We start from the raw sequence: 115343 nt of genomic DNA on the forward strand, positions 1-115343 counted from the left end.
CGACGGCGGCGACAAGAGCGCGACGCTTGCCAGAGACACCGTGTTCGCGGCCGTCATGATCACCGTCAACGGCATCCTCGGACTGAGCCTGCTGGTCGGCTCGCTGCGCCACGGCACGGCGGTCTTCAACTCGGAAGGCACCGGAGCGGCCCTCGCCACCGTGGCCACCCTGGCGACCCTCAGCCTGGTCCTGCCGACGTTCACCACGAGCAAGCCCGGCCCCGAGTTCTCCACCGTGCAACTCTCGTTCGCGGCGGTCTCCTCGCTGATCCTCTACGCCCTGTTCGTCGCGACCCAGACCGTCAGACATCGCGACTACTTCCTGCCGATAGTCAAGCAGGGCGAGGCGGCCAAGCCGGAGGAGCACGCCGCGGCCCCCTCCACCCGCACCGCCCTGATCAGTCTGGGCCTGCTGGGACTGGCCCTGATCGGTGTGGTCGGCCTCGCCAAGGGGGTCTCGCCCACCATCGAGTCGGGAGTGGAGGCTGCCGGGCTGCCCCACTCCGTCGTCGGTGTGATCATCGCCCTGCTGGTCCTCCTCCCGGAGACCATCGCCGCGGTGCGGGCCGCGCGCCGCGACCAGGTGCAGACCAGCATGAACCTCGCGCTCGGCTCGGCGATGGCCAGCATCGGCCTGACCATCCCCGCCGTCGCGCTGGCCTCCCTCTGGCTGCCAGGACCCCTCGTCCTGGGCCTCGGCAACACCCATATGGTGCTGCTCGCCCTGACCATGGTGGTCGGTGCGCTGACGGTGGTGCCCGGCCGGGCCACACCACTCCAGGGCGGAGTGCACCTGGTACTGCTCGCCGCCTATCTGGAGCTGGCGGTCAACCCGTAGAGCGACGCGCGGATCAGCAGGGTGCCGCGCAGGGACCCAACGGCCCTGCGCGGCACCGTGATAGACCGGGGGCGAGCGGCGGCTCCGGACAGGGCCGTCCCACCCCGACGGACCGGAGGAACCGTGCCCCGCAACCTGGCCAGCGCCCCGATCATGATCCTCAACGGGCCCAACCTGAACCTGCTCGGACAGCGCCAGCCGGAGATCTACGGCTCCGACACGCTCGCCGACGTGGAGGCGATGTGCGCCAAGGCGGCGGCCGCGCGGGGCGGCACGGTGGACCTGCGCCAGTCCAACCACGAAGGGCAGCTGGTGGACTGGATCCACGAGGCGCGGCTGAACCACTGCGGGATCGTCATCAATCCCGGCGCGTACTCGCACACCTCGGTCGCGATCCTGGACGCCCTCAACGCCTGTGACGGACTGCCCGTGATCGAGGTCCACATCTCCAACATCCACCGGCGCGAGTCCTTCCGGCACCACTCGTACGTCTCGCTGCGCGCCGACGGGGTCATCGCGGGGTGCGGAGTGCAGGGATACGTGTTCGCGGTGGAGCGGATCGCCGCACTCGCCGGACCGGGACGGGCCGAGGCGTAGGCGCGGCACCGTTCACCAGCCCCGCGCGCGCCACTCCGGCAGATGCGGGCGTTCCGCGCCCAGGGTGGTGTCGTTGCCGTGGCCGGGGTAGACCCACGTCTCGTCCGGCAGGACCTCGTAGATCTTGGTCTCCACGTCATGCAGCAGACTGGCGAACGCCTCCGGGTCCTTGTGGGTGTTGCCCACACCGCCCGGGAACCCGATGTCGCCGGAGAACGTCGCGCTGTCGAACCAGCGCCCTGGAAGGTCACGGAGCCGAACTCGGCGTCGCCCTGGAAGGCTGCCGGATCGAACCTGAACAGCCGTCGTGTCTCCGTCCAGAGCGCCCGACTCTCCCGGTAGGACCTGGTGTTGGCGTCTGGGTGAGCTCCTGAGCATGACCATGTCTTAAGCCTCCGGAGCGGAGCGCCGCTGTCACGGATTCTGGTGACGACAGCTCGTGGGCTGTCCGGGCACGCGAGCTGCCGCATCTCCGTGCGCGCGGTTTCAACACCTGTGCGTGAACCCTCCTGGCCGCTTCGGACAACAAAGGGGTGGAACGCAATCCACTCCTACTGCACGAAGAAGCGAGGGCCTCGTGGGGGAGCCACCCACCGACGACGCGCTGGTCATCCAGGAATCCCTGGAGCGGCCGGAGATATTCGCCAGGCTTTACGACAGACACGCCGCCGAGATCCACCGGTATGTGATGCGCCGGCTGGGCGACAGCCACGCCGACGACATCACGGCGCAGACCTTCCTCATCGCCTTCCGCAACCGCGCCCGCTACGACGTCGCGCGCGCCGGGGCCCGGCCGTGGCTCTACGGCATCGCGGGCAACCTCATCGGCAGCCACCGCCGCTCCGAGGTGCGGGCGCTGCGGGCGCTGGCCCGTACCGGCGTCGACCCGGTGGCCGAGTCCTGGTCGGAACGGGCCGACGAGCGGGTGACGGCCGAGGCCTCGCAGCAGGCGCTGGCCGGGGCGATCGCGGCCTTGCCCGGGAAGGACCGCCATGTGCTGCTGCTGGTCGCCTGGGCGGACCTCACCTACCAGGAGTGTGCCGACGCCCTCGGGGTGCCGGTCGGCACGGTCCGCTCCCGGTTGAACCGGGCGCGGCGCAAGATGCGGAAGGCGCTCGGCGCCGACCCCACCCTCGTAAGCGACCACAACGGGGCGGTATCCCATGGATGACATGACCAAGCTGCACGAGTGGCGCGCCGATGCGCCGACGCCGGACCGGGCGCGGTTGGTTCCCGGCCGCCAGAAGCTGCTGGGAGCAGCGCAGCAGGGCTCTGTCCGCAGGATGCGGCTGGACTGGCGCGTGACGGCTGCGGGAGGTGCCGCGACGGTGATCACCATCGCGGCGATGGTGGCCATGCTTGTCGGTGGCGGTGGACCCGAGCGCGGCGTGCAGCCTGCCGGCCCCGACCTGACGTCCGCGACGGCACTCCTGGGGCAGGCGGCGGAAGTGGTGTCGCAGCAGCCGGATCTGCATCCGCGCGACGGCCAGTGGGTCTACCTGAAGACCGCGCAGTGCCGGTCTGGAGCGTCGGACGCGGCGCCCGATGCCAAGCCCGAGGTGAGCGAGGAGTGGGTCCAGTACGACAGCCCCGTGAGGGAGGACGACAAGGACGGCGACACCGAGCCCTCGCAGCGGCGGCTGTATCGTCTGCTCGCCTCGCTGCCGGACGATCCGGCCGAGATCCGGAAGCAGGCGGCGGACATGTTCCCCATGGGCAAGGACACCGGCTTGACGCGTGAGCAGGTCGAGACCTTCGCGCTCCTGGCGACCCTCGACGAGGCCTATCCCGTGCATCCGCAGGGGATGGCCAAGCTGTACCGGGCCCTCGCCGCGGACCCCGGAATCGAGGTGGTGCCGCACCTGGTGAAGGACCCCATGGGGCATGACGCCATCGCCATATACCCGGACCTGGGCAGCAAGGCCGTTCAGCGCCGGGAGTACCTCCTCGACCCCGATACCTTCCAGTACCAGGGAACCCAGTCGGTCGCGGTGCGCGACTACGAGGAGACGTATGAGGACGGCTCGTCGGCCGGGCGCTCGTACAAGAAGGGCGAGGTCGCATTCTGCGAGATGAAGATGACCCAGTCCCTCGTCGACCGTGACGGTGAGAAGCCCTGAACCGACCGGGCGGCAGTGGCCCCGTGCTCGTGAGCCTTGCGGCGGGCCGCCCAGGCGGCGCCGAGCGGCACAGCCGCTGCGCAGAGGTGGAGGGGCCTCCTGGCCCGGCCCGCTCCGCCATCGCGAGCTCGCTGACCGGGCTGAAACCCTGGCGGCAGTCAGACACCTGCTCGTGGTTCTGGTCCAACGCGCTGGACGCAACCGTCCGTGGAGCGTGGCGCTCATCGAGCCCGACGGGCCTGAACGCGCGACCCCCTCATTTCGGTTCGAAACGGGGGCGGTCGTCGTTGGACGGTTACCAGCCTCGTGCGCGCCACTCCGCGATGTGGGGCCGCTCCGTGCCGATGGTGGTGTCGTTGCCGTGGCCGGGGTAGACCCACGTCTCGTCGGGCAGGACGTCGAAGACCTTGGTCTCCAGGTCGTCCATGAGGGAGTTGAACTCTTCCGGACGTGTTGTCCTGCCGGGACCGCCCGGGAACAGGCAGTCCCCGGTGAACACATGCGGATGCCCGTAAGGATCGTCGTAGACCAGAGCGATCGAGCCGGGTGTGTGTCCGACCAGATGGCGGGCGGTGAGCTCCACCCGCCCCACGCGGATGATGTCGCCGTCGTCGACCAGCACATCGGTCGGCACCGGGATGCCCTCGGCGTCCTCCCGGCCCGCGTGGGTGCGGGCGCCGGTGGCCGCCACGACCTCGGCGAGCGCCTGCCAGTGGTCGCCGTGCCGGTGGGTGGTGACGACGGACGCGATGCCGTCGTCACCGATCGTGCCCAGCAGGGCCCCCGCGTCGTTGGCCGCGTCGATCAGCAGCTGCTCGTCGGTGGCCCGGCAACGCAGCAGATAGGCGTTGTTGTCCATGGGGCCGACCGCGACCTTCGTGATCATCAGGTCCTTGAGTTCATGCACGTCGGCTGGGCCGCCGACCGTCACCCGACCGCTGTACGTCATGCACGTCAGCCTATAGCGGGAACCCGCGCCCGACAGGCGCTACAGCGGGGGAAGCGACGGAAGTCCGCCGCCCTTCACCGCCAGACCGGAGCCGTCCCGGCGGCCGGCGAGCCAGCCCAGCAGGTCGGCCGGCGTCCCCTCGACCGTCACGGGCCCGCCGTCCGCCCCGCCGCCGGTCGTCCAGGTCCTGCCGTCCACGGTGGCCAGTGCGGTCACCGGTACGTCCCGGTGACCGGTGAACCGGGCCGCGAGGAAGTCGATCTCCCGCTCGGTGAACTCCTCGGGCAGGTCCTCCAGCTCGTAGCCGATGCCGAGGTCCACGTGGTGCAGTTCCACCTCGGCCCAGCGCCGGAACGGCACCCGCTCCGCGCGGTCGGTGATGCCGTTGCGCAGTTCGACCGTGCGTGACCAGTCCGCCGGGGCCGCGCCCGCCGCGCGGAAGCGTTCCGCGCTCTCCCGCAGGTCGGCGAGGTGGGCGTCGAGGGAGCGCGGGGCGCCCTGCTCGATGTCGGCGTCCCGGGCCTCGCCGGAGACGTACATCGGCCGGCCCTCCAGCACGTTCACCAGGGCGTCCGCGTTGCGGGCCAGGTGGGCCAGCACATGGCCCCGGGTCCAGCCGGGCAGGCGTGACGACTGGGTCACAGCCGCGTTGTCCAGGGTGCCGACCGCAGTGAGCAGCCGTTCGGTAGCGGCTTGTACAGACGCCAGGTCATCAGCGTGATCAATCATGGTGCTGACCCTAGCTCGATCACACCTTCGGGTGAAGGCGGTGAACCGGCACGCAAAATCGAATGCACGTGCTATATGGTCGGGTGCGGCGTCGGGCATGCTGGAGAGCCGGGGTTTGTTGACAACCCGTGAATCCGAACCGGCGTTGTCAGTGGCTCCCCCTAGTCTGAGGAAGACGGGGGCTCCGCCCCTGTCACTTCTCTCAAGAAAGGTGCGGACCGGCGTGGCCGACCGTCTCATCGTCCGTGGAGCGCGCGAGCACAACCTCAAGAACGTCTCGCTCGATCTCCCGCGCGACTCGCTCATCGTCTTCACGGGCCTGTCGGGGTCGGGCAAGTCCTCGCTGGCCTTCGACACCATCTTCGCGGAGGGGCAGCGGCGCTACGTGGAGTCGCTCTCCTCGTACGCCCGGCAGTTCCTCGGCCAGATGGACAAGCCGGACGTCGACTTCATCGAGGGCCTGTCCCCGGCGGTCTCCATCGACCAGAAGTCGACCTCCCGCAACCCGCGCTCCACGGTCGGCACCATCACCGAGGTCTACGACTACCTGCGTCTGCTCTTCGCGCGCATCGGCAAGCCGCACTGCCCCGAATGCGGTCGGCCGATCTCCCGCCAGTCCCCGCAGGCCATCGTCGACAAGGTCCTGCAGCTGCCGGAGGGCAGCCGCTTCCAGGTGCTCTCCCCCCTGGTGCGCGAGCGCAAGGGCGAGTTCGTCGACCTCTTCTCCGATCTCCAGACCAAGGGCTACTCGCGCGCGCGGGTGGACGGGGAGACGATCCAGCTCTCCCAGCCGCCCACGCTGAAGAAGCAGGAGAAGCACACCATCGAGGTGGTCGTCGACCGCCTCACGGTCAAGGACAGCGCCAAGCGCCGCCTCACCGACTCCGTGGAGACCGCCCTCGGCCTGTCCGGCGGCATGGTCGTGCTCGACTTCGTCGACCTCCCCGCGGACGACCCCGAGCGCGAGCGGATGTACTCCGAGCACCTGTACTGCCCGTACGACGACCTGTCCTTCGAGGAGCTCGAGCCGCGCTCCTTCTCCTTCAACTCACCCTTCGGCGCCTGCCCCGAGTGCACCGGCATCGGCACGCGCATGGAGGTCGACCCCGAGCTGATCGTGCCCGACCCGGACAAGAGCCTGGACGAGGGCGCCATCCACCCGTGGTCGCACGGCCACACCAAGGACTACTTCGACCGCCTGATCGGCGCCCTCGCGGACGCGCTGGGTTTCCGTACGGACATCCCCTTCGCGGGGCTGCCGCAGCGCGCCAAGAAGGCCCTGCTGCACGGCCACAAGACCCAGGTCGAGGTCCGCTACCGCAACCGCTACGGCCGTGAGCGCCGGTACACCACGGCCTTCGAGGGCGCCGTCCCCTTCGTCAAGCGCCGGCACAGCGAGGCCGAGAGCGACGCCAGCAGGGAGCGCTTCGAGGGCTACATGCGAGAGGTGCCCTGCCCGTCCTGCGAGGGCACCCGGCTCAAGCCGGTCGTCCTCGCAGTCACCGTCATGGGCAAGTCCATCGCCGAGGTCTCCGGGATGTCCATCAGCGACTGCGCGGACTTCCTGGGCGAGCTGAAGCTCACCGCACGCGACAAGAAGATCGCCGAGCGCGTGCTCAAGGAGGTCAACGAACGGCTGCGCTTCCTGGTCGACGTCGGTCTGGACTACCTCTCGCTCAACCGCGCGGCAGGCACCCTCTCCGGCGGTGAGGCCCAGCGCATCCGCCTGGCCACCCAGATCGGCTCCGGACTCGTCGGCGTGCTCTACGTCCTCGACGAGCCCTCCATCGGCCTGCACCAGCGCGACAACCACCGTCTGATCGAGACCCTGGTCCGGCTGCGCGACATGGGCAACACCCTCATCGTCGTCGAACACGACGAGGACACCATCAAGGTCGCCGACTGGATCGTCGACATCGGCCCCGGCGCCGGTGAGCACGGCGGCAAGGTCGTGCACAGCGGCTCCCTGAAGGAGCTGCTGGCCAACGCCGAGTCGCAGACCGGCCAGTACCTGGCCGGCAAGAAGGCCATTCCGCTGCCCGACATCCGCCGCCCGCACGACCCGTCGCGCCGGCTCACGGTGCACGGCGCCCGCGAGAACAACCTCCAGGACATCGACGTGTCCTTCCCGCTGGGTGTCTTCACCGCGGTCACGGGCGTGTCCGGCTCCGGCAAGTCCACCCTGGTCAACGACATCCTCTACACGCACCTGGCACGCGAGCTGAACGGCGCGCGGAGCGTCCCCGGCCGGCACACGCGCGTGGACGGCGACGACCTCGTCGACAAGGTCGTCCACGTCGACCAGTCGCCCATCGGCCGCACCCCGCGCTCCAACCCGGCGACGTACACCGGTGTCTTCGACCATGTGCGCAAGCTGTTCGCCGAGACGACGGAGGCGAAGGTCCGCGGCTACATGCCGGGCCGCTTCTCCTTCAACGTCAAGGGCGGCCGCTGCGAGAACTGCGCGGGCGACGGCACGATCAAGATCGAGATGAACTTCCTCCCGGACGTGTACGTCCCGTGCGAGGTCTGCCACGGCGCCCGCTACAACCGGGAGACCCTGGAGGTCCACTACAAGGGCAAGTCCATCGCCGACGTGTTGAACATGCCGATCGAAGAGGCCATGCACTTCTTCGAGGCGGTCCCGGCGATCTCCCGCCACCTCAGGACGCTCAACGACGTCGGCCTCGGCTATGTCCGCCTGGGCCAGTCCGCGACCACCCTGTCCGGCGGTGAGGCGCAGCGCGTGAAGCTCGCCAGCGAGCTGCAGAAGCGCTCCACCGGCCGCACGGTCTACGTGCTGGACGAGCCGACCACCGGTCTGCACTTCGAGGACATCAGCAAGCTGCTGACGGTGCTCTCCGGCCTGGTCGACAAGGGCAACACGGTCATCGTCATCGAGCACAACCTGGACGTGATCAAGACCGCCGACTGGGTCGTCGACATGGGTCCCGAAGGCGGTTCCGGCGGCGGCCTGGTCGTCGCGGAGGGCACGCCCGAGCAGGTGGCGGGCGTTCCGGCGAGCCACACCGGCAAGTTCCTGAGGGAGATCCTGGGATCGGACCGGATCAGCGACGCCACCCAGGTGCGGGCCCCGCGCAAGACGGCGGCGAAGAAGACGGTCGCCGCCAGGGCCACCACCCGGAAGACGGCCACGAAGACGGTCGGCGCCGCCGCGAAGAAGACGGCCACCAAGGCCGCCGCGAAGAAGGCGACGCGGGCCCCCAAGGCCTGACCGGCCGCCCGCGCCGACACACACCGAGCGCCGTGCCGCGCAGGGGACCGAGCGTCCCCGCGCGGCACGGCGCTCGGTGCGTCAGACGCCCTCCGGCTCCAGCTCGTGCGCATACGGCGGTTCCGCCCCCGCGCGCGAGCAGGTGATCGCCGCCGCGCGGGCCGCGAAGCCGAGCAGGCCGGTCCAGCCCTCCGCCCCCAGGGCGTCCACGCCCTCGTCACTGAGCGCTCCGCGGGCCGCGAGGCCGTGCAGCAGTGCCGCGTTCACCGTGTCACCGGCGCCGATCGTGTCCACCACCCGCACCCGCTCACCCGGCACGGCGTACTCCTCGCCCGCGCGGGTGAACACCGTCAGGCCGTCCCCGCCCCGGGTGACCACGACCGCCGCGGGACCGGCCGTCAGCCACTCCCGCGGCGACCCGCCGAGCCACCGGGCGTCCTCCTCGGACAGCTTCAGCAGTGACACCGACGGCAGCCAGCTCCTGAACCGGGCCCGGTAGGCGTCGGCATCCGGGATCAGCCCCGCCCGGACATTGGGGTCCAGCGCCGTGAACACGCCCTGTGCGGACGCGGTGCGCATCAGCTCCTCGTAGGCGCTCGCACCGGGCTCCAGCACCAGCGAGCAGGTCCCGAAGGACACCGCGCGGGTGCCGGGCGGCAGCGCCTCGGGCGCCGTGAACAGGCGGTCCGCGGTCCCTTCCACGTAGAAGGAGTACGCGGCCGAACCGTCCGTGCCGACGGTGGCCACGGCCAGCGTCGTCGGTTCGTCGCCCCGCTGCACCGACGCCACGTCCACCCCGGTCTCCCGCAGCCGGTCCAGCAGTGCCTCGCCGAAGCCGTCACGGGACACCCGGGAGCAGAAGGCGGCGGGGGAGCCCAGGCGGCCCAGCGCCACCGCGGTGTTGAAGGGGCCGCCGCCGAGCGCCGGCGTCAGCGCCGCGAGCGCACCCGCGCCGCGCGGTACCAGGTCGATCAGTGCCTCACCGGCTACGACGATCACGAGAGGGGTCCTTTCTCGGGGGCTCGGGGTCCTCGGAGCGCGGGCCGCTCCGGTTCGTCGGGGCAGCCGCAGGAGGTGCGGTGCACGAACGCGCACGGGAGCCGTTCGGTCCGCGCGGGGCGGTCCGGCTCGGCGAGACGGTCCAGGAGCACCCGCACGGCACGGGCACCGATGTCCCTGCTGGGCTGGGCCACGGCCGTGAGGCGGGGCGAGAACAGGTCCGCCCAGGCGAAGTCGTCGAAGCAGCACAGGGCGATGTCCCCGGGCACGGACAGCCCATGGGCGCGCAGGGCCCGCAGCGCGCCGATCGTCATGGTGTTGTTCGCGGTGACCAGCGCGGTGGGACGCGAGCCGAGGGCCAGCAGGGCGGCGGTGGCCCGTTCCGCCCCCTCCGACCGGGAGTCGCCGTGCAGCAGGATCCGCTCGTCGTACGGCAGACCGGCGGCGGCCAGCCCGTGCCGGTACCCGGTGATCCGCTCGGCGGTCGTGCTGAGGCCGGGCAGCCCCGCGACCAGGGCGATACGGCGGTGTCCGAGGCCGGCGAGATGGGTGACCAGGCGGGACGTCGGTCCGGTGCTCTCGGCGCAGACCTGGTCGAAGCGGGGGCCGCCGTCGTCCGCGGGGTCGTCGACCAGCCGGTCCAGGAACACGGCGGGCACGCGGTGGCGGCCGAGGTAGGTGAGAAGCTCGCGCGGCCGCGCGGAGGGCGCGACGATCAGGCCCTCCACGCGGCGTTCGTGCAACAGCTGGACGACCTTGCGCTCGTGCGCGGGGTCGTCGTGCGGGTCGGCGATGAGGAGGCTGTAGCCGTGCTCCAGGGCGGCGGCCTCGACACCTTGCAGGATCTCGGTGAAATAGGGATTGCTGATCGCCGACACCGCGAGGCCGATGGACCGGGTCCGGGAGGTCACCAGGGAGCGGGCGAGGGTGTTGGGGGTGTAGCCGAGTTCCTCGATGGCGTCGAGGACCGCCTGGCGGGTGTGGGGGCGGACCGGGCGGGTGTCGTTGAGCACGTGGGAGACGGTGGCGACGGAGACGCCGGCGTGGCGGGCCACGTCTGTCATGGTCGCCATCGTGGGGGTCCCTCCGGGGGTGCGGTTCGTGTACCGGTTGGGGACCGTATCCCATTCGGGGGGTGGTCGTAAACGTTTGCGTAAGCGTTTACGCACGTGGGGGTGGGCCGGGGGCGGTTGCGCAGCCCGGCGCTTGCGGGGTGCCGTCGCGCCCAGCGTGCCGCCCCAGCGGCACGACTGCCCGCGAGGGCGGATATCGTCCCCCGTATGTCCGTCCGACCTGCTGCAAGCCGTCGTGTTGTTCTGCGGGGTGCTGTTCTCGCCCCCGTTGCCGGAGTGGGGCTCTCCGGGTGCAAGGGGGGTGCCGACGACCGGTCGGCGCCGCTGAGCGAGCCCGTCGAGCTGGGCCCCGAGAGCGAGGTCGCCGAGGGAGGCGCGAAGCTGTACCGGGACCACAACGTCGTGGTCAGCCGGAGCGGCGACGGAACGCTCAAGGCGTACGACACCGTCTGCACGCACGCGGGCTGCCCGATCAACAAGCTGGACGGGACGAAGCTGATCTGCCCCTGTCACGGCAGCGAGTTCGACGCCACGACCGGAAAGGTGCTGCGCGAGCCGGCCGTGGCCCCGCTGCAGCCGCTGGTCGTGGAGGTCGAGAACGGCACGCTGATCGCCAAGCCGCAGACCTGACCGGGGTCACTCCCAGTCCCAGGAGATCCCCACATAGCCCGACCGCACCCGCGGTTCCACCAGGTGCACCGAGCGGTGCCGTGCGCTGAGCGGCAGCTCCTGACGTCCCCCGCGTGGCGCCGCCGCCGAGTGCTGGGTGAAACGGTGGCAGCGCACCGGGAGCACCCCGGGTTCGAACCACACCTGGAGCGCGTACTGGCCGCCGGGGGAGTCCGCCCCGCGCAGATACTCGCGTGAGACGCCCGCCGTGCCGTCCTCGACGGCGTAGCGGAAGAGGAAGGTGTCACCGGCCCGCAGCCGGGTGTCGAAGAGGAGCTCGGCGGCGAGCACGCCGGTGTCGTGGTGCCAACGCACGCGACCGATGCGGCAGTTCTCCAGGGCGTGCACACGCATCCGCTCCGGCGCGGAGCCCGGGTCGCCGTATTGGACGGCCACATGGCGGTCGACGCCGTCCCGGTGTGCGCGCACGATGTGGTGCGACTCGCGTTCCGCCAGTTCCCGGCGGGCACCGACGCGCACTCGCTCGTGGTGGCCCAGGGTGTGCAGCCCACCGTCGCGCGGCGCGCCGAGCTCGTCCAGCAGCTGCTCCAGGACGCCCGACGCCTCCACCAGGGACCGGTAGGACCGGCCGGGGGAATGCCGGTCCGCCGTCCGCTCGTCCGACTCGGCGAGGAGGCGGATGAGCGACTCCTCCGGCAGCTGCAGGATCTCCTCCAGCGCCCGTACGGCGCGCAGGGACTCCGGGCGCTGCGGGCGGCGGGCGCCCTGCTGCCAGTAACTCAGACTGGTGACGCCTACCTTGACGCCGTGGCGCGACAGATGGTGCTGTACCCGCTGCAACGGCAGTCCCCGCGCCGCTATCGCGGCGCGCAGGGCGACGTGGAACGGTCCGCCGCTCAGGGCCGAGTCCAGTTCCGCGGTGGCGACGTCCGCGTGCTGTGTGGCGTGCGGCATGCAGGGGCCTTTCTGTGAATGTCCACAACGGCTGGTCAGACCGTTCGCGCGGGGCACCCAGGAGCCCGCCCCCGTCGGCGCGGCGAAGCCTTCACATCCGTACGCCGTCGTTCAGGGCCCCGAGTTCCCCCGCATTGAAGCGTGTTGACCAAGTCCCGACAACACCTGAGGCCCAACAGCGGCGCACACCTGTCGGGGGCCGCACCGGCCCCTGGGCCGGCACGGCCCCCGGGGCACGTACCGTGATGCGGTTTTCGTCCGGCTCTACGCCTCTCCGGCTGCGTCCGGCTCCCGGAGAGCGAGCCGCAGGCGCTTCGCGCGCACGATGTCCGGATCGCGTGGGTCGAGGGACTCGACGGTCGCGGACATCTCGTCGGCGTACCGGCGGGACCGGGCCGGCCGCCGTGGTTTCTCGATCCGTGTCCGTCGCATTCGACCAGCCCTCCGACTCGTGACCGCCCTCATGTCCGCCATGTCGCCTTCGTGACGTCTCACGATCGTCTGAAGGGCGGAACCCCCACCTTCCCGCTTCCCGACCGCCGTAACCCATCCGGAGCCCGCCGGGCCCCGGCTGTCCACAGCCTCGCCGCGGTGTCGGTCCCCGCCAGTAGGGTGTGAGACATGGCCGACCCCTCCAGCTACCGCCCCAAACCGGGTGAGATCCCCGACTCGCCGGGGGTCTACCGGTTCCGCGACGAGCACCGCCGGGTGATCTACGTCGGAAAGGCGAAAAGCCTGCGCCAGCGCCTGGCGAACTACTTCCAGGACCTGGCCGGACTGCACCCGCGCACCCGCTCGATGGTCACCACGGCCGCGTCCGTGGAGTGGACGGTGGTGTCCACGGAGGTCGAGGCGCTCCAGCTGGAGTACTCCTGGATCAAGGAGTACGACCCCCGGTTCAACGTGAAGTACCGCGACGACAAGAGCTACCCCTACCTCGCGGTGACGATGAACGAGGACTTCCCGCGCGTCCAGGTGATGCGCGGTCACAAGAAGAAGGGCGTCCGCTACTTCGGTCCGTACGCGCACGCGTGGGCGATCCGCGACACCGTGGACCTGATGCTGCGCGTGTTCCCGGTGCGTACCTGCTCGGCCGGCGTCTTCAAGAACGCCTCCCGCACCGGCCGCCCCTGTCTGCTCGGCTACATCGGCAAGTGCTCGGCGCCCTGCGTGGACCGCATCTCCGCCGAGGACCACCGGGAACTGGCCGAGGAGTTCTGCGACTTCATGGCCGGCCGCACGGGCACGTACCTCCGCCGGCTGGAGCGGCAGATGGCGGAGGCCGCCGAGGAGATGGAGTACGAGCGGGCCGCGCGGCTCCGCGACGACATAGGGGCCCTGAAGAAGGCCATGGAGAAGAACGCCGTCGTGCTCGCCGACGCGACCGACGCCGATCTGATCGCGGTCGCCGAGGACGAGCTGGAGGCGGCCGTCCAGATCTTCCACGTCCGCGGCGGACGCGTGCGCGGCCAGCGCGGCTGGGTCACCGACAAGGTCGAGGAGATCACCACCGGCGCCCTGGTCGAGCACGCCCTCCAGCAGCTCTACGGCGAGGAGACCGGCGACGCGGTCCCCCGGGAGGTCCTGGTCCCCGCCCTGCCGGACCCCGTGGACCCGGTTCAGCAGTGGCTGACCGAGCGGCGCGGCTCGGGCGTCTCCCTGCGCATCCCGCAGCGCGGCGACAAGAAGGCCCTGATGGAGACCGTGCAGCGCAACGCCCAGCAGGCGCTCGTGCTGCACAAGACCAAGCGCGCCTCCGACCTCACCACGCGCTCCCGCGCGCTGGAGGAGATCACCGACGCCCTGGACCTGGACAGCGCCCCGCTGAGGATCGAGTGCTACGACATCTCGCATCTCCAGGGCGACGACGTGGTGGCCTCCATGGTCGTCTTCGAGGACGGACTGGCCCGCAAGAGCGAGTACCGGCGCTTCCAGATAAAGGGCTTCGCCGGGCAGGACGACGTCCGCTCCATGCACGAGGTGATCACCCGCCGGTTCCGGCGCTACCTCGCGGAGAAGGAGCGGACGGGGGAGTGGACCGACGGCGATGGGCCCGGCGCCGGGGACCCGGGCACCGGGGAGGCCGCCGGAGGTCTCGCCGAGCCGCCCGCGAGCACACTCACCGAGGACGACGGCCGGCCCAGGCGTTTCGCCTACCCGCCGCAGCTCGTGGTGGTCGACGGTGGTGCGCCGCAGGTCGCGGCGGCCCAGCGGGCACTCGACGAGCTCGGGATCGACGACATCGCCGTGTGCGGTCTCGCCAAGCGGCTGGAGGAGGTCTGGCTGCCGGGCGACGACGACCCCGTGGTGCTCCCGCGCACCAGCGAGGGCCTGTACCTGCTCCAGCGGGTCCGTGACGAGGCGCACCGCTTCGCGATCACCTATCAGCGCACCAAGCGGGCCAAGCGCTTCCGCTCCAGTCCCCTGGACGACGTGCCCGGCCTCGGCGACACCCGTAAGCAGGCACTGCTGAAGCACTTCGGTTCGTTGAAGAAGCTGCGATCGGCGACAATCGACCAGATCTGCGAGGTTCCGGGCATAGGCCGCAAGACGGCCGAGACGATCGCCGGGGCCCTCGCGCGGGCGGCACCCGCCGCCCCCGCCGTGAACACGGCCACGGGCGAGATCATGGATGACACGGAAGAACCCGGGCAGGCGACGGGTTCTCCCGGGGAGCCCGTGTCCACGGGCGCCCCGGACGAACGACGGGGGCAGGAGCAATGACGGAGCACGAGACAGGACGCGCGACGGAGCAGGACGGGGCGCGGCAGCACACCGGCGGGACCGCGACCCCCGGGCCCGCCCGCCAGGACAACGGAGCACAGGTGAAGACGGGCAAGGAACAGACCGGGGTCCCCGAGGCGGGCATCCCCGAGCTGGTGATCATCTCCGGCATGTCCGGGGCCGGCCGCTCGACGGCCGCGAAGTGTCTGGAGGACCTGGGCTGGTTCGTCGTCGACAACCTGCCCCCCGCGCTGATCACCACCATGGTGGAGCTCGGCGCGCGTTCCCAGGGCAACGTGGCGCGCATCGCCGTCGTCGTCGACGTGCGCGGCCGGCGCTTCTTCGACAATCTGCGCGAGTCCCTCGCCGACCTCGACGCGCGGGGCGTCACCCGGCGGACCGTCTTCCTGGAGTCCTCCGACGAGGCCCTGGTGCGCCGCTTCGAGTCCGTGCGCCGCCCGCACCCCCTGCAGGGTGACGGCCGGATCGTCGACGGCATCGCCGCCGAGCGGGAGCTGCTGCGCGAGCTGCGCGGCGACGCCGACCTGGTGATCGACACCTCCAGCCTCAACGTGCACGAGCTGCGCGCCAAGATGGACGCCCAGTTCGCCGGCGAGGAGGAACCCGAGCTGCGGGCCACCGTCATGTCCTTCGGCTTCAAGTACGGCCTCCCGGTCGACGCCGACCTCGTCGTGGACATGCGGTTCCTGCCCAACCCGCACTGGGTTCCGGAGCTGCGCCCCTACACCGGCCTCAACGAGGAGGTGGCGTCGTACGTCTTCAACCAGCCCGGCGCCAAGGAGTTCCTCGACCGGTACGCCGAGATGCTGCGCCTGGTCGCCGCCGGCTACCGCCGTGAGGGCAAGCGCTACGTGACCATCGCGGTCGGCTGCACGGGCGGCAAGCACCGCTCGGTCGCCATGTCGGAGAAGCTCGCCGCCCGGCTCGCCGCCGAGGGCGTGGAGACGGTGGTCGTCCACCGGGACATGGGACGGGAATGACGCGACGTACTCCGCGGCTGAGCCGGCTGCGCAGAGCGGTCCCCGAGGGCCGCGCCGGCCGGCCGGTCGAGACCCGTGGCGCCAGACCGCGCCGCCGGGGCACCCAGCCCAAGGTCGTCGCCCTCGGCGGCGGCATGGGCCTGTCCGCCTCGCTCGCCGCCCTGCGCCGGATCACCGGTGACCTCACCGCCGTGGTCACGGTCGCCGACGACGGCGGCTCCAGCGGACGCCTGCGCGACGAACTGGGCGTGCTGCCGCCCGGTGACCTGCGCAAAGCGCTGGCCGCGCTGTGCGGCGACGACGACTGGGGGCAGACCTGGGCCCGCGTCATCCAGCACCGCTTCCAGTCCCAGGGCGATCTGCACGAGCACGCGGTCGGCAATCTGCTGATCGTCGCCCTGTGGGAACAGCTCGGCGACCACGTGCAGGCGCTGGACCTGGTGGGACGGCTGCTCGGGGCGCACGGCCGGGTGCTGCCCATGTCCGCCGTGCCGCTCGAGCTCCAGGCCCGGGTCCTCGGCCACGACCCGGGGCGCCCCGACGACGTCGACACCGTCCGCGGACAGGCCACCGTCGCGCTCACCCCCGGCGAGGTGCAGTCCGTGCACCTCGTGCCGAACGATCCGCCCGCCGTCCCCGAGGCGGTCGCCGCGGTCCTCGACGCCGACTGGGTGGTGCTCGGGCCCGGCTCCTGGTTCTCCTCGGTCATCCCGCACCTGCTCGTGCCCGAACTGCTGGACGCTCTCATCGAGACCAAGGCGCGCCGGGTACTCTCGCTGAACCTCGCGCCGCAGCCGGGAGAAACCGAGGGCTTCTCCCCGCAGCGTCATTTGGAGGTTTTGGGACGACACGCCCCTAAACTCGCCCTGGACGTGGTGCTGGCCGACGAGGCCGCCGTGCCCGACCGCGATTCGCTGACCGAGGCCGCCGAGCGGTTCGGCGCCGCGGTCGAGCTGGCCCCGGTGGCCCGGCCCGACGGAAGCCCCCGGCACGATCCGGAGCTGTTGGCCGCCGCGTACGACCGTATTTTTCGGATGCATGGAAGGATCGGCCCATGGCGATGACGGCAGCGGTGAAGGACGAGATCAGCCGGCTCCCCGTCACCCGTACCTGCTGCAGGAAGGCGGAGGTCTCCGCCATTCTGCGGTTCGCCGGCGGCCTCCACCTGGTCAGCGGGCGCATCGTGATCGAGGCGGAGCTGGACACCGCGATGGCGGCCCGCCGCCTCAAGCGGGACATCCTGGAGATCTTCGGCCACAGCTCCGAACTGATCGTGATGGCGCCCGGCGGACTGCGCCGCGGCTCGCGCTACGTCGTCCGGGTGGTCGCGGGCGGCGATCAGCTGGCCCGGCAGACCGGTCTGGTCGACGGCCGGGGCCGCCCGATCCGCGGCCTGCCCCCGCAGGTGGTCTCGGGAGCCACCTGCGACGCCGAGGCGGCCTGGCGCGGTGCCTTCCTGGCCCACGGCTCGCTCACCGAGCCCGGCCGCTCCTCGTCCCTGGAGGTGACCTGCCCCGGCCCCGAGGCGGCGCTCGCCCTGGTCGGCGCGGCCCGCAGACTGCACATCGGCGCCAAGGCCCGTGAGGTGCGGGGGGTGGACCGCGTGGTGGTCCGCGACGGCGACGCGATCGGTGCGCTGCTCACCCGGCTCGGCGCGCACGAGTCGGTGCTGGCCTGGGAGGAGCGCCGGATGCGCCGCGAGGTGCGGGCCACGGCGAACCGGCTGGCCAACTTCGACGACGCCAACCTGCGCCGCTCCGCCCGCGCGGCGGTGGCGGCCGGTGCCCGGGTCCAGCGCGCGCTGGAGATCCTCGGCGACGACGTTCCCGAGCACCTCGCCGCGGCCGGCCGGCTGCGCATGGAGCACAAGCAGGCCTCCCTGGAGGAGCTGGGCGCGCTCGCCGACCCGCCGCTCACCAAGGACGCCGTGGCCGGCCGGATCCGCCGGCTGCTGGCCATGGCCGACAAGCGCGCCTCCGACCTCGGCATCCCGGGCACCGAGGCCAACCTCAGCGAGGAGCTGGCCGACAACCTCGTCGGCTGACACCACGTCAGAAGACCGGCACCGTCATCCACTTGGGTGGCCGGCGCCGGTTTTCGTGTGTCGTGACGGCACCCTTGACTCGATCATGTTGTGTCATGAGCCTGGCATCTGTTCGCTGCTGTGGCGGACCACTCTCTGGGGGGCTCATGAGACACAGAGCGAGATCGATCCTCGCTGTCGGCACGCTCCTGATCGGCGGAGCGAGCCTCGCACCCAGCGCCCAGGCACAGCCCGGAAACCCCGCGGCCTCCGACCCCGAGGAAGTCAAGGTCTTCCGCGCCGACGTCACCAAGGAACAGGTGTCCCTGCTCCTGGCGGCCGGGCAGGACGGCCATGAACTCGGCGAGCGCGTGCCCGACGAGGGCACCGCCACCGTCGAGGTCTACCTGACCGACGGACAGGCCGAGAAACTGGAGAAACAGGGCGTCGGCCTCACCGAGCACACACTCTCCGACCGCGCCGTGAACCGCGTCGAGGACGCCGCCGAGGGCGTGTTCCGCCCGTACAGCGGAAAGGGCGGCATCCAGGAGGAGATCCTCCGCACCGCACGGGAGCACCCGGACCTCACCAAGGTCGTTTCCATCGGCAAGACGGTCGAGGGCCAGGACATCCTCGCCCTGAAGCTCACCAAGAAGGCCAGGAAGACCGGGGACGGCTCGAAACCGGCCGTCCTCTACATGTCCAACCAGCACGCACGTGAGTGGATCACCCCGGAGATGACCCGGCGGCTGATGCACCACTACCTGGACAAGTACAGGACGGACAAGCGGATCAGGAAGATCGTCGACACCACGGAACTGTGGTTCGTCCTCTCCGCCAACCCCGACGGCTACGACTACACCTTCGCCGACGACGACAACCGCCTGTGGCGCAAGAACCTGCGGGACGTCAACGGCGACGGCGCCATCGGCACCGGCGACGGCGTCGACCTCAACCGCAACTTCCCCTACAAGTGGGGCTACGACGACGAGGGCTCGTCGCCCAACCCCACCAGCCAGACCTACCGCGGCGCGAGCCCGGGCTCCGAACCGGAGACCAAGGCTATCGACGCCTTCCAGAAGCGCATCGGCTTCACCTACGGCATCAACTACCACTCTGCCGCCGAACTCCTCCTCTACGGAGTCGGCTGGCAGGTGGCCACGCCGACCCCCGACGACGTCCTCTACGAGGCCCTCGCCGGCACGCCCGGCAACTCGGCGATCCCCGGCTACCACCCGCAGCTGTCCTCCGAGCTCTACACCACCAACGGTGAGGCGGACGGCCACGCGGCCAACGTCAACGGCATGGCGATGTTCACCCCCGAGATGTCGACCTGCCAGACCGTGTCCGACTCCGACCCCGACGACGAGTGGAACGCCCGCGACTGCCGGTCGGGCTTCAACTTCCCCGACGACGAGAAGCTGATCCAGCAGGAGTTCGCCAAGAACATCCCGTTCGCGCTCTCCGTCGCCGAGTCCGCCGCCCACCCCGACCGGCCGTCCTCCTCGGTCGGCCTGAAGGCCGCCGACTTCACCCCGGCCGGGTTCGCCACGTCCTACGCGCGCGGAGCCGGCCAGGAGGTCTCCGTGGTCGCCCGCAAAGCCGTGCGCGACAAGGAACTCAAGTACCGCGTCAACGGCGGCCGTACGCACGACGTCGACCTCAGGCGCTGGCGGGGCGGCGAGCGGTACGGCGGCGAGGACAACCTCTACTTCGACGAGTACCGGGCCAAGGTGAGGCACGGCAAACCGGGCGACAAGGTCGAGGTGTGGTTCACCGGAGAGGCCCGCAGGGGCAGGAGCGTCTCCAGCGAGCACTTCACCTACACCGTGGCCGAACGGCCCCGCGCGGACGTCCTCGTCGTCTCCGAGGAGGGCGCGAAGGCCACCCAGACCCAGAAGTACGTCGACGCGCTCAGGGCCAACGGCCGCCGCGCGGCGGTCTGGGACGTGGCCGAGCGGGGCGCCCCGGACGCGCTCGGGGTGCTGAGCCACTTCCACACGGTCGTGCACCACACCGGCGCCGCGACCCCGGGCGTCGCCACCCAGCTCCAGCTGCGGGCCTTCCTCAACGAGGGCGGCCGGCTGATCGAGGCCGGCGAGCAGGCGGGCGGCAGCGTCGACCTCGGCGGTGGCACGCCCTCCGACGACTTCAGTCAGTACTACCTGGGCGCCTACAGCCGCACCTCCACCCCCGGGGTCACCGCGTTCACCGGTTCCGGCGGGCTGGGCGGCTTCACCGGCCCGCTCGGCGACGCGCCCGGCAACCCGCTGGACCGGGCAGGCACCTACGGTGTCACCTCCGACGAACTGCCCGCCGAGGACCATCCGCAGTTCGCGAGCGCGGGCGCCGGGCAGTTCCCCGGGACGGTCAACCCGTACGGGCCCTACGCCGGCTCCTCCATGGCGGCGGCCGTGCACACAGACGACGGCTACAAGCGCCTCACCCGCACCGTCGACCTCACCGGTGTCACCGCCGCCGAGCGGCCCACCCTGCGCACCCAGCTGCTGTGGGACACCGAGCCGGGCTACGACAACGTCATCGTCGAGGCGCACACCGCCGGCGCCGACGACTGGACGACCCTGCCGGAGGCCGGCGGGGCGACCCGCACCACCGTGCCGACCGAGTGCGCGGCCGGTTTCTACATGGGCGAGCACCCCTGGCTGGGGCACTACCTGACCCTCGCCGACGGCGGCTGCACCGCGACCGGCACCACCGGTTCCTGGAACAGCCTCACCGGGTCGTCCAGCGGCTGGCAGCAGGTCGACTTCGACCTGAGCGCCTACGCCGGCAAGACGGTCGAAATCTCCCTGGCCTACGTCACCGACCCGGGCAGCGGCGGTCACGGCGTCCTCGCCGACGAGGCCTCTCTCGTCGTCGGCGGCACGGCCACCGGGACCGAGGGCTTCGAGACCTCCCTCGGCGTCTGGAGGGTCTCCGGGCCTCCCGCGGGCAGCCCGGCCGTCCTGAAGGACTGGGCCCGCACCGGAGCGCTGTTCCGGACGTACGGAGCGGTCACCACCGACGACACCGTGCTGCTGGGCTTCGGCCTGGAGCACCTGACCTCCGCGGCCGACCGGTCCGCCCTGCTGAGGAAGGCGCTCGCCGCCCTCGAGAGCTGACGCGACAGGTCAACGGAGACCCACGATCCGTAGCGAAATGGGGTGAGAAGGGCGTGTCGGCGAGGGCGGTCCGTACCCTACTGGCGGGTACGGACCGCCCTGCCGGGTATGGGGCAACTCGATGTCACGACCGGGGCCCCGGAGAGGTAGGGTCGACAGTGGTCGGGGACATCCCAAATACAGCTCGCCGGCGTCACAGCCGGCGTACCAACGAGGAGATCGGTTCGTGACGATCCGCGTAGGCATCAACGGGTTTGGCCGCATCGGTCGCAACTACTTCCGCGCATTGCTGGAGCAGGGCGCCGACATCGAGATCGTGGCCGTCAACGACCTGGGTGACACGGCGACCACTGCACACCTGCTGAAGTACGACACCATCCTGGGCCGCCTCAAGCAGGAGGTCTCGCACACCGAGGACACCATCACCGTCGGAGACAAGACGGTCAAGGTCCTCTCCGAGCGCAACCCCGCCGACATTCCGTGGGGCGAGCTGGGCGTCGACATCGTCATCGAGTCGACCGGCATCTTCACCAAGAAGGAAGACGCCGAGAAGCACATCACCGGCGGCGCCAAGAAGGTCATCATCTCCGCCCCGGCGAAGAACGAGGACATCACCCTCGTCATGGGCGTGAACCACGACCAGTACGACGCGGCGAACCACCACGTCATCTCCAACGCCTCCTGCACCACCAACTGCGTGGCGCCGATGGCGAAGGTCCTCGACGAGAACTTCGGCATCGTCAAGGGCCTGATGACGACGGTCCACGCGTACACGAACGACCAGCGCATCCTGGACTTCCCGCACAAGGACCTGCGCCGCGCCCGCGCCGCCGCCGAGAACATCATCCCGACCACCACCGGTGCCGCGAAGGCCACCGCCCTGGTGCTGCCGCAGCTCAAGGGCAAGCTGGACGGCATGGCCATGCGCGTCCCGGTCCCGACCGGCTCCGTCACGGACCTGGTGGTCGAGCTCTCCCGTGAGGTCACCAAGGAAGAGGTCAACGCCGCCTTCCAGAAGGCCGCCGAGGGCGAGCTGAAGGGCTACCTCGAGTACACCGAGGACGCGATCGTCTCCTCCGACATCGTCAACGCCCCGGCGTCCTGCACCTTCGACTCCTCCCTGACCATGGTCCAGGACGGTAAGAACGTGAAGGTCATCGGCTGGTACGACAACGAGTGGGGCTACAGCAACCGCCTCGTCGACCTGACGGTCTTCGTGGGCAACCAGCTCTGAGCGTGGAGCAGGCGGCCTGATATGAGTGCAGGGCTCGGCCGGCGCGGCAACGCGCTGTCCGAGCCCTGACGCACGTATCGGAACGGTTGCCCTCTTTCGATCACGAGCGATCACGAGCGAACACGAGCTCTAGCCAGGGAGCCCCTATGAAGACGATCGACGAACTCCTCTCCGAAGGTGTCGCGGGCAAGCGGGTCTTCGTCCGCGCCGACCTCAACGTGCCGCTGGACGGCACCACCATCACCGACGACGGCCGCATCCGTGCCGTGGTGCCCACCGTCAAGGCCCTCGCCGAGTCGGGCGCCCGCGTGGTCGTGGCCTCGCACCTCGGCCGCCCCAAGGGCGCCCCGGACCCCGCCTTCTCGCTCGCCCCGGCCGCCGCGCGCCTCGGCGAACTCCTCGGTGCCGACGTCGCCTTCGCCACCGACACGGTCGGCGACTCCGCCACTTCCACCGTCGCCGGCCTCGCAGACGGACAGGTCGCGGTCATCGAGAACCTGCGCTTCAACGCCGGCGAGACGTCCAAGGACGACGCCGAGCGCGGCGCCTTCGCCGACCGGCTGGCCGCCCTCGCCGACGTCTACGTCGGCGACGGCTTCGGTGCGGTCCACCGCAAGCATGCCTCGGTCTTCGACCTCCCGGCCCGGCTGCCGCACTACGCCGGCCACCTCATCGCCACCGAGGTCGGCGTGCTGAAGAAGCTCACCGACGACGTCAAGCGGCCCTACGTCGTCGCTCTCGGCGGCGCCAAGGTCTCCGACAAGCTCGCCGTCATCGACCAGCTGCTCGGCAAGGCCGACCGCATCCTCATCGGCGGCGGCATGGCCTACACCTTCCTCAAGGCCCAGGGCCACGAGATCGGCTCCTCCCTGCTGCAGGAGGACCAGATTCCCGCCGTACGGGAGTACCTGGAGCGCGCGGAGAAGAACGGCGTCGAGCTGGTGCTGCCGGTCGACACGCTGGTCGGGGCGGAGTTCCCCGACATGAAGGCCAAGGCGCCCTCCCACCCCGCCACCGTCGCCGCGGACGCCATCCCGGCCGGCCACATGGGTCTGGACATCGGTCCCGAGACCCGCAAGCTGTACGCCTCGAAGCTCGCCGACGCCGCCACCGTCTTCTGGAACGGCCCCATGGGCGTCTTCGAGCACCCCGACTACGCCGAGGGCACCAAGGCGGTCGCCCAGGCCCTCATCGACTCCCCGGGCTTCACCGTGGTGGGCGGCGGAGACTCCGCCGCGGCGGTCCGTACCCTGGGCTTCGACGAGCAGGCATTCGGCCACATCTCGACCGGAGGCGGCGCCTCCCTCGAATACCTCGAGGGCAAGACGCTCCCCGGCCTCGCCGCACTGGAGGACTGACCCTCAATGACCACCCGTACGCCGCTGATGGCGGGCAACTGGAAGATGAACCTCAACCACCTCGAGGCCATCGCCCACGTCCAGAAGCTCGCCTTCGCCCTGGCCGACAAGGACTACGAGGCCGTCGAGGTCGCGGTCCTGCCGCCCTTCACCGACCTGCGCTCCGTGCAGACCCTCGTCGACGGCGACAAGCTGAAGATCAAGTACGGCGCCCAGGACATCTCGGCACACGACGGCGGGGCCTACACCGGTGAGATCTCCGGTCCCATGCTGGCCAAGCTGAAGTGCACCTACGTGGCCATCGGCCACTCCGAGCGCCGCCAGTACCACGCGGAGACCGACGAGATCGTCAACGCCAAGGTGAAGGCCGCCTACAGGCACGGCATCACCCCCATCCTCTGCGTCGGCGAGGAGCTGGAGGTCCGCGAGGCGGGCAAACACGTCTCCCACACCCTCGCCCAGGTCGAGGGCGGTCTGAAGGACCTCCCGGCCGAGCAGGCCGAGTCGATCGTGATCGCCTACGAGCCGGTGTGGGCCATCGGCACCGGCAAGGTCTGCGGTGCCGAGGACGCCCAGGAGGTCTGCGCCGCCATCCGCGGCAAGCTGGCCGAGCTCTACACCCAGGAGCTGGCCGACCGGGTCCGCATCCAGTACGGCGGCTCGGTCAAGTCCGGCAACGTCGCCGAGATCATGGCGCAGGCCGACATCGACGGTGCCCTGGTCGGCGGCGCTTCGCTGGACGCCGACGAGTTCGTCAAGATCATCCGATTCCGCGACCAGTGAGTATGCGGTAACGACGATTCGTCGTACCCTTGCGGGGTCCAGCAGTGTGCTGGGCCCCGCGTCGTCCATCCGAATCCGAGGAAGTTGGTCCAGCCGTGGTTATGGGGTTCTCCATCGCCCTGATCGTCTTCAGCCTGCTGCTGATGCTGCTGGTGCTGATGCACAAGGGGAAGGGCGGCGGCCTCTCCGACATGTTCGGTGGTGGCATGCAGTCCTCCGTCGGCGGCTCCTCGGTCGCCGAGCGCAACCTCGACCGGATCACCGTCGTGGTCGGTCTGCTCTGGTTCGCGTGCATCGTCGTGCTCGGCATCATGATGAAGGTCAACAACTGACCCGAGGGCACAACCCGCCCGAACGACCCACGCATTCCCCACGTAACGCCCCATGTTCGGTACGCGCAGCAGAGCGCGGCCTATCATGGGGCTTGCGTCTGGATGCGGGGACAGGTAACTCCTATCACTGGACGCGCGTTGGGCCTTACGTAGACTGAGGCGCTCGCAGCGAAGCGGAACGCCGACTCGCTTCGCGGCACCATGACGCAGGGAGTTACGACCGTGGCAAGTGGCAACGCGATCCGGGGAAGCCGGGTCGGGGCGGGGCCGATGGGCGAGGCCGAGCGCGGTGAGTCCGCGCCGCGGCTGCGCGTCTCCTTCTGGTGCTCCAACGGGCACGAGACACAGCCGAGCTTCGCAAGCGACGCGCAGGTGCCCGATACCTGGGACTGCCCCCGCTGCGGCTTTCCGGCCGGACAGGACCGCGACAACCCCCCGGACCCGCCGCGCACCGAGCCGTACAAGACCCACCTCGCCTATGTGCGGGAGCGGCGCAGCGACGCGGACGGTGAGGCGATCCTCGCCGAGGCGCTCGCCAAGCTGCGGGGCGAGATCTAGACCGGCCCGCACTCCGGACACCCTCGGTCCTCTTCACCGCTGATCAATTAGGTTGGGAACAGCCGGCACAGCGGGGACATCCAAGGAAGAAGGCTGAAGTCCGAGATGAACGCAGACGGCCGTACCAGGCTCAACCAGACGCCCGAGTGGACCGCACTGGCCAAGCACCGCGAGGAGCTCGGCGAGGTGCGGCTGCGCGAGCTGTTCGCCGCCGACCCCGGCCGCGGCACCGGGTACACCCTCCGGGTCGGTGACCTGTACGTCGACTACTCCAAGCACCTGGTCACCGACGAGACCCTGCGACTGCTGCGGGAGCTGGCCGCCGCCACCGACGTGTTCGGGCTGCGCGACGCCATGTTCCGCGGCGAGAAGATCAACACCACCGAGAACCGGGCCGTGCTGCACACCGCGCTGCGGGCCGCCCCGGACGCGGTGATCGAGGTCGACGGGGAGAACGTCGTCCCGGCCGTGCACGCCGTGCTCGACAAGATGGCCGACTTCGCCGGCCGCGTCCGCTCCGGCGAGTGGACCGGCCACACCGGCAGGCGCATCCGCAACGTCGTCAACGTCGGCATCGGCGGCTCCGACCTGGGTCCCGCCATGGCGTACGAGGTGCTGCGCGCCTGGACCGACCGTGACCTCACCGTCCGCTTCGTGTCCAACGTCGACGGCGCCGACCTGCACGAGGCCGTCCGGGACCTGGACCCGGCCGAGACGTTGTTCGTCATCGCGTCCAAGACCTTCACCACCATCGAGACGGTCACCAACGCCACCTCTGCGCGGTCCTGGCTGCTCAAGGGCCTCGGAGGCGACGAGAAGGCGGTCGCCAGGCACTTCGTCGCGCTGTCGACGAACGCGGAGAAGGTCGCCGAGTTCGGCATCGACACGGCGAACATGTTCGAGTTCTGGGACTGGGTCGGCGGACGCTACTCCTACGACTCCGCCATCGGCCTGTCCCTGATGATCGCCATCGGCCCGGACCGCTTCCGGGAGATGCTCGACGGATTCCGCATCGTCGACGAGCACTTCCGCACCGCCCCCGCCGAATCCAACGTGCCGCTGCTGCTGGGTCTGCTCGGCGTCTGGTACGGGAACTTCCACGACGCCCAGTCGCACGCGGTGCTGCCGTACTCGCACTACCTGTCGAAGTTCACCGCCTACCTCCAGCAGCTCGACATGGAGTCCAACGGCAAGTACGTCGGCCGGGACGGCCGCGAGGTGGAGTGGCAGACCGGTCCGGTGGTGTGGGGCACCCCGGGCACCAACGGGCAGCACGCCTACTACCAGTTGATTCACCAGGGGACGAAGCTGATCCCGGCCGACTTCATCGGCTTCGCCGAGCCCGTCGCCGAGCTGAGCGACGAACTCAAGGCCCAGCACGACCTGCTGATGGCCAACTTCTTCGCCCAGACCCAGGCCCTCGCCTTCGGCAAGACGCCGGACGAGGTGCGCGGCGAAGGGGTGCCTGAGGAGCTCGTCCCGCACAAGACGTTCAAGGGCGACCACCCCACCACCACGATCCTCGCGCGCGAGCTCACCCCGTCCGTGCTCGGCCAGCTCGTCGCGCTGTACGAGCACAAGGTGTTCATCCAGGGCGCGATCTGGAACATCGACTCCTTCGACCAGTGGGGCGTCGAGCTGGGCAAGGTCCTCGCCAAGCGCGTGGAGCCCGCGCTCACCGAGGGCGCCGAGGTGCCGGGACTGGACGCCTCGACCAAGGCCCTGGTCGCCACCTACCGGGAGCTGCGCGGTCGGCAGTGATCACGATGCGGACAGGCGGGCGGCGGGACGCCGTCCGCCTGTCGTAGACTCCCCGGCGATCATCACGGCGATCGCTCGGGGGAGCACAAGGTGGCACGTACGCCCGGAAGTTGGACCGGCGGCACACTCACGGCCCGGTCCTTTCTGAAACCGCGTCACGTGGCGAAGGCGGTGTTCCACCCCGCGTGGATCCCGCCGTCGCTCGATCCGACCGTCGAGCGGCTCAAGCGAATCCGGGTCATCGCCGGGGCGGTCGCGTCCGTCGGCGTCTACACCGTCCTGGAGGGCGGCTTCGACATCACGGAGCTGCTGGAGAACGCGCTGACGGCCTCCGCGGTGCTGCTGTTCCTCACCCCGATGACCGTCGGCGTGATGCTCTTCGTCTGGCGGCGCACCGGCACCGTGCGCCAGCTGCGCGTGTCGCTCCTCAACTCCCTGAAACTACTGCTGCTGTTCATCGGCTGCGTGGTCGCGCTGGTGCTGCTGGTGCAGACGACGAACGCCTCCGGCGACCCCCTGGTGATCATCGGCGTCGGCTTCACGATGCTGTGGATGCTCGTCTTCGTCGCCCACGGGGCCGTACGGGTCTCCGGCAACTTCTTCGGCACGGCGGCCGTGCACCGCTGTCTGCCGGCGCTGCTCGCCACGGTGACCAGCTGGCTCATGGCGATCCCCGACCTCGTCACCGGCGATCTGCACGGGCTCAGCCTCACCATGGGCATCGTCTTCATCCTGGGCGCACCCGTCACCGTCACGGCGATCGCCCTTCTGGAGACGGGACGGCTCAAGCGGCGCTACGGCATCCGGCTGGGCACGCACCCGGCGCGCCTGCCGCCGATGCCGCCGCTCGTGCCGCCCCACGTACCGTCCCAGGGGAACCCGTACGTCCGTGGTGGGGGCAGCTGACGCCGTCGCGTCAGGTGTGTTTTCGCCCCCGCCGCCCCGTCCCTTCCCGACACTGGGGCTCCGCCCCAGACCCCGCTCCTCACACGCCGGAGGGGCTGAAATCAGCCCCTCCGGCGTGTGAGGAGGGGGCGAAAAAATCAGGCCACCGCGCTCAGCGTGTCCGCGAGGCGCCGCCGGGCCGCTCGCGCCGCCGGGAGGGCGGCCAGGCCCGCGGCCCCCAGCACCGCCGCCGCGCCGAGCGGCACGAGCAGCGCGGGGGAGGGCAGCTGGGCGATCCCCGCGCCGATGCCGCTCGATCTTCCCTGGGCGTCGATCAGCCAGTGTGCCAGCGGCAGCCCCAAGGCCGTGGCGAGGAGCACGGCCGCCAGAGCCGTAGCGGCCGTGGCGGTGACCGTGACGGCGGTGATCTGCCGGGGGGTCAGACCGACGGCCTTGAGCGCCAGCAGATCGCGCTCGCCCTCACGGACCGTGCCGCCGATCGCCGTCAGCAGTTCGATCAGCCCGATCAGCGCGAGGACCGCGATCAGGCCGAGGACGACCGCGCGCAGCGGGGACAGCCCGTCGGCCGGGTTGGCCACGGTGTGCACGTCCAGGTGGCCGCGGCCCGCCGCGTCCAGCCGGGCGGCGACCGCGTCCGGGTCGGCACCGGGGTCCAGCCGGAGCTGGTGGACACTCGGCCGCAGGTCCGGGTCGTTGGCGCGGAGGGTGTCGAGCGAGGTGGAGATGACCCGGCCGGCGTTCTCCGGCTCGATGCTGCGGCCGACGATGTGCAGGATCTGCGGCTGGTCGCCGACCGTCATCCGCACCCAGTCGCCGACCTCGACGTGCAGCAGGTCGAGCAGCCCCTGCCCGGCCACCGCCTCGTCCGGCCCGCGCGCGGCGCGCCCCTCGGCCAGCGTGAACGGGTACGGCTCCTGGGCGGTGCCGAGTCCCCGCAGGGCGATGGTGGCGGTCTGGCCCGGGACCAGGGCGGCCACCTCCACACCCGGGTAGGCGGCGGCGACCTGCGGATCGCCCTCCAGCAGGGCGCGGGTCTCCCGGTCGCCCAGCGAGGCGTCGGCACGCACTCCGAGCGCCGTGGGCATGCCCATCCGTTCGGGGCTGCTGTGGAAGCGGTCGATGGTGGTCCACGCGCTCAGCGCCACCAGGATCAGCAGCAGCGGCAGGGCCAGCCTGCCCACCGCGCCCAGCGAACGCGGCCGGCGCGTGAACGCCTTGTGCCAGCCCAGGACCAGCGCCGGGGGCACCCGCGCGCCCAGCGCCCGCCGGGCCACGCCGGTCAGCCGCCCTGCCGGGGGCGCCGCGGAGCGCGGCACCGGCACCGGTGGGATCCGCCCCGCCCGCCAGGCGGCCAGCCCGGTGGTCGCGCCGATGAACAGCACCGCCCCCACCGGCACCACGAACAGCGCCACGGTGTGCCCGGGCAGTCCCTGCCACACGCCGACCGCGTCCCCGAGCCGCCCCGGCACGGCGCTGCCCAGCGCCTCGGTGAGCGCGGCGGCGGCCACGGCACCGAGCAGGGCGTAGACCAGGTGCTGGATCAGGAAGACACGGACGACCTGGCCGGGTGTGAAGCCGATCGCCTTGAGGACGGAGATGTCCCGCAGATGTCCCCGGATCCGGGTGGCGATCGCCCCGTGCACGGCGAGACCGGCGGCGACCAGCGCGCCCAGGCCGAACAGGCCCAGCACCTGGCCGAGCAGCCGGTTGTCGCCCTGCGCCTCGGCCCGCGCCTGCTGCCAGGTGGCGACCTCGCCGATCGCCCCGGCGCCCAGCTCGGTCACCGCCCGCTGCACGGCGTACCCGGTGTCGCCGGGGTCGGTCAGCCGCAGCCCCACCACCTGGCCGCCCGGGTCCGTCACGGCCGAGGGCAGCGCCCAGACCAGGCCCGCCCGCTCACCCGGCCGGTAGCGCGGCTCGGCGCTGTCGGCGACGCCCACCACGGTCAGCTCCCGCGCCGTGCCGGGCACGGTGAGCGTGTCACCGGGGGCCGTGAGCAGCGCCCGCGCAAGGCGGCTCTCCAGGACCACCCCGTCGGGGGTGGCCGGGTCCAGCCAGTGCCCGGACGTGATCAGCGGGCGGCCCACGTCGGGCCGGCCGGAGGTGCCGCGCAGCTCCACCGAGGCACGGCCGCCCTGCGAGGCGACGGTGACCGAGGCCGTCGGGTAGGGGCCGGCCACGGAGTCCACGCCGTCCAGGCCGGCCAGCCTGCCGGCGTCGGCGGCGGCGGTGGTGTGCAGCGTGACGTGCGCGCCACGGCCCTGGGTGAACACGCGCTGCCAGGGGTTGGTGGCGTACCCGAACAGGGCCGTGGCCAGCAGCAGGGACGCGACGATGCCCGCGGTGGCGAGGACCAGGAACAGTGCCTCGCCGCGGTGCGTCCGCAGGTCGGAGTGCGCCCAGCGCAGGGTCGCTCGCACGGGCCTCAGCCCCTCGCGGGTCGGTCGTGGAGGCGCATGTCAGTCCTTGAGCTCCAGCACGCCCGATATGCCGGTCCTGCGCGGCGGCGTACCGCCGTCGAGTTCGGCGTCGTCGGCGATCCGGCCGTCGAAGAAGCTGATCACCCGGTCCGCGGCGCTCGCCAGCCGTGCGTCGTGCGTGACCAGCAGGATGGTCTGCCCCCGCCGATGGAAGCGGGACAGCAGCCGCATCACCTCGCGGGTGCCCTTGCTGTCCAGGCTGCCCGCGGGCTCGTCGGCCAGCAGCAGCGGGGGATGGTTGACCAGCGCCCGGGCCAGCGCGACCCGCTGCTGCTCACCGCCGGACAGCTCACCCGGCATGCTGCGCTCCTTGCCCTCGAGACCCAGCTCGGCCAGGAGCTCCTCCCGCCCGGCGCGGGCCTTCTTCGGCGGCACTCCGGCGAGCAGGGCGGGCAGCTCCACGTTGTCGGCGACCGACAGATCGGAGACCAGGTTGAAGAACTGGAAGACGATGCCGATGCGCCTGCGGCGCTCGACCGCCCAGCGGGCCTCGCTGTAGCCGTCGGTGCACTCGCCGTCCAGCCAGATGCTGCCCGCGTCGGGCCGCTGGAGCCCGCCGAGCAGATGCAGCAGGGTCGACTTCCCCGCACCGGACGGACCGGTGATCGCCACGAACTCGCCCGCCGTCACCCTCAGGTCGACGCCGCGCACGGCATGCGCCGGGGCGCCCTCGCCGTGGTGCGTCTTGACCAGGCCCTCGGCGCGCAGCACGGGAGCGGTGCTCTCACTCACTCCAGCTCCTCCAGCTCTTCCTGGCACCGTTCCAGCCAGTCGAGGTCGGCCTGCAGATGCAGCATCGCGCCCTCGATCAGCAGTTGGGAGATGCGGTTGTCCCGGTCCTCGGCGGTGGCCAGCTTCGACAGCTGCCGCATGGTGTTCAGGTACTGGCGCCGCTGCCTGTTGATCAGGGCGATCTGGTCGGCGAGACCGGTCTGCGGGGCCAGGGCCAGTTTCATGAAGAACTCGTCCCGCACCCGCGGCTCGTCCGCCGTCTCCTCGAACCAGGCGCGCAGCGCCTCCCGCCCGGCGTCGGTGAGGTGGTAGACCTTCTTGTTGGGCCGGCTCGACTGCTCGACGTCCTCGCCCTCGATCAGTCCGGTCTTCTCGAGGCGGCCGAGGGTGACGTAGATCTGGCCGACGTTCGGCTGAGGGTACGCGGAGCCCAGCAGTTGCTCAAGGTCCTGCTTGAGCTCATAGCCGTGGGCAGGGCCGCGGGCGAGCAGGGCCAGGAGGGGCAGCCGCACTCGAGCTCTCCTCCTCGCGCATCCTGGGTAATGTGCCGCAGGACCTAGTATCGCCCATACCTAACGGGTATACATGGCCTCTGACCCCGGCAAGGGTGCCCGGGTGCCGGTGTACAGGGAGGAACCTATGCGGTGGATGCATGCCGCGGGTAGGGCCCTTCTCGTCCTGATCGTCGTCCTGACCGGTCATGTCGCCTCCGGAGCGCGGGCCGACCAGGCCGACGCGGACGGTCGCGGCCCCCTGACCCTGGCCACCGCCGGCGACCTCACCGGCTACCTCGGTTCCGTGCTGGACGGCTGGAACCGCACTCATCCCGGCGAGGAGGTCACCCTCGTCGAGCTGCCGGACTCGGCCGACGAGACGCGCGCGCAGATGATCACCGATCTGCGCGGCGGCGAACGCGGCCGGTTCGACGTGCTCAACATCGACGTCAGCTGGACCTCGGAGTTCGCCGCCGCGGGCTGGATCCGTCCCCTGCCCCGCGACCGCTTCCCGCTCGACACCTTCCTCCCGCCGGTCGTGCACACGGCGACCTACGACGACCGGCTCTTCGCCGTCCCGTACGTCACCAACGCCGGGCTGCTGCTGTACCGCAAGGACGTCCTCGCCGAAGCGGGCGTCCCGCCGCCGCGCACCTGGGCCGAGCTGGAGCGGGCCGCGAAGACCCTGGCCCCCGAGCACGGTCTCGACGGCTACGCGGGCCAGTTCCTGCCCTACGAGGGGCTGACCGTGAACGCGGCCGAGGCCGTCTACTCGGCGGGCGGCACCATCCTCGGCGACGAGGGCCAGCGCGTCACCGTGAACTCCCGGGCGGCCCGGGAGGGCATCGGTTTCCTCGCCCGCGGGGTCCGCGAGGGCTGGATCCCGAAGGAGGCGCTGACGTACAAGGAGGAGGAGTCCAAACGGGCCTTCCAGGACGGCCGACTGCTCTTCCTGCGGAACTGGCCCTACGCCTACGTCGCCGCCTCCGCCCCGGGCTCCGAGGTCGCCGGCAAGGTCGGCGCCGTACCGCTGCCCGGGCCGGACGGCCCGGGCACCAGCGTCCTCGGCGGCTCCAACCTGGCCGTCGGCAGCCACGCCCGGCACCCCGACTCCGCCGCGCGCCTGATCGCCTACCTCACCAGCGAGCGCGTCCAGCGCCAGGTGCTCACGCGCGGCGCGCTGCCGCCCGTACGGGCGGATCTGTACGACGATCCCGAACTGGTCCGGCGGTTCCCGTATCTGCCGACCCTGCGCGAGAGTGTGCGGGCCGCCGCTCCGCGCCCCAAGAGCCCGCACTACGACCAGGTGAGTCTGGTGGTGCAGGCGGTGGTGCACGACGCGATGACCGGGCGGGAGACGCCCGAGGCCGCGGTGCGCCGGCTGGCGGGCGAGCTCGCCGCGGTCTCCTCCCGCTGACCTCTCTCCCCGGGCTTCCTAGTTACGTGTTAGGTAACGCGGACGTCTCGAATGTGCCCGATACGGGCATGTTTGCCCTGGTCTGATCTCCCCAACCGCGCGGTAGCTTGCGTAAGTTCATTGACACCCTCTCGACACCCCTACCTAACATGTATGCATAACGAACAGCGCTCCTCACAGACAGGTCAATGGGGTGAACAGGCACCACTGGTGGCGTGACGCGGTGATCTACCAGGTGTACGTCCGCAGCTTTCTGGACAGCACCGGTGACGGCATCGGCGATCTCGCAGGGGTCAGGGCGGGACTGCCGTACCTGAAGAAGCTCGGCGTGGACGGGATCTGGCTGAGCCCCTTCTACCCCTCGCCGCAGCACGACCACGGCTACGACGTGGCCGACTACCGCGACGTCGACCCGGTCTTCGGCGACCTCGCGGAATTCGACCTGCTGGTGACCGCCGCCCGCCGGCTCGGCATCAGGGTGCTGCTGGACATCGTCCCGAACCACTGCTCCAACGAGCACCCGTGGTTCCGCGAGGCCCTCGCCGCCGCCCCCGGCAGCCCCGAACGCGCCCGCTTCCACTTCGCCGACGGCCGCGGACCGGAGGGCACGGAGCCGCCCAACAACTGGCACGCCATGTTCGGCGGCCCCGCCTGGACCCGCGTCACCGAGCCGGACGGCCGCCCCGGCCAGTGGTACCTGCACATGTTCACGCCCGAGCAGCCGGACTGGAACTGGCGCGACCCCGAGGTCGCCGCCGAGTTCGAGCGCACCCTCCGCTTCTGGCTGGACCGGGGTGTCGACGGCTTCCGCATCGACGTCGCGGCCGGCCTGTTCAAGCACCCCGAACTGCCCGACTCCCCGGACCCGGAGGCCGACGCCCGCACCCGCGACTCGGTCAACCCACTCGCCTGGAACCAGCCCGAGGTCCACGACGTGTGGCGCCACTGGCGCGCCGTGTGCGAGGAGTACACCGCCCGCGACGGCCGCGAACGCCTCCTGGTCGGCGAGGTCTCCGTCCCCACCGCCCGCGAGCACGCCCGGTACGTCCGCCCCGACGAGCTCCACCAGGCCTTCTTCTTCGACCTGCTCGGCGCCCAGTGGGATGCCGACGCCTTCCGCAAGGTCATCTCCGAGGCCATGGAGGACATCGCCGGCACCGGCTCGACCGTCACCTGGGTCCTCAACAACCACGACCAGGTCCGCACCGTCACCCGCTACGGCGAACCCGCCGACGGCAGTGGCATCGGCGCCGCCCGCGCCCGCGCCGCCGCCCTGCTCATGCTCGCCCTCCCCGGCGCCGCGTACATCTACCAGGGCGAGGAACTGGGGCTGCCCGAGGTCGTCGACCTGCCGGACGACGTGCTCACCGACCCGATATTCCGCCGCACCGGCAGCCGCGCCCGCATCAGGGACGGCTGCAGGGTGCCGCTGCCCTGGTCGGGACAGGCCTCCCCGTTCGGCTTCACCTCCGGCGCCGAGAGTGCCAAACCGTGGCTGCCGCAGCCCGAGTACTTCGCCGAGTACGCCACCCACCGCGCCCTCGCCGACACCCGCTCCTCCTGGCACCTGTACCGCGACGGCCTGCAACTGCGCGCCGCGCTGCACCAGCTGGGCGAGGGCACGCTGCGCTGGCTGGACACCCAGCCCGGAGTCCTCGCCTTCACCCGCGGCGACGACCTGGTCTGCGCCGTCAACTTCGGCACCACCCCCGTACCCGCTCCGGTCGCCGGCACCCCGCTGCTCGCCAGCGGTCCCTGCCCGCCCGGAGTGCTCCCCGGCTCCACCGCCGCCTGGTGGATCGACGGCTCCTGAGAAGCACCTCCGGTCACCTCCCGCACCCCCGAAGGGACATCGATGATGATGCGACGACGTACCACCCTGCTCACCGGATGCACCGCCCTCGTCCTCGCGCTCGGCGCGACCGCCTGCGGCGGCGGCGACCCCGTCTCGGCCGGCGGCGGCGACAAGTCGCTCGACGGACAGACCGTCACCGTGGCCGGTGTCTGGTCCGGCAGCGAGCAGAAGAACTTCCAGAAGGTGCTCGACGCCTTCACCGAGAAGACCGGCGCCAAGACCCAGTTCGTCTCCACCGGCGACAACGTCTCCACCGTCGTCGGCAGCAAGATCGAGGGCGGCAACGCCCCCGACGTCGTCATGGTCCCGCAGGTCGGCGTGCTCAAGCAGTTCGCCGACAAGGGCTGGCTGAAGCCACTGGACCAGAAGGTGCAGACCACCGTGGGCGCCAACTTCGCCGAGGTGTGGCAGAACTACGGCAGCGTCGACGGCACCCTGTACGGCCTCTACTTCAAGGCCGCCCACAAGTCCACCGTCTGGTACAGCCCCGCCGCCCTCGAACAGGCCGGCGTCACCCCGCCGAAGACCTACGACGCCATGCTGAAGGACGGGCGGACCATCTCCGACTCCGGACTCGCCGCCTTCTCCGTCGCCGGACAGGACGGCTGGACCCTCACCGACTGGTTCGAGAACGTCTACCTCTCCCAGGCCGGGCCCGAGAAGTACGACGCCCTCGCCGCCCACGAGATCGAGTGGACCGACCCGACGGTGGTCGAGGCGCTCACCACCCTCGGCAAGCTCTTCAAGGACAAGCAGCTCATCGCCGGCGGCCAGAAGGAAGCCCTCAACACCGACTTCCCCGGCTCCGTCGAGAAGGTCTTCGGCCCCGAGGCCGAGGCCGCCATGGTCTACGAGGGCGACTTCGTCGCGGGCGTCGCCAAGGACCAGTTCGGCAAGAAGATCGGCACCGACGCGAACTTCTTCCCCTTCCCGCCGGTCGGTGACGGCAAGGCACCCGTGGTCAGCGGCGGCGACGCGGCCGTCGTCCTCAAGGACGGCAAGAACAGCAAGGCCGGCATGGCCCTGCTGGAGTACCTGGCGACTCCCGAGGCCGCCGCCGTATGGGCCGAGGCGGGCGGCTTCCTCTCCCCGAACAAGAAGCTCGACCCCTCCTCCTACGGCGACGACGTCACCCGCGCCACCGCCGAGTCCCTGATCGCCGCCGGCGACTCCGTCCGCTTCGACATGTCCGACCAGGCACCGGCCGCCTTCGGCGGCACCAAGGGCGCCGGCGAGTGGAAGATCCTCCAGGACTTCCTGCGCGACCCGGCCGACCCGGCGAAGACCGCGGCCGAGCTCGAGAAGGCCGCGGCCAAGGCCTACGGGAACTGACGGCCATGACCGCCACCATGGTGAAAGAGGCGAGCCCTCCGGCACCTGTGCCTCCCGGCGGCGCGCGCGGCCGACGCCTGCGCCGCCGGGGGCAGGTCATCGCCCTGCTGTTCGTGTTCCCCGCGTTGCTCCTGCTGGGCGCGCTGGTGGTGTACCCGGTGCTGTTCTCCATCGGCCGCAGCTTCTTCGACGCCTCCGGCAACGAGTTCGTCGGCGGGGAGAACTACGCCGAGATGTTCCGCGATCCGACCAACCTCAAGGCCGTCCGGAACACGGCCATCTGGGTCGTCGTGGCGCCCACTCTCCTGACCGGACTCGGCCTGGTCCTGGCCGTCCTGGTGGAGAAGGTCCGCTGGGCCACCGCCTTCAAGCTGCTGCTGTTCATGCCGATGGCGGTCTCCTTCCTCGCCGCCGGCATCATCTTCCGGCTCGCCTACGACCAGGATCCGGACAAGGGCGTGCTCAACGCCGCCGTCGTCTCGGTCCACGACGCCTTCAAGGGCACCTCCTCCTACCCGTCCGCCCGCGCCCGCGAAGGCGAGGGCCTGACCAAGCAGGAGGACGGCTCGTACGCCACCGGCGCGGACGTCTCACCCGGCGGCACGGCGACGCTCGGGCTGGTCGGGGTCGCCCCCAAGGACCTGCCGGGCGACGCCCGGCCCGCCGCCCCGGCGGCAGCGGACGCGGCCGGCTCCGACGAGGTGCGCGGCGTGGTGTACCTCGACTTCACCCCCGGCGGGGGAGGGAAGCCGGGCGTGGTCGACCCCGAGGAGAGCGGACTGCCCGGGATGACGGTGGAAGCGGTGCGCGACGGGAAGACCGTCGCCGAGACGACCACCGGGGCGGACGGCTCCTTCAGCTTCACCGGACTGGACAGCGGCTCCTACGCGATGAAGCTCCCGTCCGCGAACTTCGCGCCACCCTACGAGGGCATCTCCTGGCTCGGCCCGGCGCTCGTCACGCCGGCGATCATCGGAGCGTACCTGTGGATATGGACCGGTTTCGCGATGGTGCTCATCGGCGCGGGCCTCGCGGCCCTGCCGCGCGACGCGCTGGAGGCAGCGCGTATGGACGGTGCCAACGAATGGCAGATCTTCCGCCGCATCACCGTTCCGCTGCTCGCCCCCGTGCTCACCGTCGTCTTCGTGACCCTGGTCATCAACGTCATGAAGGTTTTCGACCTGGTGTACATCATCGCGCCGGGACCGGTGCAGGAGGACGCGACCGTGCTGGCGACACAGATGTGGCTGGTGTCGTTCGGCGGCGGCAACAACCAGGGCCTCGGAAGCGCGCTCGGTGTGCTGCTCCTGCTCCTGGTCATCCCCGCCATGGTGTTCAACGTCCGTCGCTTCAAGAGGAGTCAGCGATGAACGTCATCCGGCGCGGTCTGGGCAACGCGGTGGTGCAGGCCTTCCTGGTGGTGATCGGCCTGGTGTGGCTGACCCCGCTGGCCGGTCTGTTCCTGTCCTCGCTGCGGTCCGCCGAGGACACGGCCAAGGGCGGGTGGTGGACCGTGTTCACCAGCCCGGGACAGCTGTCCTTCGACAACTATTCGGCGCTGCTGGAGAACTCGGGCATCACCCAGGCGTTCTGGAACACCGTGCTGATCTCCGTGCCGACGACCGTGCTGGTCGTGGTCGTCGCCGCGCTCGCCGGATACGCCTTCGCCTGGCTGGACTTCCCGGGGCGCGAGCCCATCTTCCTGCTCGTCGTCGCGCTGCTGGTCGTGCCCGTGCAGATCGGGCTGCTGCCGGTCGCCAAACTCTTCGGGCAACTGGGGCTGTTCGGGACGATTCCGGGTGTCGTGCTGTTCCATGTGGCCTACGGGCTGCCGTTCGCGGTGTTCCTGCTGCGCAACTACTTCGCCGAGATGCCGAAGGAGATGCTGGAGGCGGCGCGGATGGACGGCGGGAGCGAGTGGCGGATCTTCACCCGGCTGGTGCTGCCGGTGGGGCGGCCGGCGATCGCCAGCCTCGCGATCTTCCAGTTCCTGTGGGTGTGGAACGACATGCTGGTCGCGCTGTTGTTCGCGGACAGTTCCTCGCAGCCTCTGACGGTGCAACTGCAGTCGCAGATCCGGCAGTTCGGGAGCAACATCGACGTGCTCGCGCCGGGGGCGTTCGTGTCGCTGGTGGTGCCGGTGGTCGTGTTCTTCGCGTTCCAGCGGCACTTCGTGCAAGGGGTTATGGCGGGGTCCGTGAAGTAGGGGGTGCGGGTGGGTGGGGCGGTGGGGGCCTTTTTCGCCCCCGCCGCCCCCTTCCCGTCCCCCGGGGGCTGCGCCCCCGGACCCCGCTTTTCGGCCTGAACGGCCTCGTCCTCAAGCTCCCCCAGGGGGGGACCCCCGGACGGGCTGTCTATGGTGACGCCGGTGGGTAGAGGGACCGTGGCAGCTGGGACGCCGCCGGTCTGTCCAGGAGCCACAGGGTGCGGGCGCGGCCCTGGGCGCCTGCTGCGGGGGCCTGGATCTCGCCCGCGCCCGAGAGGGCGATGGCTGCCGCTTCCGCCTTGTCCTCGCCTGCCGCCAGGAGCCAGACCTCCCGGGCCGCACGAATCGCGGGGAGGGTCAGGGTGACCCTCGTCGGCGGGGGTTTGGGGGCGCCGTGGACGCCCACCACCGTGCGTTCCGTCTCCCGGACCGCGGGGAGCTCCGGGAAGAGGGAGGCCACGTGCGTGTCCGGGCCGACGCCCAGCAGCAGCACGTCGAAGGCCGGGACGGGGCCGTGGTTCTCCGGGGCCGCCGCCGCGGCCAGTTCCTCCGCGTAGGCGGCCGCCGCCGCGTCCACGTCCGTGCCGTGCGGGCCGTCCGACGCGGGCATGGCGTGCACGCGCTTCGGGTCCAGCGGCACCGCGTCGAGCAGTGCCTCACGGGCCTGGGTGACATTGCGGTCCGGGTCGCCCTCGGGCAGGAACCGTTCGTCGCCCCACCACAGGTCCAGCCGGGACCAGTCGATCGCGTCCCGGGCCGGGGCCGCGGCCAGCGCGGCCAGCAGACCGTTGCCGTTGCGGCCGCCGGTCAGAACCACGGACGCCGCACCCCGGGAGGCCTGTGCGTCCACGATCCTGGTGATCAGACGGGCCGCCGCGGCCTGCGCCATCAGCTCCTTGTCCCGGTGCACGACCAGCTGCGGTGCCGTGGTCACTTCGCCGCCGCCTTCTTCACCGGCGCCTGCGCCGTCGCCCGGTCCGCGGGAGCTTTCGCAGCCGACTCGACGGGCGCGGGGACAGCTTCCCGTTCTCCTTTGGCCGGCGGGCCGGAGCCGTCCGGGGACTTCAGGCGTTCCACGCCGTAGCGCAGGGCCGAGGCGTAGGTGTCGTCCGGGTCCAGACGGCGCAGCTCCTCCGCGATCAGCTCCGCCGTGTCACGGCGCTTGAGCGCCACCGCCCGCTTGGGCTGGCCCTGGATGGACAGCGTCGCCAGTGAGCCGTCGGCGCGGTCCAGGACGATCGGGCCGCAGTCGGTGTCCATGCGGACCGCGGTGAGTCCCGGGCCGCCGGAGCACGAGCGCTTGACGGGGACGTCCAGCCGGTCCGCGAGCCACATCGCCAGCAGTTCACAGCTCGGGTTGAACTCCTCGCCCTCCACCTCCACGCCCTGCACCTCGCAGGCGACCTGGTCCAGCGCCGCCGCCAGCATCGAACGCCAGGGCGTGATGCGGGTCCACGACAGGTCCGTGTCACCGGGGGTGTAGGCGTCCGCGCGGGCGGCGAGCTCCTTCACCGGCTGCTCGCAGGCGTAGGTGTCGGTCACCCGGCGCTGGGCCAGCGCGCCCAGCGGGTCGTTCGCCGGGTCCAGCGGTGCGTTGACCGGCCACCACACCACCACCGGGGCGTCCGGCAGCAGCAGCGGCAGCACCACCGACTGGGCGTGGTCGACGACCTCGCCGTAGAGGCGGAGCACCACCGTCTCGCCGGTTCCGGCGTCCGCGCCGACCCGGACCTCGGCGTCCAGGCGCGACTGGGTGCGGTCCCGCGGGGAGCGGGAGACACGCTTGATGACCACGAGCGTGCGCGAGGGGTGCTCGCGCGAGGCGTCGCTCGCCGCCTTCAGCGCGTCGTAGGCGTTCTCCTCGTCCGTCACGATGACCAGCGTGAGCACCATGCCGACGGCGGGGGTGCCGATGGCACGCCGGCCCTTGACCAACGCCTTGTTGATCTTGCTGGCCGTGGTGTCCGTGAGGTCTGTTTTCATGGCCGGCGCCAGCTCCGTCCGTCTCGCTCGAGCATTTCGTCCGCCTCGACGGGTCCCCACGTGCCGGCCGGGTACTGGGCCGGCCTGCCGTTGGTGTCCCAGTACTCCTCGATCGGGTCGAGGATCTTCCAGGACAGCTCGACCTCCTCCGTGCGCGGGAAGAGGTTGGAGTCGCCCAGGAGGACGTCCAGGATCAGCCGCTCGTACGCCTCCGGGCTGGACTCGGTGAAGGACTCGCCGTAGGCGAAGTCCATCGACACGTCCCGGATCTCCATCGAGGTGCCCGGCACCTTGGAGCCGAAGCGGACGGTGACGCCCTCGTCGGGCTGGACGCGGATGACGATCGCGTTGGAGCCCAGTTCCTCGGTGGCCGTCGTGTCGAAGGGGGAGTGGGGTGCCCGCTGGAAGACCACCGCGATCTCGGTGACCCGGCGGCCGAGCCGCTTGCCGGTGCGCAGATAGAAGGGGACACCCGCCCAGCGGCGGTTGTCGATGCCCAGCCTGATCGCCGCGTAGGTGTCGGTCTTCGAGGAGGGGTCGATGCCCTCCTCCTCCAGATACCCGACCGCCTTCGCGCCGCCCTGCCAGCCGGCCGCGTACTGCCCGCGCACGGTGTCCCGGCCCAGGTCCTTCGGCAGCCGGACGGCACCGAGCACCTTGGTCTTCTCCGCGGCCAGCGCGTCCGCGTCGAAGGAGGCGGGCTCCTCCATCGCGGTCAGAGCCAGGAGTTGGAGCAGGTGGTTCTGGATGACGTCGCGGGCGGCGCCGATGCCGTCGTAGTAGCCGGCCCGGCCGCCGATGCCGATGTCCTCGGCCATGGTGATCTGCACATGGTCGACGAACGAGCGGTTCCAGATCGGCTCGAACATCGTGTTGGCGAAGCGCAGCGCCAGGATGTTCTGGACGGTCTCCTTGCCCAGGTAGTGGTCGATCCGGAACACCTGGTCCGGGGCGAACACCTCATGGACGATCGCGTTGAGCTCCTCGGCCGACTTCAGGTCGTGGCCGAACGGCTTCTCGATGACCGCGCGCCGCCAGGAGCCGCCCGTCTGGTCGGCCAGACCGTGCTTCTTCAGCTGCTGGATGACCACCGGGAAGGAACGCGGCGGCACGGACAGATAGAACGCGAAGTTGCCGCCCGTGCCCTGGGCCTTGTCCAGCTCCTCGATCGTGCCGCGCAGCCGCTCGAAGGACTCGTCGTCGTCGAAGGTGCCCTGCACGAAGCGCATGCCCTGGATGAGCTGCTGCCAGACCTCCTCGCGGAACGGGGTCCGGGCGTGCTCCTTGACCGCGTCGTGCACCTCCTGGGCGAAGTCCTCGTTCGCCCACTCCCGGCGGGCGAAGCCCACCAGGGAGAAGCCCGGCGGCAGCAGCCCCCGGTTGGCCAGGTCGTACACGGCCGGCATCAGCTTCTTGCGTGACAGGTCGCCCGTGACGCCGAAGATGACCAGGCCCGACGGCCCCGCGATACGCGGGAGCCGTCGGTCCGCAGGGTCACGCAGCGGGTTGCTGCTCGACAAGGTTTCAGCCCTCCGACGGGGCGAGGCGCTGCAGCTCCGCCTCGGTCGACTTCAGCAGGTCGTTCCAGGACGCCTCGAACTTGTCGACGCCCTCGTCCTCCAGAAGCTGCACCACCTCGTCGTACGAGATGCCGAGCGCCTCGAGCGCGTCCAGGTCGGCGCGGGCCTGCTCGTAGGTGCCGGAGACGGTGTTGCCCCGGATGTCGCCCTGCTCCTCGGTGGCGAACAGCGTCGCCTCCGGCATGGTGTTCACCGTGTTCGGCGCCACCAGCTCGTCGACGTACATGGTGGCCTTGTACGCCTTGTCCTTCACACCGGTCGACGCCCACAGCGGACGCTGCTTGTTGGCGCCCTCGCGCTCCAGCGCGCTCCAGCGGTCGGTCGAGAAGACCTCCTCGTACGCCTGGTACGCCAGACGCGCGTTGGCGACGGCGGCCTTGCCGCGCAGCGCCTTGGCCTCGTCGGTGCCCAGCGCGTCGATCCGCTTGTCGATCTCGGTGTCCACGCGGGACACGAAGAAGGACGCCACGGAGTGGATCTTCGACAGGTCCAGGCCGCGTTCCCTGGCCTTCTCCAGGCCGGTCAGGAACGCGTCCATGACCTTGCGGTAGCGCTCCAGGGAGAAGATCAGCGTGACGTTGACGCTGATGCCCAGGCCGATGGTCTCGGCGATGGCCGGGATACCCGCCTCGGTGGCCGGGATCTTGATGAGGGTGTTGGGGCGGTCCACCAGCCAGGCCAGCTGCTTGGCCTCGGCGACCGTGGCGCGCGTGTTGTGCGCCAGCCGCGGGTCGACCTCGATCGAGACCCGGCCGTCCCGGCCGTCGGTGGCGTCGAAGACCGGGCGCATGATGTCGGCGGCGTCGCGGACGTCCGCCGTGGTGATCATGCGGATGGCCTCTTCGACGGTGACCTTGCGGGCGGCGAGGTCGGTCAGCTGCGTGTCGTAGCCGTCGCCCTCGGAGATCGCCTTCTGGAAGATCGTCGGGTTGGTGGTGACGCCCACGACATGCTGCTGGTCCATCAGCTCGGCGAGGTTGCCGGACGTGATCCGCTTGCGCGACAGGTCGTCCAGCCAGATCGCGACGCCTTCGTCGGAAAGGCGCTTGAGTGCGTCCGTCATGGAAATTACATCTCCTACGTGTCGTATATGGGCGTCAGCGCTGGGCTGCGGCGATCGATTCCCGGGCGACGGCCGCCACGTTCTCGGCGGTGAAGCCGAACTCCTTGAACAGCACCTTGCCGTCGGCGGAGGCCCCGAAGTGCTCCAGGGACACGATGCGGCCGGCGTCCCCCACGTACTTGTGCCAGGTGAGGCCGATCCCCGCCTCGACGGCCACGCGTGCCTTCACGGAGGGCGGCAGGACGCTGTCCCGGTACCCCTGGTCCTGCTCCTCGAACCACTCCACGGACGGCATGGACACCACGCGCGTGGGCACGCCGTCGGCCTGGAGCCGCTCGCGCGCCTCGACGGCGACGTGCACCTCGGAACCGGTCGCGATCAGGACGACCTCCGGCTCACCGCCCTCGGCGTCGAACAGGACGTAGCCGCCCTTGGCCGCGTCCTCGTTCGGCTCGTACGTCGGCACGCCCTGGCGGGTCAGCGCCAGACCGTGCGGGGTGCCCTTGCCGAACTCCTTCGTCCAGCGGGTGAGGATCTCCCGCCAGACGGTCGCGGTCTCGTTGGCGTCCGCCGGACGGACCACGTTGAGGCCGGGGATGGCGCGCAGCGAGGCCAGGTGCTCGACCGGCTGGTGCGTCGGGCCGTCCTCGCCCAGACCGATGGAGTCGTGCGTCCACACGTACGTCACCGGCAGGTGCATCAGAGCCGACAGCCGCACCGCGTTGCGCATGTAGTCGGAGAACACCAGGAAGGTGCCGCCGTAGATCCGGGTGTTGCCGTGCAGCGCGATGCCGTTCATCTCCGCGGCCATGGCGTGCTCACGGATGCCGAAGTGGATCGTGCGGCCGTACGGGTCCGCCTCGGGCAGCGGGTTGTCCGCCGGGAGGAACGACGACGTCTTGTCGATCGTGGTGTTGTTGGACCCCGCGAGGTCGGCCGAACCGCCCCACAGCTCCGGGATCACCGCGCCGAGCGCCTGCAGCACCTTGCCGGAGGCGGCGCGCGTGGCGACGCCCTTGCCCGGCTCGAACACCGGGATCGAGTCCTGCCAGCCCCCCGGCAGTTCACCCGCGGCGATCCGGTCGTACTCGGCGGCACGCTCGGGGTTGTTGTCCCGCCACTGCTGGAAGGACTTCTCCCACACCGCCCGGGCCGCCTGGCCCCGCTCCAGCGCCTTGCGGGTGTGACCGATGACCTCGTCGGTCACCTCGAACGTCTGCTCCGGGTCGAAGCCCAGCACGCGCTTGGTGGCCGCGACCTCGTCGTCGCCGAGCGCCGAGCCGTGCGCGGCCTCGGTGTTCTGCGCGTTCGGGGCGGGCCAGGCGATGATCGACCGCATGGCGATGAAGGACGGCCGGTCCGTGACCTTCTTCGCCTCCTGGATCGCGTCGTAGATCGCGTTCGGGTCCAGGTCGCCGTCCGGCTTCGGCGCGACACGCTGCACATGCCAGCCGTACGCCTCGTACCGCTTGGTCACGTCCTCGGAGACGGCCGTCTCCGTGTCGCCCTCGATGGAGATGTGGTTGTCGTCCCACAGCAGCACCAGGTTGCCCAGCTTCTGGTGCCCGGCCAGCGAGGACGCCTCGGCGGAGATGCCCTCCTGGAGGCAGCCGTCACCGGCGATGCAGTAGACGAAGTGGTCGAAGGGGGACTCACCGGCGGGAGCCTCCGGGTCGAACAGACCGCGCTCGTAGCGGGCGGCCATCGCCATGCCCACCGCGTTGGCGACACCCTGGCCCAGCGGGCCGGTCGTGGTCTCCACGCCCGTGGTGTGGCCGTACTCGGGGTGACCCGGCGTCTTCGAGCCCCAGGTGCGGAAGGACTTCAGGTCGTCCAGCTCCAGGCCGAAACCGGCCAGGTACAGCTGGGTGTACAGGGTCAGGGACGAGTGGCCGGCGGACAGCACGAAACGGTCGCGCCCTACCCAGTCGGCGTCCGCCGGGTCGTGCCGCATCACCTTCTGGAAGAGGGTGTAGGCGGCAGGCGCCAGGCTCATCGCCGTACCCGGATGGCCGTTACCGACCTTCTGTACGGCATCGGCGGCCAGGACGCGGGCGGTGTCGACGGCCCGCTGGTCCAACTCGGTCCACTCGAGGTCTGTGGTGGTCGGCTTGGTGCTCACCCTGAGTCAGGGCTCCTCTCCACATGAATTCGGATGCCGGTGGCTGCCCACCGACGAGGTCGAGCCTACCCCCGTAGGACGTGCGTTTTTCCGGGTCGTTCCAGAGTGCGGGCACTGCTTTCGATCCGCCTCCTGACTGGGAAGTTTCCGCATTCGGCAGATGAATACGGAGCCGCTCATCCGGGTGCTCAATCGAGCTCGGAGGCGCACCTCGGAGGGCGTCTTCCAACACGAGCGGACCCCCGCGAATGTCCGGGTCTGGGCAACGTCTAGAGTGGCGTGGTACGCGCGAGCCTTTACCGCCACTTCACCTGTGGAGGCTTGCTGGGATGTCTCTGTAGGGGTGTACGTGACGGCCGTTGAATCCCGTCCAGCCGGGGTGCTGGGGACCAGTCAGAGCCCTGCCCATCGGCCGTTCGGGGCCCGGGTGATGGCCTTCGTGGCGCTCACCAAGCCGCGGATCATCGAACTGCTGCTCATCACCACCGTGCCGGTGATGTTCCTGGCGCAGCGGGGCGTGCCCGACCTGACGCTGGTGCTGCTGACCTGCGTCGGCGGCTACCTGTCCGCGGGCGGTGCGAACGCGCTGAACATGTACATCGACCGCGACATCGACGCGCTGATGGACCGCACCTCGCAGCGGCCCCTGGTCACCGGGATGGTCAGCCCACGCGAGTGCCTCGTCTTCGGCATCTCCCTGGCGGTCGTCTCGACGCTGCTGTTCGGTCTCACCGTCAACTGGCTGTCCGCCTGGCTCGCCCTCGGCGCGCTCCTCTTCTACGTCGTCGTCTACACGATGATCCTCAAGCGGCGCACATCGCAGAACATCGTGTGGGGCGGCATCGCCGGCTGCATGCCGGTGCTGATCGGCTGGTCCGCGGTCACCGACTCCATGGCGTGGGCGCCGGTCATCCTCTTCTTCGTCATCTTCTTCTGGACGCCGCCGCACTACTGGCCGCTGTCGATGAAGGTGAAGGACGACTACGCGCGCGTCGGCGTGCCGATGCTGCCGGTCATCGCCTCCAACAAGGTCGTCGCCAAGCAGATCGTGGCCTACAGCTGGGTCATGGTCGCGGTGTCGCTGCTGCTCACCCCGCTCGGCTACACCGGCTGGTTCTACACGGCCGTCGCCCTCGCGTCGGGCGGCTGGTGGCTGTGGGAGGCGCACGCCCTCCTGCACCGCGCCAAGGCCGGGGCGACGGGCGGCAAGCTCAAGGAGATGCGGCTGTTCCACTGGTCCATCACCTACGTGTCCCTCCTCTTCGTGGCGGTCGCAGTCGACCCGTTCCTGCGTTAGCCGCTCCTGGCACGCCGCCCGGGCGGGGTACGTGGTCAAGGCCACGGACCCCGCCCGTCGCCGTTTGATCTACCCGTCGGTAGCATTCCGTTCATGGCAGACACGCAGCAGGTGGACCCGAAGGCCGAGCAGAAGGCGGCCCGGCTCGCCAAGCAGATCGGCGGCTTCGCCAAGGCGCACGGCGGTGCCGAGGGCCAGATCGCGTACCTCGGGCAGCGCGGCGCCCGGATCGTCCTCGTCGGCGAGGACGGCGACTGGGGGGACGTGTTCGCCCCGTCGGTGGAGATCGCCGAGAAGGCCGTCGAGAAGGCGGGCATCACCGTCCACGAGGACTTCGACGGCGAGTTCGCGGCGAAGGTGAGGACGGGCCCGTACGAGTGGAAGAGGATGGCCGGCATCCAGTTGGGCGGCTGAGCGACGCCCTCAGGGGGCGCGGGGCCGCTGGACACCCCGCACCCCGTGGCCGCTCCCGCGCCACCTCACCCCCGGTTCACCCGTTAGGACCTGTGAAGCACCGACACACGGTCCCGTCACGGGGAGTCCCGGATGATCGACACGCCCTCACTCGTGGACCAGTACTGCCACGGAGTGCTCCGTACGGAACTGGGCCTCGGCACCTTCGAGGCCCAGCTCGCCCGCACCGAGGGACCGCCTGCCCCCGGCACCACCCTCTTCGACACCCAGACCGGGTTCGCCGTACGCCGCTGGTGCCCGCCCCTGCTCGGCCTGGAGCCGCACTGTCCGCCCGCCCGGTATCTCGCCCGGCGCCGTGAGCTGGGCATGATCGAGGCGGGGCGCAGGCTGCTGCGGGGCAGCGGCATCACCGCCTACCTCGTCGACACCGGGCTGCCCGAGGACCTCACCGGCCCCACCGAGCTCGGCCGGGCGGGAGGCGCCGACGCCCACGAGATCGTCCGTCTGGAACAGCTCGCCGAACAGGTCGCCGACACCTCCGGCACCGTCGAGTCCTTCCTCGCCAACCTCGCCGAGTCCGTGCACGGCGCCGCAGCCCATGCCATCGCCTTCACCTCCGTCGCCGGGCCACGGCACGGGCTGGCGCTCGCCCCCGAGCCACCCGGTCCCGGCGAGGTCCGCGGAGCGGCGGGGCGCTGGCTGGCCGGGCGCCGGGCCGGGGACGAGCTGAGCGACCCGGTGCTGCTGCGGCACGTGCTCTGGATCGCGGTCGCCTCCGGCCTGCCCCTCCAGCTCCACGCCGGTCTCGGCGCGCCGGGCGCCCGCATCGACCGCACCGATCCTGTGCTGCTGACCGACTTCGTCCGGGCCACCGCGGGGCTCGGCACCGACCTCGTCCTGCTGCACGGCTACCCGTACCACCGGCACGCCGCCCACCTCGCGGGTGTCTTCCCGCACGTCTACGCCGACTGCGGCGCCGCGCTGGTCCGCACCGGCGCCCGCGCGGCGACCGTCCTCGCGGAGATCCTGGAGCTCGCGCCCTTCGGCAAGATCCTCTTCTCCAGCGGCGCCCGCGGTCTGCCCGAACTGCACGTGGTCGGCGCCCGTCTGTTCCGCGAGGCGCTCGGCCGGGTGCTCGGCACGTGGGTGTCCGAGGGCGCGTGGTCGCGCGGCGACGCCCAGCGGGTGGCCGGCATGATCGCCGCCGGGAACGCGGGCAGGGTGTACGGGCTGGGCTGAGATGTGAGGACCGGGCGCATCCCGACCGACAGGGTGCTCGCCCGCTTCCTCGACGGCCTGGCGCCCCTGGCCCCCGTCGCCGTCCGGGCGCACGGCTCACTGACAGCGGGCGACCGTGTGGAGGTCCGCAGCGACCTTGACCCGATCACGGTCCTGGACCATCCGATCGGCGCGCGGACGGTGTGGCACCTGGCGTCGCTGCACGCCCGGCCGAGCGACGGCGCACCCGGCCGTGCCGCCACAGCGTCCGGCCGCACGCCATCAGCACCGCGCACAGGGCGGGGATCGCGGCCTTCCCGACGACCTCGTCGTAGGGGACCGCGGCGCGCACCTCGGCACCGCTCGCCGACCGGCTCCACTGCACCTACGCCACACCGGACACCGCCGCGGGCGCCGGGCGCCGCCGTCCTACCCGGACGCACGAGCAGCTGTTCAACGCCCCGTCACGCCGGTCACCCGGATCGGGCCGCACACCTTCGGCCGGGTCCTGCACGGGGCGCCGCCCGCGACGGCCGGCCGCCGGGAAGTGGGCGCCACGCCGGGCCCGGCCGACCCGCGACTATCGGGGACCGGCGATCGACGCGCTCGTGGCCGGCTCCTGGGCGACCGGCGCGGCAGCCGCCCCCGGCACCGTCTCCTCCGGGCGCTCGCGCAGCGACAGCAGGACCCGGAGCACCCAGATCCACATCACGCACGAGCCGAACATGTGCAGGCCCACCAGCACCTCGGGGAGGTCGGTGAAGTACTGCACATAGCCGATGGCGCCCTGCGCGAGCAGGATCAGGAAGAGTTCGCGGGTGCGGGCCAGGGGGCCCGCGGGGGCGTCGACCGCCTTCAGGACGAACCACAGGGCGAACGTCAGCGTCACCACGATCCACGCCAGCACGGCGTGCAGCTTGCTGACCGTCTCCCAGTCCAGCGGCATCCGCGGTACCTCGCTGGAGTCACCCGCGTGCGGGCCGGCACCGGTGACCACCGTGCCGACCGCGATCAGCAGCACGGAGGCGGTCACCTGGAACCACACCAGCTGCTGCACGGCCTTGCCGACCAGCGGCCGCGGCTCGGCGTCGCCCTCGCGGGTGCGCTGCCACATCACCGTGGCGACCGCGATCAGCGCCGAGGACAGCAGGAAGTGCGCCGCCACCGTGTACGGGTTCAGGCCGACGAGGACCACGACGCCGCCGAGGATCGCGTTGCCCATCACGACCCAGAACTGCGCCCAGCCCAGCAGGGTCAGACTGCGCCGGTACGGCTTCTGCGAGCGGGCCGCGATGATCGCCCAGCCGACCGCGGCGCAGAGCACGTACGTCAGCAGGCGGTTGCCGAACTCGATGACGCCGTGCAGGCCCATCTCGCTGGTCGTGGTGAGCGAGTCGTCGGTGCACTTGGGCCAGGTCGGGCAGCCGAGGCCGGAGCCGGTCAGCCGTACGGCACCGCCGGTGACCACGATGACCACCGACATGACGAGCGCGGCGAGGGCCGCCCGCCGGACCGTCCGGGGGTCCGGGGTCCAGCGTGCGGCGATGAAGGCGAGCGGGTTGCGCAGGGCCGCCTGGGCGTCGGCGCGGGTCACGTTTGGCACGCGTCCCATCGTATGCGGCCGCTTGTGCACGCTTTCACGAGGGTCCGTCCCGGCCACGCCGCCTACTCCCAGCGGAAGAACTTCCCGGCCGCCGCAAGGCCGGCGACCGCCCACACGGCGAGGATCCCGAGGCTGCCCCAGGGCATCCCGGCCCCGTGCTGGAGCACGTCCCGCAGGCCCTCGGAGAGCGCGGAGATCGGCAGCAGGCCGAGCACGTCCTGCGCCGCGTCCGGGAATTCGTCCAGCGGCACGACGACCCCGCCGCCGACGAGCAGCAACAGGAACACCAGGTTGGCGGCGGCGAGCGTCGCCTCCGCCTTGAGCGTGCCCGCCATCAGCAGGCCCAGCCCGGAGAACGCGGCCGTGCCCAGGACCAGCAGCAGGACCACCGCGACGGGGCTGCCCTGCGGGGACCAGCCGAGCGCGAGGGCGATCACTGTCACCAGGAGCACCTGGAGGACCTCGGTGACCAGCACCGACAGCGTCTTCGCCGTCATCAGGCCCCAGCGCGGCAGCGGCGACGCGGCCAGCCGCTTCAGCACGCCGTAGCGGCGCTCGAAGCCGGTCGCGATGGCCTGGCCGGTGAACGCCGTCGACATCACGGCGAGCGCGAGGATGCCGGGGGCGAGGAAGTCGACCGCCTCGCCGTCACCGGTGTCCACCACGTCCACGGTGCTGAAGAGCACCAGCAGCAGCGTGGGGATGATCACCGTCAGCAGCAGCTGCTCGCCGTTGCGCAGCAGCATCTTCGTCTCGAGCACGGCCTGCGCGGCGATCATGCGGGCCAGGGGCGCCGCACCCGGCTTGGGGGAATAGGTACCGGTGGCGGTCACGCGCGCAACTCCTTGCCCGTCAGTTCCAGGCTGTGTCTTCCCGGGGGACGACCCCCGGACCCCCGGCCGGTCTCCGTCCGGGCCGCCGTCATCCGCGCAACTCCTTGCCCGTCAGTTCCAGGAAGACGTCCTCGAGGGTGTGCCGCTCCACCGAGATCCGGTCCGGCATCACCCCGTGCTGGGCGCACCAGGACGTCACCGTGGCGAGCAGCTGCGGGTCGACCTTGCCGGCGACCCGGTACGAGCCGGGGGCCACCTCGGCGGCCGTGGAGTCGGAGGGCAGGGCCTTGAGCAGCGAGAGCACGTCCAGTCCCGGGCGCCCGGAGAAGCGCAGGGTGTTCTCGGCGCCGCCCCTGCACAGCTCCTCCGGGGTGCCCTGGGCGATGACGCGGCCGGCGTCGATGATCGCCACGTCGTCGGCGAGTTGTTCGGCCTCGTCCATGTAGTGCGTGGTGAGGATGACGGACACGCCGTCGGTGCGCAGATCGCGTACGAGGTCCCAGGTGGCGCGGCGGGCCTGCGGGTCGAGGCCGGCCGTCGGCTCGTCGAGGAAGACCAGTTCCGGGCGGCCGACCACGGCCATGGCCAGGGCGAGCCGCTGCTGCTGGCCGCCGGAGAGCCGCCGGTACGAGGTGCGGCCGCAGGAGCCGAGCCCCAGCCGCTCGATCAGCGCGTCCACGTCCAGCGGATGGGCGTGGAGCTTCGCCACATGCCGCAGCATCTCCTCGGCCCGGGCGCCCGAGTAGACGCCGCCGGACTGGAGCATCACTCCCAGGCGGGGCCGCAGCTCCGCCGCCTGTGCCACCGGGTCGAGGCCCAGGACGCGCACCGTGCCGGAGTCCGGCCGCCGGTACCCCTCGCAGCTCTCGACCGTGGTCGTCTTGCCCGCTCCGTTGGGTCCGAGCACGGCGGTCACGCCCTGCCGGGCCACCAGGTCGAGGCCGTTCACCGCGGTCTTCGTGCCGTACCGCTTCACCAGGGCCTGCACCTGGACCACGGGCTCACTTCGCATGGGTCACGAGTTTAGGGAGGCGGCCGAGGCCTCAGACCGCGGGGTGCTCCACCTCCCCCTCCCGGGGCCGGTGCACCGGCAGCCACCGCTCGGCGTAGGCCACGGCCTCCGCCACGGGAAACAGCCGGGCCTCGGCCGCCCCGACCCCGCCGCGTACGACGGGACGGTCGCGTTCGAAGTCGTGGCCGAGCTCGTCGAACCGCTCGGAGGTGATCGACACCTCGGTCACCGTCTCCCAGCCGTCGGGCGCGGGGCGCCCCACCCGCACGCGCGGGGACGGGACGCGGTATTCGGCGAGGTGGAAGCTGGTGCAGCTGTCGTATCCGGCGCCGAGCAGCAGAACCCGCGCGGCGAGCCGTTCCAGCGTCGCCAGGGGGCTGAGCTCGCCGAGCCGGCAGTCGCTCGCGTGTCCGGCGACGACCTCCGCCGCGCGGGCTCCCACCGCGGCGAACGACGTCTGCGGATGCGCGCTGCGCAGCGCCCCCGGCCAGGTCCTCACGGTCTCCGGGACCACGCCGACCCCGCGCGAGGGCGTGGTCAGCGGGTCGTAGGCGGGCATCGTGGCCCGGATGTCCGCCCACCACTCCTCGGGCACCGGCGGCGCCTGCCACAGCGCGGGATCGGAGAGGTGGCCGGACTGCGTGGGGACGACCAGCGTGCCGTCCGGGCCGAGCGCGTCGAGCAGCGCGCGGACGACGGTGACCGGTCCGCCGTTCACCCAGCCGAGGGAGCTGAGCGAGGAGTGGACGAGAAGGATCTCGCCGGGCCGGACACCGAGCTCGCGCAGCTGTGCGGCCAGAGTGTCCCGGGTGACAAGAGGGCCGGTCGGAGGGGGTGTGGGCATGGTTCCGGAGTGTTCCGGACACCGTCCGAGGACGCCACCGATTTGATCGATCAAAGATCGTTTCCGCAGGTCAAATTAGGTTTACCTAAGTGATGCAGCGCACTTCGGGTCCTCCGGGCGCGGCTTGCCCGGCTCAGACGAATTACGCAACAATGGCGTTGTGAAAAACGTCGGCGAGGCTTCCCACGAGGAACTGGCAACCGGTGAGCGGTCCACCCGCAACCGCGTCGCCCGCTCCATCCTGGACCACGGCCCGTCGACCGTCGCCGAGCTGGCCGACCGACTCGGACTCACCCAGGCGGCCGTACGCCGGCATCTGGACGCACTGACCGCCGACAACGTGGTGGAAGCCCGTGAACGGCGGGTCTACGGCGCACGCACGCGCGGGCGCCCGGCCAAGGTGTTCGCCCTGACCGACTGCGGACGCGACGCCTTCGACCAGTCCTACGACAAGCTGGCCGTGGACGCCCTGCGCTGGATCGGTGAGCGGGAGGGCGGAAGCGAGGCGATCGCCGCCTTCGCCCGCGCCCGGATCGCCGCCCAGGCGGGGGCCTACCGGAAGGCGGTCGCCGCCGCGGCACCCGAGGACCGTACGGAAGCGCTGGCCAAGGCCCTGAGCGCGGACGGGTACGCTGCGACTGCGCGCAGCGCACCGGTCGGCGAGCAGCTCTGCCAGCACCACTGTCCGGTCGCCCACGCCGCCGAGGAATTCCCGCAGCTGTGCGAGGCCGAGACGGAATTCTTCGCCGAGCTTCTCGGTACGCATGTGCAGCGACTGGCCACCATCGCGCACGGCGACGGCGTCTGCACGACGTTCATCCCCAAGATTTCCCACCACGCATCTGAAAGCACGTCCGGGAGGAACCCCGCATGACTCTCCCCACGGAGACTGCCCACCCCGAGCTGGAGGGTCTGGGCAACTACGAGTACGGCTGGGCCGACCGTGACGAGGCCGGTGCGTCGGCGCGCCGCGGCCTGAACGAGGACGTCGTCCGGGACATCTCCGCGAAGAAGGACGAGCCGGAGTGGATGACCAAGCTCCGTCTCAAGGGCCTGCGCCTGTTCGAGAAGAAGCCCATGCCGAACTGGGGCTCCGACCTCTCCGGCATCGACTTCGACAACATCAAGTACTTCGTGCGCTCCACGGAGAAGCAGGCGGAGTCCTGGGAGGACCTGCCCGAGGACATCAAGAACACCTACGACAAGCTGGGCATCCCGGAGGCCGAGAAGAAGCGCCTCGTCGCCGGTGTCGCCGCGCAGTACGAGTCGGAGGTCGTCTACCACCAGATCCGTGAGGACCTGGAGGAGCAGGGCGTCATCTTCCTCGACACCGACACGGCGCTGAAGGAGCACCCGGAGCTCTTCAAGGAGTACTTCGGCACCGTCATCCCGGTCGGCGACAACAAGTTCGCCTCGCTGAACTCCGCCGTGTGGTCCGGCGGCTCCTTCATCTACGTGCCGCCGGGCGTGCACGTCGAGATCCCGCTCCAGGCCTACTTCCGGATCAACACCGAGAACATGGGCCAGTTCGAGCGCACCCTGATCATCGTCGACGAGGGCGCCTACGTGCACTACGTCGAGGGCTGCACCGCCCCGATCTACAAGTCGGACTCGCTGCACTCCGCGGTCGTCGAGATCATCGTCAAGAAGAACGCCCGCTGCCGCTACACGACCATCCAGAACTGGTCGAACAACGTCTACAACCTGGTCACCAAGCGCGCCGTGGCCTACGAGGGCGCGACCATGGAGTGGGTCGACGGCAACATCGGCTCCAAGGTGACGATGAAGTACCCGGCCGTCTACCTGATGGGCGAGCACGCCAAGGGCGAGACGCTGTCCATCGCCTTCGCCGGCGAGGGCCAGCACCAGGACGCGGGCGCCAAGATGGTCCACATGGCCCCGAACACCTCGTCCAACATCGTCTCCAAGTCGGTGGCGCGCGGCGGTGGCCGTACCTCCTACCGCGGTCTGATCGAGATCGGCGAGGGCGCCCCGGGCGCCAAGTCCAACGTGCTGTGCGACGCGCTGCTCGTCGACACCATCTCCCGCTCGGACACCTACCCCTACGTGGACGTCCGTGAGGACGACGTGTCCATGGGCCACGAGGCGACCGTCTCCAAGGTCTCCGAGGACCAGCTCTTCTACCTGATGAGCCGCGGCCTGAGCGAGTTCGAGGCGATGGCGATGATCGTGCGCGGCTTCGTCGAGCCGATCGCCAAGGAACTGCCGATGGAGTACGCGCTCGAGCTCAACCGGCTGATCGAGCTGCAGATGGAAGGCGCGGTCGGCTAAAGCACCACGCCGTTCCGTCAAGCCCCTTACGTAAAGGAAAGCGAGCACTACGACAGCCATGGCTGAGGCTCAGAACTCCCCCACTTCCGGCTTCGCTCCAGCGGGGGGACCCCCACCCGTGGGTTCCACCACCGCGGGCTCGATCGCGGTGGCCGCGGAGTCGACGGTCGCCACCCGTATGAGCGCGCCCCCGTCCTACGACGTGGCGGACTTCGCCGTCCCCCACGGCCGCGAGGAGGAGTGGCGGTTCACCCCGCTGGAGCGGCTGCGCGGTCTGCACGACGGCACCGCCACCGCCACCGCCACCGGCGAGGGCGTCAAGGTCGCCGTCGAGGCCCCCGAGGGCGTCACCGTCGAGACCGTCGGCCGCGACGACGCCCGGCTCGGCCGGGCGGGCACGCCGGTGGACCGCGTCGCCGCCCAGGCGTACTCCGCCTTCGAGCGGGCCTCGGTCGTGACCGTGCCGAAGGAGACCGTGCTCACCGAGCCGATCCGCATCGCGGTGCACGGCGAGGGCGGCACGGCCTACGGCCACCAGCTGATCGAGCTCGGCGCCTTCGCCGAGGCCCTCGTGGTCATCGACCACACCGGGGACGCGGTGCTCGCCGCCAACGTCGACTTCGTCCTCGGCGACGGCGCCAAGCTGACCGTCGTCTCCGTCCAGGACTGGGACGACAAGGCCGTGCACGTCGCCCAGCACAACGCCCTGGTCGGCCGCGACGCCTCCTTCAAGTCGGTCGTCGTCACCTTCGGCGGCGACGTCGTACGCCTCCACCCGCGCGTGTCCTACGCCGGCCCCGGCGGCGAGGCCGAGCTGTTCGGCCTGTACTTCACCGACGCCGGCCAGCACCAGGAGCACCGCCTCCTGGTCGACCACAACGTCCCGCACTGCAAGTCCAACGTCGTCTACAAGGGCGCACTCCAGGGCGACGACGCGCACGCCGTGTGGATCGGTGACGTGCTCATCGAGGCCAAGGCCGAGGGCACCGACACCTACGAGATGAACCGCAACCTGGTCCTCACCGACGGCGCCCGCGTCGACTCCGTGCCCAATCTGGAGATCGAGACCGGCGAGATCGTCGGTGCCGGCCACGCCTCCGCGACCGGCCGCTTCGACGACGAGCAGCTCTTCTACCTGATGGCCCGCGGCATCCCCGAGAAGGACGCCCGCCGTCTGGTGGTCCGCGGCTTCTTCGCCGAGCTCGTGCAGCAGATCGGCGTCCCGGACATCGAGGAGCGTCTGATCGCCAAGATCGAGGAGGAGCTGGAGGCGGCGGTCGCATGACCTTCGTACGCGCCTGCGGGCTGAGCGAGCTGGAGGAGGACACCCCGAAGCGGGTGGAACTCGACGGCACGCCGGTTTCCGTCGTGCTCACCGAGGGCGAGGTGTTCGCGATCAACGACATCTGCTCGCACGCGAACGTCTCGCTGTCGGAGGGCGAGGTGGACGACTGCCACATCGAGTGCTGGCTGCACGGCTCGCGTTTCGACCTCCGTTCGGGCAAGCCCGACGCCCTTCCGGCGACGCGCCCCGTCCCCGTATACCCCGTAAAGATCGAAGGGGACGACGTGCTCGTCTCCGTCACCCAGGAGTCCTGAGGCACCCATGGCAACGCTTGAAATCCGAGACCTGCACGTCACCGTCGAGGTCGAGAACGGCACGAAGGAAATCCTCAAGGGTGTCGACCTCACCGTGAAGCAGGGCGAGACGCACGCCATCATGGGCCCGAACGGCTCCGGCAAGTCGACCCTCGCCTACTCCCTCGCGGGTCACCCCAAGTACACGGTCACCGGCGGCACCGTCACCCTCGACGGCGAGGACGTCCTGGAGATGTCCGTCGACGAGCGTGCCCGGGCCGGTCTGTTCCTCGCCATGCAGTACCCGGTCGAGGTCCCCGGCGTCTCCGTCTCCAACTTCCTGCGCACCTCCGCCACCGCCGTCCGCGGCGAGGCCCCCAAGCTGCGCACCTGGGTGAAGGAGGTCAAGGAGGCCATGGAGCGCCTCAACATGGACCCCGCCTTCGCCGAGCGCAACGTCAACGAGGGCTTCTCCGGCGGTGAGAAGAAGCGCCACGAGATCCTCCAGCTCGAGCTGCTCAAGCCGAAGGTCGCGATCCTCGACGAGACCGACTCCGGCCTGGACGTCGACGCCCTGCGCGTCGTCTCCGAGGGCGTCAACCGCGTCCGCGAGTCCGGCGAGGTCGGCACCCTGCTGATCACGCACTACACGCGCATCCTGCGCTACATCAAGCCCGACCACGTGCACGTGTTCGCGAACGGTCGTATCGCCGAGTCCGGCGGCGCGGAGCTCGCCGACCAGCTCGAGGCAGAGGGCTACGACAAGTACGTGAAGGGTGGCGCATCCGAGTGACACAGCTGCCGGGCCTCCTCGACACCGAGGCGATCCGCAAGGACTTCCCCATCCTGGACCGGCAGGTCCACGACGGGCGCAAGCTCGTGTACCTGGACAACGCGGCGACCAGCCAGAAGCCGCGCCAGGTACTGGACGCACTCGGTGAGTACTACGAGCGCTACAACGCCAACGTCCACCGCGGTGTGCATGTGCTCGCCGAGGAGGCCACGGCGCTGTACGAGGGTGCGCGCGACAAGGTGGCGGAGTTCGTCAACGCCCCCTCGCGCGACGAGGTGATCTTCACCAAGAACGCCTCCGAGTCGCTCAACCTCGTGGCCAACATGCTCGGCTGGGCCGACGAGCCCTACCGGGTGGACCACGAGACCGAGATCGTCATCACGGAGATGGAGCACCACTCCAACATCGTGCCCTGGCAGCTGCTGGCGCAGCGCACGGGCGCGAAGCTGAAGTGGTTCGGCCTCACCGACGACGGCCGGCTCGACCTGTCGAACATCGACGAGATCATCACGGAGAAGACGAAGATCGTCTCCTTCGTGCTGGTGTCCAACATCCTGGGCACGGTCAACCCGGTCGAGGCGATAGTGCGCCGTGCCCAGGAGGTCGGCGCGCTCGTGTGCATCGACGCCTCCCAGGCCGCGCCGCACATGCCGCTGGACGTCCAGGCCCTCCAGGCCGATTTCGTGGCCTTCACCGGTCACAAGATGTGCGGCCCGACCGGCATCGGCGTCCTCTGGGGCCGCCAGGAGCTGCTGGAGGACCTGCCTCCGTTCCTCGGCGGCGGCGAGATGATCGAGACCGTGTCGATGAGCTCGTCGACCTACGCCCCGGCCCCGCACAAGTTCGAGGCGGGCACCCCGCCGATCGCCCAGGCGGTCGGTCTCGGCGCGGCGATCGACTACCTGTCGGCCATCGGCATGGACAAGATCCTCGCCCATGAGCACGCGATCACCGAGTACGCGGTCAAGCGGCTGGCCGAGGTCCCGGACCTGCGCATCATCGGCCCCGCCACGGCCGAGGACCGCGGCGCCGCGATCTCGTTCACCCTGGGTGACATCCACCCGCACGACGTGGGCCAGGTCCTCGACGAGCAGGGCATCGCGGTACGCGTGGGTCATCACTGCGCCCGCCCTGTCTGCCTGCGGTACGGAATTCCTGCGACCACGCGAGCGTCGTTCTATCTGTACTCCACGCCGGCCGAGGTCGACGCCCTGGTCGACGGCCTGGAGCACGTACGGAACTTCTTCGGATGAGGGGCTGAGGCGTGAAGCTGGACTCCATGTACCAGGACGTCATCCTGGACCACTACAAGAACCCGCACGGGCGTGGTCTGAGGGACGGCGACGCCGAGGTGCACCACGTCAACCCGACGTGCGGCGACGAGATCACACTGCGCGTGAAGTACGACGGCACGACGATCAGCGACGTCAGCTACGAGGGCCAGGGCTGCTCCATCAGCCAGGCCTCCGCCTCCGTGCTGAACGACCTGCTGGTCGGCAAGGACCTCGCCGAGGCGCAGCGGATCCAGGGGACCTTCCTGGAACTGATGCAGTCCAAGGGGAAGATCGAGCCCGACGACGCGATGGAGGAGATCCTGGAGGACGCGGTCGCGTTCGCCGGGGTGTCCAAGTACCCGGCCCGGGTGAAGTGCGCCCTCCTCAGCTGGATGGCGTGGAAGGACGCGACGGCCCAGGCGCTGGGCGCCGACGCCGAAAGGACTACGGCATGAGCGAGACCCTGGAGATGAAGCCGGCCTCGGAGGAGGAGCTCCGCGAGGCCCTGATGGACGTCGTCGACCCCGAACTGGGCATCGACGTCGTCAACCTCGGCCTCATCTACGGCATCCACGTCGACGACTCCAATGTGGCGACCGTCGACATGACCCTGACCTCCGCGGCCTGTCCCCTGACGGACGTCATCGAGGACCAGGCCAAGTCCGCCACGGACGGTCTGGTCAGCGAGCTGCGCATCAACTGGGTGTGGATGCCGCCGTGGGGCCCCGACAAGATCACGGACGACGGACGCGAGCAGCTCCGGGCGTTGGGGTTCAACGTCTGAGACACGCTTCGACGACAGCGGCGGCGCCGGAAGGCGCCGCCGCTGTCGTGTTCTCACCCGCGCCGTTGTGTACGCCCGTACATCCGTTGTGTACGTTCGTACGCATGGGATATCTGCTGCTGTCCGGCGCCATCGTCGCCGAGGTCTGCGCCACCACCGCCATGAAGTACAGCGAGGGCTTCAGCAGGCTCTGGCCCTCGCTGCTGACCGTGGCCGGCTACCTGATCTCCTTCGCGCTCCTGGCCCAGACGCTCCGGACCGTCGCCATCGGCACCGCGTACGCGATCTGGGCCGGCGTGGGCACCGCCGCCATCGCCACGATCGGCATCGTGTTCCTGGGGGAGGGGCTCACCGCCGCCAGGGCCGCGGGCATCGCCCTGATCATCATCGGAGTCGTGGTGCTGAACCTGGGAGGGGCCCACTGATGGCCCGGCGGTACGACCCCGAGCGACGGCAGCGGATCATCGACGCGGCGATCCGGGTGGTGGGCCGCAGTGGCATCGCCGGTCTCAGTCACCGCAGCGTCGCCGCCGAGGCGGACGTCCCGCTCGGCTCCACCACGTACCACTTCAAGACCCTCGACGAGCTGATGGTCGCCGCCCTGCGCCAGACCAACGAGGGCTTCGCCAAGGTGGTCGCCTCGCGCGGCGGTCCGGCGGACCCCGGCAGCGACCTCGCGGCCGAACTCGCCGCTCTGATCGGCGCATGGCTGGCCGGAGAGCGCACCGGAGTGGAGCTGGAGTACGAGCTGTACCTGGCCGCCCTGCGCCGCCCCGCCCTGCGCCCGGTCGCGGCCGAGTGGTGCGAGGGCGTCGCCGAGCACCTGTCCCGCCGCACCGACCCGGTCACCGCGCGGGGGCTGGTCGCGCTGGTGGACGGCATCTGTCTCCAGGTGCTGCTGACCGGCAGGCCCTACGACGAGGGGTACGCCCGGGAGGTGCTGGGACGGATGATCGCGGCGGGCCGAGGGGGCCCGGCGGCGGGCCGTTCGCCCGCCACGTGAGATGCCGGGGGACCGGTTCGCGTCCGTGGCCGCCGGGCGGTTAGGTTGCCCTTATGACCGACACGACTGCTCAGAGCACCACCGGCGCAGTGGCCGCCGGCCTCGCCACCGTCGCCGCCGACGGCACCGTTCTCGACACGTGGTTCCCCGCCCCCGAACTCGCCGCCGACCCCGGCCCGTCCGGCACCGAGCGGCTCTCCGCCGAGCGCGCCGCCGAACTGCTGGGCGGCGGCGCCACCGCGGCGGTCGGCCCCGACGCCCGCCGCGGTGTCGAGGTCGTCGCGGTCCGCACGGTCATCTCCTCGCTGGACGAGAAGCCGGTCGACGCGCACGACGTCTATCTGCGCCTCCACCTGCTCTCCCACCGCCTGGTCAAGCCGCACGGCCAGAACCTCGACGGCATCTTCGCCCACCTCGCCAACGTCGCCTGGACCTCGCTCGGCCCGGTCGCCGTGGACGACCTGGAGAAGGTCCGGCTCAACGCCCGCGCCGAGGGCCTGCACCTCGCCGTCACCTCCGTCGACAAGTTCCCGCGCATGACGGACTACGTCGCTCCCAAGGGCGTCCGGATCGCCGACGCCGACCGGGTACGGCTCGGCGCGCACCTCGCCGAGGGCACCACCGTCATGCACGAGGGCTTCGTCAACTTCAACGCCGGCACGCTCGGCACGTCGATGGTCGAGGGCCGCATCTCGGCCGGTGTCGTCATCGGCGACGGCTCCGACATCGGCGGCGGCGCCTCCACCATGGGCACCCTGTCCGGCGGCGGCAACGTCCGCATCTCCGTCGGCGAGCGGTGCCTGATCGGCGCCGAGGCGGGCGTCGGCATCGCCCTCGGGGACGAGTGCGTGGTCGAGGCGGGGCTGTACGTCACCGCCGGTACCCGCGTCACCATGCCCGACGGCGAGGTCGTCAAGGCGCGGGAGCTGTCCGGCGCCTCCCACATCCTGTTCCGCCGCAACTCCGTGACGGGCACGGTCGAGGCGCGCCCCAACAACGCGGTCTGGGGCGGCCTCAACGAGGTCCTCCACAGCCACAACTGACCCCGCCGTCACGCCCGTACGGGTTACTCCCCGTGACTTACGGGTCGTTTTGGCAGATGAACGGGTGGACACAGGGTCCGATCAGACGCCGGGACGACTGACATACAGGAAATGGGGACGGGCGATGAAGAACAAGTGGGTGCGGGGTGCGCTGCGCTGCGCCGTCGGCGTGATGGGTGTGGTGGCGGTGCTGATGCTGTGCGGCACACTCGCGGGCACCGCGCACGCGGACGAGACGTCCACGGGCTCGGACAACGGTCACCGCGTGGCACTGCTCAACACCGACGTCGGGCAGATCGACGACCCCGCGGAGGACGTGCTGGAGCACTTCCTGCTGTTCGGGGACGGATACCTCTGGGACTGATGCGCACGCGCCGTCCGCACGGGCCGGATCCCCACCGGGTGGGGGTCCGGCCCGTGCGTCGTCGGAGGCGTCAGACGGCCGCCAGGCCGAAGGCGCGCGTGAGTTCCGCGGTCGTGCCGGGCCCGGCCGGCCTCAGGGGTGGGCGGACCGGGCCCGCGGGGAGGTCCAGATCGGCGAGGAGGGCCTTGGCGGTGACCGTGCCGGGGAGACCGCTCGCCATCATCGCCTCGACGAGGGGCGTCATTCGCTGCTGGAGGCGGGCCGCGCCGGCGGTGTCCCCCGTGTCGAACGCGTCCAGGACGGCGCTGACGCGGTCCGGGGCCACGTTGGCCACCGTGCTGATGCAGCCGGCGCCGCCGACCGCGTACAGGGCGAGATTGAGCTCGTCGGACCCCGCGTAGTAGGCGAGGCCGGTGCTCGGGATCAGCTTCTGCGCGGACAGGAAGTCGTACGAACAGTCCTTCACCGCCACGATCCGCGGATGCTCAGCGAGGCGCAGCAGCGACTCCGGTGCGATGCGGACGCCCGTGCGGGAGGGGATGTCGTACAGGGCCAGGGGGAGGTCCGTGGTGTCGGCGATCTCCAGGAAGTGCGCCTCGACCGCGTCCTGCGGGGGGAGGCTGTAGTACGGGGCCGACACCAGGAGGCCGTCGGCGCCCGCCTTCTCGGCCTCGCGGGCCAGCCGGGCGGTGTGGGCCGTGTCGGGGGTGCCGACGCCCGCGACGATCGTCGCTCGGCTGCCGACGGCCTGGCGTACCGCCGTGACGAGGGCCGACTTCTCGGCGTCCGTGGTGGTGGGGGACTCGCCCGTGGTGCCGGACAGGACCAGGCCGTCGCAGCCGTGGGCGACCAGGTGGTCGGCCAGCCGCTGGGCGCCGTCGAGGTCGAGCGCGCCGGCCGGGGTGAACGGGGTGATCATCGCGCACAGGGTGCGGCCGAAAGGGGTCATGGGGGTAGTGTCGGCCTCCGAGGCGTGAAGTTCTACTTATCTGTTGTTACCGGTATCGGTAAGCGTTGCTTCATGGATAGACGGAGGTCGGCGGGGGTACTCGGGTCTCCCCGACCCGAGAGGAGGCGCATCGTGACCGGAACCATGGAGCGACGGCCGGTTCGCGACGAGCACAGCGTGGGCGAGCTCGTCGGGCAGGCCACCGAACAGATCTCACGGCTCGCACGGCAGGAAGTGGCACTCGCCAAGGAAGAGCTGGCGGAGAAGGGCCGTCGTGCCGGACGCGGCGGCGGGATGCTGGGGGCGGCGGGCGCGTTCGGCTACGCGGGGCTGCTTGCGCTGGCCGGTACGGGTGTCGCTGCGCTGGACCTGGTGCTGCCTCTGTGGGCCGCGGCGCTGATCGTCACGGGCGTGCTGTTCCTCATCGCCGGAGTACTGGCCCTCGCAGGCCGCGGTCAGCTGCGCCGGGCCACGCCGCCCAAGCCGGAGAGGACGCTGGGCAGCGTGAGGGCCGATGTGGACGAGATCAAGGGAAGGGCGCACCGATGACACACGACGTCAGGCGTGCGGGGGCCCGTGAAGGGGCCCACGTGGACGCGAAGGCGGAGGCTGCAGCGCCGGGCCGGGGCGCCAAGGGGCCCGACGAGCTGCGGCGGCAGATCGAGCAGACACGGCATGAACTCGGCGACACCGTCGAGGAGTTGGCCGGGAAGATGGACGTCAAGGGGCGGGCGAAGGCGCGGGCCGACGACCTCCGGGACCGGGCCGGTGCGATGACCGTGCAGATGCGCAGCAGTGCCGCCCACGCCGGAGAGACGGGGATGCGGTACCGCAAGCCGGTGATGATCGCGGGCGCGGTGGTCGCCGCGGTGGTGGGTGCGGTGATGGTGCAGCGCCATCGTTGCTGAGGCCGCCTGCGGCCCGGTTGCGTGGGGGCTGGTGAGCGCCCACGGTTCGGGGTGGGGCGGGGACGGGGCGGGTGCCCCCGCCCCGTCCCCGCATCGTCGTGGGCGGCTGCGCGTGCCTACGGGCGGAAGCGCAGGATCTGCGGGTCGTGGTCGCTGATCTGGTCGTGGAACTCCGCGTTGATGTGCACGCTGTCGTAGCTGAAGCGGCGGATGGACGGCGTGATCAGGATCTGGTCCAGGACCTGGCTGTTGCCCTGGTAGACGTACGAGTAACGCTCGGACCGGGGAAGGGACTTGACCGCCGACCAGAGGGTGTTTCGGCCCTCGAGGATGTCGGTCGTCTCCGAGAACTCGAAGTCGTTGATGTCGCCGAGGACCACGACCTTGGCGTTCTTCTGCGTCTTGAGGATCTTCGCGGTGAAGTCGTGCACCGCCTCGGCCTGGAGGTGACGCTGGGTCTCCGAGCCGCGGGACGGCGGCTGGTACGCGGAGGTCAGGCTCTGGTCGCCGCCCTTCGAGGAGAAGTGGTTGGCGATGACGATGACGGTGCGGCCACGGAAGGTGAACTCACCGGCCAGCGGCTTGCGGCTGTCCTCGAACGCCTCGGACGTCGGGTCGATCCGGCCGGGGGAGTTCGTCAGGGCCGCCTTCCCGCGGACCCTGGTGACGTCGGTGGGGGTGGTGGCGTCCCCGCCGGGGCGGTCGGTGAAGGAGACCCGGTCCGGGTTGAACAGGAACGCCTGGCGGATGTTGCCGCCCGGCTGGCCGCCGTCCTGCTTGTCGGCCGGGTCGATGGCGCGCCACTCGTAGCGCGGGCCCCCCGCCGCCTCGATGGCCTCGATCAGCCGGGCCAGGGTCAGGTCGGCGGCGACCGTGCCGTCGTCGGTGGCGCCGTTGTTGTCCTGGATCTCCTCCAGGGACACGATGTCGGGCGACCTGAGGTTGTTCACGATCGCGGCGGCGTGGGCGGCGAAGGTGTCGTCCGAGGGGTCGAGGTTCTCCACGTTGTAGGTCGCGACGGCCAGTTCCGACCGGTGCTGTCTGCGGGTCGTCTCGCGCTCGAGATCCCCGCTTCTCAGGGTGCCGAGCTCGTTGGCCACCAGGGTGTAGCCGCCGAACTGGTTGTAGTCCAGGGGGCCCGTGGTCTCGCCGGTGAGGGTGTCGCCGACGTTCGCGTCGGGGAAGTCGGCCGCCTTGCCCAGCGACTGGATCTGGAGACGGCCGGTGTTCTGCGAGCCGTACGAGCCGTAGACCGTGCCGCCCCGGAGGTTGCGGTGCTCCCAGGGCTTCACCGTGACCCAGAGCTCCGTGTACGGGTCGGTGGCGCCCACCACCCGGGTGTCGGAGACCTGGACGTTCATGCCCTCCAGGGACTCGTAGAGGTCCAGGGCGTAGGCAGAGGGGCGCAGGGTGAGGTCGTTGATCGAGCCGTTCGGCGCGGGGGCGTAGGCCGCCGGGACGGAACGCGCGGTGACCGGTGTCGCGGCCGGCACCGCGTTGCCGCTGGAGACGACCGTGAAGACCGGGCGGGTGATCTCGGTCAGGGACTGGTTGCCGGCTGACGTGCCGCCGGGGACGTACTCCGAGACCGTGCCGGACACCGTGACGGCGTCGCCGACCGCGACGCCCTTCGGCGTGGAGCCCGTGAAGACGAAGACCCCCTCGCTGGTGGCCGGGTCCGCGTCCGGTGCGGGGTCCTGGATCCAGAAGCCGCGTGACGAGCCGTAGGTGCGGACGCCGGTGACGATTCCGGCCACATCGGCGACCTGCTCGCCGGCGTACGGCGATATGCGGGTGTCGCCCTGGATGTCATGGATGCGCACGGAGTCCGCGTGCGCGGGCGAGGTGAGGACGACGGTGGACGCCGCGGTGCACACGGCGGCGACGGTGAGCGCGGCGAGACGCGCGGACGACTTGCTGGGCAACGGATTCCCTCCGGGAACGTGATCTACGCCGGGACGAGGGTGGAGCGTGGGTCACTCCCTGTCTACGCGCGTCAATCTCCAGCCTGGCCAAGCCACTTGTCAAGGTTTCGGCCATGTACGCTCACCGAAGAGGAGATGAAGCGGGCGGCATGGGTGGAAATCCGTCTAGGCTGAGCGGCTGAGTCGTAAGAGGCCCTAGGAGAAACAAGCCGATGTCAGACAGCTCCATCCTGCCGCCGGTGCGGCTGCGTGCCGAAGCGGAGCTGGCGCGCGACGCCCTGTCCACCCCGGTGCTGTCCCGGGCCGCGCGGCTCGCCCGCTGGGCCGGGCCCGCGACCCGCGTGGACGCGGGGGGCGGGCTCGTCGAGGAGCAGTTGCCGGAGGCCGCCGCGGAGCTGGGACTGACCGGGGACGACGCCGCGGCCCACGCCAGTGAGGCCTGGCGCGTCGCCGTCGACACCGGGCTCGTCGAGGTCGTCGACGAGGAGGAGGGGACGGTCGCGGCGGGCGCCGAACTCGCGGTGCTGACCGGGGGTTCGCCGCAGGACGTGCTGGGCGTCTGGCTCGCCGCCCTGGAGACGGTGCTCGGCGACGCGAGCGTCCCCGATCTGGGCGGGCTCGTCGACGCCATCGCCGAGGGTGAGGGCTCCGGGGAGCTCGACCTCGACGCCCTGGACTGGGATCCCGAGGCCGAGGCCGAGTTCCTGGACGCAGTGCTCGGCAACCTCTACCTGCTGACGGCCGGGGAGGAGGACCCCTCCGGGTCGCCCGTGCCGCTGCCCGCGCTGGCCGCGTCGGTGATCGTGCCCGGCGACATGGCCGAACCCTCCAATGACGTCCTGGAGCAGGTGTCCGACGCGATGATGCGCCTGGACGACCAGTTCCGCGTGCTGGAGCCCGTGGGACTCGTGGAGTACCAGCCGGTCGACGAGGCGCTCATGGCCGACGCCGACGAGGAGCCCGCCGCACCGGAGGACGACACCGACGTCTCCCGCTACGGCATGGTGCGGCTCACCCCCCTCGGCCTCTACGGGCTGCGCGCCCGGCTGCTGGAGGCCGGATTCGAGGCGCCGGCGGTCGGCGACCTCGCCGACAAGGGCGCCGACGCGCTGCTCGACGGCACGGCCGACTTCCCGCCGGTGGCGGCCCACGCGGAGACCGAACAGTGGCTCGCCCGGCGCGAACCCCTCGCGTCCGCACGGGAGTTGCTGGCGGCGGCACGCGGGGCCGACGAGGGCGCGCCGCTGCGGCGGCTGCGGTGCCAGCAGGCCCTGTCGCTGGTCGGCGCGTCCGCCGAACCCGCGTTGCGGGAGGTACTGGACGATCCCGAACTGGGCGGGCTGGCGCGGGTGTGGCTGGCCGAGCACGGGGCCGCCGACGTGCCGCCGCCGTCCGAGGCCATGATCTTCTGGCTGACCATCGACACGGTGGCCGCCCAGCTCGCCGCGGAGGGCAACTCGGAGGAGCTGCGCTCCCTGGTGGAAGGGCTGGCACAGCAGCACGGCGGCTTCTTCGACGCCGTCTGGCGGGTGGACCACCCGGCCACCGCGGACGTGCTGGAGGCCATGGGACGGCTGCACCCGGACAAGAAGGTCGCCAAGGAGGCGCGGAAGGCCGCCTTCAAGGCGCGCTCGCAGCACGGCGGCTGAGCTTCACGGGAGCGGGGAGTGCCGTGACCCCCGGCGTTCAACCCGCGTTCAGGTAGGGGCGGGAGCCTGACGGGCGCACGGCCCACGGCCCTGTCCACCGTCACCTGGAGACAGCATGTCGCTCACCCGCAGGGACTTCGCCAGAACATCCGCGATCACCGGTGCCGGGATCGCGCTGGCGGGCACTGCCGGCGCCCTCGCCTCCGCGCCTAACGCCCTCGCCTCCGCCGGTATCGCCGGAGAAGCCGCCGGCCGGGACGGGGGTGTGGGGTACGGGCCGCTCGTTCCGGACCCGGAAGGGCTCCTCGCCCTGCCCGCCGGGTTCACCTACCGCGTCCTCACCCACGCCGGGCGGACCCGACTGGAAACCGGTGAGTTCACGCCCGCCGAGCACGACGGAACGGCCGCCTTCCCCGGCCCGCGCGGCAGCACCCTGCTGGTCAACAACCACGAGATGGACGGCCCGCGCGACGAGGCCGAGTTCCCGGTGCCGCTCACCGAGGGCCTCGTCTACGACCCCGCCGCACCCGGCGGCTGCACGATCGTCGAGGTGCGCCCCGACGGAAGCGTCGCCGAATGGGTCGGCATCGCCGGCACCGCCAACAACTGCGCGGGCGGCAGCACCCCCTGGGGCACCTGGCTCACCTGCGAGGAGAACTCCGACCGGGCCGGCGAGAACGGCATGACCGAGGACCACGGCTACGTCTTCGAGGTCGACCCCGCCGACCGGCGCGCCAACCGCGACCCCAGACCGCTGAAGTTCTTCGGCCGCTACGACCACGAGGCCGTCGTCATCGACCCCCGGCGCGGCCACGCCTACCTCACTGAGGACGCCGACGAGCCCAACGGCCTCTTCTACCGCTGGAACCCGCCGGAGGGCTTCCGCCACGGCCCCCGCCGGCTGCGCACCCTCGCCGACGACGCCGGTGTCCTCCAGGCGCCCAAGTGCTACGACTCCGGCGGCCGGTACGTCGACGACCTCTCCCGCGCCACGCGGACCGGCACGGTGTACGGCGTCGACTGGGTGGACGTGCCCGACCGTGACGCCCGCGAGGTGCCCGTCCGCGAACAGTTCGGCCCCGGCCGGGTCACCCGGGGCCGCAAACTGGAGGGCATGTGGTGGGGCGACGGCGGCGCGTACATCGTCTCCTCCTACGCCCGTGAGGAGAGCCCCGTACAGCACGACGGCCAGGTCTGGTTCTACGATCCCAGGCGCCGCACCCTGACCCTGAAACTCCTGCTCGGCGCCGACCGGGACCCGGCGTGGGACGGCGCCTTCGACGGTCCCGACAACATCACCGTCTCGCCGTACGGCGGCCTGATCGTCGCCGAGGACGGGGACGGCGCGCAGCACCTGTTCGGGGCGACCGACAGCGGCCGCACCTACCCCATCGCCCGCAACGAACTGAACATCGGCACCGAACAGGAGCCGGAGTTCAGTGAATTCACCGGCGTGACCTTCTCGCCCGACGGCAGGACCCTGTACGCCAACATCCAGGAACCGGGCATCATGGTCGCCATCACGGGCCCGTGGAAGCGCCAGAAGCGCCGGTGATTAATTCGCTCGCCCGGACGAGGGCCACCCTCCTAAAGTGATGCACGTCCAGGTGCGAAGGCAGGACCTACTTCCACTGATAATGGGGCGGTCGCGGGTTCGAGTCCCGTCACCGGCACAACGCGCCGGTGTAGCTCAGGGGTCAGAGCACCTTCGTCGGTTCCGCCGGCCTCGATCTCTGGACACCACAACTTCATGCACCTCCCGGTGCGCGGGCTGCGGCTACTTCTTCTCTCAAAAGAATCCGATGCCGCCGCCGACTTGATCTCGGGAGGCGCAGTACTTGGTGGGTGCCCGGTGCGCAGGCAGCGGTTACTTCTCGGGATCAGGTTCACTGCGGGTTCGAATCCCGTCATCGACCTCGGGTCGATGTGGCGGAAAGGGAAGACGCGCCTGACATGTTCCGCAGCCGACTCGTTTCTCGGGCACCCACCTTTGCCGCGCCTTCCTCCACCATTCAGGGAATTCGGGGGAATTCACCATGGCGCGATTCAACACCCGGGCCGCGGGGCAGCAGCCGACGTCGCGCGTGACGTCCACCGGCCGTGTGCTGCGTACCCACCAGGGCGGCCGTGGCCGCGAGCGCGAGGCGCGCTCGGAGCTCTTCCTGCTCGCGGTGGCCAACTTCGTGACGCAGCAGACCTTCTACGAGAACGGCGACCACCGCGACGACCGGTTCGCGAAGCTCGTGCGTGAGCTCGCGGTGACCGATCCGGCCTGGACGGCCGGGCTGCTCGGCTGGCTGCGCGGCGAGGGCAACCTGCGCACCGCGTCGATCGTGGGGGCCGCCGAGTACGTCAAGGCCCGCCTGAAGGCCGGTGCGACCGACGGTCCGTCGAACCGGCAGGTCGTGGACTCCGTGCTGCGGCGGCCCGACGAGCCCGGCGAACTGCTCGCCTACTGGACGGCCGCCCACGGCCGGAACATCCCGAAGCCGGTCAAGCGCGGGGTCGCCGACGCCGTGCGCCGGCTCTACGGAGCCAAGGCCCTGCTGAAGTACGACACCGCGTCCAAGGGCTACCGGTTCGGCGACATCCTGAACCTGGTGCACGCGGCACCCGACCCGGACAAGCCGTGGCAGGGCGAGCTGTTCCGGTACGCCCTCGACCGCCGGCACCACCCGGACACCGCGGAGCCGCCCGCCTCGAACCGTGTCCTCACCGCCCACCGCGAGCTGATGGCGCTGCCCGTCGAGGAGCGGCGCGCGGTCGTCACGGCGCCCGACGGTGCCGAGCGGCTCGCCGCCGCGGGACTCACCTGGGAGGCGCTGGCGGGCTGGCTGCAGGGACCGCTGGACCAGGCGGCCTGGGAGGCCGTCATCCCGTCCATGGGGCCCATGGCACTCGTGCGCAACCTGCGGAACTTCGACGAGGCCGGGGTCCGCGACGAGGTCGCCGCTCAGGTCGCCGCGCGCATCGCCGACCCCGCGGAGGTCGCCCGGTCGCGGCAGTTCCCCTTCCGGTATCTCGCCGCGTACCAGCACGCGCCGTCGCTGCGCTGGTCGTACCCGCTGGAGCAGGCGCTCGGCCACTCGCTGGCCAACGTGCCCGCGCTGCCCGGCCGGACGCTGGTCCTCGTGGACCGCTCGGGTTCGATGTTCTACTCGCGGATGTCGGACCGCTCCGAGCTCACCCGCGCCGACGCGGCGGCCGTCTTCGGCACGGCGCTCGCGCTGCGGGCCGCGAAGGCGGACCTCGTCGAGTTCGGCTCGACGAGCAAGCCGGTGCGATTCCGCCGGGGCGAGTCGGTGCTGAAGATCCTCGACCGGTTCGGGGACCTCGGCGGCACCGACACGACCGAGGCGGTGCGGCGGCACTACCAGGGGCACGACCGGGTGCTGATCGTCACCGACGAGCAGTACGCCCACAGCCACTACGGCGACCCGACCGAGCAGGTCCCGCCGCGGGTGCCGGTCTACACCTGGAACCTGGCCGGATACCGCGCGGGCCACGGCCCGTCCGGCACGGCGAACCGGCACACCTTCGGGGGACTGTCGGACGCCGCCTTCCGGATGGTGCCGCTGCTCGAGGCCGGCCGGGACGCCGACTGGCCCTGGGCGGCATGAGAACGGCGGGTGCCCGCGCAGGGCACCCGCCGTCGCGTGTCGGCGGCTGTGGTTACAGCGCCTGGGCGGCCGGCTTGACCATGCCGCGCACCGTGCGGGACTTCACGAAGTCGCCCATCGCGGTCATCTCCCACTCGCCGGAGAACTGGCGGATCAGCTTCGCCATCATCACGCCCGTCTGCGGCTCGGCACTGGTGAGGTCGAAGCGGACCAGTTCCTCGCCGGTGGTGGCGTCCAGGAGGCGGCAGTAGGCCTTGGCGACCTCCGTGAACTTCTGGCCGGAGAAGGAGTTGACGGTGAAGACCAGGCCGCTGACCTCCATGGGGAGGCGGCCCAGGTCGACGGTGATCACCTCGTCGTCCCCGCCGCCCTCGCCGGTGAGGTTGTCACCGGAGTGCCGGATCGCGCCGTTCAGGATCTGCAGCTTGCCGAAGTAGCAGCTGTCGATGTGGTTGCGCTGCGGGCCGTAGGCGATGACCGAGGCGTCCAGGTCGATGTCCTTGCCGCGATAGGCCGGCTCCCAGCCGAGCCCCATCTTGACCTGGGAGAGCAGCGGGCGGCCGCCCTTCATCAGGGAGACGGTCTGGTTCTTCTGCAGGCTGACCCGGCCCTTGTCGAGGTTGATCTTCCCGGTGCCGGGAGCGGCGGCGGGCGGGGCCGGCGGCGCGGCGGGGGCGGGGGGCGCCTGCGGGGCGGCCATCGGCGGGGCGGGCGGGGCCGCGGGCGGGGCGGGGGCGGCTGCCGGCTGGGCCGGGGCGGCCGGTTCCTCGACCGTGACGCCGAAGTCGGTGGCGATGCCGGCGAGGCCGTTGGCGTAGCCCTGGCCGACGGCGCGGGCCTTCCAGGCGCCGTTGCGCAGGTAGATCTCGACGATCACGAGCGCGGTCTCGGAGCCGAGGCGCGGGGGTGTGAAGGTGGCGAGGACCGCGCCGTCGTCCGCGCCGCGGATGGTGGCCGTCGGTTCGACGCCCTGGAAGGTCTGGCCCGCGGCGTCGGGGCTCGCGGTGACGACGATCTTCTCGATGCCGGGGGGTACGGCCGTGGTGTCGACCGTGATGGCGTCGGGGCTGGTGCCGCCGCCGGAGCGGTAGGTCACGCCGGGGCCGGTGGGCTGGTTGTAGAAGATGAAGTCGTCGTCGGAGCGCACCTTGCCGTCGGCGGTGAGCAGCAGGCCCGATACGTCTAGCCGCACGGGGGCGGCGACGTCCACCGTCACTCGGGCGGTGGGGAGGGGGATGTTCGAGCCGGGGGTCATAGCTGTCATGCCTGAGTGAACGAGCGAGGGCGTTTTACCGTTCCCTTACCTGTGGCCCATATGGAGCAGTCGGTTCCCGGCCGGGCTCAGCGGCGGTTGCGGGGGTGGTTCCGGGCGGCTCGTTCGTTGCCGCGCTTGTAGTTCCCCGTCCAGCGGGCCATGACGAGCTGGGGGTCGGGGGCGGTGGTGACCTCGCTGAGGAAGCGGGCCGCCCGGTCGCCGTGCAGGGTGGTCGCGGGGCGGTGGTGATGGGTGATGTGGACGGTGCCGGAGGTGTGGGCCTCGTAGGCGAAGCCACTCGGTCTGGGCATGCCGGGGATGGTACGGGGCGGGGGCGGGGCGACCAAGCGGTTTTCCGGTTCCGCCGCGCGTCCCCGTCCCCCCTCGCAGGCTTCGTCCCCGAACCCCGGACCGTGCCCGGTGACTCGGGATCAACAGGCAAAGGTGCGGGTCGAGTTGGGCCGCCATACCGTTGTCCGACGCGGTCGCCCCCTCGACCGGATGTCCGCAGGCTGTCGTCGTCCAGGGGACATGAGGAGCCCTGCGGCGTCCCGGCGGAGGGGGCGAAGCGCCCGCGCGACCGTCTACGGAACCACCACGATCTTCCGGCCCACCCCCGCGGCGAACTGGTCCAGGGCCTGAGGGTACTGGGCCAGTGGGAGGCGGTCGCTGATGAAGACGTCCGGGTCCAGGATGCCGTTCGCGAACAGTTCCGCCGCGCGTTCGTAGCTGTGCAGCACCGCCATGGAACCCGTGATCGTGATCTCCTGGTTGTAGATCCGGTAGGGGTCGATCTGCACGCGCGTCGCGTAGTCGGCGACACCGAACTGCAGGAAGGTGCCCGCCTTCGCCACCCGCTCCAGCCCGTCCTGGATCGCCGCCGCGTTCCCCGTCGCGTCGATGACCAGGTCCCATCCCTGCGGCCGGTCCAGCTCGTCCGGGGTTGCCGCCGAGGCGGAGACCCCCAGCTGCCGCGCCGTCTCGAGCCGCGTCGGATTCAGGTCGACCATGTCCACGCTCGCCGCTCCGGTCCGCTTGGCGAGCTCCAGCATCATCAGACCCATGGTCCCGGACCCGTAGATCAGCACATGGGCGCCGAGCCGCGACTGGAGCACGTCGTAACCGCGCACCGCGCAGGAGAGGGGCTCGATCAGCGCCGCGTCCTGGGTGCGGACGTGCTCGGGGAGCTTGACGCAGTTCGCCACGGGTGCCACGGCGTACTGGGCCGCGCCGCCCGCCGCGGTGACGCCGATCGCCGCCCAGCGCTCGCAGAGGTTGTTGTGGCCGGTGCGGCAGTAGCGGCACTCGTGGCAGTACAGGGAGGGGTCCACGGCCACCTGGTCGCCGACGGACACCTCCGTGACCTGGGAACCGACGCCGACCACTTCGCCGGCGAACTCGTGTCCCGGCACGATCGGGAGTGTGGGCGCGAACTCGCCCTGGAGGATGTGCAGGTCCGTGCCGCACAGTCCGCAGGCCGCGACCTCGACGACGACATCGCGCGGTCCTGGCGTCGGGTCCGGGACCTCGGCGACGACGGCCTTGCCCACGGACTCGATGACGGCGGCCTTCATTTCACGGCTCCCAACGACAGGCCCTGGACGAGTTTGTCCTGGGCGGCGAACCCCGCGGCGAGCACCGGCAGGGAGATGACGAGCGACGCGGCGCACACCTTGGCCAGGAACAGTCCCTGGCTGGTGATGAAGCCGGTCAGGAAGACGGGGGCGGTCTCGGCGACCACGCCCGTCAGGACCCGGGCGAACAGCAGCTCGTTCCAACTGAAGATGAAGCAGATCAGCGCCGTCGCCGCGATGCCGGGCAGGGCGATCGGCGCGACCACGCGCCCCAGGACGGTGGGGAGTTTCGCCCCGTCGATCTGGGCCGCCTCGATGATCGCGACCGGCACCTCGGCGAGGAAGGACTGCATCATCCACACCGCGATCGGCAGGTTCATCGCCGTGTACAGGATGACCAGCGCCCAGATGTTGTCGAGCAGGCCGGTGTTCTTGGCGAAGAGGTAGATGGGCAGCAGGCCGGCCACCAGCGGCAGCATCTTGGTGGAGAGGAAGAAGAACAGGACATCGGTCCACTTCTTCACCGGCCGGATGGACAGCGCGTACGCGGCGGGCACGGCCAGGAGCAGCGTCAGCAGCGTGGAGACCACCGAGGCGGTCATGGAGTTGATCATCGCCGGCCAGGGGCTGGCGCCCCCGGTCAGCCCGAAGAACTCGCGGTAGCTGTCCAGGGTCAGCGGGGCGGTCACCGAGGGCGGGTTGGTCGCCGCGTCGGCCTCGGAGTGGAAGGACGTGAGAACCATCCACAGCAGGGGCGCCACGAAGACGAGACCGGCCAGCCAGGCGACGATGCCCAGGGCGCTTCCCCGGAGCCGGCCGCCCGGCCGGGACCGCCGGGCCGGGGTGGTGGGCGTGGTGCTGGCGACGGTGGCCATCAGCGGGACACCTCCTCGCGGAACAGCGACGACACGACGCGCAGGGCGAAGGTCGCCAGGATGATCGAGCCGATCACGACGATGACGCCGGCCGCGGAGGCGAGACCGTTCTCGTGGGCCTGGTAGAAGGTCTGGTAGATCGTGTACGGCAGGTTGGCGGTGCCCAGTCCGCCGGAGGTGATCGTGAACACCGCGTCGAAGTTCTGCACGATGTAGATCGAGCCGAGCAGCACGCCCAGTTCGAGATAGCGGCGCAGATGCGGCAGCGTGATGTGGACGAACACCTGCCAGTCGCTCGCGCCGTCCATCCGGGCGGCCTCGATCAGCTGGGGGTCGCGGCTCTGCAGTCCGGCGAGCAGGATCAGCATCATGAAGGGCGTCCACTGCCAGATCAGCGAGGCCTCGACCGCCATCAGCGGCATCTCGGAGATCCAGTCCGGCTGCGCGGCCCCGTCCCCGCCGATCGCGTGCAGGATGCCGTTGAACAGGCCGTACTCCGGGTTGAACAGCACGTGCTTCCACAGCAGGGCGGCGGCGACCGGCACCAGCAGGAACGGGGCGATGAGCATGGTGCGCACCGCGGCCCGGCCGCGGAAGCGGCGGTCGAGGAGGAGCGCGAGGAGCAGCCCGAGGAGCAGGCTGACCAGCACCACGGTGACGGTGAGCAGGATGGTCGTCCAGATCGACTTCCGCAGGGCGGGGTCGCTCAGCACCTCGCCGTAGTTGGCGAAGCCGGCGAAGCTGCGGTCGTCCGGGTAGAGCGCGTTCCAGTCGAGGAACGAGATCACCAGCGTGGCCACGAAGGGCAGCTGCGTCACGACGATCATGAAGATTAGCGCGGGCAGCAGCGGTGCCCGGGTGGCCCAGGCGCGCATGCGGTTCGGCGGCGGCGCCGCCGCTCGCGGGGGAGCGGCGGCGGGCCGGGCCGTCTTCGTCAGGGTCATGATGCCTCGTACTTCTCGGCGACGGCCTCGGCGAGCTTCTGGGCCTTGCCCAGGGCGCTGTCCACCGACTGGCGTCCGGCGATGGCGGCGCTGATCTCCTGGGAGACCTTCGTGCCGAGGTCGGTGAACTCGGGGATGCCGACGAACTGGATGCCGGGCGCGGGCCGGGGCTGCACACCCGGGTCCTCGGGCTTGGCGCTCGCGATGGCGTCCCGGGTGACGTCGGCGAAGGCGGCGGCCTGCTCGCGGTACTCCGGGATGTCGTAGGTCGACGTCCGCTTGCCGGCCGGCACGTTCGCCCAGCCGATCTTCTCCCCGACGAGCTTCTCGTACTCCTTGCCGGACGCCCACGAGATGAACTTCCAGGCGTCCTCGGCGTTGTCGGACGCCTTCTGGATGCCCCACGCCCAGGTGTAGAGCCAGCCCGAGCTGTCGGTCTTCTCGACCGGTGCGGGGACGTAGCCGATCTTGCCCTTGACCGGGGAGCCGTCCGCCTCCAGGGAACCGGCGCCGGCCGTGGCGTCGTACCACATGGCGGTCTTGCCCTGGGTCATGTTGTTGAGGCACTCGGCGTAGCCGGACTGGGCCGCGCCGGCCTCGCCGTGCTCGCGCACCAGGTCGACGTAGAACTGCGTGGCCTCCTTGAACTCCTTGGAGTCCAGGCGGGGGGTCCAGTCCTCTTCGAACCAGGTGCCGCCGAAAGTGTTCACCACGGTGGTCAGCGGGGCCATGACCTCGCCCCAGCCGGGCAGGCCGCGCAGGCAGATGCCCTTCATCTCGGAGCTGGAGGCGTCCACCTTCTCGGCGAGGTCGGCGACCTCCTTCCAGGTGGGCTTCTCGGGCATGGTCAGCCCTTCCTTCTCGAAGACGTCCTTGCGGTACATCAGGAAGGAGGACTCGCCGTAGAACGGCTCGCCGTAGAGCTTGCCGTCCTCCGCGGTGAGGGCCTTGGTCATCGGCGGCAGGACGTCGTCCTGGTCGAAGGCGGTGTCGCCGTCGACGTACGAGTCCAGGGAGTGGAGCCAGCCGTTCTTGGCGTAGATGGGGATCTCGTAGTTGCTGAGCGTGGCGACGTCGTACTGGCCGGCCTGATTGGCGAAGTCCTGACTGATCTTGTCTCTGACATCGTTCTCCGGCAGTACCGTGAAGTTCACCTTGATGCCGGTGTCCTTGGTGAAGTTGTCGGCGGTGAGCTTCTGCAGCTCGACCATCTGCGGGTTGTTCACCATCAGGACGTTGATGGACCGGCCGTCGGACGATGCGGACCCGCCGGCGCCCGAACAGGCGGCGAGCGGAGTGATCAGCGCCGCTGATGCGGCCACGGCGAAGAGGCTGCGAGGTATGCGTCGGCTCTCGGTTCGCATGCGGTACTCCTGGTTGTATCTGGACAAAACGGGAGCTGTGGGGTGGTGCGGGCCCGCAGTGGGCGGCAGGCCCGGTGATGCGGGGACGTGTGATGCGGCGGCTCGGCCGTCAGACGCGGATGACCTGCGGTCCGAGCAGGGAGTGGCGGTGGGCCTCGGAGGCCGGGAGCAGGGTGCTGGTGACGATCGCTTCCAGTGCGCCGATCTCGGCGAAGCGGCAGAAGCTGACCGCTCCGAACTTGGTGTGCACCCCCGCGAAGACGGTGCGCCGCGCCGACCGGATGGCCTGCGCCTTCACCTCGCTGACCGCCGGGTCGGGCGTGGTCAGCCCGTGTTCGCGGGAGATGCCGTTGGCGCCGATGAACGCCAGGTCGATGACGAATCCGGCCAGCATCTTCGTGGTCCAGTGGTCGACGGTCGCCAGCGTGCCGGAGCGGACCCGGCCGCCGAGCAGCAGCACGGAGAAGTTCTCGGCCTCGGCCAGGGCGCCGGCGGTCGGCAGGCTCGCGGTGACCACGGTCAGGGACCGGTCACGGGGGAGGGCCTCGGCGATGAGCTGTGGGGTGAAGCCCTCGTCGATGAAGACCGTCTCGGCGTCGCCGAGCAGGCCGGCCGCGGCGGCCGCGATCCTGCGCTTCTCGGGGACGTGGCTGGTGGCGCGGAAGGCGAGCGTCGTCTCGAAGCCGGCGCTCTCCACGGGGCAGGCGCCGCCATGGGTGCGGCGGAGCAGGCCGTGGTCCTCCAGGACCCGCAGGTCCCGGCGGACGGTTTCCCGGGCCACGCCCAGGTCGGTGGCGAGCGCGGTGACCTCGACGGAGCCGGTGGCCCGCGCCACGCGGACGATTTCCCGCTGGCGTTCCTCGGCGGTCTTCGCCGCTCTGGCCGTCGTCATCGCCGACACCCGCTTCCGTACGTGCTTCCTTGCCTGATCGCCTCCGGCCGGCCGAGCGGAGTTGCCCGTTCGGGCCCGGTGGCGTCCATGGGGCAAGTTGTACAGCGGTGTTCGCCTGCTGAACAGGCCTGTTACGGATCCGATGCTGCCCGCTTGTGCCCGTTTGGCGCGATGGCTGCCCGTCTTCGACCTGCGTGCCCGCAGGCCTGGACGTGAGTTCGGGCAGCGTGGATGCCCGAATGCGGGAGCGGACGGGCCCGTTCGGTGCCCGTCCGCTCCCGTGAAGGGTGTGAATCCGCCCGTACCGGCCGGTCAGTAGGGCCAGATGGGCGGGTCGGTGACGAAGTGGCCGCCCAGGCAGGCGTGCGCCGGGTCGTCGGGGTCCAGCTCGCCCTGCTCGGCGATCAGCTTCTCGGCGTACGGCTCGGAGTCGTCCTGCGGTTCGTAGCCGAGCGCCCGGGCGGAGGTGAGGTCCCACCACAGGCGGGTGTTGGCGGAGGAACCGTGGACGACGGTGTGGCCGACGTTCTCGGCGGTCAGGGCCGCGTGGAAGAGGCGGGCGCCGTCGGCGGGGCTCATCCACACCGAGAGCATGCGCACGCTGGTCGGCTCGGGGAAGCAGGAGCCGATGCGCACGGAGACGGTCTCCAGTCCGTGCTTGTCCCAGTAGAGCTGGGCCAGGTCCTCGCCGAAGCACTTGGACAGTCCGTAGAAGGTGTCCGGGCGGCGCGGGGTGTCGACCGGGATCAGGGGGTCGTCGCCCTGGGGTCGGGGGGTGTAGCCGACGGCGTGGTTGGAGGAGGCGAAGACGATGCGCCCGACGCCTTCCTCGCGGGCCGCCTCGTACAGGTTGTACGTGCCCTCGACATTGGCCTTGAGGATCTTGTCGAACGAGGCTTCGAGGGAGATCCCTGCGAGGTGGACGATCGCGTCGACGCCGCGGACCGCCTCGCGTACGGCGTCCCGGTCGGCCAGGTCCGCGACGATCGCGTCGGGTTCGCCGTCGACGGGGCGCAGGTCGAGCAGGCGCAGGGTGTAGCCGTGCTCCGGGAGCAGTCCCCGCATCAGGGTGCCGAGTCCTCCGGCGGCGCCGGTGAGCAGAACGGTGCGGGGAGCGGGCATCCTCGGGTCTCCTTGCGGCGGCGGCCGTGGTGTGCGTACACATGAGCGCACGGCATTCATATGCGTGGACACGCTAGGGAGGTGGGGCGCGGCTCGTCAAGTATCCCGGACGCACGCCTTGTGTGCCCGCGGCCCTCGCGAAATCGCCGATGTGCGGCGAGGTGCGGCGCTTGACCGGCCTCCCTGGGGGGTCGTAACGTGGGTGCGTTCAGAAATATGGACGTGAATCAAGAATATGGACCAGGGAGAGCTTGTGACGCCAGCCCCTCTCGCCGCCCGACTCACCGTCCCCAGCGGGCCGTTGTTCTTCCCGGTCACCGCGTACGGGCCCGACGGCGCCGTCGATCTCGACACCTACCGCCGCCATGTGCGGCGCGGGGTGGAGGCCGGCGCCGCCGCGGTGTTCGCCTGCTGCGGCACCGGTGAGTTCCACGCGCTGACGCCCGAGGAGTTCGAGAGCTGCGTCCGGGCCGCCGTGGAGGCCGCCGGGGGGCGCGTCCCGGTCGTCGCCGGCGCCGGCTACGGCACCGCGCTCGCGGTCCGCTACGCCCGGCTCGCGGAGGGAGCCGGGGCCGACGGGCTGCTCGCCATGCCGCCGTACCTGGTCAAGGCGGGACAGGAGGGGCTCCTGCGGCACTACCGCGAGGTGGCCGCCGCGACCTCGCTGCCCGTGATCGTCTACCAGCGCGACAACGCCGTCTTCACGCCCGGGACCGTCGCCGGACTGGCCCGCACCGACGGGATCATCGGCCTCAAGGACGGTCTCGGCGACCTCGACCTGATGCAGCGGATCGTCAGCGCCGTACGCGCGGAGACCGCGGGTGACTTCCTCTACTTCAACGGCCTGCCCACCGCCGAACTCACCCAGCCCGCCTACCGGGGCATCGGCGTCACCCTGTACTCGTCCGCAGTGTTCTGCTTCGCGCCCGAGATCGCCCTCGCCTGCCACACCGCCTTCCGCACCGGGGACTCGGCCACCGCCGACCGTCTGATCGACGGCTTCTACCGGCCGTTCGTCGAGCTGCGCGCCAAGGGGGCCGGCTACGCCGTCTCCCTCGTCAAGGCCGGCGTGCGGATGCGGGGCCTCGACGTGGGGGAGGTGCGGCCGCCGCTGCACGAACCCGCCGGGGATCATGTCAAGCAGCTCGCCCTGCTGATCGAGCGGGGACACGCGCTGCTCGAGGAGGACCTGTGAAGGCATCGGCATTCGTCTACCCCTGGGACGTCAACGGGGACCCGGAGGCACCCGCGCGGATCGCCGCACTCGGCACGGCGCAGGTGACACTCGCCTCGGCCTACCACTCCACCCGCGCGCTGACCCCCCGTCACCCGCGCCACCGCATCGTCACCGCCGAGCACGCGGCCGTGCTCTACCCGCCGGGGGAGCGCTGGGCCGGCCGCACGCTGCGCCCGTACGCGGCCGGGGACTGGGCGCCCGGCGACGCCTTCGGCGAGGCCGCGGAGGCGCTCACGGGCGCGGGCCTCGAGGTGCACACCTGGGTGGTGCTCGCGCACAACTCCCGCCTCGGCGCCGAACATCCGGACACCTCGGTGGTCAACGCCTACGGCGACCGATACCCCTGGGCGCCGTGCATCGCCCAGCCCGCCACGCGCGCGCACCTCGTCGACCTGGCCGCCGAGGCCGCCGTACGCCCCGGAGCGCACGGCACCGAGCTGGAGTCCCTCGGCTGGTACGGGCTCCAGCATCTGCACGCCCACGACAAGACGGCCGGGGTCGCCCTCGGGGACGCCGGGCAGTACCTGATGTCCCTGTGCTTCTGCCCGGCCTGCCGCGCCGGCTACGACGGCCGGGGCCTGAACCCGGACGCGCTCGCCGACGCGGTACGGGCCGCACTGGAACCGGTGTGGCGGGGGGCGCCCTCCGACGGGGGATGGGCGGGCGTGGAGCAGCTCCTCGGCGAGACGCCGGCGAACGCCACGCGCGCGTGGCGCGACGCAACGGCCCGCACACTCCAGGAGGCCGCGGTCCGGGCCGTACGGGAGACCGCGCCCGAAGGCTTCCAGGTGCTGCTGCACGCGGACCCGGTGTCCTACCACTGCGGTGCCAACGCGGGCGTCGACCCGGCGCACATCCTGTCCGTCGCCGACGGCGTGGTCGTGCCCTGCACCGGCGGCCCCGGCCCGCTGGCCCCGTTCGTGCGGGAGGCCCGCGAGGGCGCGGTGCTCGCCGCCAACTTCACGGTGGTCTCCGGCATGGGCGGCAGCCCCGCCGGCCTCGCGACCGACGCGGCGGAGGCCCGCCGCCTGGGCGCGACGGAACTGCGCCTGTATCACGCCGGTTTGGCGTCGGACGGGGACCTGTCGGCGGTGCGCTCGGCGCTCGCCGAGCTCTGAGGCGGTCCTGACGCTCGGCCCTGGCTGGTGGCAGCGCGGGCGTCGCCGGGGGTCCGCCCGGCGTGCGTCACGGTGATGCGGTCGACGACCTCCTCGCCGCGGAGCACGCCGGCCTGGGGTGCGAACCGGTTCTCAGCCGGCCTCCCAGGACGCCTACCAGCTGCGGGCGCAGTGACAATCAGCCATTGAGGGTTGAACGTTTGTGAAGAGAAGCTCGGACTTCTCACAACATTCACACAGGTCGCAGGGGTGGCCTGCGGGTAAAGCCGACTTGTCACCACCATGCAGGAAAGTGGCCACAGGTGATCGTTGGGTGTTCCTTGTCGGGCAGTCATGGATATGGTCTGGACCGCGCGCAGTCGAATGCGATCGCTGGCGCGCCATCACTTACGGGTGCAGGCGTGGCGACGGAGAGGGTCGCCCGTTGCTGGCCCCGGGGAGGGGAGTGCAATGCGCAAGAGAAGCATCCTGCTGACATTCCTGGCGACGGCGGCGTTGGGCGCCGGGTTCATCACCCCAGCTCAAGCCGTCACATCCGAGGACGCGGCGAGCTTGAATCTTTACAGCAACGAGGCGTGCAAGGAGAACTGGGGGGCGTCCAAATTCAGGATGCACCTTTGGTACAACTCGGGGCAGGGTGGATCTTTCCGAAACATCGGCTACAGCGTGTACGACTTCAATGCTTTGCGCCCTGGTGACGGACACGCTCATGCGTTGACGTTCTGCCGCTTCGGCGCCAGCTCTCCCTGGCCGGGCTCGGGGCAGAGGATCAAGAACAATGCAGCGTCCGGGGAGAACACTCACTCGAAGTACAGCGCGCGGGTCTACTACTACAGCGGCTACAAGAAGCCGTACCAGACCATGGCCCCGTATCAGCATATTGACAGGTTCACAACAGTCTACAACGAGAACGCCTCGTTCGCGTGGCTTTAGCCGTAATTCTGTGAGCAGAAGGAGACTGCCGTGAACATCAGAGGGGTTACCCTCAAGGCCGCGCTGCCGGTAGCAGCCGCTGCAGCCGTGTGCACCGTTGCCGTGATCAGTGCCATGCCTGACGACGGCTCACCGGCTCAAGGGCCGCAGGCGGCCGACGGCCAGGCTGCCACAGTGCCGCCCGCCAAGTCGACTGTCGAGAACCCGAACGACCCGGCCACCTGGCGGTTACCCATCGAGACGTACATGCCGGCCCCGTCCGCCGTCCTGACTGTCACCAATGTCCGGGACAGCCTCATGGATGAGTGCATGGGCACGGCGGGTTTCGATGATTGGGAGCCAGCCCCCGACCTGCCCAATATCGACGGCAGGAGTTTCACCGACGGCCGTTACGGGATCTCCGATGCCGAGCAGGTTGCGAAGTGGGGCTATCACCGCGACCCGGCGTTGATGAAGGCCTACAACGAAGCGATGCTCGAGGGCGCAGTCGATGAATCCGGCGCTCCCGACGAGCAGGTGCGCCAATGCGCTGAACAGGCAGACACAGGGGTGATGGTTGCCCAGACCGATCCGCTGGTCGAGCAGATCGACATCGAAGGCTACAAGGCATCGCTGAACGAACCAGCGGTCAAAGGCGTCTTCGCCAAGTGGTCCTCATGCATGAAGGCAGAGGGCTACACATACGCCACACCGCCGGAAGCGCAAGAGGACCCCAGGTTCACGGATCCCGAGAACATCACCGCGGAAGAGATCACCATCGCTAAAGCCGATCTTGCGTGCCGTGACCGGTACGCAGTGGCCAGGACCTGGTTCGACACCGAGGTGAAGCTGCAGCGTGAGGCGATCGCTCAAAACCAGGACGCCCTGAACGACATCCGCACCGCCAACCAGGCGCAGGCGGCCAAGGCAACCGAACTCGTCAGTAGCCGCTAGCCATCTTTCGCGGTGGCGATCTGCAGTGTCCGCCACCTCCCGACCTTACGGGTCGCCAGGCATAGGTCAACGCCTGGACGTCACTCGCCCTAGGTGGAGGCGGCACCCCGCGACGCTTGACCAGTCCGGCATGGCGTCGGCGGGTGCGGGTGGTCTGCCACGCGGCTGGCAGGGCCGGCCAGGGTGACTTGGCCGTACACCGCAGATTGACGTCCCGTACGAGATTTGCGGCGATTTCACGCCCTGTCTGAAACCCACTGCGTAGGAGGGTGTAGTTGAGCGCGTCCAGATCCACTCGTACGGTGCTGGCAGGTTTCACCGTCGCAGCCGTGCTGACCGGGCTTGTACAGGCTGCTGCTGTCGCTGACAGCAGCAGTCCGAAGTCCTTACCGTCTGCAGCGAGCGACAGTGCTCCTGTCGAGGTCTCCGCGGTCCCTGAACAACAACGTGACCGGTTGCTCGGAGGGGATTGGGAGGATTCAACCGACCGTGTGTGGACCACCAGCTCCGACGCGCTGGGGTTCCACATTCTCACCGCCGACAAAAACGATGGCTATGCATGGAAGACTGCTGCGTCGCTGTCTGAACCTGGCTTCGATGCCGATGCGTGGATCGGCAACGCATGTGTCACTGCCTCAGGGACCCGGGCTGTCGTCGTATATGCCCCGCGAACCTTCACCAACAAGCCGGAGCTCATGACACGCGGCGCGTTCACCGCCGTCGTCGACCTGACCAATGGGAAGGTCACCAAGCTTCCCGTGTACTCGTCTTTGGCTTATTTCTCACCAGGATGTGGCCGAGACGAGACGGCCGTTGTCTCTCAGTTCACCGACGATACGGCTTCAGCACGTACGACACGCTTGCTCACCGTCGACGCCCAGGCTGCCAAGACTGCTGACCCTCTCGTACTCGCCGGCCAGGTAACGTCTGCCATCCCGTACGGAGAGGGGATCGCCGCCGCCGACGGCTACCGCGTCGTCACTATCGATAAACGGGGTAGACGCACCGAGTTGGCCGCCGCCTCTGGGGTACCGTTTCAACTGCGCACGGACCGCGACGGCGGCCTAATCTTCCTGGACCGTGCAGGCGAGGCCCGCAGCAGCGTCAAGCGAGTACTGCGCGGCAAGACTTCCACCCTCGCTACTGGCAGGCTGACAGATTTCGACGTCACTGCGTCGGCGGACGGAACCGTATTCATTACCGGAAATGCGAAGACGGTGCGCTCCCTCCCCGGCGCGGTGAAGAATCCAGGAGTTGCGAAGGAGGCTATCGCTTCCACTCGCGGCCGGGCTCTGATCCACTCCCAGTGGCAGGATGCCAAGAACTCATCGACGGGTGCGACCGATCTGGCAGCTCGGCCGATCGACACCCGCATCCACACTCTGTCAACCGGACGTACTGCCCATCTGACAGCGATGCCGGGAGCTACGCCGCTTTCTGCGAAACACCTCGAACAGGGAACAGGCACCTCGCCGGCCCTCATGACCGGTACCGCCGGAAAGGCCGAGTCGCAGAGTCGTGCTGCTGCCGCATCGCCGACTGACCCGGTCGAAGACGAACGCACCTGTGCGGTACCGCGCGGCAGTCTCACCAAGCAGGCCCTACAGCCGACTCCCCGCCAGGTGGAGTGGGCAGTGAATCAGGCTGTCATCGACGGCCTGTACAAGTGGGTCAGCCGTCCCGCCAACTGGATCGGCACCGGCATGAGTGCCTACACGCCGCAGACTCGCTTCCCTCTTCGGGTGCTGGCCGGCGACTCCAACGGGTACATCGATCGCGAGGACGAGTGGCACATTCCTTCACAGATCATGCTCGGGATCACGGCCCAGGAATCGAACATGTGGCAGGCGACCCGTACCGTCGTGCCAGGCCTGACCGGTAACCCGTTGATCGGCAACTACTACGGCATCAAGTATTCTGCCGACGGTACCCAGGGCGATCCCTGGGCTATCAACTGGGATAAAGTAGATTGCGGCTACGGAATTACCCAGGTAACTGATGGCATGCGCAAGTCTGACACCAGCCTGACGACCGCGCAAAAGGAAGCCGCAGCCCTCGACTACACAGCCAACATCGCTTACGGCGCCGACATCCTTGCTTCGAAATGGAACGAAACCCGTAAGGATGGTTTGATCATCAATGACGGTAAACCGAAGTACATAGAGAACTGGTTCTTCGCGCTGTGGGCCTACAACTCCGGCTACTACTCCAAGTCCGCTGCAGGATCAAACGGCGGGAAATGGGGCGTTGGCTGGACGAACAACCCGGCCAACCCCTTATGGAAGGAGAACCGCACACCCTTCCTCGAAAACGCCGACGGTGCCGACGACTACAGTCACGCCGCCAGCCCGCAGCACTGGCCCTACCAGGAGAAAGTCATAGGCTGGGCCGCTCGACCGATCTCCGCGATGTTCAAGCCCGGAGACATGCAGCCGGGCTACCGTGCCGCCTGGTGGAACAGTAACCGGTACCGCACCACCGCCAAGCCGCCCATCGACTTGTTCTGCACCGAGTCGAACGACTGCGACAACAAAAAGATCAATGAGGGCTCGTCGAACCGGACCGGGCAAGGGCCGTGCACGCTCCCGGGTGACCCGAGTGAAACCGATCCTCTATACCTCAAGTGCTGGTGGCATGAAGCGGCCAAGTGGAAATTCTGTGAATCTGGGCAATGCGGCAACCCCATCCATCGATTCAACAACGCCGATTACCCCGAGCAGCCCAACGAGAACGCCTCCTACCCGCCTCGTTGCTCACCCGGTCTCCCCTCCGGGACGCTCATAGTCGACGACGTACCCAACGGCGTCACCCCAGCTGGACAGCCGGGAAACACGTGCGGTGCTGCAGAATCTGCCGGGACCTTCCGCTTTCAGTTCTCCAACTGGAACGGCACGTATCCTGGCAAGATCGATCTTCACCAGATCGGCGCAGGCTACGGCGATCATTTCTGGTTCACCCACACCCGCCCCGCCGGCACGTCAGACGGTGACCGGCTGAAGACGACCGGTACCTGGACACTCGGACGCACCCTGGACCAGTGGGTCCGTATCATGGTGCACGTGCCAGACCACGGCGCTCACACCCAGCAAGCCCGATACGAAATCGACACCGGAACGGGCGTCTTTACCCGGCACCGCTACATCGGGCAAGAACATGGCTCCAACACCTGGGTGAATCTCGGGGTCTACAAAGTCAGCGGCACCCCACGAGTGCAACTGACCAGCCAGGCTACCGATGGGACCGGGGATGAGGACGTAGCCTGGGACGCCGTCGCCTTCCAGCCGATCGGTTCCAAGCCCAAGCAGGTCGTAGCGGTCCTCGGCGACTCCTACACCTCGGGCGAAGGAGCCGGTGCCTACTCGCCCGAAAGCAACAAGGACTATGACACCGACCGGTGGAACGGATGCCGGCGTAGCAAGAACTCCTGGGCTCGCAAGGCCACCTTGCCAGGCTTCTCCTCGACCGTCGGTGAGCTGACCGACGATCACTCCACCACGCTGGACGTCCAGAACGTCTCCTGCTCCGGCGCCCGCACATGGCAGGTCACCTCTGGAGACCCGAGCAAATGGGGGATGGACGGCAACTTTCACGAAAAGACCCAGATCGACTCAGGGGTCCTCAGTGACGACACCACCTTGGTGGCCCTCACCATCGGTGGCAACGACGCAGGCTTCCCCATGGTCATGCAACAGTGCGCCACCACCGGCTGTCCGGCTGAGGAGGCCGTCAAGAGTGACATCGACACCACCATGCCTGAGATCGAAAACGTCCTGCGGCAGATTCACAGCGAAGCCGGCAACGCCAAGATCGTAATGCTCGGCTACCCCCGGCTGTTCAACGCAAGCTCCCTGACATGCATCAGCGGTATCGGTGGAGCGGGGATGAACAGACTCAACTACTTGGCCGACTACATGACGGCTCAGCAGAAGCAACTAGCCGAGTCACTCAGATCCCGGGGGATCCCTGTCACCTACGAATCACCCGACGGTGACTTCGAAGGCAAGCGCGCCTGTGACTCCCCTGAGGGCATCAACAAGGTGGTCAAAGCCCCTCAAGGCGACGGCGACTTCAACTGCTACGACGTCAACAACTACTGCGTCAGCCGCGAAAGTTATCATCCGAACAACACGGGAACCGCCGCATATGCGGAAGCATTCCGCCGCGCGGTGAGCAAACTGTAGGAAGAGATGTCCATCGAACAGCCAGGAAGGACCGCTCCCTGGGCCAAGGCCCTCGGGGCGGTTCTCCTCGCCCTGCTGGTGCTCATCATCGCCTCGTACGTCAGCGGTAACTCAGAAGAAGCCGATCGCGAGCACTCCGCTTTCGAGGACACCCGTGAAGACGCTCGACGTTTCGCAGAAGCGGTCGCTTCGCGAGACCTCACCGCGCCCATCGACCGGCAGACGATACAAGGGATACTGAACTCGACTGCCCGCAAGGGGGGTGCCCTCTTGTTCACCGTGGAGCCTGCCAACACTGACACACGTGTGATCGTGCAGTTCTCCCGGTCGTATACGCGAGCGTTGCACCTTTTCGGATCGTCCGAGGCTACGGTCCGCCGCTGCTTCACGATCGTTCTGTCCCCGGATGGCCACGCCTCGATCACGGCACACGGTGTCGACGAATCCTGCCGGGACATCGCCCGTTCGTCACGGACCGGACGGCCCGGATGATGCTGCGCGCGATGCCCGAAACCGCCGTGATGGGGCAGAGCCATGCCCCGTCGCGCGGCTCGGACCAGCAGCGACCTGCGCGCCCGCGTGGTGGACACCGTCGCCCGCTTCCTGTCCGAGCACGAGGCGCCCTTCGACGGGGGCGTCATGTCATGAGGGCCCACGGTCGGACGGTGGTCCGGTCATGCCGCGGCCGGTGCCGACCGGGTTCTTGAGCAGCGCCGCCGCCGTCGTCGCCAGCGCTGCCCCGAGTACGGCCAGCAGCAGGCGGTAATCGGCCACTTCGACCAGGGCCGCGCCCGCGGCCAGACCGAGGACGTTCGGGGTGAACACCAGGGTGTTGGCCGTGGCGGTCACCCGGCCCAGCAGCGGTGCCGGGGTCTCGTGCTGCACTGCGGTCAGTGTGGCGATCAGCACGGCCGGCAGGCCCACGCCGATCCCCGCGCTGCACACCCACGCCAGTGGGTCGTGCGGCACCGCGCGCAGCGCCACCGCGACCGCCGGCACGGCGATGCCGTACGCCGCGAAGCGCCGCGGGCCGAAGCGGCGCAGGGCAGGGCCGGACAGCAGGCCGACCGCGATCGAGCCCGCGCCCTGGACGGCGTACAGCACACCGGCGTAGGCGGGGGAGTGGCCCAGGTCCTCCACCACGGCGTAGACCAGCGCCCCGCTGACGCCCGCGCACAGCATCGTGGCGCCGCCCGCCGACACGAGCGGGCGCAGCACCGGGTGCGACCACAGGTGACGGACCCCCTCGGTGGTCTGCTCCCGGCGGCGGCCCGCCGGCGGTGCCGGCCGGTCCTCCCGTACGCGCAGGAACGCGTAGACCGCCGTGGCCAGCAGGAAGGTGGCCGCGTCCAGGGCGGCGACGCCCGCCCCGCCGTACGCCGCGTAGAGCCCCGCGCCGGCCGGCGGGGCCAGCAGCTTCATCCCCTCGTTGGCGGTCATCCGCAGCCCGTTGAAGTCGCCGAGCAGGGAGCGGTCCACGGCGGTGGCGATCAGTGCCGACTCGGCCGCGTCATGGACGGCGCCTGCCGCGCCGTACACGAACAGCACCGCGTACAGCAGCCACAGGCCGTGCGGTGAGTCGACGGTGCACAGGGTGAGCAGCAGCGCCGCCATGAGCAGGCTCGTGCCGATCAGCAGCGGCCGTCGGCGCACCCGGTCGGCGAGCGTCCCCAGCAGCGGCCCGGCCAGGGTCGGCGCCCACATCGCCAGCATGCACAGGGCCGCGAGACCGTCCGAGCCGGTGAGGTCCTTGACCCACACCCCCGAGGCCAGCCACAGCGCGGAGGTGCCGAACCCGGAGATCACCACCCCGGCCAGGCAGAGCCCGGCATTGCGGTCCCGCACCACGCGGACCGCCGTCCATGTCGTCGTCATGCCTGCACATCGTGGTTCTGAGGCGGGACGCCGGGCATCGGGCAGATGCCTCAGGAGGGAGACGGAAGCAGCGGCCGACGGGCGTGCGCGGTACGTCACCCGGACCATGTGAAGGGAACGGACATCCGTGTGGACGGGAAGAGGGGTCCTGATGGAATGGACGCTCGAAGTGATCGTGGTGCCGGTGTCCGACGTGGACCGGGCCAAGGAGTTCTACACCGACCGGTGCGGCTTCCACTGCGACGTCGACGTCTCGCCCTTCGAGGGCGCCCGCTTCGTGCAGCTCACCCCACCCGGCTCGCGGTGTTCCATCGTCCTGGAGGCGGGCCTGCCGCAGTCGCCCGGCCGGCCGAGGACGGCGCCCGGTTCGCTCCAGGGCCTGCAGCTCTGCGTCACGGACATCGAGGCGGCGAGGGACGCGCTCGCGGACCGAGGCGTCGACGCCGGCCCGGTGCGGCACGTGGGGCCGAACGGCTGGGAGGAGGGCCGGGGGACCGAGACCTGGAACTCCTTCCTCTTCTTCCAGGACCCGGACGGCAACGGCTGGGTGGTCCAGGAGGCCCCGAGCCCGCTCGCCGAGCGCTGACGCGCACCGCGTGGCCACCGATGAGTTCCGTCGGCGAACCCGGTCCACCCTTCAGGACCTGAGCTGAGCTGTGAGGAGCCGGACATGACCGACACGAGCACCCTCGATCTCGGACCGCAGACGCGTGTCGTCGCACGTCTCGCCGAGGGGGTGTCCGACGACCGGATGTCCGGCCCGACGCCCTGTCCGGAGCTGGCGGTGCGCAATCTGCTGGGGCACCTGCTCGGACTGGCCGTGGCCTTCCGCGATGCCGCGCGCAAGGACCTCGGTGCCACGACCGACACCAGCCCCGACGCTGCCGTACCGGACATCGGGCCGGGGTGGCGCGAGGAGCTGCCCAAGGTGCTGGACGAGCTGGCCGAGGCGTGGCGGGAGCCGGGCGCCCGCAGCGGGATGACCCGCGCGGGCGGCGTGGACCTTCCGGGCGAGGTCGCGGCCGCCGTCGCCGTGGACGAACTGGTGGTCCACGGCTGGGACCTGGCCCGCGCGACCGGCCAGGAGTACACCCCCGACCCCGCCGCGCTGCGGGCCTCCCACGACTTCCTCCTCGCCGCCGTGGACGAGCCCGGCCGGGACGACATCTTCGGCCCCGTGGTGCCGGTCCCGTCCGCCGCACCGCTGCTCGACCGGACGATCGGCCTGAGCGGAAGGAATCCGGACTGGGCGCCGGAAGGACGCTGACAGGCGCCGCGGGCCGCCCCCGGCGCGCTCAGCGCCCGGGCGGCCGGAGGCGCCCGGCCGGACGCCGGACGTGCCCCCGTGTGACGCGGCGGCACCTTTCTTTGTCAGAGGCATTGACGAAACCCTGAGCCCCTCTTACGGTCATCCGCGTCGTACTTCGTACGTCATATATGAGACGCGATACGCGAGATACGCGAGTCACGCGAGATCCGAGAGGCGCGCATGACCTCTGTGCCCACGCCGATCCCCTCCCGCACGCAGTACGTGCTGGAGGAGATCAAACGCCGCATCCTCACCGGCCGGTTCACGCCGGGCCAGGCCCTGGTCGAGACCGACCTCGCCGCACAGTTCGGGGTGTCCAAGACCCCGGTGCGCGAGGCGCTCAAGACCCTGGCCGGCACCGGTCTGGTGGTGATGAGCCAGTACAAGGGCGTCACGGTGCGCATGGTCGACGCGGACATGGCGCGCGAGGTCTACGACGTGCGCCTGCTCCTCGAACCCGAGGCGCTCAAGCGCGCCGTGCGCCGTGGTGCCTCCCTGGACGCCGCACGCGACGCGCTGACCCGCGCCGACGACGCCACCGACACGGCCGAACGGTCGCTGGCCAACCGCGAGTTCCACCGTGCCCTCTACGTGCCGTGCGGCAACCCGCTGCTCGGCCGGATGCTCGACGAGGTCCGTGACCAGGCCGCCCTCGTCTCGGCCGTCGCCTGGGCCGCCGACCCCTCCTGGGAGCGGGAGGCCGACGAGCACCGGGAGATCCTGCGCCTCGCCCTCGACGGGGACGCGGACGGCGCGGCGCGCGCCCTGCACTCGCACATCGCGTCGTTCGTCCGACGGGCCTTCCCCGAAGCGGACTTCGAGGCGGCCCCGGAAGCCCAGGAAGAGGACGGTCAGGCATGACAACGACGTTCGAGACCCAGCGGGCGGCCCTGGCCGACGTGGTGGCGATCCCGGTGACCCCGTTCGCCGAGGACGGCACCGTCGACCCGGACACCTACCGGGCCCTGCTGCGTCGTCTCCTCGACGGTGGCATCTCGACCCTCACCCCCAACGGCAACACCGGCGAGTTCTACGCCCTGACCCCCGAAGAGCGCCGCCTGGTCACGGAGCTGACCGTCGAGGAGGCCGGCGGCCGCTCGGTGATCCTGGTCGGCGTGGGCCACGACGTGCCCACCGCCGTCGACTCCGCACGCCACGCCCGTGAACTCGGCGCGCAGATGGTGATGGTGCACCAGCCCGTCCACCCCTACGTCTCCCAGAGCGGCTGGGTCGACTACCACCGCGCCATCGCCGACGCCGTGCCCGAACTCGGCGTCGTCCCCTACATACGCAACGGCCAGCTCACCGGCGCCCGGCTCGCCGAGCTCGCGGACAGCTGCCCCAACGTCATCGGCGTCAAGTACGCCGTGCCGGACGCGGCGAGGTTCGCCGCCTTCGCCCGGGACGCGGGCCTGGAGCGGTTCGTGTGGGTGGCGGGGCTCGCCGAGCCGTACGCCCCCTCCTACTTCTCGGCCGGCGCAAGCGGCTTCACCTCCGGGCTGGTCAACGTCGCCCCGTCCGTCTCGCTGAACATGCTCGAGGCGCTGCGTTCCGGCGACTACCCGACCGCCATGAAGGTGTGGGAGCAGATCCGCCGCTTCGAGGAACTGCGCGCCGCCAACGGCTCCGCCAACAACGTCACCGTCGTCAAGGAGGCCCTCGCCTCCCTCGGCCTGTGCCGCCGCGAGGTCCGCCCGCCGAGCAGACCGCTGCCGGAGAGCGAGCGCGCCGAGGTCGCCGCCATCGCCGCCGGGTGGTCCCTGTGAAGTCGCCCGAAGAGCTCCGCAGCCACCAGTGGTACGGCACCGACGGACTGCGCTCCTTCAGCCACCGCGCCCGCACCCGCCAGCTCGGCTATCTGCCCGAGGAGCACCTGGGCAAGCCCGTCATTGCGATCCTCAACACCTGGTCGGACATCAATCCCTGCCACGTCCATCTGCGTGACCGCGCCCAGGCCGTGAAGCGGGGGGTGTGGCAGGCGGGCGGCTTCCCCCTCGAGTTCCCGGTCTCCACCCTCAGCGAGACCTTCCAGAAGCCGACCCCCATGCTCTACCGCAACCTTCTCGCCATGGAGACGGAGGAACTGCTGCGGTCGTACCCGGTCGACGGGGCCGTGCTGATGGGCGGCTGCGACAAGTCCACGCCCGCCCTGCTGATGGGTGCCGCCAGCGCCGACCTGCCCACCGTCTTCGTGCCCGCGGGGCCGATGCTGCCCGGACACTGGCGCGGCGAGACCCTCGGGTCCGGTACCGACATGTGGAAGTACTGGGACGACAAGCGGGCCGGTGTCATCGGTGACTGCGAGATGCAGGAACTGGAGAGCGGCCTGGCCCGCTCGCCCGGTCACTGCATGACGATGGGTACGGCGTCCACACTGACGGCCGCCGCCGAGGCCCTCGGTGTCACCGTGCCGGGCGCCTCCAGTATCCCGGCCGTCGACTCCGGGCACGACCGGATGGCCGCGAAGGCGGGCCTGACGATCGTCGAACTGGTCCACAAGGACCGGAAGCTGAGCGACATCCTCACCGCGGAAGCCTTCGAGGACGCGGTGACGACCGTCCTCGGGCTCGGCGGCTCCACCAACGCCGTCATCCATCTGATCGCCATGGCCGGGCGCGCCGGCGTCAAGCTCACCCTCGACGACTTCGACCGCATCGCACGCACCGTCCCGGTGCTGGCCAACGTACGTCCCGGCGGACAGAAGTACCTGATGGAGGACTTCCACTTCGCGGGCGGACTGCCCGGATTCCTCTCCCGGATACCCGACCTGCTCCACCTCGAGAGGCCCACCGTCTGCCACGACACCCTGCGCGAGCAGATCGCCGGCGCGCAGGTGCACGACGACGACGTCATCCGCACGCGCGACAACCCGGTCGCGGACGAGGGCGGGCTCGCCGTGCTCCGCGGCAACCTCTGCCCGGACGGTGCCGTCATCAAGCACATAGCCGCCGAGCCCCACCTGCTGCGGCACACCGGTCCCGCCGTCGTCTTCGACGACTACAAGGAGATGCAGCGGACCATCAACGACCCGGCGCTGAACATCACCGCCGACAGCGTGCTGGTGCTGCGGGGCGCCGGTCCCAAGGGCGGCCCTGGCATGCCCGAGTACGGGATGCTGCCCCTGCCCGACCACCTGCTCAAGCAGGGCGTGCGGGACATGGTGCGGATCTCCGACGCCCGGATGAGCGGCACGAGTTACGGCGCCTGCGTGCTGCACATCGCCCCGGAGTCGTACGTCGGCGGGCCGCTGGCGCTGGTGCGGACCGGGGACCTGATCACCCTCGACGTCGAGAACCGCACGCTCCGGCTCGACGTGGACGACGAGGAGCTTCAGCGCCGCAGGGAGCGGTGGACGCCGCCGCCCGCGCGTTACGAGCGCGGTTACGGCGCGCTCTACACCGACCAGATCACCCAGGCCGACACCGGCTGCGACTTCGAGTTCCTCGCCCGTCCGGGCACCGTCCAGGACCCCTACGCGGGCTGACCCGCCGTCCGCGGGGCCGAACCTCGCACACCTGCGAAGAAAGCGCTTCCCACGCACACGCACCACACAGCACGACGTACCGAGAAACGGAGAACAGTCATGGCCCAAGCCGCAGCCGTGGCGAAACCGCCCGCGCCACCCCGGCGGCGCCGTGCCTCCGCCACGCCCCGCAGGCTCCCGTACCTGCTGATCGCGCCGGCCGCCCTGCTCATGCTGGGGTTCATCGCGTACCCGGTCCTCAGCGTCTTCTACTACAGCCTGCAGGACTACAACCCCACCAAGCCGTGGCGCAACGGCTTCGCGGGCTTCGACAACTTCACCCGCATCTTCACCGAGGACCCGCTGTTCTGGGACTCCCTCGTCTTCAGCGCCAAGTGGGTCTTCGTCGAGGTCGGACTGCAGCTGCTGTTCGGCCTGGCCCTCGCCCTCATCGTCAACCAGACCTTCGTCGGCCGCGGACTCGGCCGGGCCCTCGTCTTCTCCCCGTGGGCCGTCTCCGGCGTGCTGACCTCCGCGATCTGGGTGCTCCTCTACAACTCCCAGACCGGCATCACCCGTTACCTCGCGGACATGGGGATCGGCGACTACGGCGTCAGCTGGCTGTCGGACACCTCCGCCGTCTTCCCGGCCGCGGTCGTCGCCGACCTGTGGCGCGGTGTCCCCTTCTTCGCGATCCTCATCCTCGCCGACCTCCAGTCCGTCTCGAAGGACCTCTACGAGGCCGCCGAGGTCGACGGCGCGAGCCGCTTCAAGCAGTTCTGGCACATCACGCTGCCGCATCTGAAGGACGCCATCATCCTGTCCACCCTGCTGCGCATGGTGTGGGAGTTCAACAACGTCGACCTGCTCTACACGCTGACCGGCGGCGGACCCGCGGGCGTGACCACGACGCTGCCGCTGTACATCGCCAACACCTCGGTCGACGCCCATGACTTCGGCTACGCGTCGGCCCTCACCACGGTGGCGTTCGTGATCCTGCTCTTCTGCTCGATGGTCTACCTGCGCCTGAGCAAGTTCGGAGGCGAGAAGTGATCACCAAGGAGGCCACCGCGGCCGCCTCCGCCCCCGCGCCCGCCGCCCCCGAGCCGCCGCGGCCGGCGAAGAAGCGCCGGGCCTGGGACGAGGCACCCCGCTGGCAGATCTACCTGCCCCTGGGCGTCTACCTCGTGTTCACCCTCATTCCCTTCTACTGGATCCTGCTCTTCGCGCTGCGCCCGGCCGGTTCGACCTCGCTCGTGCCCTGGCCGATGACCACCGTCCACTTCGAGAAGGTCTGGACGGACCGCAGCTTCGGCACCTTCTTCCAGAACAGCGTGCTGGTCGGCGTCGCCACCCTGATCATGACGACGCTGGTGGCCCTGGCCGGCGGATACGCGCTCGCCCGGTTCGACTTCAAGGTCAAGCGGGCGTTCATGCTGGCCCTGCTCTGCTCCCAGTTCGTGCCCGGCGCCCTGCTCCTGGTCCCGCTGTTCGAGATCTTCGCCGAACTGCAGATGATCAACTCCCTCGGCAGCGTCATCATCGCCGAGACGGTCTTCCAGCTGCCGCTGTCGATGATCCTGATCAGCAACTTCATCAAGAACGTGCCGTACTCGCTGGAGGAGGCCGCCTGGGTCGACGGCTGCAACAGGATGCGGGCCTTCCGCGTGGTCGTCCTGCCGCTGCTGCGGCCCGGTCTGATCGCCGTCGGCTCCTTCGCCTTCGTCCACTCCTGGAACCACTTCCTGTTCGCCCTGATGTTCCTCAACAACCAGGAGAAGCAGACCATCCCGGTCGGCCTCAACACCCTGATGAGCGCGGACAGCGTCGACCTCGGCGCACTCGCCGCGGGCGGCATCATCGCCGCCGTCCCGGTGGTGATCGTGTTCGCCTTCATCCAGAAGTGGCTGATCACCGGCTTCAGCGCGGGGGCGGTGAAGGGATGACATCCCGTACGCCCGTTCCCGTCGTCCTCGCCGGTGCCCGCGGTCACGGCCGCTGGCACGTGGAGAACATCCGCCGGCTCCAGGGGCAAGGAGTCGTACGGCTGGTCGGCGTCTGCGAGCTCACCCCGCTCACCGAGGACGAGTTCGGCGGGGAACTCCCCGAGCAGTCCGCCGACTTCGGCGCGCTGCTCGACTCCACCGGAGCCCGGGTCGCGGTGATCTGCACCCCGATCCCCACCCACACCGACCTCGCCCTCGCGGCGGCCGTGCGGGGTGTGCACGTCCTGCTGGAGAAGCCTCCGGCACCGTCGTACGCCGAGTTCCGCCGGATGGCCGACGGGGTCGCCGCGGCCGGGACCGCCTGCCAGATCGGCTTCCAGTCGCTGGGCTCGCACGCCGTGCCGGCGATCCGAGCCCTGGTCGCCGAGGGCGCCGTCGGCCGGGTGGTGGGCATCGGCGGGGCCGGTGCCTGGGTGCGGCCCGAGGCCTACTTCCGGCGGGCGCCCTGGGCCGGCCGGCGCCGGCTGCACGGCGCCGACGTGGTCGACGGGGCGCTCACCAACCCGCTGGCCCACGCCGTCGCCACCGCTCTCGCGCTCGCCGGCAGCACCCGCGCCGAGGACGTCGCCGGCATCGAGACCGAGCTGCTGCGCGCCAACGACATCGAGTCCGACGACACCTCATGCGTCCGCGTCACCACCGCACAGGGCGGTTCGGTCACCGTCGCCGCGACGCTGTGCGCCGAGCGGGCGGACGAGCCGTACGTCATGGTGCACGGCACCGCCGGCCGGATCACCCTCTGGTACAAGCAGGACCGCGTACTGCTCCAGCGCGCGGACCACGGCCCCGAGGAGCTGCGGTTCGACCGCACCGACCTGCTGGAGAACCTCTGCGCCCATCTCACGGACGGCACCCCGCTGCTGGTCACCCCGGACGACACCGGCGCCTTCATGCGGGTCGTCGAGGCGATCCGCACGGCCCCCGACCCGGTCCCGCTGCCCGCCGGCGCCTGGCACCGCGTCCCTGGCGAGGACCGCCGGGTCGTGCCCGGCATCGACGGTCTCGTCGCGGCCGCCGCCGACACCCTGTCCCTCTACTCCGAGCTGGGCGCCCCCTGGGCGCTGCCCGATCACCACCTGCCGAAAGAGGTGAGTACCCGATGACCGGCGACGACTCCGTGGTGCTGCGCGTCGCGGGCCGGCCCGTCGGCCGGTACGTCACCCGGCCCGAGCTGCCCGCCCGGCTCTCCCCGCGGCCCTACCTGCACCCCGTCACCACCCTGGCCGGCACGGCCGTCACCGAGCTGAGCCCCGCCGACCACACCCACCACCTCGGCGTCGGTGTCGCCGTTCCCGACGTCGAGGGGTTCAACTTCTGGGGCGGACGCACCTACGTCCAGGGCCGGGGCCCGACCGAGCTGGACAACCACGGCTCCCAGCGGCACGCCGCCTACCAGCTGCGCGACCCCGGCGGGTTCGTCGAGGAGCTGCGCTGGATGGCCGCGCCCGGCGAGCTGCTGCGCGAGCGCCGCACGGTCGCCGCCACCCCGCTCACCGACACCGCCTGGGCGCTGGACCTCACCTTCTCCCTCACCAACGTCACCGCCGGCCCGCTGTCCATCGGCAGCCCCGCGACCAACGGCCGCCCCGGCGCCGCCTACGGCGGCTTCTTCTGGCGGGCCCGCAAGGAGGCGACGGCACCGGACGTCTTCACCGTCGGCGCCGAGGGGGAGCACGAGGTTCACGGCAGGCCCGCCGACTGGCTCGCGCTCGCCGGGTCCACCTGGACCCTGGTCTTCGCCGGTGGAACCGGGCCGACCCGGCGCGACCCCTGGTTCGTCCGCACCGCCGAGTATCCGGGCGTCGGCTCGTCCCTCGCCCACGACGCCCGGCTGCCGGTTCCGCCCGGCGAGACCGTCGTCCGCCGGATCGTCACGGTGGTCGCCGACGGCCGCCTCGGCAGGGACGGGGCCGCCGCCCTGGTCCGCAAGGCGGTGAGCCCATGAGCGCCGGGCGGACGGAGTCCACCTACCGCAACCCGGTCCTGAACGCCGACTGGTCGGATCCGGACGTGATCCGTGTCGGCGACGACTTCTACCTGACCGCCTCCAGCTTCGGACGCGTCCCCGGTCTGCCCCTGCTCCACTCCCGCGACCTGGTCGACTGGACCCTCGTCGGCCATGCCCTGGACCGGCTCGAGCCCGAGGCCGAGTTCGCGGTGCCCCGGCACGACTGCGGGGTCTGGGCCCCCGCCCTGCGCCACCACGACGACCGCTTCTGGATCTTCTGGGGCGACCCCGACCAGGGCATCTTCCAGGTCAACGCCCCCCGGATCCGCGGTCCCTGGAGCCGGCCGCACCTGGTGAAGGCCGGCAAGGGACTGATCGACCCCTGCCCGCTGTGGGACGACGAGACCGGCGAGGCCTACCTCGTGCACGCCTGGGCCAAGTCCCGCTCCGGCATCAAGAACCGCCTCACCGGCCACCGGATGCACCCGCACGGCACCGAACTCCTCGACGAGGGCAAGGTGATCGTCGACGGCGACCGCATCCCCGGCTGGTTCACCCTGGAGGGGCCCAAGCTCTACCGGCACGACGGCTGGTTCTGGATCCTCGCCCCCGCCGGGGGAGTGGAGACCGGGTGGCAGGGCGCCTTCCGCTCCCGTGCGTTCTTCGGGCCGTACGAGGAGAAGGTGGTCCTGGAACAGCGGGACACCGACGTCAACGGCCCGCACCAGGGCGGCTGGGTGCGCACCCCCTCGGGGGAGGACTGGTTCCTGCACTTCCAGCAGCGCGGGGCGTACGGCCGTGTCGTGCACCTCCAGCCGATGCGCTGGGACCCGGAGGGCTGGCCGGTGCTCGGGGACGACGGCGCCCCTGTCACGGTGCACCGCCGCCCGGACCTGCCCGCGCAGCCGCCCGCGATGCCCGCCACCGACGACGACTTCCCCGGCGGCCGCCACGGCCGGCAGTGGCAGTGGACCGCCAACCCCCGGGACGGCTGGGCCACCCAGCACTCCGCCGACGGGCTGCGGTTGACCTGCGTACGGTCCGCCGACGCACACGACCTGCGCAGACTGCCCAACGTCCTCACCCAGCGGCTGCCCGGCACACCGTGCACCGTCGAGGTGGAGCTGCGGCTCGACAGCGAGGAGCCCGGGGCACGAGCGGGACTCACGGTCCTCGGGGACGCCTACCGCTGGATCGGGCTCCAGCGGGGCACCGACGGCACGGTGCACCTGGTGCACCGGTTCGCCGAGACGGTCGCGGAGAGGGAACGGGACGCCGCTCACGCGCAGCCGGCTCCCGGCGGCCGGGTCCGGCTGCGCATCGATGTCGACGACGGTGCGCGCTGCCGCTTCTCGTACGACACCGGGGACGGCCTGCGCCCCTCCGGCCAGGTCTTCGCCGCCACGCCCTGGCGCTGGGTCGGTGCCCTGCTCGGCCTGGTCGCCCTGGCGCCCTCCGGCCAGGGACACGCCGGCACCGCCACGTTCACGCAGTTCAGGATCCGTATCCAGAAGAAGAGAGCCGACCAATGAAGATCAGCATTCTCGGAAACAGCACCGGCAGAGGCCGTCGCACATCGGCCGCCGTCGCCCTGGGCGCCGTGCTCGCACTGACCGCCACCGCCTGCGGCGACGACGGCAGCGGCACGGGCGACGGTGCCGAGGGCAGCGGCACGGGCGAGATCATCTTCTGGGACAACAACGGCGGTGTGCGCACCGAGATCTGGAAGCAGATCATCGCCGACTTCGAGAAGGCGAACCCGGACATCGACGTCCAGTACGTCGGCATCGCCTCCACCGAGTACCAGTCCAAGGTCGACACCGCCATCCAGGGCGGGGGTCTGCCGGACGTCGGCGGCATCAGCGCCTCGATGCTCGCGGGCTTCGCCGCCCAGGGCGCCCTCGACCCGCTGGACGACCGGCTCGGCGAGTCGTCCCTCAGCGGCAAGCTCAACAAGGACATGATCGAGTCCCTGCGGGCGGCCGGCGGCGGCGACGACAAGCTGTACTCGGTCCCGACCTCCGCCAACAACGGCGTCCTCTACTACCGCACCGACCTGTTCGAGAAGGCGGGCCTGGAGGAGCCGACCACCTGGGACCGGTTCTACGAGGCCGCGGAGAAGCTCACCGACAAGGGCGCCAACAAGTTCGGCTACACCATCCGCGGTGGTGCCGGCTCCATCGCCCAGGCCCTGGACGCGATGTACGGCCAGTCCGGCATCACCTCCTTCTGGGACTCCACCGGCAAGAAGACCACGGTCAACGACCCGAAGAACGTCCAGGCCCTGGAGAAGTACGCGGGTCTGTTCAAGGAGGTCACCCCCGCCGCCGACCTCAACAACGACTTCACCAAGATGGTCGCGCAGTGGGACTCCGGCGAGATCGGCATGCTGAACCACAACCTCGGTTCCTACCAGGACCATGTGAAGGCCCTCGGCGCCGACAAGTTCCGCGGCATACCGCAGCCGACCGGGCCCGGCGGCAAGCGCGTCCAGGTCTCCAACCCGGTCGACGGCATCGGCATGTTCAAGACCTCCAAGAACAAGGACGCCGCCTGGAAGTTCATCGAGTTCGCCACGTCGGCGCAGTCCAACTCGAAGTTCAACGAGTCGGCGGGGCAGGTGCCGGCGCACCTGGACGCCGCGAAGGACGAGTGGATCGGCAAGGCCGAGCCCACGAAGCTGGCGGCGGACGCGTTGAGCGACGGGTCCACGAGCATCGTGCAGCTGCCGTACTACCTGCCGGACTGGAACACGATCTCCAAGGCGGAGAACGAGCCGAACTTCCAGAAGGTGCTGCTGGGCGACATGAGCGCCAAGGAGTTCCTGGACGGGCTGGCCGAGCAGCTGAACGAGGCGCAGGCGGAGTGGGACGAGCAGATGGGTTGATTGGGTCCGACATCGCCGTGGGGCGGCCTGTCTGCCTGCGGGCCGTCCCCGGTCGATCGCGCTCACGCGGCGGAGCCGCACATCGGTACAGCCCCGCGCCCCTGAGGGGTTTCCCCACCCCTGGCTGAAAGGCAACGCTTGTGTCCATCACGCGCAGACAAATGGCCGCTGCCGGACTCGGTTTCCCTCTCGCTCTCGGTGTGACGGGAACCGCGCGAGCCACCCCGGGGCGACGTTCCCGGACGCTCCACATCGCCGGTGACTCCACTGCCGCACAGAAGTACGCCGACGCCGCGCCCGAGACCGGGTGGGGCATGGCGTTGCCCTTTCTGCTCGGCCGGCCTCTCGAGGTCGCCAACCACGCTGTGAACGGGCGGAGTTCGAAGAGCTTCGTCGACGAGGGACGGCTCGAGGTGATCCTTTCCTCGATACGTGCCGGCGATCTCCTTCTCGTCCAGTTCGCGCACAACGACGAGAAGGCCGCCGATCCCAGCCGTTACACCGAGCCCTGGACGACCTACCAGCGGTATCTGCGGCTGTACGTCGACGGAGCGAGGGCCCGCGGTGCCCGGCCCGTGCTGGCCACCGCCGTGGAGCGGCGGCGGTTCGACGCGGACGGGCGTGCCGTGCCCAGCCACGGGGAGTACCCGGCGGCGATGCGGGCGCTGGCCCGGCAGGAGCGGGTCCCGCTGCTCGACGTCCAGGCGCTGTCGCTCGCGCTGTGGCAGGAGCTCGGGGCCGAGGAGACCAAGAAGTACTTCAACTGGACGGCGACCGAGCAGGACAACACGCACTTCAATCCGCCGGGCGCGATCGCCGTGGCACGGCTGGTCGCCCGGGAGCTGCTGCGCACCCGGGTGCTCGCGCCGCGCGACGTGCGCCGGCTCGACGCGGAGATACCGGAGTCGTGGATCACCTGGCCGGAGGCCGTCGCGTAACACCCCCGGACCATGAAGAAGGAGAGCCGCACCATGAGCACCTATGTATGGCATGGGCATGCCACAGTGAGAGCCGCGTCGCTGGCCGGCTGTGCCGCCCTCGTGCTGGCCCTGACCGGCACCGGCGCCCAGGCCCACTCCCCGTCGCACCACCGTGACCCCGCCCGGCAGACCCTGCCCGCCGGCGACGGCTGGGCCTCGCACGGCACCGGCACCACCGGAGGCGCCGACGCCGACCGTCGGCACGTCCACACCGTGCGCACCTGGGCCGAGTTCAAGGCGGCCCTGGCGGACGGCGGAGACACCCCGAAGATCATCAAGGTGAAGGGGACCATCGACGCGGTCTCCGAGGGGTGCGAGGCGTTCGCCGTGCCCGGCTACGACTTCGACGCCTACCTGGAGGCGTACGCGCCGGAGACCTGGGGCCTGGAGCGGGACCTGAGCGCAGAGCCCGACGACAGCCCGGAAGGGCTGCGCAGGGCGTCCGCCGCCCGGCAGGACGCGGCCGTCAAGGCGGAGGTCCCCTCCAAGACCACGATCATCGGCGTCGGCAGGAACGCCGCCATCAAGGGCGCCAGCCTGCAGATCAAGGGCGTGGACAACGTCATCGTCCGCAACCTCACCCTCGAAAGCCCGGTCGACTGCTTCCCGCAGTGGGACCCGACCGACGGCAGCCGGGGCAACTGGAACTCCGAGTACGACACCGCCGTCGTGTACGGCTCCACCCATGTCTGGCTGGACCACAACACCTTCACCGACGGCGAGCACCCCGACAGCGAGGCCCCGACCCACTTCGGCATGCTCTACCAGCAGCACGACGGCGAGCTGGACATCGTCCGGGGCGCCGACTACGTCACCGCCTCCTGGAACGTCTTCACCGAGCACGACAAGACGATCCTCATCGGCAACAGCGACAGCGAGTCCACCGCCGTCGGCGACCGGGGCAAGCTCAAGGCGACCTTCCACCACAACCTGTTCTCGAACCTGGTCGAGCGCGCACCGCGCGTCCGCTTCGGGCAGGTCGACGTGTACAACAACCACTTCGTGGCGGAGGACGGCTACTCCTACAGCTTTGGCATCGGCAAGGAGTCCCAGCTCGTCGCCGAGCACAATGCCTTCACCCTGGCGAAGGGCATCAGCCCGGCGAAGATCCTCAAGAAGTGGAGCGAGGCACCGGTCACCGCCGCCCACAACGTGGTCAACGGCAGGCGCACGGACCTGATCGCCGTGCACAACGCGGAGATCCCGGCCGAGACCCTCCAGTCCGGCGCCGGCTGGACGCCCACCCTGCGCACCGCGGTCCACCCGGCCCGGGCCGTCCCGTTCCTGGTCGAGCACGGCGCGGGCGCCGGCCGCATCCGCTGACCCTCGACAGCCGGCCGGGGCGGTCCGTCCCCACCACGGACCGCCCCGGCCCGTCCGACGCCCCCAAGGAGCACCCGCATGCCCTCGCCCCTGTCCCGAAGGACCTTCCTGCTCACCGGCGCCACGGCCGGGTCCGCGCTCGCCCTGTCCGCCGCCCCGGCGCAGGCCGGCCGCCGGCCGCGCGGCCCGTTCGGCCGCTACGGCTCACCGTCCGACCGCCTCACCCCGCGGACCCTGTACGTCCACCCGCGCGGCGCCGGTGACTTCACCACCGTCCAGGCCGCCGTGACCGCCGCCACCGGCACCGGACGCACCCTGGTCATCGCGCCCGGCGTCTACCGCGAGACGGTCTCGGTCGACGCCGACCGCACAGGCATGACCTGGCTCGGCGCCTCCGAGAACCCCCGCGACGTGGTGATCGTCTACAACAACGCGGCCGGCACCCCCAGACCGGACGGCTCCGGCACCCACGGCACCTCCGGCTCGGCCACCACCACCCTGCGCCCCGACGGCTTCACCGCCCGGTGGATCACCTTCGCCAACGACTGGCTGCGCACCGACCTCCCCGGCACCAGCGGCACCCAGGCCGTCGCCCTCAAGGTGCAGGGCGACCGCAGCGCCTTCCTCCACTGCCGCTTCCTCGGGCACCAGGACACCCTGTACGCCGACACCCGTTCCCTGGACACCTTCGCCCGCCAGTACTTCGCCCACTGCTACGCCGAGGGCGACGTCGACTTCGTCTTCGGCCGGGCCACCGCCGTCTTCGAGCGCTGCCATTTCCGCACCCTGGTCCGCCCCGACCTCTCGGCCGCCCCCTACGGCTTCGTCTTCGCGCCCTCCACCGCGGGTGCCAACCCCCGCGGCTACCTGGTCGCCCGCAGCAGGATCACCAGCGAGGCGCCCGACGGCCACTACAAGCTCGCCCGCCCCTGGGTGCCCAGCTCCGACACCACCGCCCGCCCCATGCTCACCGTGCGGGAGACCCACCTCTCGGCGGGCATCGACGCCGTCGCGCCCTACGCCGACATGCGCGACGCCCACCCCTGGCAGGAGCAGCGGTTCCGGGAGTACCGCAACACCGGACCGGGCGCCGCGATCACCGTGCCGGAGAACCGGCCCCAGCTCACCCGCGCCGAGGCCGCCGCGCACACCGGGGAGACCTACCTCGGCGACTGGCGGCCCCGCGGATGACCGCCGTACCCGGCCCGCCCGGACTGCTCCAGGCGCTCAGGGACGACCTGGAGTTCCCACTGGCCTGGGGCACCTCGCCGCTCCGCGACTTCGGACAGTGGCGCCGGGCGGCCCGGGCCAGGGTCGGGGAACTGCTCGTCGTGCCCGAGCCGGAGGTGGTCCCGTACGCGCCCGAGTACACGCCCGGACCCGAAGCGGACGGCTACCGGCGGCAGTTGGTGACCCTCTCGCTCACCCGTCACACCCGAACCCGCGGCGCCCTGCTCACCCCGCACGGCACCGGTCCCTTCCCGGCCGTCCTGCTGCTGCACGACCACGGCTCCCGGTTCGACATCGGCAAGGAGAAGTGCGTCCGGCCCTGGTACGACGACACCCGGCTGGCCTCTGCCGAGGAGTGGGCCGGGCGGTACTACGGCGGCCGCTTCACGGGCGACGAACTCGCCCGGCGCGGCCATGTGGTGCTCTGCCTCGACGCGCTCGGCTGGGGTGAACGGGGACCCCTCGCCCACGAGCAGCAGCAGGCGCTGGCGAGCAACCTCTACCACCTCGGCTCCTCCCTCGCCGGACTCCACGCCCGCGAGGACCAGCGGGCCGCCGCCTTCCTGGCGGGACTGGAGGGCGTGGACGCCCGCCGGGTCGCCGCGGTCGGGTTCTCCATGGGCGGCTACCGCGCCTGGCAGGCCGCCGCGCTCGGCGACCACGTCGCGGCGGCGGCGAGCGTGTCCTGGATGACGGGGCTCAAGGAGATGATGGTTCCGGGGAACAACACCCTGCGCGGGCAGTCGGCGTTCCACATGCTGCACCCCGGGCTCGCCCGGTACCTCGACATCCCCGATGTGGCGAGCATGGCCGCGCCGAAGCCGATGCTGTTCTTCGGCGGTGAGCAGGACCACCTGTTCACCGCCGAGGGCGTACGGACCGCCTACGGGAAACTGCGTGCCGTGTGGCGCGGTCTGGGCGCGGCCGACCGGCTCCGCACGGAGACCTGGCCGGGCATCGGGCACTGCTTCCCGCCGCGCATGCAGGACGAGGTGTTCGCGTGGCTGGAGTCGGCCACCGCCGCACCCTCCCGGCAGTGCCCCCGCGTGCACATGTGCGGAAGTTCTGACGGCGCCTGACCCACCGGCATGCGAATCCGTAACACGAACCACACCTGAACGAGGTTCGGCGCGGGCACAATCAGCCGGCATCCGCCCACCGATCTTCCGGCTTCGAGGAGCAGTCGCATGTCCGAGGCGCAGCAGAAGGCCGACCCGCCGGCATCCGGACCACCCCCGGTGAACGGTTTCGACCGGTTCTTCCGGATATCCGAGCGCGGCTCCACCTTCGGTCGGGAGATACGCGGCGGCTTCGCCACGTTCTTCACCATGGCCTACATCCTCGTCCTGAATCCCCTCATCCTGGGCAGCGCGAAGGACAAGTTCGGTGAGCAGCTCGACGCCGTCCAGCTCACCACCGCCACCGCACTGGTGGCCGCCGTGATGACCGTCATCATGGGCGTCGGGGGGAATCTGCCGCTCGCGCTCGCCGCCGGACTGGGCCTGAACGCCGTCGTCGCCTTCCAGATCGCCCCCCTGATGAGCTGGGACGACGCGATGGGCCTGATCGTGCTGGAGGGCCTGCTCATCTGCATCCTGGTGGTGACCGGCCTGCGCGAGGCGGTCATGCACGCCATCCCGCAACCGCTGAAACAGGCGATCAGCGTCGGCATCGGCCTGTTCATCGCCCTGATCGGCTTCGTCGACGCCGGCTTCGTCAGCCGCATCCCGGACGCCGCCGGCACCACGGTGCCGGTCCAGCTGGGCAGCACCGGCACCCTCACCGGCTGGCCGATGCTCGTGTTCTGCCTCGGCGTGCTGCTCACCGTCGCCCTGCTCGCCCGCAAGGTGCGCGGCGCCATCCTCATCAGCATCGTCACCATGACGCTGGTGGCGATCGTCATCAACTCGCTCGCCGACGTGCGCACCTGGGGACTGACCACACCCGAGTGGCCCGACCAGGTGGTCGACGCTCCCGACTTCGGCCTCATCGGCGCGTTCAGCCTGTTCGGCGCGTTCGGACAGGCCGGCGCCGTCACCGTGGTCCTGCTGGTGTTCACGCTGATCCTGTCCGACTTCTTCGACACCATGGGCACCGTCGTCGGCGTCAGCGCCGAGGCCGGACTGCTCGACGAGCGGGGCAGGGTGCCGGGCCTCGGCCGGGTGCTGCTCATCGACGGTGCCGCGGCCGTCGCGGGCGGCGCCTCCTCCGCCTCGTCGGCGACCTCGTACATCGAGTCGGCCGCCGGTGTCGGCGAGGGAGCCCGCACCGGCTTCGCCAACCTGGTCACCGGCTCACTGTTCGGCCTGGCGCTGTTCCTGACCCCGCTGCTGACCATCGTCCCGCTCCAGGCGGCGGCCCCCGCCCTGGTCGCCGTCGGCTTCCTGATGATGACCCAGGTCAAACACATCGAGTGGGACCGCTACGACATCGCCGTCCCGGCGTTCCTCACCATCGCCGTGATGCCGTTCACCTACTCCATCACCAACGGCATCGGCGCCGGCTTCGTCGCCTACGTCGTCATCAAGACGGTGCTGGGACGGGCGAAGGAGGTCCACTGGCTGCTGTGGGGCGCCTCCGCGCTGTTCCTGGTGTACTTCGCGATCGACCCGATCGAGCAGCTCCTCGGCGTCGGGTAGCCGCGGGCGCGCACGGAGACGGGCCGCCCCCGGGGGGAGAGGGCGGCCCGTCCGTACAGACGGCCTGACGGCCCGAAAGGTTCAGTCCCGCAGCGCCGCCTCCATCGCCGCCTTGGCGACGGGGGCCGCCAGACCGTTGCCGCTGACCTCCGAGCGGGCCGCGTCCGACTGCTCCACCACGACCGCCACGGCGACCTCCCGGTCCGAGGAGTCCGACTCGGCGTACGAGGTGAACCACGCGTAGGGGGTCTTGCTGTTGTTCTCGCCGTGCTGCGCGGTGCCCGTCTTGCCGCCGACGGTGGCGCCGGAGATCTGCGCGTTGGACCCCGTGCCCTCCTCGACGACCGTCCGCATCGCCGACTGGAGCTGCTCGGCGGTCGAGGAACTGACGATCCGCTCCGTGCCGGCCTCCTCGTCGTAGTCCTTCAGCACATCGCCGCCGCGGTCGGTGACCCGGCTGACCATATGGGGCGACACCATCTCCCCGTCGTTGGCGATCGCCGCCGACACCATCGCCATCTGCAGCGGGGTGGCGGTCACGTCGAACTGGCCGATCCCGGTGAGCGCGGTCTGCGACGGCTCCATGTCCGAGGGGTACACGCTGGTGTAGGCGCGCACCGGCACGTCCTGCGTCTCGTCGTTGAAGCCGAACTTCTCGGCCATCGCCCGCACCTTGTCCTGGCCCAGGGTGACGGCCGTCTTCGCGAAGACGTTGTTGCAGGAGTACTGGAGCGCGACCCGGAGCGAGGCGTTCTCACAGGGCGCGTCCGGGTTCTCGTTGGTGAGGTCCGTGACCGTGCCCGGCAGCGTGTACGGGTCGGGGCTGTCGGTCTTCTCGTCCACCGACGCGTACAGCCCGTCCTCCAGCGCGGCCGCCGCGACGACCAGCTTGAACGTCGAACCCGGCGGCAGCGGCTGTCGCAGCGCCCGGTTGGTGAGCGGCTTGTCCGGGTCCGAGGTGAGCTTCTTCCAGGCCTCACCCGCGGTGTTGGCGTCGGTCAGCGACGCCGGATCGTAGGACGGGGTCGACACCACCGCGAGGATCCGGCCCGTCCCCGGGTCGATCGCCACGGCCGCGCCCTTCTTGTCGCCCAGCGCCTCGTACGCCGCCTTCTGCACCGCGGGGTCGATGGTCGTCACCACGTTGCCCGGATCCGCCCGCCGGTTGGTGACCGTGTCCATCACCGTCCTCAGACGCGGGTCCGTGCCGTTGAGCAGGTCCGCGTAGATGCCCTCCAGTTGCGTCGGTGCGTAGGCCTGCGAGGCGTAGCCCGTCACGGCCGCGTACAGCGGGCCGTTCTCGTACGTGCGTTTGTACGCGAGATCGCCTCCCTTGGTCCGCGCCGAGCCGGTGACCGACTCACCGGCCACGATGATGTTCCCGAGCGGCTCCGCGTACGTCTCGATCGCGTTGCGCCGGTTGTCCTTGTCGTCCGCCAGTGCCCGGCCCTCGTAGAACTGCACCCAGGTCGCCCTGATCAGCAGGGCGAACACCAGCAGCAGCGTGAAGACCGAGGCACGCCTGATCGTCTTGTTCATCGCGTTCGGACAGACGAACGGAAGGGGGCACATCGTTCCCCTGCGCCCGGTTTCTCATCGTGTGTTCATGAAGCCCGCCTCATAGGCCGCGATGACGGCCTGGGTGCGGTCCCGGGCGCCCGTCTTGGCCAGCACCGACGCCACGTGCGTCTTCACGGTGGCGGGGCCGACCTCCATCCGCCGGGCGATCTCCGCGTTGGTCAGCCCGCCCGCCATGTGCCGCAGCACCTCGCTCTCGCGGCCGGTCAGCCGCGCCACCCAGGCGGGAGGCGCGGGGCGGGCGCGCGCGTGCTCGGCGGCCAGGGCGCGCACGGCCGCCGGGAACAGCAGCGTGTCGCTGCGGGACACCAGCCGCACCGCCCCGACTAGCGCGTCGGCCTCCACCCGCTTGAGGAGGAAGCCGGCGGCTCCGACGCGCAGGGCGTCGTACACGTAGGAGTCGTTCTCGAAGGTGGTGACGACGATGATCCGCGGCGGCCCGTCGGCACCGGCGAGGATCTGTTCGGTGGCGCGGATGCCGTCGGTCTCCGGCATGCGTACGTCCATCAGCACGACGTCCGGCCGCTGTTCCCGCACCACGGCCACCGCCTCCGCCCCCGTGGCCGCCTCACCGACCACGTCCATGTCCGGCTCGGCGGACAGGATGGCCCGCAGCGCGGTGCGCACCATGCGCTCGTCGTCGGCGAGGACGACACGGATCGGGGCGGGGCCGGTCATGAGGGCTCCTCGAGAGGATGACGGGGTCCGGCGGGACCGGGTGCGGACGGCGGGGGTGTCAGGGGCAGCCGTACGTGCAGGCGCCAGATGCCGTCCACCGGGCCGGCCCGTGCCGTGCCGCCCAGCAGACGGGTGCGGGAGGCGATGCCGGTCAGTCCGTGGCCGCCGCCGGTGCGGGGGACGGCCGGTGCCGTGAGGGGGTTCTCGACGGTGATCTCCAGGTGGCCGTCCCGCAGTTCGGCGCGCACGCCGACCCCGACGCTCCCGCCCGCGTGCTTGAGGGCGTTGGTCAGTCCCTCCTGGACGATGCGGTAGGCCTCGCGGGAGAGCACCGGCGGCAGCGTCTCCAACGGCGCGCCGATCGTGGCCGTCACCGTGCGCCCCGCGGCCCGGGTGCGGCGCAGCAGGCCGTCCAGATCGGCGGCGAGCGTGGGCGCCGGGGCCGTACCGGGCGCGTCGCCGTCGCGCAGCACCCCGAGCACCGCGTCGAGTTCGCCGACGGTGCGCCGGGTGGTCTCCTCGATCGCCGCGAGGGCCTCCCGGACGAACTCCTGGTCGGTGTCCAGGACCCGGCGGGCCGCGCTCGCCTGCAGGGTCACCGCGCTCAGCGCGTGCCCCACCGAGTCGTGCAGCTCGCGCGCCAGCCGGTTGCGCACGGCGAGGTCGGCGGCGCGTGCCTCGGCGGCGGCGAGCCGGTCCTCGGGGGTCGGGCCGAGCAGCGCGGGCGCCCAGCGGGCGAGCAGCGCACCCGCCCCCGCCGCACAGCCCGCCAGGGCGAGCAGCGACAACACGCCCGCGACCGGAGCGAGCGTCAGTGCCCATGGGTGCCCGAAGACCTCCGGCAGCCCGAGCCGGGTGTCCCACCATCCCGCGGCGAGCGGCAGCACGATCAGCACGGCCGCGAACGGCGGCAGCGCCAGCGACATCCCGGCGACGATCCCGCCGGCCCCCAGATGCACCGTGAACCACAGCGCCGTACGGGCCTTGGCCGCCCTGCCGCGGGCGGGTCCTTCGGCGAGCAGGGCCGCGTCCACCCCGCACAGCCAGCGCACCGCGGCGCCCTCCAGCGGCCGGGTCAGCGGGAAGAGCGAGGTGACGGCGGCGAGCGGCAGACCCACGGCGAACGAGGCGAGCTGGAGCAGGGGCGACGAGAAGACCTGGGTGGAGCCGGACACGGGGCCGACGACGACCGCGCCGACCAGGACGTAGGGCATGGCGAGCGCGCCGCCCAGGATCAGATGGATCCAGCGCAGCCGTGCCCGCCGGCCGAACAGCGGCCACAGGAACGCCCTCATGCCGCCGGGCGCCGCGCGGACCGCGCCGCGAGGAAGCGGGCGCCGACGGTGGCGACGAGGAGGCCGACGATCATCTGGCCAGCGTAGGTCAGCAGCATCAGGGCCGTCGGACGGTCGGCGGGATCTCCCCCGGAGAGCAGCGCGGCCGCGGCCATCCAGCCGCCCCAGCAGGCCACGGCGGCGGACCCGGCCCCCGCGAGGGCGAGCGGCACCCGCACCGGCAGCACCGGCACCGGCCGGAAGGCCAGCACCAGGCCCCCGGCGACCGCCGCCAGGAGGAAGACGACGTACAGGGACTCCAGGACATGGAAGTCGCTGCCCCGGTCCGCGGCGACGCCCTCGCCGAGCCCGGTGGTGCCGCCGCAGGCCCACACCGCCCGCAGGGTCAGCGGGAACAGGGCGGCCACGGCGGCCGCGACCGCCACCGCCCGCTGTGCCGACCCCGCCGGCCGGGCGGGCAGGTCCCACATCCGGCCGCGCCACAGGTGGCCCCAGCGGTCCCGGGCGTACAGCACGAACAGCGCGCCCAGCGCCAGGCCCTGCACGATGAACCCCCCGTAGACGACGGCGAACACCCAGGCGTGCAGGAAGGGTTCACCGTCCTCGCCGGAGGTGCCCGCGGCGCTCCCGCCGAACGCGCGCACCAGCAGCTGGAGCGGATAGCCGGCCATGACGGGTGCCAGCAGCCCCGTCGCCACCCACATCGGAACCGCGAGCAGCCAGGCGGGCACCGAGCGGCCCCACGGCCGGGTCAGCAGCAGCGCGAGCACGATCACCGCGCCGTCCATCAGGATCGTGAGGACGTTGGCGACGGCCATCGAGGCGGGGTGGTCGAGGAGCGGGCTGCCCGCCGGAATGCCCGTGCGACTGCCCGCCACCCACGCGGTCTTGAGGGTCAGGTACGGCAGGCAGGCCGTCACGGCGACGGCGCGCAGCAGCCTGCGGGAGCGGGGGAGCGTGCCGGAGCCGGTGGCGGCGGCGGGGGCGAGTGTCTGCGACATGGCCTCACACTCCCGCGCGGTGACCGGCCGGCGCGTCCTGCACGGCGACGATCCGCCTCCGCCGCGCGGGGGAGGGCCGGGTCAGCCGTCCAGCGTGAGCACCAGTTCGTCGATCTCCGCACCCCGCGCGGGGGCGTATCCGGTGGCCCGCGCGGACACGTCGAAGCCGCACCGCTCCAGCACGCGCCGCGACCCCGCGTTGTCCGCGGCCACCCGCGCGTACAGCGGGCGTTCGGTCACCTCGGACAGCAGACCGCCCAGCGCGGCCGTGGCGATGCCCTTGCCCCAGTAGGCGCGGTCGACCCAGTACGTCACCTCGCGCTCGCCCGGCTCCCCGTGGACCGACACGTGCCCCACCACGTCACCGTCGGCCAGCACCGTGCGCACCACGATCTCCGGCGAGCTGCGGATGTGCGCCCAGTGGGCGTCGAAGCGGTCCTGGTCGGCCGGGTCCTCGGGGGTGAAGGCCGCCATGCGCAGCGCCTCCGGGTCGTTCAACTGCCGGTAGAACACGGGCAGATCGCTGTCGTGCACCGGGCGCAGGGCGACGTCCACGGGTCAGAGCCTCCGGGTGGCCAGGGTCAGCCGGTCGCGGGCGTCGAACAGGGCGTCCTTGACCATCTGCTCGTGTGCGGGGGTGAGCCGGGCCACCGGCACCGAGCAGCTGATCGCGTCCCGGGCGGGGGTGCGGTACGGGATCGCCACACCGAAGCAGCGCAGCCCCAGCGTGTTCTCCTCGCGGTCCACGGCGAAGCCCTGTTCCCGCACCAGGTGGAGCTCCTCGATGAGCTTCTCCCGGTCGGTGATGGTGTTCTCGGTCAGGGCGGGCAGCGTCTCCGGGAGCATCTTGCGCACCTGCTCGTCGGAGTACGTGCTCAGCAGCGCCTTGCCGAGCGAGGTCGAGTGGGCGGGCAGCCGGCGGCCGACCCGGGTGAAGGGGCGCAGGTAGTGCTGCGACTGGCGGGTGGCCAGATAGACGACGTTGGTGCCGTCCAGGCGGGCGAGGTGGATGGTCTCGGTGGTGTCGTCCGACAGCCGGTCCAGCGTGGGCCGGGCCGCCGCGACGACCTCGTCGCCGTCGATGTAGGACGTGCCCACCAGCAGGGCCCGGACGCCGATGCCGTACCGCGTGCCGGTCGCGTCGGTCTCCACCCACCCGAGCTCCACGAGCGTGCGCAGCAGCATATACAGGCTCGACTTGGGGTAGCCGACGGCCTCCTGGACCGCCGCCAGGGAATGCATACCGGGGCGCCCGGCGAAGTATTCGAGCAGTTCAACGGTCCGCACCGCGGACTTGACCTGCGCCCCGCCGCCTGTCTCGCCAGCCGACATCGCCCTTGACCCCTTCGTTCGCCGGGAAATAGTCTCCACAGCAAGTTCATCCATGGAGACAGTGTTCAGTATATCGAACACCCGGTGGATGGCGTACATACTGCGGCATTGCATGCGGCAATCAAGTGGAGGGACCGCCGGTGGCAGCAGCACCAGTCTGGAGTGTCGACCCCCGAACCGGGAAGCAGCGGGAACAGGTTGCGGTGGAGGCCACAGCCCAGGAGGTGGATGCCGCCGTCCGCGCCGCGCACGACGCGCGCGGCGCGCTGACCGACCGCACCGTCCGCGCGGCCTTCCTGCGCACCGCCGCCGACGAGCTCGAGGCGGCCAGGGACCAGCTCGTCGAGGCCGCCGACGCGGAGACCGCGCTCGGCCCGGCCCGGCTCACCGGCGAACTCGCCCGCACCTGCTACCAGCTGCGGGCCTTCGCCGCCATCGTCGACGAGGGAGCCTTCCTCGACGTCGTCATCAACCACCCCGACGACACCGCGACCCCGCCCGTTCCGGACCTGCGCCGCTACAAGATCCCGCTGGGCGTCGTCGCCGTCTACTCCGCCTCCAACTTCCCCTTCGCCTTCTCCGTGGCCGGCGGCGACACCGCGAGCGCGCTCGCGGCCGGCTGCCCGGTCGTCGTCAAGGCCCACCCCGACCACCCCGGACTGTCCGAGCTGGTGGCCAAGGTGCTGCGCCGGGCCGCCGCCCGCCACGGCATCCCCGACGGCGTGCTGGGTCTGGTGCACGGTTTCGACGCCGGACTCGAGCTGATCAGGCACCCGCTGGTCTCGGCGGCCGGTTTCACCGGCTCCGTCCGCGGCGGCCGCGCCCTGTTCGACGCCGCCGCCGCCCGGCCCGTCCCCATCCCCTTCCACGGCGAGCTGGGTTCCCTGAACCCGGTCGTCGTCACCGAGGCCGCGGCGGCCGAGCGCGGCGAGGCGATCGGTGCCGGGCTGGCCGGTTCCATGACGCTGGGCGTGGGCCAGTTCTGTGTGAAGCCCGGTCTCGTCCTCACCCCCGCAGGCCCGGCCGGTGACGCGCTGCTGAAGTCCCTGACCGACGCCGTCAGCGACACCGACGCGGGCGTCCTGCTCGACCACCGCATGCGCGACAACTTCGTCGCCGGGGTCGCCGAACGCGCTCAACTGCCCGACGTGGACTCCCCGGTGACCCCGGGCGCCGGCGGCGAGCACACCGTCAGCGCGGGCTTCCTCACCGTCCCGGCGAGCCGGCTGGCCCGGGAGGGCGAGCACGACCTGCTCCTGGAGGAGTGCTTCGGGCCGGTCACCGTGGTGGCCCGCTACGAGGACGACAGCGAGGTGCGGGGTGTGCTGTCGCGGCTGCCGGGCAACCTCACGGCGACCGTGCAGCTGTCCGTGGAGGAGGCGGCGGGGGAGGGCCGCGGGGCCGAACTGGTACGGGAACTGACCCCGCTGGCCGGGCGGGTCCTGGTCAACGGCTGGCCCACGGGCGTCGCGGTCGCCCCGGCCCAGCACCACGGCGGCCCGTACCCGGCGACCACCTCCACGTCCACGTCGGTGGGCGGCACGGCCATCGAGCGGTGGCTGCGGCCGGTCGTCTACCAGGGGACGCCGGAGGCCCTGCTGCCCGAGGAGCTGAGGGACGACAACCCCCTGGGCCTGCCCCGGAGGTTCAACGGCCGGCTGGAGCGCTGAATCCTCCGCCGCCGAGTGCCCGCAGACGGGCTGCGCGGCGGCGTCGGACGGACGCCGCGGAACGCCGCCTCCGCCCCCGGGGGCGGCGTTCGCATGCTGTCGGGGGGCGGGTGCTGGTTGCGGGGCGTGTCACTGCGGCCGGGGATCAGGCCGGCTCCAGGCCCGCGTCCCGGGCCAGGAGCGCCGCCTGCACCCTGTTGTCGCAGTCGAGCTTGGTCAGGATCCGGCTGACGTACGTCTTCACCGTGGCCTCGCTCATGTGCAGACGGGCGCCCGCGTCCGCGTTGGACAGGCCCTCGCCCAGCAGGGCCAGCACCTCGCGTTCGCGTGCCGTCAGGCCGGCCAGGCGCCGGCGGGCCTCCTCGGCGCGCACGGTCGCGGCGGGGGAGGCGAGCGTGTCCACCACGTGCCGGGTGGCGGCCGGGGACAGATAGGCGTTGCCGGCCGCCGCCGCGCGCACCGCGTGGATCAGCTCCTGCGGCGCGGAGTCCTTCAGCAGGAAGCCCGCGCTGCCGTGACCGAGCGCCCGCAGGACGTTGTCGCGCTCCCCGAACGTCGTCAGGATCAGCACGCGCACCCGTGGCGCGGCGCGGCCGATCTCGGCCAGCGCGGTCAGCCCGTCCATCACGGGCATCTGGATGTCCAGCAGGGCCACGTCGACCGCCGTGCCGCGCACGGTCTCCACCGCCTCCCGGCCGTCCCGCGCCTCGGCCACGACGTCGATGTCGTCCGCGGAGGTGAGGATCATCCTGATGCCGGCCCTGATGAGCGGCTCGTCGTCGGCGACGAGGACCCGGATCACGCGGCCTCCTGCGCGGTGTCGGTATGACAAACGGATGATGGAGCCCGCTCATCATGCACGATGCCGTCAGGCGTGCGGCGACGTACCGTCGGGTCAGATCTCGTGCGGATAGGTCTCCTTGGAGGACAGCTTCCCGTCGCGGAAGCAGAAGCGGTAGACGATGTCGTCCTCGTCGTCCACGAAGTGCTCGCAGACCGCGTCCTCGGGCAGCGGCGGGCCGTCCTTCTCCACGCCGTCGGTGAGCATCGAGTCCCCGTCCGGGAACTTCTTCCGGAGGTCCGCCTCCGCGTCGCCCACCTCGGCCGA

Annotated in this window: 103 protein-coding genes and 3 pseudogenes (2 of these 106 running past the window's edge); 67 read left to right on the top strand and 39 right to left on the bottom strand. The window is 70.7% G+C overall.

The annotated features are described in order from the left end of the window. Positions 1-838: the 3' portion of a calcium:cation antiporter gene (locus ACZ44S_RS16370; protein ID WP_466929313.1), read on the top strand. The gene continues 263 nt to the left of window position 1, outside the view; 838 of the gene's 1101 nt are visible here — the last part of the coding sequence; its start codon lies beyond the left edge, outside the window; the stop codon is at positions 836-838. Between the two features lie 123 nt (positions 839-961). Beyond that, positions 962-1435: a type II 3-dehydroquinate dehydratase gene (gene aroQ, locus ACZ44S_RS16375; RefSeq protein WP_466929316.1), complete on the top strand. Its 474-nt coding sequence runs from the start codon at positions 962-964 to the stop codon at positions 1433-1435. 12 nt (positions 1436-1447) lie between these two features. Here the strand turns inward: aroQ and ACZ44S_RS16380 are convergent. Then, positions 1448-1651: pseudogene (locus ACZ44S_RS16380) on the bottom strand (MBL fold metallo-hydrolase); the annotation flags it as partial. Positions 1652-2012: 361 nt separating this feature from the next. Here ACZ44S_RS16380 and ACZ44S_RS16385 point away from each other — a divergent pair. Next, a complete protein-coding gene (locus tag ACZ44S_RS16385; protein WP_466929318.1) occupies positions 2013-2606 on the top strand; it encodes an RNA polymerase sigma factor in 594 nt (197 codons plus the stop codon). Between the two features lies 1 nt (position 2607). After that, on the top strand, positions 2608-3555 hold the full coding sequence (locus ACZ44S_RS16390) for a CU044_5270 family protein (RefSeq protein ID WP_466929319.1): 948 nt from the start codon (positions 2608-2610) through the stop codon (positions 3553-3555). 295 nt (positions 3556-3850) lie between these two features. Here ACZ44S_RS16390 and ACZ44S_RS16395 read toward each other — a convergent pair whose 3' ends face one another. After that, positions 3851-4504 (bottom strand): MBL fold metallo-hydrolase, encoded by a 654-nt coding sequence (locus ACZ44S_RS16395; RefSeq protein WP_466929322.1) that lies wholly within the window; start codon positions 4502-4504, stop codon positions 3851-3853. Between the two features lie 39 nt (positions 4505-4543). Next, positions 4544-5233, bottom strand: coding sequence for a maleylpyruvate isomerase family mycothiol-dependent enzyme (locus tag ACZ44S_RS16400; RefSeq protein WP_466929324.1), 690 nt, complete (start codon positions 5231-5233; stop codon positions 4544-4546). Positions 5234-5456: 223 nt separating this feature from the next. Between ACZ44S_RS16400 and uvrA the strand changes: the two genes are divergently transcribed. Further along, positions 5457-8468, top strand: coding sequence for an excinuclease ABC subunit UvrA (uvrA, locus tag ACZ44S_RS16405; RefSeq protein WP_466929327.1), 3012 nt, complete (start codon positions 5457-5459; stop codon positions 8466-8468). An 81-nt stretch (positions 8469-8549) separates the two neighbouring features. Here the strand turns inward: uvrA and ACZ44S_RS16410 are convergent, their stop codons facing one another. Together ACZ44S_RS16410 and ACZ44S_RS16415 are read right to left on the bottom strand one after the other, a co-directional pair. Continuing rightward, positions 8550-9467: a carbohydrate kinase family protein gene (locus ACZ44S_RS16410; RefSeq protein WP_466929329.1), complete on the bottom strand. Its 918-nt coding sequence runs from the start codon at positions 9465-9467 to the stop codon at positions 8550-8552. Continuing rightward, complete coding sequence (locus ACZ44S_RS16415) at positions 9464-10540, bottom strand: LacI family DNA-binding transcriptional regulator (RefSeq protein ID WP_466929331.1); 1077 nt, start codon at positions 10538-10540, stop codon at positions 9464-9466. Before ACZ44S_RS16415 ends, ACZ44S_RS16410 begins: the two co-directional genes overlap by 4 nt. 207 nt (positions 10541-10747) lie before the next feature. Here ACZ44S_RS16415 and ACZ44S_RS16420 point away from each other — a divergent pair, with 207 nt between their 5' ends. Further along, positions 10748-11170, top strand: coding sequence for a Rieske (2Fe-2S) protein (locus ACZ44S_RS16420; RefSeq protein WP_466929333.1), 423 nt, complete (start codon positions 10748-10750; stop codon positions 11168-11170). Between the two features lie 6 nt (positions 11171-11176). On the opposite strand, the gene ACZ44S_RS16425 is transcribed toward ACZ44S_RS16420, so the two are convergent. Both ACZ44S_RS16425 and ACZ44S_RS16430 read right to left on the bottom strand, forming a co-directional pair. Then, positions 11177-12124, bottom strand: coding sequence for a hypothetical protein (locus ACZ44S_RS16425; protein ID WP_466929335.1), 948 nt, complete (start codon positions 12122-12124; stop codon positions 11177-11179). A gap of 264 nt (positions 12125-12388) precedes the next feature. Further along, positions 12389-12556: a hypothetical protein gene (locus ACZ44S_RS16430; protein WP_466929338.1), complete on the bottom strand. Its 168-nt coding sequence runs from the start codon at positions 12554-12556 to the stop codon at positions 12389-12391. Positions 12557-12745: 189 nt separating this feature from the next. Here ACZ44S_RS16430 and uvrC point away from each other — a divergent pair, with 189 nt between their 5' ends. From uvrC to ACZ44S_RS16490, 12 genes are all read left to right on the top strand, one after another. Next, entirely contained in the window at positions 12746-14848 is a 2103-nt protein-coding gene (gene uvrC / locus ACZ44S_RS16435; RefSeq protein ID WP_466929341.1) for an excinuclease ABC subunit UvrC, read from the top strand. After that, positions 14845-15849, top strand: coding sequence for an RNase adapter RapZ (rapZ, locus tag ACZ44S_RS16440; RefSeq protein ID WP_466929343.1), 1005 nt, complete (start codon positions 14845-14847; stop codon positions 15847-15849). Before uvrC ends, rapZ begins: the two co-directional genes overlap by 4 nt. Then, the gene (locus tag ACZ44S_RS16445; RefSeq protein WP_466929346.1) at positions 15846-16913 is read left to right on the top strand and encodes a gluconeogenesis factor YvcK family protein; all 1068 of its coding nucleotides are present in this window, start codon (positions 15846-15848) and stop codon (positions 16911-16913) included. The genes rapZ and ACZ44S_RS16445 overlap by 4 nt, the downstream gene beginning before the upstream one ends. Further along, a complete protein-coding gene (gene whiA / locus ACZ44S_RS16450; protein WP_190161913.1) occupies positions 16904-17893 on the top strand; it encodes a DNA-binding protein WhiA in 990 nt (329 codons plus the stop codon). The genes ACZ44S_RS16445 and whiA overlap by 10 nt, the downstream gene beginning before the upstream one ends. Before the next feature lie 146 nt (positions 17894-18039). Further along, positions 18040-20994 (top strand): M14 family metallopeptidase, encoded by a 2955-nt coding sequence (locus tag ACZ44S_RS16455; RefSeq protein WP_466929349.1) that lies wholly within the window; start codon positions 18040-18042, stop codon positions 20992-20994. Between the two features lie 226 nt (positions 20995-21220). Next, positions 21221-22228: a type I glyceraldehyde-3-phosphate dehydrogenase gene (gene gap, locus ACZ44S_RS16460; RefSeq protein ID WP_466929352.1), complete on the top strand. Its 1008-nt coding sequence runs from the start codon at positions 21221-21223 to the stop codon at positions 22226-22228. Between the two features lie 146 nt (positions 22229-22374). Further along, positions 22375-23586, top strand: a complete 1212-nt coding sequence (locus ACZ44S_RS16465; RefSeq protein WP_466929354.1) for a phosphoglycerate kinase — start codon at positions 22375-22377, stop codon at positions 23584-23586. Between the two features lie 6 nt (positions 23587-23592). Further along, positions 23593-24369 carry a triose-phosphate isomerase gene (tpiA, locus tag ACZ44S_RS16470; RefSeq protein ID WP_466929356.1) on the top strand — a complete coding sequence of 259 codons (777 nt, stop codon included), beginning with the start codon at positions 23593-23595 and terminating at the stop codon, positions 24367-24369. A gap of 101 nt (positions 24370-24470) precedes the next feature. Beyond that, a complete protein-coding gene (secG, locus tag ACZ44S_RS16475; protein WP_016826779.1) occupies positions 24471-24701 on the top strand; it encodes a preprotein translocase subunit SecG in 231 nt (76 codons plus the stop codon). A 222-nt stretch (positions 24702-24923) separates the two neighbouring features. After that, on the top strand, positions 24924-25259 hold the full coding sequence (locus ACZ44S_RS16480; RefSeq protein WP_078066843.1) for an RNA polymerase-binding protein RbpA: 336 nt from the start codon (positions 24924-24926) through the stop codon (positions 25257-25259). A gap of 105 nt (positions 25260-25364) precedes the next feature. After that, positions 25365-27020, top strand: a complete 1656-nt coding sequence (pgi, locus tag ACZ44S_RS16485; protein ID WP_466929359.1) for a glucose-6-phosphate isomerase — start codon at positions 25365-25367, stop codon at positions 27018-27020. A 90-nt stretch (positions 27021-27110) separates the two neighbouring features. Next, the gene (locus tag ACZ44S_RS16490) at positions 27111-27926 is read left to right on the top strand and encodes a hypothetical protein (protein WP_466929361.1); all 816 of its coding nucleotides are present in this window, start codon (positions 27111-27113) and stop codon (positions 27924-27926) included. A gap of 137 nt (positions 27927-28063) precedes the next feature. Here the strand turns inward: ACZ44S_RS16490 and ACZ44S_RS16495 are convergent, their stop codons facing one another. The 3 genes from ACZ44S_RS16495 to ACZ44S_RS16505 are packed head-to-tail and all read right to left on the bottom strand — an operon-like array spanning position 28064 to position 31650. After that, positions 28064-30346, bottom strand: coding sequence for an FtsX-like permease family protein (locus ACZ44S_RS16495; RefSeq protein ID WP_466929364.1), 2283 nt, complete (start codon positions 30344-30346; stop codon positions 28064-28066). A gap of 39 nt (positions 30347-30385) precedes the next feature. Beyond that, a complete protein-coding gene (locus ACZ44S_RS16500) occupies positions 30386-31138 on the bottom strand; it encodes an ABC transporter ATP-binding protein (RefSeq protein ID WP_466929366.1) in 753 nt (250 codons plus the stop codon). After that, the gene (locus tag ACZ44S_RS16505) at positions 31135-31650 is read right to left on the bottom strand and encodes a PadR family transcriptional regulator (RefSeq protein ID WP_466929369.1); all 516 of its coding nucleotides are present in this window, start codon (positions 31648-31650) and stop codon (positions 31135-31137) included. The genes ACZ44S_RS16500 and ACZ44S_RS16505 overlap by 4 nt, the downstream gene beginning before the upstream one ends. Positions 31651-31777: 127 nt before the next feature. Here ACZ44S_RS16505 and ACZ44S_RS16510 point away from each other — a divergent pair, with 127 nt between their 5' ends. From ACZ44S_RS16510 to ACZ44S_RS16530, 5 genes are all read left to right on the top strand, one after another. Then, a complete protein-coding gene (locus ACZ44S_RS16510; protein WP_466929371.1) occupies positions 31778-33049 on the top strand; it encodes an ABC transporter substrate-binding protein in 1272 nt (423 codons plus the stop codon). A 193-nt stretch (positions 33050-33242) separates the two neighbouring features. Further along, the gene (locus ACZ44S_RS16515; RefSeq protein WP_466929374.1) at positions 33243-34862 is read left to right on the top strand and encodes a glycoside hydrolase family 13 protein; all 1620 of its coding nucleotides are present in this window, start codon (positions 33243-33245) and stop codon (positions 34860-34862) included. 45 nt (positions 34863-34907) lie between these two features. Continuing rightward, a complete protein-coding gene (locus tag ACZ44S_RS16520) occupies positions 34908-36236 on the top strand; it encodes an ABC transporter substrate-binding protein (RefSeq protein ID WP_466929720.1) in 1329 nt (442 codons plus the stop codon). A 5-nt stretch (positions 36237-36241) separates the two neighbouring features. Next, on the top strand, positions 36242-37606 hold the full coding sequence (locus ACZ44S_RS16525; RefSeq protein ID WP_466929376.1) for an ABC transporter permease: 1365 nt from the start codon (positions 36242-36244) through the stop codon (positions 37604-37606). Further along, on the top strand, positions 37603-38442 hold the full coding sequence (locus tag ACZ44S_RS16530; RefSeq protein ID WP_466929378.1) for a carbohydrate ABC transporter permease: 840 nt from the start codon (positions 37603-37605) through the stop codon (positions 38440-38442). The genes ACZ44S_RS16525 and ACZ44S_RS16530 overlap by 4 nt, the downstream gene beginning before the upstream one ends. 148 nt (positions 38443-38590) lie before the next feature. On the opposite strand, the gene pgl is transcribed toward ACZ44S_RS16530, so the two are convergent. Genes pgl through tkt form a run of 5 tightly spaced genes read right to left on the bottom strand, consistent with a single transcriptional unit; the run spans position 38591 to position 45190 of the window. After that, positions 38591-39376, bottom strand: coding sequence for a 6-phosphogluconolactonase (pgl, locus tag ACZ44S_RS16535; protein ID WP_466929381.1), 786 nt, complete (start codon positions 39374-39376; stop codon positions 38591-38593). Beyond that, complete coding sequence (opcA, locus tag ACZ44S_RS16540; RefSeq protein ID WP_466929383.1) at positions 39373-40425, bottom strand: glucose-6-phosphate dehydrogenase assembly protein OpcA; 1053 nt, start codon at positions 40423-40425, stop codon at positions 39373-39375. Before opcA ends, pgl begins: the two co-directional genes overlap by 4 nt. Continuing rightward, positions 40422-41945, bottom strand: coding sequence for a glucose-6-phosphate dehydrogenase (zwf, locus tag ACZ44S_RS16545; RefSeq protein ID WP_466929386.1), 1524 nt, complete (start codon positions 41943-41945; stop codon positions 40422-40424). Before zwf ends, opcA begins: the two co-directional genes overlap by 4 nt. Positions 41946-41949: 4 nt before the next feature. Next, the gene (gene tal / locus ACZ44S_RS16550) at positions 41950-43068 is read right to left on the bottom strand and encodes a transaldolase (RefSeq protein ID WP_466929389.1); all 1119 of its coding nucleotides are present in this window, start codon (positions 43066-43068) and stop codon (positions 41950-41952) included. Between the two features lie 34 nt (positions 43069-43102). Then, a complete protein-coding gene (tkt, locus tag ACZ44S_RS16555) occupies positions 43103-45190 on the bottom strand; it encodes a transketolase (protein WP_466929392.1) in 2088 nt (695 codons plus the stop codon). Positions 45191-45533: 343 nt separating this feature from the next. Here tkt and ACZ44S_RS16560 point away from each other — a divergent pair, with 343 nt between their 5' ends. The 4 genes and pseudogenes from ACZ44S_RS16560 to ACZ44S_RS16575 all read left to right on the top strand — a co-directional run. Continuing rightward, positions 45534-46487 carry a heme o synthase gene (locus ACZ44S_RS16560; RefSeq protein ID WP_466929394.1) on the top strand — a complete coding sequence of 318 codons (954 nt, stop codon included), beginning with the start codon at positions 45534-45536 and terminating at the stop codon, positions 46485-46487. A gap of 93 nt (positions 46488-46580) precedes the next feature. Beyond that, on the top strand, positions 46581-46901 hold the full coding sequence (locus ACZ44S_RS16565) for a hypothetical protein (RefSeq protein ID WP_190161893.1): 321 nt from the start codon (positions 46581-46583) through the stop codon (positions 46899-46901). 132 nt (positions 46902-47033) lie between these two features. Then, positions 47034-48140: an amidohydrolase family protein gene (locus ACZ44S_RS16570; protein ID WP_466929397.1), complete on the top strand. Its 1107-nt coding sequence runs from the start codon at positions 47034-47036 to the stop codon at positions 48138-48140. Positions 48141-48197: 57 nt separating this feature from the next. Further along, positions 48198-48347 (top strand): annotated as a pseudogene (locus ACZ44S_RS16575) (nucleotidyltransferase); the annotation flags it as partial. Positions 48348-48351: 4 nt separating this feature from the next. Here ACZ44S_RS16575 and ACZ44S_RS16580 read toward each other — a convergent pair. The 5 genes and pseudogenes from ACZ44S_RS16580 to ACZ44S_RS16600 form a co-directional block, all read right to left on the bottom strand. Beyond that, positions 48352-48483: pseudogene (locus ACZ44S_RS16580) on the bottom strand (M56 family peptidase); the annotation flags it as partial. A gap of 216 nt (positions 48484-48699) precedes the next feature. After that, positions 48700-49731 (bottom strand): COX15/CtaA family protein, encoded by a 1032-nt coding sequence (locus ACZ44S_RS16585; protein ID WP_466929399.1) that lies wholly within the window; start codon positions 49729-49731, stop codon positions 48700-48702. A gap of 53 nt (positions 49732-49784) precedes the next feature. After that, complete coding sequence (locus ACZ44S_RS16590; protein WP_466929401.1) at positions 49785-50555, bottom strand: ABC transporter permease; 771 nt, start codon at positions 50553-50555, stop codon at positions 49785-49787. Between the two features lie 88 nt (positions 50556-50643). Then, complete coding sequence (locus ACZ44S_RS16595; RefSeq protein ID WP_466929403.1) at positions 50644-51567, bottom strand: ABC transporter ATP-binding protein; 924 nt, start codon at positions 51565-51567, stop codon at positions 50644-50646. Between the two features lie 31 nt (positions 51568-51598). Next, positions 51599-52411 carry an AAC(3) family N-acetyltransferase gene (locus ACZ44S_RS16600; protein ID WP_466929405.1) on the bottom strand — a complete coding sequence of 271 codons (813 nt, stop codon included), beginning with the start codon at positions 52409-52411 and terminating at the stop codon, positions 51599-51601. Positions 52412-52571: 160 nt separating this feature from the next. Here ACZ44S_RS16600 and ACZ44S_RS16605 point away from each other — a divergent pair, with 160 nt between their 5' ends. The 12 genes from ACZ44S_RS16605 (at position 52572) to ACZ44S_RS16660 (ending at position 61542) form a co-directional block, all read left to right on the top strand. Beyond that, positions 52572-53285, top strand: coding sequence for a helix-turn-helix transcriptional regulator (locus tag ACZ44S_RS16605; RefSeq protein WP_466929407.1), 714 nt, complete (start codon positions 52572-52574; stop codon positions 53283-53285). Then, complete coding sequence (gene sufB, locus ACZ44S_RS16610) at positions 53282-54703, top strand: Fe-S cluster assembly protein SufB (RefSeq protein ID WP_004932805.1); 1422 nt, start codon at positions 53282-53284, stop codon at positions 54701-54703. The genes ACZ44S_RS16605 and sufB overlap by 4 nt, the downstream gene beginning before the upstream one ends. A gap of 58 nt (positions 54704-54761) precedes the next feature. Then, the gene (gene sufD, locus ACZ44S_RS16615) at positions 54762-55988 is read left to right on the top strand and encodes a Fe-S cluster assembly protein SufD (RefSeq protein WP_466929410.1); all 1227 of its coding nucleotides are present in this window, start codon (positions 54762-54764) and stop codon (positions 55986-55988) included. Beyond that, entirely contained in the window at positions 55985-56302 is a 318-nt protein-coding gene (locus ACZ44S_RS16620; protein ID WP_125507417.1) for a non-heme iron oxygenase ferredoxin subunit, read from the top strand. The genes sufD and ACZ44S_RS16620 overlap by 4 nt, the downstream gene beginning before the upstream one ends. A 7-nt stretch (positions 56303-56309) precedes the next feature. After that, entirely contained in the window at positions 56310-57074 is a 765-nt protein-coding gene (gene sufC / locus ACZ44S_RS16625) for a Fe-S cluster assembly ATPase SufC (protein ID WP_466929413.1), read from the top strand. Continuing rightward, a complete protein-coding gene (locus tag ACZ44S_RS16630) occupies positions 57071-58327 on the top strand; it encodes a cysteine desulfurase (protein ID WP_466929416.1) in 1257 nt (418 codons plus the stop codon). Before sufC ends, ACZ44S_RS16630 begins: the two co-directional genes overlap by 4 nt. An 11-nt stretch (positions 58328-58338) precedes the next feature. Next, positions 58339-58803 (top strand): Fe-S cluster assembly sulfur transfer protein SufU, encoded by a 465-nt coding sequence (sufU, locus tag ACZ44S_RS16635; RefSeq protein WP_030820953.1) that lies wholly within the window; start codon positions 58339-58341, stop codon positions 58801-58803. Next, a complete protein-coding gene (locus tag ACZ44S_RS16640) occupies positions 58800-59132 on the top strand; it encodes a metal-sulfur cluster assembly factor (protein WP_030224563.1) in 333 nt (110 codons plus the stop codon). Before sufU ends, ACZ44S_RS16640 begins: the two co-directional genes overlap by 4 nt. 104 nt (positions 59133-59236) lie before the next feature. After that, positions 59237-59557 (top strand): DMT family transporter, encoded by a 321-nt coding sequence (locus ACZ44S_RS16645; protein WP_466929418.1) that lies wholly within the window; start codon positions 59237-59239, stop codon positions 59555-59557. After that, complete coding sequence (locus tag ACZ44S_RS16650; protein ID WP_466929421.1) at positions 59557-60135, top strand: TetR/AcrR family transcriptional regulator; 579 nt, start codon at positions 59557-59559, stop codon at positions 60133-60135. Before ACZ44S_RS16645 ends, ACZ44S_RS16650 begins: the two co-directional genes overlap by 1 nt. Positions 60136-60188: 53 nt before the next feature. Further along, positions 60189-61178, top strand: coding sequence for a 2,3,4,5-tetrahydropyridine-2,6-dicarboxylate N-succinyltransferase (dapD, locus tag ACZ44S_RS16655; RefSeq protein WP_466929424.1), 990 nt, complete (start codon positions 60189-60191; stop codon positions 61176-61178). Positions 61179-61302: 124 nt separating this feature from the next. Continuing rightward, on the top strand, positions 61303-61542 hold the full coding sequence (locus ACZ44S_RS16660) for a hypothetical protein (protein WP_466929426.1): 240 nt from the start codon (positions 61303-61305) through the stop codon (positions 61540-61542). 70 nt (positions 61543-61612) lie between these two features. Here ACZ44S_RS16660 and dapA read toward each other — a convergent pair whose 3' ends face one another. Beyond that, complete coding sequence (dapA, locus tag ACZ44S_RS16665; protein ID WP_466929428.1) at positions 61613-62491, bottom strand: 4-hydroxy-tetrahydrodipicolinate synthase; 879 nt, start codon at positions 62489-62491, stop codon at positions 61613-61615. Positions 62492-62623: 132 nt separating this feature from the next. Between dapA and ACZ44S_RS16670 the strand changes: the two genes are divergently transcribed. Both ACZ44S_RS16670 and ACZ44S_RS16675 read left to right on the top strand, forming a co-directional pair. Beyond that, positions 62624-63040 (top strand): phage holin family protein, encoded by a 417-nt coding sequence (locus ACZ44S_RS16670; RefSeq protein ID WP_466929430.1) that lies wholly within the window; start codon positions 62624-62626, stop codon positions 63038-63040. Next, positions 63037-63399 carry a DUF3618 domain-containing protein gene (locus ACZ44S_RS16675; RefSeq protein ID WP_466929433.1) on the top strand — a complete coding sequence of 121 codons (363 nt, stop codon included), beginning with the start codon at positions 63037-63039 and terminating at the stop codon, positions 63397-63399. Before ACZ44S_RS16670 ends, ACZ44S_RS16675 begins: the two co-directional genes overlap by 4 nt. Positions 63400-63515: 116 nt before the next feature. Here ACZ44S_RS16675 and ACZ44S_RS16680 read toward each other — a convergent pair whose 3' ends face one another. Next, complete coding sequence (locus ACZ44S_RS16680) at positions 63516-65324, bottom strand: endonuclease/exonuclease/phosphatase family protein (RefSeq protein WP_466929435.1); 1809 nt, start codon at positions 65322-65324, stop codon at positions 63516-63518. A 212-nt stretch (positions 65325-65536) separates the two neighbouring features. Between ACZ44S_RS16680 and ACZ44S_RS16685 the strand changes: the two genes are divergently transcribed. The 3 genes from ACZ44S_RS16685 to ACZ44S_RS16695 all read left to right on the top strand — a co-directional run bounded on the left by ACZ44S_RS16685 (position 65537) and on the right by ACZ44S_RS16695 (position 70593). Beyond that, the gene (locus tag ACZ44S_RS16685) at positions 65537-66973 is read left to right on the top strand and encodes a hypothetical protein (RefSeq protein ID WP_466929438.1); all 1437 of its coding nucleotides are present in this window, start codon (positions 65537-65539) and stop codon (positions 66971-66973) included. Positions 66974-67088: 115 nt separating this feature from the next. Next, positions 67089-68528 carry an alkaline phosphatase PhoX gene (locus ACZ44S_RS16690; protein ID WP_466929440.1) on the top strand — a complete coding sequence of 480 codons (1440 nt, stop codon included), beginning with the start codon at positions 67089-67091 and terminating at the stop codon, positions 68526-68528. 481 nt (positions 68529-69009) lie between these two features. Beyond that, positions 69010-70593, top strand: a complete 1584-nt coding sequence (locus ACZ44S_RS16695; RefSeq protein ID WP_466929443.1) for a TROVE domain-containing protein — start codon at positions 69010-69012, stop codon at positions 70591-70593. 52 nt (positions 70594-70645) lie between these two features. On the opposite strand, the gene ACZ44S_RS16700 is transcribed toward ACZ44S_RS16695, so the two are convergent. The 8 genes from ACZ44S_RS16700 to ACZ44S_RS16735 form a co-directional block, all read right to left on the bottom strand. Continuing rightward, positions 70646-71848 carry a TerD family protein gene (locus tag ACZ44S_RS16700; protein WP_466929723.1) on the bottom strand — a complete coding sequence of 401 codons (1203 nt, stop codon included), beginning with the start codon at positions 71846-71848 and terminating at the stop codon, positions 70646-70648. Between the two features lie 86 nt (positions 71849-71934). Further along, the gene (locus tag ACZ44S_RS16705; RefSeq protein ID WP_466929445.1) at positions 71935-72159 is read right to left on the bottom strand and encodes a hypothetical protein; all 225 of its coding nucleotides are present in this window, start codon (positions 72157-72159) and stop codon (positions 71935-71937) included. 273 nt (positions 72160-72432) lie between these two features. Then, entirely contained in the window at positions 72433-73422 is a 990-nt protein-coding gene (locus ACZ44S_RS16710; RefSeq protein WP_466929447.1) for a zinc-dependent alcohol dehydrogenase family protein, read from the bottom strand. Beyond that, the gene (locus tag ACZ44S_RS16715) at positions 73419-74297 is read right to left on the bottom strand and encodes a carbohydrate ABC transporter permease (RefSeq protein WP_466929449.1); all 879 of its coding nucleotides are present in this window, start codon (positions 74295-74297) and stop codon (positions 73419-73421) included. Before ACZ44S_RS16715 ends, ACZ44S_RS16710 begins: the two co-directional genes overlap by 4 nt. Next, complete coding sequence (locus ACZ44S_RS16720) at positions 74297-75241, bottom strand: carbohydrate ABC transporter permease (protein ID WP_466929452.1); 945 nt, start codon at positions 75239-75241, stop codon at positions 74297-74299. The genes ACZ44S_RS16715 and ACZ44S_RS16720 overlap by 1 nt, the downstream gene beginning before the upstream one ends. After that, complete coding sequence (locus tag ACZ44S_RS16725) at positions 75238-76605, bottom strand: ABC transporter substrate-binding protein (RefSeq protein WP_466929454.1); 1368 nt, start codon at positions 76603-76605, stop codon at positions 75238-75240. Before ACZ44S_RS16725 ends, ACZ44S_RS16720 begins: the two co-directional genes overlap by 4 nt. A 109-nt stretch (positions 76606-76714) precedes the next feature. Beyond that, positions 76715-77497, bottom strand: a complete 783-nt coding sequence (locus ACZ44S_RS16730; protein ID WP_466929456.1) for a DeoR/GlpR family DNA-binding transcription regulator — start codon at positions 77495-77497, stop codon at positions 76715-76717. 312 nt (positions 77498-77809) lie between these two features. After that, positions 77810-78619, bottom strand: a complete 810-nt coding sequence (locus tag ACZ44S_RS16735; RefSeq protein WP_466929457.1) for an NAD-dependent epimerase/dehydratase family protein — start codon at positions 78617-78619, stop codon at positions 77810-77812. 253 nt (positions 78620-78872) lie between these two features. Here ACZ44S_RS16735 and ACZ44S_RS16740 point away from each other — a divergent pair, with 253 nt between their 5' ends. From ACZ44S_RS16740 to ACZ44S_RS16765, 6 genes are all read left to right on the top strand, one after another. Next, on the top strand, positions 78873-79814 hold the full coding sequence (locus tag ACZ44S_RS16740) for a 5-dehydro-4-deoxyglucarate dehydratase (protein WP_466929460.1): 942 nt from the start codon (positions 78873-78875) through the stop codon (positions 79812-79814). Continuing rightward, the gene (locus ACZ44S_RS16745) at positions 79811-80974 is read left to right on the top strand and encodes a hypothetical protein (protein WP_466929463.1); all 1164 of its coding nucleotides are present in this window, start codon (positions 79811-79813) and stop codon (positions 80972-80974) included. Before ACZ44S_RS16740 ends, ACZ44S_RS16745 begins: the two co-directional genes overlap by 4 nt. A 450-nt stretch (positions 80975-81424) precedes the next feature. Next, the gene (locus ACZ44S_RS16750; protein ID WP_466929465.1) at positions 81425-81907 is read left to right on the top strand and encodes a hypothetical protein; all 483 of its coding nucleotides are present in this window, start codon (positions 81425-81427) and stop codon (positions 81905-81907) included. 30 nt (positions 81908-81937) lie between these two features. Beyond that, positions 81938-82840 carry a hypothetical protein gene (locus tag ACZ44S_RS16755; protein ID WP_466929468.1) on the top strand — a complete coding sequence of 301 codons (903 nt, stop codon included), beginning with the start codon at positions 81938-81940 and terminating at the stop codon, positions 82838-82840. Positions 82841-83331: 491 nt separating this feature from the next. Next, positions 83332-87021, top strand: coding sequence for an SGNH/GDSL hydrolase family protein (locus ACZ44S_RS16760; RefSeq protein WP_466929470.1), 3690 nt, complete (start codon positions 83332-83334; stop codon positions 87019-87021). 6 nt (positions 87022-87027) lie between these two features. Continuing rightward, positions 87028-87513 (top strand): hypothetical protein, encoded by a 486-nt coding sequence (locus ACZ44S_RS16765; RefSeq protein WP_466929473.1) that lies wholly within the window; start codon positions 87028-87030, stop codon positions 87511-87513. 150 nt (positions 87514-87663) lie between these two features. On the opposite strand, the gene ACZ44S_RS16770 is transcribed toward ACZ44S_RS16765, so the two are convergent. Beyond that, a complete protein-coding gene (locus ACZ44S_RS16770) occupies positions 87664-88896 on the bottom strand; it encodes an MFS transporter (RefSeq protein ID WP_466929475.1) in 1233 nt (410 codons plus the stop codon). A 151-nt stretch (positions 88897-89047) separates the two neighbouring features. Between ACZ44S_RS16770 and ACZ44S_RS16775 the strand changes: the two genes are divergently transcribed. From ACZ44S_RS16775 to ACZ44S_RS16850, 16 genes are all read left to right on the top strand, one after another. Beyond that, positions 89048-89482 carry a VOC family protein gene (locus ACZ44S_RS16775; RefSeq protein ID WP_466929477.1) on the top strand — a complete coding sequence of 145 codons (435 nt, stop codon included), beginning with the start codon at positions 89048-89050 and terminating at the stop codon, positions 89480-89482. A gap of 84 nt (positions 89483-89566) precedes the next feature. Continuing rightward, positions 89567-90163, top strand: a complete 597-nt coding sequence (locus ACZ44S_RS16780) for a TIGR03086 family metal-binding protein (protein ID WP_466929480.1) — start codon at positions 89567-89569, stop codon at positions 90161-90163. 222 nt (positions 90164-90385) lie between these two features. Continuing rightward, the gene (locus tag ACZ44S_RS16785) at positions 90386-91066 is read left to right on the top strand and encodes a GntR family transcriptional regulator (protein ID WP_466929483.1); all 681 of its coding nucleotides are present in this window, start codon (positions 90386-90388) and stop codon (positions 91064-91066) included. Continuing rightward, complete coding sequence (locus ACZ44S_RS16790) at positions 91063-91971, top strand: dihydrodipicolinate synthase family protein (protein ID WP_466929486.1); 909 nt, start codon at positions 91063-91065, stop codon at positions 91969-91971. The genes ACZ44S_RS16785 and ACZ44S_RS16790 overlap by 4 nt, the downstream gene beginning before the upstream one ends. Then, positions 91959-93689 carry an L-arabinonate dehydratase gene (gene araD / locus ACZ44S_RS16795; protein ID WP_466929488.1) on the top strand — a complete coding sequence of 577 codons (1731 nt, stop codon included), beginning with the start codon at positions 91959-91961 and terminating at the stop codon, positions 93687-93689. Before ACZ44S_RS16790 ends, araD begins: the two co-directional genes overlap by 13 nt. Before the next feature lie 99 nt (positions 93690-93788). Next, the gene (locus tag ACZ44S_RS16800; RefSeq protein WP_466929491.1) at positions 93789-94721 is read left to right on the top strand and encodes a carbohydrate ABC transporter permease; all 933 of its coding nucleotides are present in this window, start codon (positions 93789-93791) and stop codon (positions 94719-94721) included. Then, complete coding sequence (locus ACZ44S_RS16805; protein WP_466929493.1) at positions 94718-95614, top strand: carbohydrate ABC transporter permease; 897 nt, start codon at positions 94718-94720, stop codon at positions 95612-95614. Before ACZ44S_RS16800 ends, ACZ44S_RS16805 begins: the two co-directional genes overlap by 4 nt. After that, positions 95611-96777 (top strand): Gfo/Idh/MocA family protein, encoded by a 1167-nt coding sequence (locus tag ACZ44S_RS16810; protein WP_466929495.1) that lies wholly within the window; start codon positions 95611-95613, stop codon positions 96775-96777. Before ACZ44S_RS16805 ends, ACZ44S_RS16810 begins: the two co-directional genes overlap by 4 nt. After that, a complete protein-coding gene (locus tag ACZ44S_RS16815; RefSeq protein ID WP_466929497.1) occupies positions 96774-97619 on the top strand; it encodes a DUF6807 domain-containing protein in 846 nt (281 codons plus the stop codon). The genes ACZ44S_RS16810 and ACZ44S_RS16815 overlap by 4 nt, the downstream gene beginning before the upstream one ends. Further along, entirely contained in the window at positions 97616-99154 is a 1539-nt protein-coding gene (locus ACZ44S_RS16820; protein WP_466929499.1) for a glycoside hydrolase family 43 protein, read from the top strand. Before ACZ44S_RS16815 ends, ACZ44S_RS16820 begins: the two co-directional genes overlap by 4 nt. Then, positions 99151-100509, top strand: coding sequence for an ABC transporter substrate-binding protein (locus tag ACZ44S_RS16825; RefSeq protein WP_466929501.1), 1359 nt, complete (start codon positions 99151-99153; stop codon positions 100507-100509). The genes ACZ44S_RS16820 and ACZ44S_RS16825 overlap by 4 nt, the downstream gene beginning before the upstream one ends. A gap of 140 nt (positions 100510-100649) precedes the next feature. Beyond that, positions 100650-101447 carry a rhamnogalacturonan acetylesterase gene (locus ACZ44S_RS16830; protein WP_466929504.1) on the top strand — a complete coding sequence of 266 codons (798 nt, stop codon included), beginning with the start codon at positions 100650-100652 and terminating at the stop codon, positions 101445-101447. A gap of 33 nt (positions 101448-101480) precedes the next feature. Then, on the top strand, positions 101481-102812 hold the full coding sequence (locus ACZ44S_RS16835) for a pectate lyase family protein (RefSeq protein WP_466929505.1): 1332 nt from the start codon (positions 101481-101483) through the stop codon (positions 102810-102812). A gap of 78 nt (positions 102813-102890) precedes the next feature. Beyond that, positions 102891-104003, top strand: a complete 1113-nt coding sequence (locus ACZ44S_RS16840; protein WP_466929508.1) for a pectinesterase family protein — start codon at positions 102891-102893, stop codon at positions 104001-104003. Continuing rightward, positions 104000-105121: a dienelactone hydrolase family protein gene (locus ACZ44S_RS16845; protein ID WP_466929510.1), complete on the top strand. Its 1122-nt coding sequence runs from the start codon at positions 104000-104002 to the stop codon at positions 105119-105121. Before ACZ44S_RS16840 ends, ACZ44S_RS16845 begins: the two co-directional genes overlap by 4 nt. Before the next feature lie 108 nt (positions 105122-105229). Continuing rightward, on the top strand, positions 105230-106681 hold the full coding sequence (locus tag ACZ44S_RS16850) for an NCS2 family permease (protein WP_466929512.1): 1452 nt from the start codon (positions 105230-105232) through the stop codon (positions 106679-106681). Between the two features lie 81 nt (positions 106682-106762). On the opposite strand, the gene ACZ44S_RS16855 is transcribed toward ACZ44S_RS16850, so the two are convergent. The 6 genes from ACZ44S_RS16855 to ACZ44S_RS16880 all read right to left on the bottom strand — a co-directional run bounded on the left by ACZ44S_RS16855 (position 106763) and on the right by ACZ44S_RS16880 (position 112565). Beyond that, complete coding sequence (locus tag ACZ44S_RS16855; RefSeq protein ID WP_466929514.1) at positions 106763-108220, bottom strand: peptidoglycan D,D-transpeptidase FtsI family protein; 1458 nt, start codon at positions 108218-108220, stop codon at positions 106763-106765. Between the two features lie 54 nt (positions 108221-108274). Then, positions 108275-108937 carry a response regulator transcription factor gene (locus ACZ44S_RS16860; RefSeq protein ID WP_466929515.1) on the bottom strand — a complete coding sequence of 221 codons (663 nt, stop codon included), beginning with the start codon at positions 108935-108937 and terminating at the stop codon, positions 108275-108277. Further along, on the bottom strand, positions 108934-110232 hold the full coding sequence (locus ACZ44S_RS16865; RefSeq protein ID WP_466929518.1) for a sensor histidine kinase: 1299 nt from the start codon (positions 110230-110232) through the stop codon (positions 108934-108936). The genes ACZ44S_RS16860 and ACZ44S_RS16865 overlap by 4 nt, the downstream gene beginning before the upstream one ends. Continuing rightward, positions 110229-111233: a hypothetical protein gene (locus ACZ44S_RS16870; RefSeq protein ID WP_466929520.1), complete on the bottom strand. Its 1005-nt coding sequence runs from the start codon at positions 111231-111233 to the stop codon at positions 110229-110231. The genes ACZ44S_RS16865 and ACZ44S_RS16870 overlap by 4 nt, the downstream gene beginning before the upstream one ends. A gap of 81 nt (positions 111234-111314) precedes the next feature. Beyond that, on the bottom strand, positions 111315-111788 hold the full coding sequence (locus tag ACZ44S_RS16875) for a GNAT family N-acetyltransferase (protein WP_466929523.1): 474 nt from the start codon (positions 111786-111788) through the stop codon (positions 111315-111317). A 3-nt stretch (positions 111789-111791) separates the two neighbouring features. Next, positions 111792-112565 carry an IclR family transcriptional regulator gene (locus ACZ44S_RS16880; RefSeq protein WP_190161842.1) on the bottom strand — a complete coding sequence of 258 codons (774 nt, stop codon included), beginning with the start codon at positions 112563-112565 and terminating at the stop codon, positions 111792-111794. A gap of 140 nt (positions 112566-112705) precedes the next feature. Here ACZ44S_RS16880 and ACZ44S_RS16885 point away from each other — a divergent pair, with 140 nt between their 5' ends. Further along, complete coding sequence (locus ACZ44S_RS16885; RefSeq protein ID WP_466929526.1) at positions 112706-114235, top strand: aldehyde dehydrogenase (NADP(+)); 1530 nt, start codon at positions 112706-112708, stop codon at positions 114233-114235. A 145-nt stretch (positions 114236-114380) separates the two neighbouring features. On the opposite strand, the gene ACZ44S_RS16890 is transcribed toward ACZ44S_RS16885, so the two are convergent. After that, complete coding sequence (locus tag ACZ44S_RS16890; RefSeq protein ID WP_466929529.1) at positions 114381-115037, bottom strand: response regulator transcription factor; 657 nt, start codon at positions 115035-115037, stop codon at positions 114381-114383. A gap of 93 nt (positions 115038-115130) precedes the next feature. Beyond that, positions 115131-115343 carry the 3' portion of a sensor histidine kinase gene (locus tag ACZ44S_RS16895; RefSeq protein WP_466929531.1) on the bottom strand. 1509 nt of this gene lie beyond the right edge of the window, so 213 of the gene's 1722 nt are visible here — the last part of the coding sequence; its start codon lies off the right edge, out of view; it ends in the stop codon at positions 115131-115133.

The organism is Streptomyces malachitofuscus (assembly GCF_055571035.1).

Excerpts from the sequence above, each read along its gene's own strand:
- ACZ44S_RS16390 (WP_466929319.1), top strand. The coding sequence starts at position 2,608 with ATGACCAAGCTGCACGAGTGGCGCGCCGATGCGCCGACGCCGGACCGG.
- ACZ44S_RS16395 (WP_466929322.1), bottom strand. The coding sequence starts at position 4,504 with ATGACGTACAGCGGTCGGGTGACGGTCGGCGGCCCAGCCGACGTGCAT.
- ACZ44S_RS16400 (WP_466929324.1), bottom strand. The coding sequence starts at position 5,233 with ATGATTGATCACGCTGATGACCTGGCGTCTGTACAAGCCGCTACCGAA.
- ACZ44S_RS16415 (WP_466929331.1), bottom strand. The coding sequence starts at position 10,540 with ATGGCGACCATGACAGACGTGGCCCGCCACGCCGGCGTCTCCGTCGCC.
- ACZ44S_RS16420 (WP_466929333.1), top strand. The coding sequence starts at position 10,748 with ATGTCCGTCCGACCTGCTGCAAGCCGTCGTGTTGTTCTGCGGGGTGCT.
- ACZ44S_RS16425 (WP_466929335.1), bottom strand. The coding sequence starts at position 12,124 with ATGCCGCACGCCACACAGCACGCGGACGTCGCCACCGCGGAACTGGAC.
- ACZ44S_RS16430 (WP_466929338.1), bottom strand. The coding sequence starts at position 12,556 with ATGCGACGGACACGGATCGAGAAACCACGGCGGCCGGCCCGGTCCCGC.
- uvrC (WP_466929341.1), top strand. The coding sequence starts at position 12,746 with ATGGCCGACCCCTCCAGCTACCGCCCCAAACCGGGTGAGATCCCCGAC.
- rapZ (WP_466929343.1), top strand. The coding sequence starts at position 14,845 with ATGACGGAGCACGAGACAGGACGCGCGACGGAGCAGGACGGGGCGCGG.
- ACZ44S_RS16445 (WP_466929346.1), top strand. The coding sequence starts at position 15,846 with ATGACGCGACGTACTCCGCGGCTGAGCCGGCTGCGCAGAGCGGTCCCC.
- whiA (WP_190161913.1), top strand. The coding sequence starts at position 16,904 with ATGGCGATGACGGCAGCGGTGAAGGACGAGATCAGCCGGCTCCCCGTC.
- ACZ44S_RS16455 (WP_466929349.1), top strand. The coding sequence starts at position 18,040 with ATGAGACACAGAGCGAGATCGATCCTCGCTGTCGGCACGCTCCTGATC.
- ACZ44S_RS16465 (WP_466929354.1), top strand. The coding sequence starts at position 22,375 with ATGAAGACGATCGACGAACTCCTCTCCGAAGGTGTCGCGGGCAAGCGG.
- tpiA (WP_466929356.1), top strand. The coding sequence starts at position 23,593 with ATGACCACCCGTACGCCGCTGATGGCGGGCAACTGGAAGATGAACCTC.
- secG (WP_016826779.1), top strand. The coding sequence starts at position 24,471 with ATGGGGTTCTCCATCGCCCTGATCGTCTTCAGCCTGCTGCTGATGCTG.
- pgi (WP_466929359.1), top strand. The coding sequence starts at position 25,365 with ATGAACGCAGACGGCCGTACCAGGCTCAACCAGACGCCCGAGTGGACC.
- ACZ44S_RS16510 (WP_466929371.1), top strand. The coding sequence starts at position 31,778 with ATGCGGTGGATGCATGCCGCGGGTAGGGCCCTTCTCGTCCTGATCGTC.
- ACZ44S_RS16520 (WP_466929720.1), top strand. The coding sequence starts at position 34,908 with ATGATGCGACGACGTACCACCCTGCTCACCGGATGCACCGCCCTCGTC.
- ACZ44S_RS16525 (WP_466929376.1), top strand. The coding sequence starts at position 36,242 with ATGACCGCCACCATGGTGAAAGAGGCGAGCCCTCCGGCACCTGTGCCT.
- ACZ44S_RS16530 (WP_466929378.1), top strand. The coding sequence starts at position 37,603 with ATGAACGTCATCCGGCGCGGTCTGGGCAACGCGGTGGTGCAGGCCTTC.
- opcA (WP_466929383.1), bottom strand. The coding sequence starts at position 40,425 with ATGAAAACAGACCTCACGGACACCACGGCCAGCAAGATCAACAAGGCG.
- tal (WP_466929389.1), bottom strand. The coding sequence starts at position 43,068 with ATGACGGACGCACTCAAGCGCCTTTCCGACGAAGGCGTCGCGATCTGG.
- ACZ44S_RS16565 (WP_190161893.1), top strand. The coding sequence starts at position 46,581 with ATGGCAGACACGCAGCAGGTGGACCCGAAGGCCGAGCAGAAGGCGGCC.
- ACZ44S_RS16570 (WP_466929397.1), top strand. The coding sequence starts at position 47,034 with ATGATCGACACGCCCTCACTCGTGGACCAGTACTGCCACGGAGTGCTC.
- ACZ44S_RS16585 (WP_466929399.1), bottom strand. The coding sequence starts at position 49,731 with ATGGGACGCGTGCCAAACGTGACCCGCGCCGACGCCCAGGCGGCCCTG.
- ACZ44S_RS16595 (WP_466929403.1), bottom strand. The coding sequence starts at position 51,567 with ATGCGAAGTGAGCCCGTGGTCCAGGTGCAGGCCCTGGTGAAGCGGTAC.
- ACZ44S_RS16600 (WP_466929405.1), bottom strand. The coding sequence starts at position 52,411 with ATGCCCACACCCCCTCCGACCGGCCCTCTTGTCACCCGGGACACTCTG.
- sufB (WP_004932805.1), top strand. The coding sequence starts at position 53,282 with ATGACTCTCCCCACGGAGACTGCCCACCCCGAGCTGGAGGGTCTGGGC.
- sufD (WP_466929410.1), top strand. The coding sequence starts at position 54,762 with ATGGCTGAGGCTCAGAACTCCCCCACTTCCGGCTTCGCTCCAGCGGGG.
- ACZ44S_RS16620 (WP_125507417.1), top strand. The coding sequence starts at position 55,985 with ATGACCTTCGTACGCGCCTGCGGGCTGAGCGAGCTGGAGGAGGACACC.
- sufC (WP_466929413.1), top strand. The coding sequence starts at position 56,310 with ATGGCAACGCTTGAAATCCGAGACCTGCACGTCACCGTCGAGGTCGAG.
- ACZ44S_RS16640 (WP_030224563.1), top strand. The coding sequence starts at position 58,800 with ATGAGCGAGACCCTGGAGATGAAGCCGGCCTCGGAGGAGGAGCTCCGC.
- ACZ44S_RS16645 (WP_466929418.1), top strand. The coding sequence starts at position 59,237 with ATGGGATATCTGCTGCTGTCCGGCGCCATCGTCGCCGAGGTCTGCGCC.
- ACZ44S_RS16650 (WP_466929421.1), top strand. The coding sequence starts at position 59,557 with ATGGCCCGGCGGTACGACCCCGAGCGACGGCAGCGGATCATCGACGCG.
- dapD (WP_466929424.1), top strand. The coding sequence starts at position 60,189 with ATGACCGACACGACTGCTCAGAGCACCACCGGCGCAGTGGCCGCCGGC.
- ACZ44S_RS16660 (WP_466929426.1), top strand. The coding sequence starts at position 61,303 with ATGAAGAACAAGTGGGTGCGGGGTGCGCTGCGCTGCGCCGTCGGCGTG.
- dapA (WP_466929428.1), bottom strand. The coding sequence starts at position 62,491 with ATGACCCCTTTCGGCCGCACCCTGTGCGCGATGATCACCCCGTTCACC.
- ACZ44S_RS16675 (WP_466929433.1), top strand. The coding sequence starts at position 63,037 with ATGACACACGACGTCAGGCGTGCGGGGGCCCGTGAAGGGGCCCACGTG.
- ACZ44S_RS16685 (WP_466929438.1), top strand. The coding sequence starts at position 65,537 with ATGTCAGACAGCTCCATCCTGCCGCCGGTGCGGCTGCGTGCCGAAGCG.
- ACZ44S_RS16690 (WP_466929440.1), top strand. The coding sequence starts at position 67,089 with ATGTCGCTCACCCGCAGGGACTTCGCCAGAACATCCGCGATCACCGGT.
- ACZ44S_RS16695 (WP_466929443.1), top strand. The coding sequence starts at position 69,010 with ATGGCGCGATTCAACACCCGGGCCGCGGGGCAGCAGCCGACGTCGCGC.
- ACZ44S_RS16700 (WP_466929723.1), bottom strand. The coding sequence starts at position 71,848 with ATGACCCCCGGCTCGAACATCCCCCTCCCCACCGCCCGAGTGACGGTG.
- ACZ44S_RS16705 (WP_466929445.1), bottom strand. The coding sequence starts at position 72,159 with ATGCCCAGACCGAGTGGCTTCGCCTACGAGGCCCACACCTCCGGCACC.
- ACZ44S_RS16710 (WP_466929447.1), bottom strand. The coding sequence starts at position 73,422 with ATGAAGGCCGCCGTCATCGAGTCCGTGGGCAAGGCCGTCGTCGCCGAG.
- ACZ44S_RS16715 (WP_466929449.1), bottom strand. The coding sequence starts at position 74,297 with ATGGCCACCGTCGCCAGCACCACGCCCACCACCCCGGCCCGGCGGTCC.
- ACZ44S_RS16720 (WP_466929452.1), bottom strand. The coding sequence starts at position 75,241 with ATGACCCTGACGAAGACGGCCCGGCCCGCCGCCGCTCCCCCGCGAGCG.
- ACZ44S_RS16725 (WP_466929454.1), bottom strand. The coding sequence starts at position 76,605 with ATGCGAACCGAGAGCCGACGCATACCTCGCAGCCTCTTCGCCGTGGCC.
- ACZ44S_RS16730 (WP_466929456.1), bottom strand. The coding sequence starts at position 77,497 with ATGACGACGGCCAGAGCGGCGAAGACCGCCGAGGAACGCCAGCGGGAA.
- ACZ44S_RS16735 (WP_466929457.1), bottom strand. The coding sequence starts at position 78,619 with ATGCCCGCTCCCCGCACCGTTCTGCTCACCGGCGCCGCCGGAGGACTC.
- ACZ44S_RS16750 (WP_466929465.1), top strand. The coding sequence starts at position 81,425 with ATGCGCAAGAGAAGCATCCTGCTGACATTCCTGGCGACGGCGGCGTTG.
- ACZ44S_RS16765 (WP_466929473.1), top strand. The coding sequence starts at position 87,028 with ATGTCCATCGAACAGCCAGGAAGGACCGCTCCCTGGGCCAAGGCCCTC.
- ACZ44S_RS16770 (WP_466929475.1), bottom strand. The coding sequence starts at position 88,896 with ATGACGACGACATGGACGGCGGTCCGCGTGGTGCGGGACCGCAATGCC.
- ACZ44S_RS16775 (WP_466929477.1), top strand. The coding sequence starts at position 89,048 with ATGGAATGGACGCTCGAAGTGATCGTGGTGCCGGTGTCCGACGTGGAC.
- ACZ44S_RS16780 (WP_466929480.1), top strand. The coding sequence starts at position 89,567 with ATGACCGACACGAGCACCCTCGATCTCGGACCGCAGACGCGTGTCGTC.
- ACZ44S_RS16785 (WP_466929483.1), top strand. The coding sequence starts at position 90,386 with ATGACCTCTGTGCCCACGCCGATCCCCTCCCGCACGCAGTACGTGCTG.
- ACZ44S_RS16790 (WP_466929486.1), top strand. The coding sequence starts at position 91,063 with ATGACAACGACGTTCGAGACCCAGCGGGCGGCCCTGGCCGACGTGGTG.
- ACZ44S_RS16800 (WP_466929491.1), top strand. The coding sequence starts at position 93,789 with ATGGCCCAAGCCGCAGCCGTGGCGAAACCGCCCGCGCCACCCCGGCGG.
- ACZ44S_RS16810 (WP_466929495.1), top strand. The coding sequence starts at position 95,611 with ATGACATCCCGTACGCCCGTTCCCGTCGTCCTCGCCGGTGCCCGCGGT.
- ACZ44S_RS16815 (WP_466929497.1), top strand. The coding sequence starts at position 96,774 with ATGACCGGCGACGACTCCGTGGTGCTGCGCGTCGCGGGCCGGCCCGTC.
- ACZ44S_RS16820 (WP_466929499.1), top strand. The coding sequence starts at position 97,616 with ATGAGCGCCGGGCGGACGGAGTCCACCTACCGCAACCCGGTCCTGAAC.
- ACZ44S_RS16825 (WP_466929501.1), top strand. The coding sequence starts at position 99,151 with ATGAAGATCAGCATTCTCGGAAACAGCACCGGCAGAGGCCGTCGCACA.
- ACZ44S_RS16835 (WP_466929505.1), top strand. The coding sequence starts at position 101,481 with ATGAGCACCTATGTATGGCATGGGCATGCCACAGTGAGAGCCGCGTCG.
- ACZ44S_RS16840 (WP_466929508.1), top strand. The coding sequence starts at position 102,891 with ATGCCCTCGCCCCTGTCCCGAAGGACCTTCCTGCTCACCGGCGCCACG.
- ACZ44S_RS16845 (WP_466929510.1), top strand. The coding sequence starts at position 104,000 with ATGACCGCCGTACCCGGCCCGCCCGGACTGCTCCAGGCGCTCAGGGAC.
- ACZ44S_RS16850 (WP_466929512.1), top strand. The coding sequence starts at position 105,230 with ATGTCCGAGGCGCAGCAGAAGGCCGACCCGCCGGCATCCGGACCACCC.
- ACZ44S_RS16855 (WP_466929514.1), bottom strand. The coding sequence starts at position 108,220 with ATGAACAAGACGATCAGGCGTGCCTCGGTCTTCACGCTGCTGCTGGTG.
- ACZ44S_RS16860 (WP_466929515.1), bottom strand. The coding sequence starts at position 108,937 with ATGACCGGCCCCGCCCCGATCCGTGTCGTCCTCGCCGACGACGAGCGC.
- ACZ44S_RS16865 (WP_466929518.1), bottom strand. The coding sequence starts at position 110,232 with ATGAGGGCGTTCCTGTGGCCGCTGTTCGGCCGGCGGGCACGGCTGCGC.
- ACZ44S_RS16870 (WP_466929520.1), bottom strand. The coding sequence starts at position 111,233 with ATGTCGCAGACACTCGCCCCCGCCGCCGCCACCGGCTCCGGCACGCTC.
- ACZ44S_RS16880 (WP_190161842.1), bottom strand. The coding sequence starts at position 112,565 with ATGTCGGCTGGCGAGACAGGCGGCGGGGCGCAGGTCAAGTCCGCGGTG.